This window comes from Ensifer sp. Root278, assembly GCF_001429285.1.
In the GTDB taxonomy this organism is placed as follows: Bacteria; Pseudomonadota; Alphaproteobacteria; order Rhizobiales; family Rhizobiaceae; genus Ensifer.
In genome coordinates, this window is the sequence record NZ_LMJJ01000012.1 from 278,453 (window position 1) to 393,229 (window position 114,777).

Below are 114,777 nucleotides of genomic sequence, written 5' to 3' on the forward strand. Positions count from 1 at the left end.
TGGTGAGGAGGAAGCTCGCATGAGCGAAAAGAAGAAAGAACTGCGCAGCCGTCACTGGTACGGCGGCACCGACAAGGATGGATTTATCCATCGCTCCTGGATGAAGAACCAGGGATTTCCGGACCACGTTTTCGACGGCCGTCCGATTATCGGTATCTGCAACACCTGGTCCGAGCTGACGCCCTGCAACAGCCACCTTCGCATCCTTGCCGAAGGGGTGAAGCGCGGCGTCTGGGAAGCCGGCGGCTTCCCGGTCGAGTTCCCGGTGTCTTCGCTCGGCGAGACGCAGATGCGTCCGACCGCGATGCTCTTCCGCAACCTGCTCGCCATGGACGTCGAAGAGGCGATCCGCGCCTATGGCATCGACGGCGTGGTTCTGCTCGGCGGCTGCGACAAGACGACGCCAGGCCAGCTCATGGGTGCGGCCTCCGTCGACCTGCCGACCATCGTCGTCTCCTCCGGACCGATGCTGAACGGCAAATGGAAGGGCAAGGACATCGGCTCCGGCACGGATGTCTGGAAGTTCTCCGAGGCCGTGCGCGCCGGCGAAATGAGCATGCAGGAATTCATGGCGGCCGAAAGCGGCATGTCGCGCTCGCCGGGCGTGTGCATGACGATGGGCACCGCCACCACCATGGCCTCGATCGTCGAGGCGATGGGGCTGTCGCTGCCGACCAACGCGGCGCTTCCCGCCGTCGACGCCCGCCGCATGGCGCTGTCGCACATGACGGGCAAACGCATCGTCGAGATGGTGCATGAAGACCTGCGCCTGTCGAAGGTGCTGACCAAGAAGAATTTCGAGAACGGCATCATCGCCAATGCCGCCGTCGGCGGCTCGACAAATGCTGTCGTTCACATGCTGGCGATCGCCGGCCGTGCCGGCGTCGATCTCTGTCTCGAGGACTTCGACCGCGTCGGCAGCCAGGTTCCGTGCATCGTCAACTGCATGCCGTCGGGCAAGTATCTGATCGAAGACCTCGCCTATGCCGGCGGCCTGCCGGCGGTGATGAACCGCATCCAGCATCTGCTGCATGCCGATGCACCGACCGTCTTCGGCGTGCCGATCAGCAAGTACTGGGAAGATGTCGAGGTCTATAACGACGACGTCATCCGGCCGCTCGACAATCCGCTGCGCGCTGCAGCCGGCATCCGCGTTCTCAAGGGCAACCTTGCGCCGAACGGCGCCGTCATCAAGCCATCGGCGGCGAGCGAGCATCTGCTCGTTCATGAAGGCCCGGCCTATGTCTTCGAAACGATCGAGGAACTGAAGGCGAAGATCGACGATCCGGATCTGCCGGTGACCGAGGATACCATTCTCGTGCTCAAGGGCTGCGGACCGAAAGGCTATCCGGGCATGGCCGAGGTCGGCAACATGCCGATCCCGCGGCGGCTGGTGGAAAAAGGCGTGCGCGACATGGTGCGCGTTTCGGACGCCCGCATGTCGGGCACCGCCTTCGGCACCGTGGTCTTGCATGTCAGCCCGGAATCGAATGCCGGCGGGCCGCTTGCCATCGTCAAAACCGGCGATCGCATCCGCCTCGACGCGATGAAGGGCGAACTCAACCTGATGATCAGCGAGGAAGAGTTTGCGACGCGCATGGCCGCCTGGCAGGCGCCGCCGCAGAAATGGACGCGCGGCTACTACAAGCTCTACCAGGATACGGTGCTGCAGGCCGACAAGGGCGCAGACCTGGATTTCCTCGTCGGTGGCAGCGGCAGCGAGGTCCTGCGCGAAAGCCACTGACGACGACGCGTCGCAACGGTAATTCGCGAAGTGTTCAGATACCCCGCCACTCCGGCGGGGTATTTTTATCCGGCGAGCGGATGCGAATTGAAGGGGCGTGTTGCTGCCGATGCCGTGACGGGCGAACGCAGACGCGACCAGGTCTGAACGCCGTAAAGCGCCAGGCCAAGGGCAATGAAGAACTCCTTGTATTCGGTCGGGTCCCAGAGCCGAACGAGCAGTGAAGCCTGCAGGATAAACAGCTCCTGGATGGCAACGATCAGGACGGCGCCGATCGTCAGCACGATGAACTCGCGCCAGTGACCCGCCTTCAGTGCGATATCCGCAATCACCAGCAGCATGATCACGGTCATCATCACCATCATCTGCGTCGGCAGCATGCTCCAGTTGTCGCTGTTGAAGGCGGCCATAGGCGCGCTTGCCACCAGCACGAGCACGCCCGGCGCGAAGGCGTCGAGCCGGCCAAGGCTCGCGCCCTTGCGAAGATGGAGCCAAATGAAGGGCGCAAGCGTCAGCAGCACGAAACTGCCGGTGTAGTAGAGCAACTCGGAAAAGCCGGTTGAAATGTTGTGCAGGTTCAATTCCTGCTGCTTGTTGGCGGCCATCAGCCCTTCCGGCGTGGAGATGCCGAAGATGCGCTGCATCCAGGATATCTCCTCCATGCCAATCACGAAGAAGCCGGCGCTTAGAAGGGCCGCGGCGCTTGCGGCGATCCACGCAAGCCGCGTTCCCCCGGCGAGGGCTGCACGAAGCTGCCCCGTGGCCGCTGCGGCAAGGAACCCGCTGGCGATGAAGATCAGCAGGGCGGACGACCACTCAACCAGGCCGTCTTCGCGCGCCAGGACACTGAAGACGTTCGCATCGATCGCGAAGATCAGTGCCATGAGCGTCACAAGCGTCCATGTCGCCACGCAGATCCACAGCTCGCGACGCGAGGCCAGCCGGAGCACCGGCTCTCCGAGCCTGGAGACATCGCGGGTGAACCCCTGAACCGCGGCGAGCGACAGGCTGAGCGCGACCCAGGCATGCCAGAGGTTATAGGGCTGAACCTGAGGCGCACGCTCGGAAAAATAGCGAGCGCCGAAAAGGTTGCGCTCGATGGAAACGAGCGCGGCCATCGCCAGGACAGACAGGAGGGAGACCGAAAGAAAGCGCCGCGGCAGAAACATGGTGATGTCGTCCAGGATGACAGGACGAAGCAGCTCTGCGTTCTATATCCTGTGTTCCGGGAAGTATCTGCAAGAACAATCAAGAATCCGTCAACGAATAGAAGACCATTATAAACCTCTAAAATACATGAGTGCAGAATATAAAGACAACTCCCGTGAAAAATTGGCCGGTAATCTCCCGCTAAGTTCCAAAGGACATCGGGGATGAACGCAAGTGCGGCCTTACCCATTGAGATTTTGACTGTTTTTCCGGAACCGTTTGGGAGCTTAGGCGTTGACGTCATATCACCGGTGCGGTGGATCTGGCGACAGCAGCCAGGCCCGTACCTTGATCTGAAACGTCAAGGAAAGGCAGTTTGACATGACTAAGAAACTCGTAACAACCGTCGCGGCTGGCGCGCTCTTCGCGGGTCTTGCTGTCGCCCCGGTAGCTTACACCCAGGATACGACGCAGCCTCAGCCCGACCAGACGCAGACCATGCAGCCGGCACCGACCACGGAAGCTCCGGCTAACGAAGCTCAGACGACGACGCCTCCGGCTGCAGGTGAAGCACCTGCCGACGTCGCGAAGTCGGATGCCACCTATCTGACCGAGCAGGCGAGCGACCAGATTGCAGCCAGCACCTATATGGGCCAGACCGTCTACAATGCCGGTGACGAGAGCATCGGTGAGATCAACGACCTGATCATCAAGAAGAATGGTGCCGTCGAGGCGGCCGTGATCGGCGTCGGTGGCTTCCTGGGTCTGGGCGAAAAGAATGTTGCGGTCCCGTTTGATCGCATCGCGATCGCCGAACAGCCCAATACGGACGCATTGAAGCTGACAACGACGGAAACCGCCGACACGCTGAAGGCGGCACCGGAGTTCAAGACAAAGGCGCAGCAGGTGGCCGAGCAGAACGCCAACCAGCCGGTTGACACCTCGACGACCTCTTCGACGGGCACGGCACCGGCTCAGCCGCAGCAGTAATCAGTATCAGGCTGTCTTCAGTGCACCTACAGAGAGCGGCGGTACCCATCGCCGCTCTATCCTTGTTCAAACGGGCTTTGCTCGGACGAGCACTCCATAACGAAGGGCGTCATAGATGCCCGCATGGATGTTGCGACTGGACACGGCGTCGCCGATCCGGAACATGTCGAAGCCGGCCGCGGGGTTTCGCTGCGGGATCGGGTTCTCGCCGCGAAGCAGGGCCTTGTAATCGACAGCGCCCAGATTGCGCGACAGCGGCTTCAGTTCACGATAGAGCTCATCCATCGGCAACGTACCGTGTTCGACCACGACCTGGGCCACGCGCCGTTCGACGACGGCCTTCCCCGAAAAGTCCGACCCCAGCGTCGCAATCAGCCCATTGGCATCGCGGCGGACGGATTTCAGCCGCGTGTTGATCGTGACCCGGACATTGTGCTCGGCGAAGGCGGCCGCATAGGGCACATGGTTCATGCCACCGATCTCCGGCGCGAACATGCGCTCGGGCGAAACGATCTCGAGCTCGACGCCGGCACGCGCGATCAGTTCGGCAGCCGTCATGCCGCTATGGGCACCGTTGTCGTCATAGAGCAGCACCGGGCCTTCCGGCTTCACAGCTCCGGCTATGATATCCCAGCTCGACACGACGAGGTTGTCGCCCGCATCGAGCGCAGGATTTTGCGCAATACCGCCGGTCGCCACCACGACGAGATCAGGGGCACGTTCCTCTATGTCGTCCACCCCGGCAAAGACGTTGTAGTGGATTGGAACGCCCAACCGCTCCAGCTCGGCCAGCCGCCAGTCGATGATGCCGATCAGTTCGCGGCGCCGCGGATTGCGCTGCGCCAGCAATATCTGGCCGCCGGCTGCTCCCGTCGCCTCCAGCACCTCGACCTGGTGGCCGCGCTCGGCAAGCACCCGGGCAGCTTCGAGCCCAGCCGGACCGGCGCCGACGACGACCGCCTTGCGTTTCGGCCCTTCGCTCTTCCGGATGACGTGCGGCACGATCGCCTCGCGCCCGGTGGCCGCATTGTGGATACAAAGCGCCCCGCCGCCTTCATAGATACGGTCGAGACAGTAGGTCGCGCCAACGCAGGGACGGATTTCCGCCTCCCTGCCCTCTTCGATCTTCCGGACGATATGCGGGTCGGCGATATGGGCGCGGGTCATGCCGACCATGTCGAGCTTGCCTTCGGCAATCGCGTGGCGGGCGGTCGCGACATCGGCGATGCGCGCGGCATGAAAGACCGGAAACTTCGTCGCCGCCCTCACCTCGCCGGCGAAATCGAGATGCGGCGATGCGGCCATGCCCTGGATCGGAATGACCTTGGTCAACGGCGCGTCATGATCGATATGGCCTCGAATGATGTTGAGGAAGTCGACCCTGCCGGAACCCGCCAGCCGCCGGGCGATTTCGATGCCCTCCTCCTTTGAGAGCCCCTTGTCCCAATCCTCGTCTGCGACCATGCGGATGCCGACGATGAAATCCGCGCCGACGGAGGCGCGGATTGCGTCGAGCACCATGTTGGTGAACCGCAGCCGGTTGTCGAGCGAGCCGCCGAAATCGTCGTCACGATGGTTCGTCGCCGGTGACCAGAAGCCATCCATCAGGTGGCCGTAGGCCTCGAGCTCGATGCCGTCGAGGCCGGCGGCCTGCATGCGCGCGGCGGCCGCCGCATAGTCGCCGACGATACGCTCGATATCCCAGTCCTCGATCTCCTTGGGAAAGGAGCGGTGCGCGGCTTCACGCACCGGCGATGCGGAGAGAACTGGCAGCCAGTCACCCTTGTTCCAGCCGGTGCGGCGCCCGAGATGGGTAAGCTGGATCATCACCGCGCAATCATGCTCATGACAGTCGTCGGCGATCTTCTTCAGCCACGGCACGATCTCGTCCGAATAGGCGTAGAGATTGCCGAAGGCCGGCGGCGAATCCTCAGACACGATCGCCGAGCCCGCGGTCATCGTCAGCGCCATGCCGCCCTTGGCCTTTTCCAGGTGATAAAGCCGGTAGCGATCCTTCGGCATGCCGTCTTCGGAATAGGCCGGCTCGTGCGCCGTCGACATGATCCGGTTCTTGAGCGTCAGATGCTTGAGGCGATAGGGCTGGAGCAGCGGGTCTTTCGACGATGTCATTTCCTGTTCCTTGAAAGGCGATCGAGCATGCCGGTTTCGTCAGTACCAGGCATCCGCCATGCTCTCCTTGCGGCGCGTGACATAATCGATCAGCGCCTCGTCGAGTGCCACATCCAGCGGCGGCGCTTCGTATTCGGCAAGCGTCTTCTTCCAGGCGCGGTTGGCGCGTGTTGCCATATCGGTCTCGCCCTCCTCGACCCATTTTTCGAAAGGCTCATTGTCGGAGACAGCGGAGTCCCAGAAGGCCGTCTGGTAGTTGCGCATGGTGTGGTCGCAGCCGAGGAAGTGGCTGCCGGGACCGACCTGCAGGAAAGCGTCCATCGCCAACGTGTTATCGTCGACGACGACGCCGGCGAGATAGGAATGCAGGGCGCCGCAGAAATCCGTGTCCATGACGAACTTCTCGTAGGACATGGCGAGCAGCCCATCGACGAAACCGGCCGAGTGCAGGATGAAATTGGCGCCGCAGTGCACCGCCGACAGCATCGACATCGCGCCTTCCTGCATCGCCTGGGCATCGGGCAGCTTCGAATTGGAGAAGTTGCCGGCGCAGCGCAGCGGCAGGCCGAGCCGGCGCGCAAGCTGACCGACGACCATGCTGCCGATCGCCGGCTCCGGCGTGCCGAAGGTCGGCGAACCCGAACGCAGCGACATCGACGACAGGAAATTACCGAAAATCACCGGTGCGCCCTTGCGTTCGAGCTGGGTCAGCGCGCAGCCGGCGAGCGTTTCGGCATAGGACTGGGCGATGGCGCCGGCATTGGTGACAGGTCCCATGGCGCCGCCCAGAATAAAGGGCACGATGACCGCCGCCTGGTTTGCGCGCGCATAGGCGCGCAACGACTTCGTCATCGTCCCGTCCCAGACCAGCGGCGAGTTGACGTTGACATTGCCGAGGATGACGCAGTTGCGGTCGACGAAATCGCGGCCGAAAAGAATGCGCGTCATCTCGATGGAATCTTCCGCCCGCTCTTCGGCGGTGATCGAGCCCATGAAGGCGCGATCGGAATACTTGATGTGGCTGTAGACCATGTCGAGATGGCGCTTGTTGACCGGCACATCGACCGGCTCGCAGATCGTGCCGCCGGAATGGTGCAGCCAGGGGCTCGACTGCGCCAGCTTGACCAGGTTGCGAAAGTCCTCGATCGTGCCGTAGCGCCGGCCCTTGTCGAGATCCATGACGAAGGGCGACCCATAGGCCGGGGAGAAGACGACGTTGTTGCCGCCGATCTCGACATTGCGGGCCGGATTGCGGGCGTGTTGGGTGAACTGCCGTGGTGCCGACGCGACGATTTGCTTGAGCATACCGGGCTCGAAGGTTACGCGCACGCCATCAATCCTGGCGCCGGCCCGCTTCCAATGGTCGAGCGCCTCAGGGTCGTCGCGGAACTCGATGCCAACCTCGGCAAGGATACGATCGGCGACCGCCTCGATACGCAGCAGGCTCTCCTCGCCGAGGATATCGTAGGTCGGGATGTTGCGGACGATGTAGGGAACGCCGAGGCTCCGGCCCGCGCCTTCGCGCCGTTGCGGTCTTGAGCCTCGCGTCCGTCTCGGTGCCGCCTCGCCTGCTGCCAGTACTGTGTCCATTCTCACATCCTCCCATCACCTGAAATGATGCTATTGGTGAAAAATTCCATTGTAACGCTGGAAAAATTCGAGCCATGCGATAAGCATTATTTATGGAAAACCTGCGCCGCCTGCTTCCCTCCGCCGCCAGCCTCATCGTTTTCGAGGCCGCCGGCCGTCACCAGAACTTCACCCGAGCCGCCAGCGAGCTCGGCATGACGCAGGCTGCCGTCTCCTATGCCATCCGCGGCCTCGAAGACCAGTTGGGCGTGCCGCTGTTTCACCGTGTGCATCGGGCGGTGGAACTAACCGAGGCGGGGGAGAAATTTCACGCCGACGTGTCGGTCGGTCTGTCGCGCATTCAGAAGTCGGCCGAGGACATCCGCGCCAAGGGCCGCGAAACCAACGTGACGCTTGCGGCGTCGACCGCCTTTGCCTCGATGTGGATGCTGCCGCGCCTCAACCGCATGCGGGAGGATCTGCCGGAGATCGACCTCCGCATCCAGACGAGCGTGCGCGATCTCGATCTTGAGGAGGAACCGATCCCGCTCGGCATCCGCGGCGGCGACCCCGGCCACTGGCCGCGCTATCATGCCGCCCAGCTCGCCGAGGAGGTCGTCAACGCCGTCGCAACGCCGGCCTATATCGAGGAGCACGGGCTGCCGGGGACCGCAGCCGACCTGCAGCGGCACAACCTCATTCATCTCGAGGAACCGGTGCGACGGGCCTGCGACTGGACCGAATGGTTTGCGAGCGCCGGCCTCACCTATCCCAAGCAGGCACGCCGCCTGACGATCAACGATTATGTTCTGGTCATGCAGGCGGTGCTCGCGGGCGAAGGCGTGGCGCTCGGCTGGGAACACCTGATCAACCCGCAGATCCGCTCCGGCGCCCTGATGCCGGTCGCCGGACACGTGCTCAAGACCGGTCTCGCCTTTTATGTCGTCTGGCCGCGGTCACGCGAACTCAACGCCCAGGCAAAACGGGTCCGCGACTGGTTGTTGGAAGAGGGGCGGCGGGATCGCGTGGCGCTCTCGGGAACCGGTGAATAGACCGATCAGGCCTGGACCGAAACACCGCTATAACGATCGGAAAGGTACCGCATCGTCGCCACGGCATCGGCCGGTTTTCCATAGAAGTAGCCCTGCCCGAGGCCGCAACCGAGCGCCTTCAGCTTCAAGGCTTCGGAAAAGTCCTCGATGCCTTCAGCGACGACTTCCAGTTCGAGGCCCTCGCACATCGAGACGATCGCCTTGATGATGTGTTCCGAAGCACGGTCGGCGGAAATGCGCGAGACGAAGGCGCGATCGATCTTGACCTTGTCGAAAGAAAAATCGCGAAGGCGACCCAGGCTCGACTGCCCGGTGCCGAAGTCGTCGAGCGAGACGCGCACGCCGGCGGCACGCAGTTCCGCAACGATCTTCTGGGCGATGTCGGCATCGGCCATGACAGCCGTCTCGGTGATCTCCAGTTCCAATCGCCTGGGATCGAGGCCGATCTGATGGATGATCGACAGCAACCGGTGGCTGGTCGCCGGATCCATGAGCTGCGCCGAGGAGAGATTGAAGGAGAGGAAAAGCTCCTTCGGCCAGGAGAGCGCCGCATGCGCCGCCTTGCGCAACAGCACTTCAGCGAGAGATTCGATAAACCCGCGCTCCTCGGCCAGCGGCACGAAAACAGCCGGGGAAACATAGCCGAGATCGGCGTCGCACCAGCGCGCCAGGGCTTCGAAACCGACGACTGCATCATTGCGCAGATCGACGATCGGCTGGAAATGCACGTCGACCTCATTGGCGATGATGGCATTGCGCAGCGCCTGCTCGAGCTGCGTTGCGCGCTTCATTTCCTGAGCGATTTCCTGCGAATAGACGGTGATCTGGCCACGGCCGCGCCGCTTCGAACGATAGAGTGCTGTATCTGCGCTCTTCAGCAGATCCTCGAACACTTCTCCGGCAAAGGGGTAGACCGCAAATCCGAAGGACGCGGACAGACGCACATGGCGGTCGCCGAGATCGAAGGGCGCCGACAGCACCTCCTTCAACATCTGCCCGACCTTCTCCGCCCCCTTGCGCTCGAAGACGAGCGGCAGGACGAAGGCGAACTCGTCACTTTCCGAACGGGTGATCGTCGCCCCCTCGGGCGCGCAGGCTTTCAGCCGGTAGGCCACCTGGCAGAGGATCTCGTCACCAGCCGCCGGCCCGAACAGGTCATTGATCGGCTTGAAACCATCGATATTGGCAAGGCCGATGGTGAAGGGCGCGGGATCGCTTGCACGCTCCCTGGCGAGATCCAGCACGGTCTGGCGCAGGCAGCGGGAATTACCGAGCCCCGTCAATAGATCGACGTTGCCCGTCACGGCGGGCATCTCGAGGCCGATGCGATGATAGGGGGTCTCAACCGCCGTCATTGCCGCGTCTCCGCAGCTCGGTCAGCAGTATGCGGGCGACGACGCTCCGCTGCCGGCGAAACCGAACGCCACGGCGCGAACCGGCAATGTCGTTCCGACACGGTCCGGACATGGGCAACGGGATGGGCGCAATGCATTCGGGCGGGCTCTACACTTTAACGGCAATTCGGTGCAGACGATCGCAATCGGCGGTTAACAATCCGATATCGCTCTGCTCCTAGATCTGCCATTAGCCTCCCCAATTCTAGCGAGTTGACACGTCTTTCATTCAACCTGCCGTTCGCATCGCCTTTGCCGGCATGAATTTTCTAAGCACCGCCTCGATCATGTCGGGGCTCACGGGCTTCATGATATGGTCGTCCATGCCCGATGCCTTGCACTGCTGCAGGTCGATATCCAGCGCCTGCGCGGTGACCGCGATGATCGGCGTTTTCTGCCCTCTGGTATTTTCTGCCGACCGGATGGCGACCGTGGCATCGAAGCCGTTCATGATCGGCATCGAGACGTCCATCAGCACCAGAGCCGGTTGCAGTTCATGCCAGAGCTCGACGGCCTCGCGGCCGTTGGCGGCGATCCGATGCGAGACGCCGAGCCCCTCCAGGATTTGCGTGAACACGAACTGGTTGATCTGATTGTCTTCGGCAACGAGCACGTCGACCTGTGGCGTCGGCGGAGGTGCAGCAATCCCCTCGCCTTCAAACGACAACGACCAATCGGGCTGCAGCGTCGGAGACGCCGTAGTCCGCTCGGAGCAGACGCGGAACACTTCGGCCAGCACCGCAGCGCCGTCCTGCTGCGCGGAAAGCGGCAGGACCGGGCAATGACGCCAGGCCGAAACGATCTGCTGTCTCTCGGAAAACGCCAGGTCGAGAAGCAGGACATCGAGCTTGATGCCGGCGTCCTCGACCGCATGTCCGAAGGCACGAAGCTCACCCGCATCGCGAACAGCGCAGGCGTCGAGCCCAGAGCCACGCAGACGCCCGACGAGCCGGTCTTCCATCGCCCGGTCGGTCGTGGCAACCAGGACACGAAGACCGCGGGCCGGCAAGGTCTCGATCATCGATCCCGCTTCCACGAGTTGCTGGACATTCAGCGCCCGGAACGGGTCGTAGAAATTCTGCGCCGCCGCGAAGATGCTGTAATCGCGGATCTGCAGGCCAACTTCGGCCGGAGGTTCATCGCTACTCTGATGCAAGAGGGCGATATCGGTGACGTCGTTCATGCAGGTCACGACGAAATGACGGCCGGGCATGCCGACGCGGTACTTGCGCGTGAGCACCCAGAGATCGCTGCCATCGGCGCGCACGATGTGCTCGGCCTGCGAGTATGGCTTGCCGGTCTCGAGCACCATGCGGTCGGACTGCTCGAAACGTTCGGCAAGCTCGCTTTCGACCAGATCCCAGGCGGAACGGCCGAGAATGGCATCCTGCTGCAGATCATGGATCAGGCAGAAGGCCTTGTTGACGGCGATATAGTTGAGGTTGCGATCCTTGACGCAGATCGGATTGGGCTGGGCATCGAGGATCTGTTCGGTCAGCTCGACGCGCTCCAGGTCCGTCTGAAGCTGCTCGTCGCGCTTCTTCTGATCGGAAACGTCACTGATCGACAGGATGCCGATGCCGCTCGATAGCCGACGCTTGCGCATCGAAACCCAGCGGGTACGGCCGGCGCGCTCGACGCTTTCGTAACGTTCGCGCCAGTGCAGCGCCATATGCTCGGCAATCCAGTCCTCGCGATTGGTGCGGCGGCGGCTGCTTTCCGGAACGGTGCCCGGGCGAACGCCGGTGTCATAAACGGCGCCGAGAAAATCTCGCAGACGCGTGCCCGGCATCAGGATTTCCGACGGCACAGGGAAGAACTGCAGCATCGTGCGGCTGGCAAAGAGAATGGTGTCGTCTCGACTGCAGACAAGCACAGCGATGCCGAGTGCGTCGCAGCTCGACTCCAGAATGATCCGGTTGATGTCCGCGCCGTTCGACGCCCCATCGCTCATTGCGCTGTCCTCACTCGCCTACCGCATGCTTCAATCGTCCCCGATCTGAGGAAACATGCGGCCATTCACAGTGCTACAGCGACCTCAGCGCGCCCAGTAGGACGCGCGGCGCTGCGGCGGCGGTTCATTTCGGGACATGCTGGGAAGGCCTTGGCAGGCGTCTCTTCGAGCGGCGGGAGTACGGCGTCCAGCTACGCCGCAATGCTCAAAAGACAAAACCCGTGATCATTCAGGTTGTGGTGGAAAATCGCAGCAGAGTGTTAAGGGGCGATTAAACCGCCCGCTCATTTTTCCGCAACGAAGACCGCGTTCATTTAAGGCCGCGGACGAGGCGCCATTTCCCCTTTCGTTTCCCAAGCGAATCCGGGAAAATGGGACATGGCCATCAAGCAACTTTCAGAAACCCTCATCAACCAGATCGCCGCCGGCGAAGTCATCGAACGCCCCGCCAGCGCCGCCAAGGAACTGATTGAGAACGCCCTCGACGCCGGCGCCACGCGCATCGAAATCGCGACCGCAGGCGGCGGCAAGACGCTCCTGCGCGTGACCGACAATGGCTCAGGCATGACGCCGAACGATCTCGAACTGGCGGTGCGCCGGCACTGTACGTCGAAGCTCGACGACAGCCTGTTCGACATTCGCACGCTCGGCTTTCGGGGCGAGGCGCTGCCTTCGATCGGCTCGGTCGCTCGCCTCTCGATCACCACACGCACGGTCGGCGCCACTGAAGGCGCGGTCATCGCCGTCACCGGCGGCAAGACCGATCCGGTTCGCCCGTCGCCCGCCAATACCGGCACGGTTGTCGAGGTCCGCGACCTCTTCTTCGCGACGCCGGCGCGGCTGAAATTCATGAAGTCCGAGAAGGCGGAAGCGGCGGCGATCTCCGAGATCGTACGCCGCATGGCGATCGCCTTCCCGGCGGTCCGCTTCGTGCTCTCAGGCAGCGACCGCTCGACGCTGGAATTCCCGGCGACCGGCGACGATCGTCTGGCGCGCATGGCCCAGGTGCTCGGCAAGGATTTCCGCGACAACGCGATCGAAATCGATGCGACACGCGAAGATGTCGGGCTCACCGGCTTTGCCGGCGTGCCGACCTACAATCGCGGCAACTCGCTGCAGCAATATGTCTTCGTCAATGGCCGCCCGGTGCAGGACAAGCTGTTGCTGTCGGCGATCCGGGCCGCCTATTCCGAAACGATCCCGAGCGGCCGCTATCCGGTCGCGGTGCTGTCGATCGCGCTCGACCCGGCGCTCGTCGACGTCAACGTGCATCCGGCGAAATCCGATGTGCGCTTCCGCGACCCGGGCCTCATCCGCGGGCTGATCATCGGTGCCATCCGCGAGGCGCTGACGCGCGAAGGCGACCGGGCGGCAACCACCGGCGCCAGTGGTCTGATGCGGGCCTTCCGAGCGGAGTCCTATCGGCCGCAGGCGCCGTGGACGCCGGAAACTTCGCCATCACGACCCATGCAATTCGAGACGGTGAACGGCCGCTTCTCCGAACAGCCGCAGGCGAGCTTCGCTGCCTTTGCGGCACCATCGGCACGGACTGGCGCCCCGTCCGAGCGTGAGGCAGCGGTCGCGCAACAGGAAACGCCGGCACCGCCATCCTTCCCGCTCGGCGCGGTCAGGGCGCAGCTCCATGAGAACTACATCGTCGCCCAGACGAATGACGGCCTCGTCATCGTCGACCAGCATGCCGCCCATGAGCGGCTGGTGTTCGAGGTGATGCGCACGGCGCTGCATTCACGGCCCGTCGCGGCGCAGGCTTTGCTGATCCCGGAAATCGTCGATCTGGCCGAAGACGATTGCGACCGACTGATGGCGCATGCGGCGGAGTTCGCCCGCCTTGGCCTTGCCATCGAACGCTTCGGCCCGGGGGCGATCGCCGTGCGCGAGACGCCTGCCATGCTCGGCGAAATGGATGCCGTCGGCCTGGTGCGCCAGCTTGCCGACGAACTTGCCGAATGGGACACCGCCAACGGCCTCACAAGCCGGCTCGAATATCTTGCCGCGACGATGGCCTGCCATGGATCGGTGCGCTCCGGCCGACGCATGCGCACCGAGGAAATGAACGCTTTGCTGCGGCAGATGGAGGCGACGCCCGGCTCCGGCCAATGCAACCACGGGCGGCCGACCTATATCGAGCTCAAGCTTTCCGATATTGAACGGCTGTTCGGCCGAAGCTGATCGCGCGCGGCGGCGAAATGCGGCTGGCATTTTGCCGGATGGCGAGCTAGACCAGAGAACAGACCACAGAGACGCAATAGGCAACGAACATGATGAACCGGTTTGAAGGAAGCGCGTCGCGCGAGGCGAAAATCCGTTATCTCGACGGCGACTTTCAGATCATTCTCGCCGGCTCGCATGTGATCTGCGCGATGACCGGCAAGACCATTCCCGTCGACGAGCTGCGCTACTGGAGCGTCGCCCGGCAGGAAGCCTATGTCGATGCGGAAGCCTCGCTCGAGGCGGAAAAGCGCGCCGGCGCGCTGCCGAACCAGCGCCGCTAAGGCTCAGCCCGGCTTCTCCCACACCGATAAGTGATTACTTGCTCGCGCCTTCGCGCAGCTTTCGCGCGCGCGCGGCAGCAAGTGCCGTCTCGATAATCTTCTTGGGCGCCATAGGGTCGTCGAAGCGCACGTCGATTTCGATCACGCGGCTGGCCGCGGCCAGCTCGGCGGCGCGGCCATGGCCGGGCTCGAGCCGAACCATGTCCTTGGCGGTCGTGACAAGCGTGCAGCCCAAGGCCGCCGCTCGATCGAGCAGGTCGGCGATCTCGTCGTCGGAGAAATGGTGATGATCCGGAAAGCTGCGGGTTTCCTCGACGACAGCACCGGTCTCGCGCACCGTGCGGTAGAATTTCTCCGGATCGGCGATACCGGCCCAGGCAAGGACCTTGACGCCTTTCAGCGACCCGTCGTCGAGCCTCACCACATCGGCCTCGTAGATCTGCTTTCCGGCGCGGGCTGCGCGGCGGATCAGGGCATCGGCCTCCGTGCCGCCGCCGATCTTCAGCAATGCCGTGGCGTGCCGAAGTTGATTGGGCAGCGGCGCCCGCACGGGGCCTGCCGGCACCAGATAGCCGTTGCCGATGCCGCGGCGCGAGTCGATGACCAAAAGCGCAAAGTCGAAGGCCAGACGCGCGCTCTGGAAGCCGTCGTCCATGATGATGATATCGACACCTTCCTTCGCCAGCCGGCGGGCGCCATCGACACGGCGGCGGCAGACGACGGTCAACGCCTCACGCGCCAGAAGCAGGGGCTCGTCGCCGACATCGCGCGCACGGTGATGCTCCGGATCGACGACGGTCGTCACGTCGAGCGAGCCGCCATAGCCGCGGCTTAGGAACCCGGGTTTCAACCCTTTCTGACGGATGACGCGGGCAAGCGCGATCGCGGTCGGCGTCTTGCCGGCGCCGCCGACGGTGAAGTTGCCGATGCAGATGACCGGAACCGGAACCGAGGCTCGATGGGCTCGGTCCATGCGCAGGCCGGCAATCCGGCCATATACCCATGAAAACGGCCACAACGCGCGCGCACGCCAATCCGCCTTTGTCCACCAGAATGGTGGCGCTTCCGATACCATCTTCGTTCCGTGCCCCAGCCGGTGTCGTCCATCCGCTCCGGGAGGACATATGTCGTTCTTGCCGCCGGAAGCCGGCGGATCGCCCAAAAAACGTCAGAATGTGAAAAAACGCAAGCTATGGATACGATTGCAGCGACCTGGGCCGGCGGCCGCGCGGCAGAATGGCCTGCCGACAGACAAGTGCTTCACGCTTTTCCCGGATTTGCGACTAGAGCGTCCCGCTTTCAAGCGGAATCACGTGAAAGCGGAAAGATGCTCTAGAAACAAAGTGCTAGAGCGTCCTTAGTGCGTTCATCTGAACACACGGCGCTCTAGAGGACAGCCTCAAGTTCGGTGATGTCGGCAAGGCAATGGTCCGAAGCCGCCGCGAGCGACTGGCGCGAACCGGTCCCGGTCAGCACCGCGACCGTCATGCCGACGCCGGCACTGCGGCCCATGTGCATGTCGTGATTGTTGTCGCCGACGACGACGACCTGATGCGGCTCCAAGCCTGTTGCGGCACAAAAGCCGAGCACCATGCCAGGCTCCGGCTTGACGCCGTAGCCGCTGTCATAACCCGCTACATAATGCAGGTAACCATCGAAACCGAAGCGTTTGGCGGTCTCGCGGATCGATTTTTCGTTGTCGCTGGAGGCGACCCCAAGCCGATAGCCCTTGGCATGCAGACCGGCGAAGAATGTGCCAAGATCGGTGACCGGGACGGCATATTCCGCCGAGCGCGCGAACAGGCTGTCGAACAGGGTGGTGAGATCCGCCACGGTAAAGGGCGCGCCCGCCCCCACGAAACCGGTCGCGATCTCAACCGTGTTGCCCGCCGCAAGCAGGCTGTCAGGCAGTACATGGCCGGTGTCGGCGTCCATGCCGCCCGCTTTCAGCAATACGCGGGCCAATGCCTCATCACCCTTGGCCGCAAGCCGTGCCAGCTCATAGTTCACCGGCACCCAGCTCTTTGCGTAGTCGAGCAGGGTTCCGTCCTTGTCGAACAGGATGCCGGCTATGGCCTTGGGTGCGGTCATGATGAGGGATCGTCTCCTGTTTGTGTCAGCTTTCGGTCGGGGGATTGAGACGCGCCTTGACGATGAGCGGATTGATATAGGGCTCGAGCCCCTTCATCGTCGCCGACAGAGCGCCGCGCATCTCTTGCACGGTTTCGAGGCCGGCATCGATCATCGAGCGACGCATGTCGTCGTTGGCGAGCAGATAGTTGACGCCCTTCGCCAGCATCTCGACGTCGCGCACGATCTTGGCGCTGCCGTTCTTTGCAAGCGTCTGATAAGTCTCGCGAAAATTTTGCACATTGCCGCCGGACAGGATAGCGCAGCCGAGCATCGCCGGCTCCAGCGGGTTCTGGCCGCCTTCGGCAAAGAGCGAGCGGCCGACAAAGGCGACTTCGGTCAGGCGCAGATAGAGGCCCATTTCACCGATGGTGTCGCCGAGGAAGACATCGACATCCGGCGTCAGCGGATCACGCCGCGTGCGCCGCGCGACCTTCAGGCCCTTGGCCGTCAGCGCCGCCTCGATCGCATCGCCGCGCTCGGGATGGCGCGGCACGATGATCGTCAGGAGGCCAGTCCGTTCCTTCAGCGCGCGGTGCACGACGCCGGCCGCGTTTTCCTCGCCGTCGAAGGTCGAGATCGCCGCCCAGGTCTTCCGCGTGCCGATCTGCTGCTGATACTCCTTCAGCGCCAGCGGATCATGCGGCGGCGCATCTGTGTCGACCTTCAGGTTGCCGGAGACCATGACCGGCAGTGCGCCGAGGGTGCGGAAGCGCTCCGCATCGACATCGGACTGGGCGATGACCAGCGCCAGGTTTTCGAACAGCGCGTCGGCGAGCGCCGGCCGCCGCTTCCACCGGGCGAAGGTGCGATCGGACAGACGGCCGTTCACCAGAACCTGCGGAATATGGCGCCGGCCGAGCTCCAGGATGGTCATCGGCCAGATTTCGGACTCGGCGATGATTGCGAGATCCGGCTCCCAATAGTTCAGAAACCGGCTGACCGCCGGCTTGAAATCGAGCGGAACATATTGGTGGATGACACCCGCACCGAGGCGCTGGGCGACGACGCGTGCCGAGGTCGTCGTTCCCGTCGTCAGCACGACATTGATGCCGCGCCTGCGGATTTCCTTGATCAGCGGGATGACCGCATTGGTCTCGCCGACGCTGGCGGCATGAAACCAGACGAGCGGGCCTTGCGGCCGCGGTGCGCTCGCATGGCCGTAGCGCTCGCGACGCCGAGCCGGATCCTCCTTGCCCTTCGCCGCGCGAATGGCGAGGTAGGACCAAACCAGGGGATAGATGGCCGAGCCGATCCAGCGATAGCTGGAGAGCGCCAGGCGCGCGCGAAAGCTGCTCATGACGAGACACCTTCCCCAGCCGTCTCAGCGGCGAGAAACTTAGGGGCGACTGGCATGCGGGTTTGCGCCGCGCATCCCGACCTCATCGGCATCAGCCGTTTTCCGGGTCGAGCAGACGATGCATGTGAACGATGAAATAGCGCATGTGAGCGTTGTCGACGGTCATCTGCGCCTTGGATTTCCAGGCAACGAGAGCGCTATCGTAGTCCGGGTAGATGCCGACGATATCGAGCTTGTCCAGATCGCGGAAGTGGACGTCCGTCAGCGTGGTGAGTTCACCGCCAAAGACGAGGTGCAGACGTTGTTTCTTCTCGGATTCGTGAGCCATCGGAATTCCATTTTTCTTTTTGGGTATGGGCGTTGATTTGAGGCATTCGGCCCCAAAGGTCAATGGGGCTCCATCGACCGCGATGCGGCGATCAGGCCTGGCAAGAGCGGCTTTGCCGCTGCGCAGAGAACGCCGTGAACGACGCTGGAGCGATTGTAGGACAAGGGCTGCTCGTCGAGATCGACGAGCGCGCCACCGGCCCGGGCGAGAATGAGATCGGCCGCAGCCAGATCCCAATCATGGGAATTCTTCTTCACCAGCGTACCGTCGATCCGCCCGTCGGCAACCATGGCCAGCCGATAGGCAAGCGACGGAACATGCGGCACGCGTGTGACGGTGTTGCGATAGACGGCCGGAAGCTTGCCGACCGTATCTTCGGCGGCCGCCAGATGCAGCGTTTCCCCGGCCTTCGCCTCTCGCACCGAGATCGCCGTGCCGTTCTTCAGCGCGCTACCGCCGGCAACCGCCTCGAAGAGTTCGTCAAGCGCCGGGGCATAGAGGACGCCGGCGACGGGCTTCCCCCGGTGGACGACCGCAACGCTGACGCACCAGAGCTCCTTGCCGGCGATGAAGGCACGCGTGCCGTCGATCGGATCGACGACGAAGACCGTTTCGCGGGTCAGGCGGCTGGAATCATCGTCTGTCTCTTCCGACAGCCAGCCATAGCCGGGTCTCGCTGCGAGCAGCCGCGTCTTCAGCACATCGTTTGCCGCCAGATCCGCTTCGCTGACCGGCGAGCGGCCCTCGTTCTTCCAGCGGACATCGGGCGATTTGCGAAAATAACCGAGCGCCGTTTCGCCGGCGACGACCGCCGCGGCGCGGATCAACTCGAGATCCGGCTTCCAGTCCGCGCCCGATGGTGCTGTGTCGAACATTCAAAACCCCGTCAGCCCGCCTCTCCTATAGCACGAGAGCCGGATCGGCGCGGGTCCCCGCGCCGGTTTGTCTTCGGCCTGTTTAGAGACCAGCGAGCGTCATGCCCTCGATGGCAAGCGTCGGTGCGGCAACGCCGAACTTGCGATCGATGTCGTCTGCCGGCGTCAATGCCATGAACATGTCCTTGAGATTGGAGGCGATCGTCACCTCGGAGACGGCAAAGGTGAGTTCGCCGTTTTCGATCCAGAAGCCGGAGGCGCCGCGGCTGTATTCGCCGGTCACCATGTTGACGCCCTGGCCGATCAGTTCGGTCACGTAGAAGCCGTTGCCGACACCGCGGATCAGATCCTCACGCGAGATCGAACCCGGCTCGAGCGCCAGATTGGTCGAGGCCGGGTTGACCGTCGGGCCGCCGCGCACGCCGCGACCGTTGGTCTCCAGGCCGAGTTCGGCAGCGGCGGAGGTCGACAGGAACCAATGCTTCAGCACGCCATCCTCGACCATCGCCAGCTTCGAACCGCTGACGCCCTCGCCGTCGAAGGGACGCGAAGAGGAGCCGCGCACGATCAGCGGGTTGTCGGTCACCGAAAGACCCGCCTTCATCACCTGCTTGCCCATCCGGTCACGCAGGAAGCTCGTCTTGCGGGCGACGGCCGCACCGTTGATCGCGCCCGCCAGATGGCCGACGAAGCCGCGCGCCATGCGCGGATCGAAAACGACGGTGACGTTCTTGGCCGTCGGCACCTGGCGCGGATTGAGGCGTGCCACCGCGCGCTCGCCGGCAAGTCGGCCGATCTCCTCGGCCGGCCGGAGGTCGCCGACATAGAGGCGGCTGTCGAAATCATAGTCGCGCTCCATCTTCGTGCCTTCGCCGGCAATCGCGCTGACGGAGCAACCGAAGCGGGTCGCCATGTAGGAGCCGGAGAAGCCGTGCGACGTGACGAGAACCAGACCGCCCATGCCGGCCGAAGCGCCGGCGCCGCTGGAATTGGTGACGCCTGAGACCGCAAGTGCTGCCTCTTCGGCAGCCAATGCCGCTTCCGTCAACGAATCCGTGGAAACGGCGGTGGGGTCGAAGAGGTCGAGGTCGGGGTAGGAGCTTGCGAGCCGGTCCGCATCGGCGAGCGAGGCAAAGGGATCTTCCGGCGAAGCCTTGGCCATGGCGACGGCGCGTTCGGCGAGCAGCTTCAGATCGAAGCCCGGATTGGCCGAGACGCTGGCGACGCGTCGCCCGACGAATACCCGGAGCGAGAAATCGTCGCTTTCGGAGGCTTCCGTCGCTTCGACCTTGCCGAGGCGCACGGAGACGGAACGGGAGCGCCCGCGCACCACCACCGCATCCGCCGCATCGGCGCCGGCCTTTCGGGCGAGGTCCACGAGTTCGGAGGCGCGTTTTTCGAGGTCGGCAGAATCGATCGTGTCTGACATGATGTAGCCTTTCATTCCTGCCCCATTTATTGTGCAGTGACGCAGGCATCAAGGGCATCGGCCTGATTCCCGCCCATACACCGCAAATGACCGCTCTCGAAAGCTCCCTCATCGGGGCCGGGTGCCCAATAGTGAAAGCCGCAGGCATGGCAACGACACCGATCATCTATTCTCAGGCGCTGATGCTGCTCGGCGGCGCAGTGGTCGCCGCACCAATCTTCAAGCGGCTCGGCCTCGGCACTATCCTCGGCTATCTCTGCGCCGGCGTGCTCATCGGTCCGGTCGCCCAAAGCATCACCGATGGCGAGCAGATCCTGCATGTCTCGGAGCTCGGCGTCGTGTTCCTGCTGTTCATCATCGGCCTCGAATTGAAACCGTCACGTCTCTGGCAGATGCGGCGCGATATCTTCGGCCTCGGCACGGCTCAGGTCGTGCTGACCGGCATCGTGCTCTCTTCCATGATCTATGCCCTCGGGCTCCTCGGCCAGGGCGGCAGCATCATCGCCGGCTTCGGCCTGGCGCTGTCGTCGACCGCCTTTGCCATGCAGATCCTCGACGAGGGCAACGACCGCAACACCCGCTACGGGCAGCGATCCTTCTCCATTCTCCTGCTGCAGGATCTCGCGATCGTGCCGCTGCTGGCGCTGATCCCGCTTATGGCGGCGCAAGCGCCTGAGGATACGACACCGCCGCTCGAGGATTTTGCGATCGCCACCACAGCGATCGTCGTGCTCTTCGCTGCCGGCCGCTACCTCGTTAACCCCCTGTTCCAGATCATCGGCCGCACGGGCGCCCGCGACGTCATGATCGCCGCCGCCCTGCTCGTCGTCATGGGCGCGGCGACCATGATGCAGCTTGCCGGACTCTCCATGGCGATGGGTGCCTTCCTCGCGGGTGTGCTCTTGGCGGAATCCTCCTATCGCCATGAACTCGAAGCGGATATCGAACCGTTCCGCGGTATCCTGCAGGCTCTGTTCTTCATGGCCGTCGGTCTGTCGCTGGAGCTTGGCGTCATCGTCGAGCGCTACCAGCTGATCATCATCGCCGTGCCGCTCTTGATGGCGTTGAAGAGCCTGGTGCTCTACTGGCTCTGCCGGCTCACCGGATCACACCACAACGACGCGGTGCGCATCAGCCTGCTCCTGCCGCAGGGCGGCGAATTCGGCTTCGTGCTGTTCACCGCGGCGGCAACCGCTGGCGTCTTCTCGGATGGCGACGCCTCGTTGCTGGTTGCGATCGTGACGCTGTCGATGGCGCTGACGCCGCTTGCCTCCATGCTGGCCGCAAAGCTGATGCACGAACAGGACGAGATGGACGAGGAGATCGAAGAAGATTTCGACGGCGCCAATGCCGACGTGCTGATGATCGGCTTTTCCCGCTTCGGCCAGATCGCGGCGCAGATCCTGCTCGCCGGCGGCCGCGACGTGACGATCATCGACCATTCGGCCGCACGCGTGCGCCAGGCCGCGACCTTCGGTTTCCGTATCTATTTCGGCGACGGCAATCGTCTCGACGTGCTGCGCGCGGCCGGCATCGAGCGGGCCAAGATCGTCGCCGTCTGTACCCAAAAGAAGGAAACGACCGACCACATCATCGACCTCGTGCAGTCCGAATATCCAAATGCACGCATCTACGCCCGCTCCTACGACCGCCTGCATACGCTGGAACTGCGCGCCAAAGGCGTCGACTACGAATTGCGCGAGACTTTCGAGTCCGGCCTGCTCTTCGGCCGCAAGACACTGGAGGCTTTGGGGGTCGGCGACGACGAGGCAATCGCCATCATGGACGACATCCGCAAGCGCGACGAGGCCCGGCTCGTGCTGCAGGAGGCCGAAGGCATCACCGCCGGTCGCGACATGCTGCATTCGCGTCCCGTCAGGCCGGAGCCGCTGGTCAAGCCGAAGCGCGAGGTCGATCACTCCCAGGAGACGGGCGAACGGATCCTGCCGGGGCTTCCTGCCGACGAGCGCGAGAGCGCGTAGTCTCGCTCAGGCGAACCGCCCCTCAGTCGTCGGCGTTCACTTGAGCGTCGGCGCCCGCATCCGCTCGTCGAGCGCCCGTTTCAGCTGGTCCTTGATGGCGACGGTTCCGTTCAGCACGTCCTGGGCCCGCAGAAAATCCATCACCCGGTAGCGGCCGACATCGGGGCGCAGCAGGATATCCGGTGCCCCTTCCTTGAGCTTCATCGCGATGATCGACTGCATCATCAACTGGCTCGCACCGAACAGGCTGTCGATGCGGCTCGGGATCGTCTTGCCGTCGCCGTCAGGACCACCGACGACGTCGACGGCGATGACGATGTCCGCCAGGCCGCGCAGATGATCGAAGGGGATAGGGTTGTAGATGCCGCCGTCGATCATCACGCGCCCGCCGATCTTCACCGGGATGAAGATCGCCGGCAGGGCAGCGGAGGCAGCCAGCGCCTGCCACAGGTCACCCTTTTCGCAGATATGTTCTGTCTGGCCGTAATAGTCGGTAGCGACCACCTTGAGCGGAATGCCTAGATCCGAGAACTTCGGCGGAATGGCCTCGGGCAGAAAAGCCCTGAGAACGCGCTCGACATTGAATTGCCCGAAACGAAAACCGTTCGCCATGGCTTCGGAAAGGCTCGACGGCCGCAATTGCCAGAGCCGATTGAGGACCTCGCGGCGATGGCCGATGGTCGAGAGCGTGTGGCCCCTGATCTCTTCGCCGCGCATGCCGGCCGCCATGCCGGCACCCATGATTGCGCCTATCGAAGAGCCGGCGATCGCCACCGGGCGAATGCCGAGCTCGTCCAGGGCCTCGATGACGTGAATATGCGCAAGCCCGCGCGCGCCGCCGCCGCCAAGCGCCAGGGCCACCGTCGGTTGGCTCGTCACCTGCGTCGGCGCCTTCGTCATCGAAAGATCCTGCTTCATCGGCATGTCCTCCGCTTCTGCATGATTCCCTAAAGCGGAATCATTTTAAGGACAAATTATGCAGAAGGTCGCCGTAAGGCGCGGGATAAGGAAACGTGTATGGTCGGCGTCAGCCTATCTTCGCAAAGAAATCGAAAATATGACGGTCAGGCACCGCGGAAGCGGTAGAAATGCATGCGTGTATCGCCGAAGGCTCTGACATCGAGCCGCTCGAACACGGCCGTCGGCGCGGGCTGAACGTCCGCCCGCTCTTCGAGGATCACCAGTGCATCGGGGACGAGCCAATTGCCGGCGGCGGCAGATTCCAGCGCCTTCTCGCCGAGACCCTTCGCGTAGGGCGGATCGGCGAAAACCAGATGAAACGGCTCCATCGTGCCGACGCCGCCGAGGCTGGTGGCGTCACGGCGGAAGACCTTGGCTCGGCCCTGGAGGCCGAGCGTTTCGATGTTCGTCTGCAGAAGTCCCCTGCCCTCGACGCCCTGCTCGACGAAGAGTGCCTGCCGGCACCCGCGTGAGAGAGCCTCGAAGCCAACGGCGCCGGTGCCCGCAAAAAGGTCGAGCACACGGGTGCCGTCGAGCGCCTCCGGATAGGAATGGCTCAGGATGTTGAACAGGCTTTCGCGCGTCCGGTCCGTGGTCGGACGGATATCGTTGGACTTGGGGGTCGCAAGGCTGCGCCCCCGAAACTCTCCACCGACGATACGCACCGCCGCTTAGTTTCCTCTGCCGCGCGGCTTGCCGCCGCCGGCCGGGCGTCCGCCACCACCGGAGCGTCCAGCGCCGCCGGGGCGCCCACCGCCGGGTTTGCCGCCGCCGGGCTTGCCACCGCGCGGACCGCCAGTGCGTTCGCCAAAGGACTTTCCACCGGACGGCTTGCCCCCGAAGGACTTGCCGCGGGGTTTATCGCCGAACGGACGGTCCCCGCCTTCACGGCGCGGCGGACGATCGCCCTCGGCGCGTGGGGCTCTTGGCTTGTCGGAATAGCTGCGCGGGCCGCCGTCGGCGCGGGCAGGCCGATCACCGAACGGTCGGTCTCCACCTTCGCGGCGTGGCGGACGATCGCCCTCGGCACGCGGGGTCCTCGGCTTGTCGGAATAGCTGCGTGGACCACCCTCGGAGCGGGCAGGTCGATCACCACGCGGGCGGTCGCCACCTTCGCGGCGGGCAGGCCGGTCGCCATCGGCGCGCGGGAACCGCGGCTTGTCGGAGAAGCTGCGCGGCCCGCCTTCAGAACGAGCAGGACGGTCGCCGCCTTCACGGCGCGCAGGACGGTCACCGTGATCGCGCGACCTGCGGTCTCCCGCGTCGCCCGCCTTGCGCCGACCGAAGCCGCCATCCCGGCCCTCGTCCTTGCCGCGACGGGCAGGCTCGCTGGCGCTGATCCATTCACCCTCTTCGTCGCGACGCTTGACCGGCGCGGCCGCAGCGGGACGATCGAAGTCCCTGTGCGAGCCGCCCTTGCGGTCCGGGTCGAACTTGCCGGATGTCTTCGTCGCAAAGCCATCCTTGCTGCGACCGTAGCGCTTGGTCTTCGGCACGCCTTCCGGACGCTCGCGACGGGCGGGCTTCTCCGTGGCGTCGCCTTCAGCGGATTTCGGCTTCTTTTCGGCCAGCGGACGGGCGCCCGGCGCCATCCAGACATTGGCGGTGCGGGCGCGCTGCGCCGGCGCGCGCTTCGGCCGGTCCTCAAACTTGGCGTCACGGTCGTCGCGGGAGCCGCCCTTGCCACGAGGACCGTCCTTGCGGCCGCCGTCACGGCGATCGTCGCGACGCGTGTCGAGCCGGGCCAGAGCACGCTCGCGCTTGTCCTCCGGCTTTTCCCAGCGGTTGGCACGTTCAGGCCGGCGCGTATCGGCGGTATCATCCTCCGGCGCGTCGCCGGCTACGGTCGCTGCCTGATCGTTGTAAAGCGGTGCGTCGAAGTTTGCCTTGGCATCCTCGATCAGGCGCGGCCCGAGCTGATCGCGGAGCGTCCGGCCACGGATTTCCTGGACATGTCCCTCCGGCAGTTCGCCGAGCTGGAAGGGTCCATAGGAAATGCGGATGAGGCGGTTGACGTCGAGACCGAGCGCGCCGAGCACGTTCTTGATCTCGCGGTTCTTGCCTTCGCGCAGCCCCATGGTGATCCAGACGTTCGAGCCCTGCACCCGGTCCAGCGTCGCCTCGATCGCGCCATAGAGCACGCCGTCGACGGCGATACCGTCCTTCAGCCGGTCGAGCGCTTCCTGATCGATCTCGCCGTGGGCGCGAACGCGGTAGCGGCGCAGCCAGCCGGTCGACGGTAGTTCGAGCACACGGGCAAGACCACCATCGTTGGTCAAAAGCAGCAGGCCCTCGGTGTTGATGTCGAGGCGGCCGATCGACAGAACGCGCGGCAGTTCGTCGGGCAGGTTTTCGAATACGGTTGGGCGGCCTTCCGGATCGGCATTGGTGGTCACTAGGCCGGCCGGCTTGTGGTAGAGCCAGAGGCGCGTGCGCTCGATGCCGCGGATCGGCTGACCATCGACCTCGATCGCATCGGCAAGCGTCGCGTTGACGACCGGCGTATCGAGAATGACGCCGTTGAGCTTGATGCGGCCTTCCATGATCATGCGCTCGACGTCGCGGCGCGAGGCGACGCCGGCGCGCGCCAGGATCTTGGAGATGCGCTGCGGTTCGTCGACACCCGGAGCAGCCGCGTTCGGGCGCTCCCTGGCCGGACGCGAAGCGCCGGTCTTTGGTCCGAAGGACTTGGGGCCGTCAGCCTTCGGTCCGGAGGTCTTGGCGCCAAATGTCTTCGGGCCTGCAACCTTTTTCGGTGCTCCAGCCTTCTTGTCGGCGAAATGCGGTTTCTTGTCCCGGCCGGCGGACTTGCCGCCAGGCCGTGTGGGCTTGTCTTTGGATGTCATTTGTGTTGCCTGCCTTTTGCGGCTGTCCTATCAGGTCGCGGCCCGTGGGTTAAGAGAAATTATTGTTTGAGCGATGGCTGAGACGACACACTTCATGGATGTGGCCCTTGAGGAGGCCAGGAAGGCGGCAGAACGCGGCGAAGTGCCGATCGGCGCCGTGGTCGTTTTCGATGGCCAGATCGTCTCCCGCGCCGGCAATCGCACCCGTGAACTCAACGACGTGACTGCACATGCGGAGATTGTCGCCATCCGCGAGGCTGCTGCCGTCCTCAAGGACGAAAGGCTGACGGGCGCCGATCTCTACGTCACCCTCGAACCCTGCACCATGTGCGCCGCGGCGATTTCGTTCGCCCGCATCCGCCGCCTCTACTACGGCGCGGACGATCCGAAGGGCGGCGCGGTCGACAGCGGCGTGCGCTTCTTCGGTTCTCCCACCTGCCATCACGTGCCGGACGTTTATTCGGGCCTCGCCGAGCGCGAGGCTGCCGACCTTCTCAGGAATTTCTTCGCCGGCAAGCGGTGAAACCAATCCCGACTCTGAACGCGAGCCCGTTTCAGATTTTCTGAGGTCGCCTCAGTCGGCCGCGAAGCTTTCGAGGGCCGCGCCGGAGAGACGGTAGCGCGTCCATTCGGACATCGGCTCGGCACCGACCGCCTCGTAGACCCGTATCGCCGGCTCGTTCCAGTCGAGCACGCTCCATTCGAAGCGGCCGCAGCCTTCCTTGACGGCAATTTTCGCCAGATGCTTCAGCAGCATCTTGCCAGCGCCGGAGCCACGGCAATCCGGCGTAACGTAAAGGTCCTCAAGGTAGAGACCCTTGCGTGCCTGCCAGGTCGAATAGTTGTAGAACCACATGGCGAAGCCTGCGGGCTTGCCGTCCTTCTCGCAGATCACGGCGCGGGTAATGGAACCCGGACCAAAGAGCGAGGCCTGCAACATCTCGACCGTCGCCTCGACTGCGTCGGGCTCCTTCTCGTAGATGGCAAGTTCGGTGATGAAGCGCAGAATGGTCTGCGCGTCTTCCGGGCGAGCGTCGCGAATGCTGATCGTCATGGCTTATGCGCTGCTTAGAAAGGCCAATACCACTTGGAGCCGGAATTCTTGATCTGCGCCTCCTTCTTGCGGCGGCGCTCCTTGTCCTTCTCCGGCTCGCCGAGTTCGGTCTCGGTACCCTCCGGCAGGCGGCGGTAATCAAGCGGCGGATCGCTGAGGAAGCGTCGCTTGTCGGAATAGGCGCCCATCTCGATCTTACGGCCTGCGCGATAAGCTTCCTGCTGCTCCTTGGCCGAGAGCCGGCGGCCGTTGGCGCTAGCCTTGGCAAGCGGGGAAACGTAGTTCGGGTTGTTCTTGTTCGCGTCGGCCTCTTCGCGCAGACGGTTGCGAACCTCTTCCGGAGACTCGACCCATTCCGGGTTAGCCTCACGGCTGGCAAGCGACTTCTGCGGCTCGACGAGAGCAGTCTGCTGCGCCGACGGCGGCAGAACGAGGCCGGGGCGCGGCTGATACTTGACCGGATCACGCTTCGGCGGGCCGAAGCTGGCGACGCTGCCGAGGTCGTCCATGAGCTGTTCGCCGGCGGTCTTGTCCGTGCCATAGGTCGGGCCGCCGATGCAGCCCGAAAGCACCAGGCCGCTCGTCAAAATGGCGGCCACGCTGGCAAACACTCGCAACTCTCGCGTCATTTCCATGAGATTCCTTCCAGCCGGCCACCGGTCAGCGCGGCCACTCAAGCGCCCATGGCGGAGAAATCCGCCAAATTTCGGGCAGGTTTTACCGGATGAACGCAACGAGTGCAATTCATCCGGTAACAATGCGTTAAGCCTTGAAACCAAGTTCGCGCAAGGCAGCGGCGTCACGGGCCGACACGTCGGGGTAGATCGGGTCGGAACCGACATCGGTCGTGATCCGCCAGGAGCGGGCGCATTTCTGGCCTTCGGCAAGCTTCGGCACGACGCTCACCTTGGCCACGTCGGCAAGGCGGAACGCATCCGCAGGGCCTTCCGCGGCTTCGATCACGATGCCCGACGTGATGCAGATCTCGGCGAAGTCCTGGCCTTCCAGCGCCTTCAAGAGTTCCGGATCGGCGACGTAGACGACCGGAGCCGCTTCCAGCGACGAGCCGATGCGCTTGTCCTTGCGCTCGATCTCGAGCGCACCGGTGACAACGGTGCGGACCGTACGGATCTTGTCCCACTTGGCTTCGAGCACATCGTTCTTCCATTCCGCCGGGATCGCCGGGAACTGTTCGAGATGCACCGAAACCGCATCGGGCTTCCGCGACAGCCAGGCTTCTTCCGAGGTGAACGGCAGCATCGGCGCCAGCCACAGGACGAGGCAATCGAAGAGCTTGCGGATGACGGCGAGTGCCGAACGGCGGCGCAGGCTCGACGGCGCATCGCAGTAGAGCGCGTCCTTGCGCACGTCGAAATAGAAAGCCGAGAGCTCGACGTTCGAGAAATCGATCAACGCACGGGCGATCTTCTTGAAGTCGAAGGCATCGTAGCCTTCGCGCACAAGCTGATCGAGTTCCGCCAGCCGATGCAGCATCAGCTTTTCGAGTTCCGGCATGTCGGCATAGGCGATCTCTTCACCCTTGTCGTGGGCAAGCGTGCCGAGCATCCAGCGGACCGTGTTGCGCAGCTTGCGATAGGCGTCGATGTTGGTCTGGATGATCGTCTTGCCGAGACGCTGATCCTCCCAATAGTCCGTCGTCATCACCCACAGGCGCAGGATATCGGCGCCGGCATCCTTCATCACCTCCTGCGGCGTGACGGTGTTGCCCTTGGACTTCGACATCTTCTCGCCCTTCTCATCCATGGTGAAGCCATGGGTGACAACGGCGTTGTAGGGCGCGCGGCCGCGCGTCGCGCAGGCCTCGAGCAGCGAGGAATGGAACCAGCCGCGATGCTGGTCCGAACCTTCGAGATAGACGTCGGCCGGCCACTTCAGGTCCGGACGGTCTTCGAGCGTGAAGGTGTGGGTCGAACCGGAATCGAACCACACGTCGAGGATGTCCATCACCTGGTGCCACTTTTCGTGGTCGTGGTCGTTGCCGAGGAAGCGATCCTTGGCACCTTCGGCAAACCAGGCATCGGCGCCCTCCTGCTCGAACGCGTCGAGGATGCGGGCGTTGACGGCCTCGTCGATCAGGATCTCGCCCTGGTCGTCGGCAAAGATCGCGATCGGCACGCCCCAGGCGCGCTGACGCGAGAGCACCCAGTCCGGGCGTCCCTCGATCATCGCGCGCAGGCGGTTCTGGCCGGCGCCGGGAACGAAGCGGGTGTCGTCGATGGCCGAAAGCGCACGCGAACGCAGCGTTGTGCCGTCGCCGAACGCCTTGTCCATATAGACGAACCATTGCGGCGTGTTGCGGAAGATGACCGGCTTCTTGGAACGCCAGGAATGCGGATAGGAGTGTTTCAGGCGGCCGCGGGCAAAGAGCGCATGACGGGCGATCAGCGCCTTGATGACGCGATCGTTGGCGTCGCCCTTCTTGCCCTTGTCGTCGATGACGCGGCCGGCGCCACCTTCGGCATCGGGACCGAAGCCATGGGCGTCGGCAGTGAAGTAGCCGGCATCGTCGACCGTGAACGGGATCGCCGAGGAGATACCGCGGGCTTCGAGCGCGCGGGCACTGTCCATCCAGGCATCAAAGTCCTCGCGGCCGTGACCGGGGGCGGTGTGCACGAAGCCGGTGCCGGCATCGTCGGTGACATGATCGCCATCGAGCAGCGGCACCTTGAAAGCGTAACCGCCACCGAGACCATGCAGCGGATGGGCGCAGGTGACGGCAGAAAGCTCGTTGGCCTCAAGGTCGCGAACGAAATTGAAGGTGAGCTTGGCCTTGGCTGCGGATTCGTCGGCCAGGCGCTTGGCGAAGATCAACTTCTCGCCCGGCTGCGGGCCGAAGTCGTTCTCGGCGGTCGCCACTTCATAGAGGCCATAGGCATAACGCGACGAGAAGGCGATGGCGCGGTTGCCCGGGATGGTCCAGGGCGTTGTCGTCCAGATCACGACGAAGGCGCCGGAAAGCGCGTCCGGACCTTCGGTGACCGGGAACTTCACCCAGATCATGTCGCTCTCGACATCGGCATATTCGACTTCGGCTTCGGCAAGCGCGGTGCGCTCGACGACCGACCACATGACCGGCTTGGAGCCGCGATAGAGCTGGCCGAGCTTGGCGATCTTCATCAGTTCGCCAGCGATGCGCGCTTCCGCATGGAAGTTCATCGTCGTGTAGGGATTGTCGAAATCGCCCTCGATGCCGAGGCGCTTGAACTCCTCGGCCTGGACCTGGATCCAGCCGGAGGCGAAGTCACGGCACTCCTTACGGAATTCGTTGACCGGGACCTCGTCCTTGTTCTGGCCCTTCTCGCGGTATTTCTCCTCGATCTTCCACTCGATCGGCAGACCGTGGCAGTCCCAGCCGGGCACATAGTTGGCGTCGAAGCCGCGCATCTGGAACGAGCGATTGATGACGTCCTTGAGGATCTTGTTCAGCGCATGGCCGATGTGGATGTTGCCGTTCGCATAGGGCGGGCCGTCATGCAGCACAAACTTGTCGCGGCCGGCGGCCGATGCGCGCAGCTTCTTGTAGAGGCCCATCTGCTGCCAGCGGGCCACCGTTTCCGGCTCCTTCTGCGGCAGGCCGGCGCGCATCGGGAATTCCGTCTGCGGCAGATAGAGGGTCGAGGAGTAGTCGATCTTTTCAGCGGTATCGGTCATGGTCTTTGCAATCGCTTCTTCGCGCGAGGGGCCGCGCATACGAAATGGGCTCGGTATCGAGAGATGACTGGGGCGTCGGAAACGCCGAAATCCCGGACCTTCCGGCTGACTAAAGCGCGCGGAAGGCCGGGCCAATAATTCGCTGATCGATGATCAATCGACGGTGCCGGGTCATGGTGGCCGGTTGTTTAAGGCGTTTTCCGCCTTTTGAAAAGGTCCGCCGCTGCGCGGACGCCGAATTCTTTTGTCAGGCGAAGTTGAGCTTGCGGTCGATGTCGCCGAGCGGCTGCACACCGGAGAGCAACGCCCGCGCCTCTGCCTCGTCCTGACGGATCTGCGCCACCAGCGGATCGAGCCCGTCGAACTTCAGTTCGTCGCGCAGGTAGCTGAAGAAGGTGACCGCACAGATCTCGCCGTAGAGATCGCCCGAAAAGTCGAAGACGAAGGTTTCGAGCAGCGGCTCGCCGTCGCTGTCGACAGTCGGACGGCGCCCGAAGCTCGCGACGCCGTCGTAGAGCGAGCCGTCGGCCCGACGGAAACGCACGGCGTATATGCCAGGCCTCAGTTCCACCTCGGGCGCAAGCCGCATATTGGCGGTGGGAAAGCCGAGTTCGCGGCCGAGCTTCTTGCCGCCGATCACTTCCGCCTCGACCAGATAGCGATAGCCGAGCATGCCGGCAGCTTGCGAGACATCACCTTCGCCAAGCAGCGAGCGCACGTAACTGGACGAGATGACCGATGCGTTTTCGTCGCGGAAGGCATCGACGAGCGTCACGCCAAATCCGTTATCGCCGCCGGCCGCCATCAGGAAGGCGGGGCCGCCCTCGCGCCCCTTGCCGAAGTGAAAATCGAAACCGGTGACGACATGCGAGGCGTGCAGCCATTCGAGCAGGATACGGTGGATAAAATCCGATGCGGAAAGCTGCGAGAAGGTGCGGTCGAACGGATACTCGATGACGGCGCCGAAACCCATGCCTTCGAGAATGCGCGCCTTCAGCGGTGCCGGCGTCAGTCGGAAGACCGGGGTTTCCGGACGGAACACGGTTCTCGGATGCGGCTCGAAGGTCAGCACGAGCGCCGGCACACCGCGCGCATTGGCCTCCTCCAGCGCCCGATTGAGCACCGACTGGTGACCACGGTGCACGCCGTCGAAGTTACCGATCGCGACGACGCCGCCGCGCAGATGCTGCGGAAGCGGATCACGGGTCTCGTTGCGATGAAAAACCGTCATCTCCGTCTTCCCGTCAGGCGAGCCGCGGCATCCAATATTTCGGCGACGCGCCTTCCTTCTTCAGGAAGGCGGCGAGCTTCGCCTCGTCGGTGCGGCTTTCGTTCATGTATTCCTGGGCGTGGATACCGGCACTGATATAGAGCAGATCGAAGCCGGCATCCTGGGCACCCTTGACGTCCGTCGGCATGCCGTCGCCAACGGCGATGACACGCGACAGGTCAAGCGCGCCGCGAACGGCCTTCGCCTCGGTCAGCGCCGCACGGTAGATGGCGATATAGGGCTTGCCGGCAATGCGCGCCTCGCCACCGAGCTCTTCATAGAGCTTGGCGATTGCGCCGGCACAGGGGATCAGCCTGTGGCCGCGCTCGACCACCAGATCCGGATTGGCACAGATGAACGGGATCTTGCGCTTGGCAAGCCCCGTCAGTGTCGCGCGGTAATGCTCCGGCGTTTCGGTTTCGTCGTCATAGAAGCCGGCACAAACGACCGTCTCAGCATCTTCCGACGAAACGATCTGCGTTCCCAGGCCTTCGAGCAGCGGCAGGTCGCGCTCGGCACCGATGAAGAAGATCTTTTTGGCGGCGGCGGCGATCAGCGCGCGGGTCACATCGCCCGAGGTCACGATCCGGTCGTAGGCTTCGTCCGGCACGCCGAGACCGCGGATCTGGATCTTCACACCCGGATGCGGACGCGGCGAGTTGGTGATCAGCACCACAGTCAGGCCGGCGGCACGCGCCTCGGCCAACGCCTCGCAAGCGGAGGCAAAGGCCTGCACGCCGTTATGAAGAACGCCCCAGACATCGCACAGCACCACGTCGTAGCGCGCAGCGATTTCCCGAAAACTGTTGATCCTTGCGGCCATTCTGGCTTCCTGCAAACACGGTTTCCGGCTTGCATGGCAAGGAAGGCAGGAGATTACAAGTCTCGGCGCCCGAAAAAGGCGCCCCCTCCCAAGGATTCCGGCGGTGTCGGGCGTCAAAGAAAAGTGCATTGCCGATGCCGCCCGCTTCGCCAAAGCACTTTGTAGCGGTTATCAACCGTCAAAATCCCGCCAATGCCATTCGTCGACGCGATCGCCTACATTTCGCCAAGAATGGGGCTAGGCTGCCTACGCCCTCGCCTGCTGCGCTCGCCCAAGGCTACTGCCGCCGGCAAAAAATCTAGGCGCCGATCCTTGACTCACCCCATACCCAGGCTTATCTCGGCATCGCTAGCACTCGATAAATGAGAGTGCTAACACCCATCCATCGGGTCGATCAGCGATCCGTAATGTCATTTGATCGAGGGATTAGACTAATGGCAAGCACCAACTTCCGCCCGCTGCACGACCGCGTCGTCGTTCGCCGCGTCGAGTCTGAAGAGAAGACCAAGGGCGGTATCATCATTCCGGACACCGCCAAGGAAAAGCCGCAGGAAGGCGAAATCGTCGCCGTCGGTTCGGGCGCCCGTGACGAAAGCGGCAAGGTTGTTGCTCTCGACGTCAAGGCTGGCGACCGCGTTCTGTTCGGCAAGTGGTCGGGCACCGAAGTCAAGATCAACGGCGAAGACCTTCTGATCATGAAGGAAGCCGACATCATGGGCATCATCGGCTGATCAGCCGTCGTCCACCCCTTTTTATGACAACCAATGGGCAATGAGCCCGGGAGTTTTCTCTAATGGCTGCAAAAGAAATCAAGTTCGGCCGCACCGCGCGCGAAAAGATGCTGCGTGGCGTCGACATCCTCGCTGACGCGGTAAAGGTCACGCTCGGCCCGAAGGGTCGTAACGTCATCATCGACAAGTCCTTCGGCGCTCCGCGCATCACCAAGGACGGCGTATCGGTCGCCAAGGAAATCGAACTCGAAGACAAGTTCGAAAACATGGGCGCCCAGATGGTCCGCGAAGTTGCTTCGAAGACCAACGACATCGCCGGCGACGGCACCACGACTGCAACCGTTCTTGCCCAGGCGATCGTTCGCGAAGGCGCCAAGGCCGTTGCTGCCGGCATGAACCCGATGGACCTGAAGCGCGGTATCGACCTCGCCGTCACCGAAGTCGTCAAGGATCTCCAGGCCAAGGCCAAGAAGATCAACACTTCGGAAGAAGTCGCACAGGTCGGCACGATCTCGGCAAACGGCGAGCGTCAGATCGGCCTCGACATTGCTGAAGCGATGCAGAAGGTCGGCAACGAAGGCGTCATCACGGTTGAAGAAGCCAAGACCGCCGAAACCGAACTCGAAGTCGTCGAAGGCATGCAGTTCGACCGCGGCTACCTCAGCCCCTACTTCGTCACCAACCCGGAAAAGATGGTCGCTGACCTCGACGACGTCTTCGTTCTCCTCCACGAGAAGAAGCTCTCGAACCTCCAGGCCATGCTCCCGGTTCTCGAAGCTGTCGTTCAGACCGGCAAGCCGCTCCTGATCATCGCTGAAGACGTAGAAGGCGAAGCTCTTGCAACGCTCGTCGTCAACAAGCTGCGTGGCGGCCTGAAGATTGCTGCTGTCAAGGCTCCGGGCTTCGGCGATCGCCGCAAGGCCATGCTCGAAGACATCGCCATCCTGACGGGCGGCACCGTGATCTCCGAAGACCTCGGCATCAAGCTCGAAAACGTCACGCTCGACATGCTCGGCCGTGCGAAGAAGGTTTCGATCTCCAAGGAAAACACGACGATCGTCGACGGCGCCGGCCAGAAGGCCGACATCGAAGGCCGCGTTGCCCAGATCAAGGCCCAGATCGAAGAAACCACCTCCGACTACGACCGCGAAAAGCTGCAGGAACGTCTTGCCAAGCTCGCTGGCGGCGTTGCCGTGATCCGCGTTGGCGGCTCGACGGAAGTCGAAGTGAAGGAAAAGAAGGACCGCATCGACGACGCTCTCAACGCGACGCGCGCTGCTGTTCAGGAAGGCATCGTACCGGGCGGCGGCGTTGCCCTGCTGCGTTCTTCCGTCAAGATCACCGTCAAGGGTGCCAACGACGACCAGGAAGCCGGCATCAACATCGTTCGTCGCGCTCTGCAGGCTCCGGCCCGCCAGATCGCAGAGAACGCTGGTGACGAAGCTTCGATCGTTGTCGGCAAGATCCTCGACAAGGACCAGGACAACTTCGGCTACAACGCCCAGACCGGCGAATATGGCGACATGATCGCCATGGGCATCATCGACCCGGTCAAGGTCGTTCGCACCGCCCTTCAGGACGCAGCTTCGGTTGCCGGCCTCCTCGTCACGACGGAAGCCATGATCGCCGAACTGCCGAAGAAGGATGCACCTGCTGGCATGCCGGGCGGCATGGGCGGCATGGGTGGAATGGACATGATGTGATAAGGCGATAGCCTTTTCACATTAGCGATCCATCCGGATCGGAAGGGCGGCCCTCGGGTCGCCCTTTCTCGTTTTTTATCAATGCCGTTCGCGGCTGGGCGAGCCCCCCGCCAATCTCTCCGCAGAAAAAAGCCGCCGGTTGTAGTCCGGTTTCAAAAAACCGTTGAAGTCGAAAAAAAACGAACTATAACAGCGCCCCAAGTGGGCGGAGATTGATGGGAGATCGGGTAGCGAACTCAAGCGGGCGAACAATCGCCGAAGCTTTTTCGCACTAACCGAACATCCGAGACCTCTTCGAGAATATCACGAAAAGCATATAAGTATTTAATCGCAAATTGAGCCGACCTCCCCGACGAAATTACTTCGTAGGCGAGCTTCATTACTATCTCGCGACCTTTCGAGTTGAACAAACGCCCGCAATAGGTGGCGTGTACTCTTGCATTGGTTGATGGTTGGGCGGAATTTGCACAATAGGACGTGTTTCCTGGGGCGTCGAAGACGATGTCCAGGAATGCTGCTGGGGTAGACCGTGTTCAAGATCACGAGAGCAAATTCCGTTCCCCTCGGCTCTCCGGGACAGCCGCACCTCGACCTGCCACATCATGAGTTCCTGCAACAGTTCTGTGCGGCGGAAGGCTGGTCGGGCGACTTGTCCACGGGGCTGTTCCGGCTTGGCGAGAAAGCTGCCGCCATCCATGGCCTGCGCGACGGCGAATGCGGCCTGCTCAACTTCGTGCGCTGCTACGACCCAGCCGACCGCAACCACGTGCTCGAGCTTTTCGAGCAGGCGGCGACAAGCTGCTCATCTTTCTGCTTTTCGACGACGATCGCACTCGAAGAGCACGGCCAGAAACAGCCGCTGTTCTGCATCGGCGAATCCTCAGGCCTCGAACAGCGCTATTCCGGCACGATAACGGGTGTCTTCTTCTTCCCGCGCTTCCTGGTGGAAGGCGCCGGCCGGACGTTGCTGCGGCAATAGCGCAAGCCTGACCCGGCCGACAGTTCGCGCAGACAAGGCGCTCGCCATGGACGCGACCCTCGCGATGATGACGTCCGCCGATCAGGCGGCGGCCGCCTCTTCGTCGCCGCTGAAGAGGAGCGTTATCGGGGCCGGCCGGCCGAGCAGATAGCCCTGTGCCTCGTCGCAGCCTTCCGCCTGCAGGATATCGAGCTGCGTCTGCGTCTCGACGCCCTCGGCAAGGACCGGCACCGACAGGCTCTGTCCGAGCGCCAGGATGGCGCGGACGATCGCCTTGGCCTGCGGGCTGCCCTCCACTTCCCACATGAAGCTCTTGTCGAGCTTGATCTTGTCGAAGGGGAAGGAGCGGAGCGTTTCAAGCGACGAGTACCCGGTGCCGAAATCGTCGATCGCGATCGTCACGCCGAGCTCCTTGATCTGACGCAGGGTCAGCAGCGCGCGCTCCTTGTCGTCGATGATCGTCGACTCCGTGATCTCAAGCTCCAACCGGTTCGGATTGAGCCCGGTCTCGGCAAGCACGTCCTGCACCAGGCTGACGATATCGCCATTGGCGAGCTGGACCGGCGACAGGTTGACCGCGATCTTGTGGTTGCTCTCCCAGCCAGCCGCCTCGCGGCAGGCTTCGCGCAGCACCCACTCGCCGATCGGCAGGATTGCACCGCACTCTTCGGCGAGTGGAATGAATTCGCTGGGCGGCACCATGCCGCGTTCGGGATGATGCCAGCGCAGGAGCACCTCGTAGCCGATGACGACGCCGGTCATCACCGACTTCTGCACCTGGTAGTGCAGAGCAAGCTGCTTCTTGTCGACGGAATCCCAGAGATCGTTGGCAAGTGCGCGCCGCTGGCGGGCAGCCTCGTCCATCGAAACCTCGTAGAAGCAGACGGTCTGGTTGAGCGCGGCCTTCGCCCGGTACATCGCAAGGTCGGCATTGTTGATCAGCGTATCGGCCGTTTCCGCATCCTGCGGGTAGATGGCGACGCCCATGCTGCCGCCGGACTTCAGCTCGAAATCGCCGAAGCGCATTTCCTCGTGCAAGCTCTTCTCGATCCGCCGCAGGAAGTCGTTGAGTTCGGCCAGTTCCTCGAAGCGTTTGACCGCGGCGAACTCGTCGCCGCCGAGGCGCGCCACGAACTCGCCTTCCTGCAACAGGCCCTTCACGCGCTGGGCAATCGTCACCAGCACGAAATCGCCGGCGGCATGACCGTGCAGGTCGTTGACTTCCTTGAATTTGTTGAGGTCGATGCCGATGACGGCAACCTTGCGGTTGAACCAGGCGGCCGCATCCAGTTCCTCTTCGAGGTAGCTGCTGAACTGCAACCGGTTCGGCAGGCCCGTCAGGCTGTCGTGACGCGCAAGGAAGGTGATCTGTTCCTCGGTATCCAGGCGCTCGGTAATGTCTTCATAGGTGCTGACCCAGCCACCATCGGGCAGCGTGCGGTGCTTGGTCAGGATCGAGCGGCCGTTGGCGAGCTTCTCGACGATATCGCCACCGCCCTTGCCGACCATTTCGATCCGGTGTTTCTGATAGAGTTCCTCGGCCTTGGCTCGCGCAATTTCGGGCTCGGCGTAAATGCGGGCGAAGACGATATCGACGATCTCGCGGAAGGTCAGGCCTTTGCCGGCAAGCGTCTCGGAGAAGCCGAAGATCTCGCGGCAGCGTCGGTTCGACAGGAGCAGCCGGTCATCGCTATCGAACAGGCAGATACCCTGCGACATGTTCTCGAGCGCGACATCGAGGTTGTTGCTGACCTCAGCGATGCGATCGGCATCGGCCTTCGCCTTGGTGGTGTCCTTGACGATCTTGATGAAGCCGGCGTGCTTGCCCTGCTCGTCCAGGAACGGATCGATCACCACATGCGCCCAGAAGCGAGAGCCGTCCTTGCGATAGCGCCAACCCTCGTTCTCAAACTTGCCCTGGGCCACGGCAACCTCAAGCGCGCGGCGCGGCAGGCCATCGCGCTGATCGTCGTCCGAATAGAAGCAGGCGAAATTCTTGCCGATGATTTCCTCGGCGGCATAACCCTTGTTGGCCTCGGCGCCGGCATTCCAGCTCGCCACGCGGCCATCGACGTCGAGCATGTAGATCGCGTAGTCCTTCACGCTGCGGACGAAGCGCGTGAACTCCCGTTCGGTCGCGGCGGCGGAGAGCTCGGCATGATGGGCAAAGCCGGCGGCAACCAGCACCAAGGACAGAAGGAAGAAGGCGGTTCCGGCAATGACGAAGGCAAGCAGATGCGGCTGGATCATGCCTTCATAGGTCGGGGTGATGAGACCGACTTCGATCGTCACGGCGCCCATGGCGGTGAAATGCAGTGCGACGATGCCGAGCGTCATCAGGAGCGTCGCGATGATCTTCGCCTTCAGCGGCTTGCCCATACGGGCAATCGTGCCGAGTGCGCCGATGTCGAACAGCGAGCCGAGCACGATCGACGCGACAACGAGCGTGGCGTCCCAGCGCAGGTTGCCGGGAACATCGAGGGCGGCCATGCCGAGGAAATGCATGCAGGCAACACCGGCGCCGAGCACTAGGCCGCCGGCAATCCAGGCCAGCCGATCCTGCACGCAGGTCGCGATCAGCAGCGCTGTCGTGGTCAGCACGATCGCAACGGCCAACGACAGGGCCGTCAGATCCATCTGGTAGCCAAGGACGACCCCGGGGTCGTAGGCAAGCATGGCGATGAAGTGGGTGGCCCAGATGCCGAAGCCGCTGGCAATGCCTGCAGCCACCGCCCAGATCGTCCGCGCCTTGCCGGAAGATCCACGAGCGCGCTGCAACAGCGCCACCGCGCCGTAGCTGGACAGGAAGCATATGAGCGCCGCCAACGCGACCAGCTTCGGATTATGCTCCACCACCAGGCATGTAAGAACCTTGAACATCGCAATCGCCTAAATCAACAACCGCCGGGAAACGAGACCTTTCGCCTCCAGTTAAGCGGCCTGTGTTGACGGCAGGTGATTTAAGGAAATGATAAATCGTCGCTCCAGCGCACAATTGCGTGGCCAAACAGTCGTTTCGTCGTTAACGAAATTTGAAATTGGACCGCCTGCAAGTTGCAGCAGGTGGAAAGCGCGGCCAGGCGTGGTCCCGCTCAGGGCTGCGATAGCAGCGCCTTGAGGTCCGATTGCGGATCGGCAATGACGGCCCGGTCGGGATTGATGCCGGTCTCGAGGAGCTTCTTGCCCGTCACATAGGCCTTGGCGTCATTGATCGCATCGACCGCCACGAAGCGTCCCTGCTTAAAGTACCAGACGGACACACTGCCCTCGCGCTGACCAGGCCTGACGATGGTTTCGTCATGACCGAGTCCAAAGCCGGCGATCTGCAGCTTGACGTCGTACTGGTCGGACCAGAACCAGGGCTTGGGTTCGTAGGGGTGTTCGCTACCGGCGAGGATTGCCGCAACGGCCTCGGCCTGCTCGACGGCGTTCTGCACCGATTCCAGCCGGATGCGCAGGTCCTCCCAGGGAAGCACGGCACAATCGCCCATAGCGAAAATCGCCGGGTCGGTAGTTCGCCCGAAGGCATCGACGACAATGCCGTTTGCCGTTTCGAGGCCGGCGTCATGCGCCAGGCGGTCATTGGCGGTGACACCGATCCCGACGATGACGACATCGACCGGCAAGACCGAACCGTCGGAGAGTTCGGCGGCGGTGACGCGGCCGTTTTCGCCGACGAGACGATTGAGGCCGGTCCCCTCGCGGATATCGACGCCGCGGGCGTGGTGAATATCGCGCACCAGGCCGGATGTCGCCGATGAGGCAACGCGCTGCAGGATGCGGTCGGCCATCTCGATGACCGTGACCTCGAGCCCGCAGGTCCGGGCGACCGCCGCCGCTTCAAGGCCGATATAACCGCCGCCGACGACCAGGGCGCGACGGCCGGGCTTCATTTCCTCGGCAAGGCGATCCGCGTCCTGGAAGTCGCGCACGACGAACACGCCGTCGAGATCACCGCCGACGGAAGCCGGCAACCGGCGCGGCGTGGCGCCGGTCGCAAAGGCGAGCACCTCGTATTCGAGCGAGGTCCCGTCGCTGAGCGTCACGCGCTTGCCGGTGCGATCAAGGCCGGTCACGGTCGTCTCGAGCCGTATGTCGACATTGTGCTCGCCGTACCAGGCCTCCGGCCGATAGAGCAGTCGATCGAGGCTCATCTCGCGCAGCAGGTATTTCTTGGAAAGCGGTGGGCGTTGATAGGGCAGGCTCGCTTCGGAGGCGACGATGGCGATCGGCCGCTCGTCCTTGAGGGCACGCAGCTTGGCAACCAGGGCAAAGGCGGCCTGACCGCCACCGACAACTACAAGCCTTCCCGACACGCTTCTCACCTGCTTCTTATTCGTCTGTACAGCAAGGCCTAGCCTTGCGCCCGAGCTTCGTCAACTCAGGCACAGGGCTGTCGTGATTGCTATTCCTTGCGCGGCACTTCCATGCCCTTTAGAGCCGCCGGGCGCGACAGGCCGCGCTCGACCCAGGCCATCACGTTCGGAAAGCTCTTGTAATCGAGGACCTCGGCTCCGCCATAGAACCTGCGCGCGCCTTCGACCCAGGGGTAGGTGGCGATGTCGGCGATCGTGTAATCGTCACCCATCAACCATTGCCGCCCCTCAAGGCGCGCTTCCAGCACACCGAGAAGGCGCTTCGCTTCGTCACGGTAACGCTCGACGGGATAGGAATTGTTGGCGACCTTATCGGCAGCGAACTTGAAGAAATGACCGAACTGACCGAGCATCGGGCCAATGCCACCCATCTGGAACATCACCCAGCAGATGGTCTCGTAGCGACCGGCCGCATCGGCCGGCAGCAGTTTTCCGGTCTTTTCCGCCAGATAGATCAGGATCGCGCCGGATTCGAACAGGCCGATCGGCTTGCCGTCCGGGCCATTGGGATCGATGATCGCCGGAATGCGGCCATTCGGATTGAGCGAGACGAACTCCGGCGATTTCTGCTCGTTGGCATCGAAGGCAACCCGGTGAGGCTCGTAGGCGAGACCCAGCTCTTCGAGCGCGATCGAGACCTTCACGCCATTCGGCGTCGGCAGCGAATAGAGTTGGATAATATCGGGGTTTTTCGCCGGCCAGCGCTTGGTGATCGGAAAGGCGGAAAGATCGGCCATGAAGGTCTCCTGGAAACGAAGCGGCAAGGGCGCCGTCTGCACGCCTTACATAGGAGCGGAGGGCGCGCTTTGTGAGGGCCCTACTTTAATTTTTGCAGTCCACGGGGCCAGCGAGATAGCCGTAGGCTCCGCCCTGCCCCGTTCGCAGCGTCAAAGCACGCCGCGAACCGCCGCAATAACCCGTGCCACGACCGGATCGCCGGCATGCGCCGATTTACGCGCCCGCACCAGGCAAGCCTCGGAACGCAGGATCACGCCGTCCGTCAGGATCTTCAGATGGTTCGCCTTCAGCGTCGAGCCGGTCGAGGTGATATCGACGATGATGTCGGCCGAGCCGGACGCCGGCGCGCCTTCGGTCGCACCGAGGCTTTCAACGATGCGATAGAGCTGGATGCCGTGGCTTCCCGAGAAGTGGTTCTGCGTCAGCCGCCAGTACTTTGTCGCGATCGCCAGGCGGCGGCCATGGCGGGCACGGAAGTCGGCGGCAACGTCGCCGAGATCGGCCATGGTGTCGACGTCGTACCAGATCTCCGGCACTGCGACGACGACATCGGCATGACCGAAGCCGAGACGGGCGCAGAACTCGACGCGGGCATCGGCATTGGCGAGCCCCTCGCGCACCAGGTCTTCGCCGGTGACGCCGAAATCGATCGAGCCATTGCCAAGTTCGCGGGAAATCTCGGAGGCCGACAGGAACGCGATCTCCACATCATCAGAACCTTCGACCCGGCCGCGATAGGAGCGATCGTTACCGACGGCGACGATCTTCATGCCGGCCCGCTCAAAGATCGCCGAGGCGTCATCCTTCATCCGGCCTTTGGACGGCAGCGCGATGGTGATGGTCATTGAACGCCTCCCTGGGAGGTAATCGCCTTTTCGATGCGGTCGAGCCAGAGCGAGAAACCGACGGCGGGAATGTGTTCGCGGGCGCCGAGCAGCGTCAGCAGCCGGTCAAAGCGACCTCCGCCGGCCAGAACTGCCTGAATGCCGGCGACTTCGACCTCGAAGACGAGGCCTGTGTAATAGTCGAGCGGACGACCGAAGGCAGCGCGGTAGCGGATCGCGCCTATGTCGGCACCGGCCTTGGAAAGTGCTGCGACACGGGCATCGAAGCGGATGAGCGCCTCATCGAGCTTGAGGCCGGACTTCTGCGCGAAGGCGAAGAGTGCCGCCGGAGCATCGGCGAGCGGAACGTCGAGCGCCAGGAACGCGCCAACCTGGTCCAGCGTCTTGCGATCGAGCTGCGTGTTCGCCAGCTCCATCTTTTCCTTCAGCCGCCGGGCGATGTCCTGCGGCGAGCGGCTGGCATTGGTGGAGTAGCCGGTCGATTCCATCGTTTCGGCGATATGGGCGATGAGGCGGGCTTCATCCTCAAGCAATCCGTCCATCGACAGGCGCACCACCTCAGGGCCGAAGACACCGACCGTCCGCGGATGAGCGAGTTCGGTGAGCAGCTTCTGCAGGTGCTTCTGGTCGCCAAAGGCATGGATCAGCCGCTTCTGCCAGCCGGCCGGCAGGCCGCAGGCGCCGACGACGGCTTCGAACACAGCCTGGTCACCGAGAGTCACGCTGAGGGCGCGACCGGGTAGACGGTTGGCGACAACACGCATGGCATCGCCGACGATGCGCGCATCGGCGCTGGCGATATCCGTATCACCGAGATCCTCGATGCCGGCCTGGTAGAACTCGTTGCCGCCTTCGCGGCGCTGGCGGAAGACCTCGCCGAGATAGGCGTAGCGCTTCGGCGTGCCGGTCACCGCCTCGATGTGGCGCAGGCAGACCGGAATGGTGAATTCCGGGCGCAGGCACAGGCTCTCGCCGGTCTCGCTCTCGGTCATGAAGATGCGACGGCGCAGATCCTCGCCGGCCATGGCGAGGAAGGGTTCGGCCGGCTGGATCACCGGCGTGTCGACGCGCAGCGCGCCGAGGCTTTCGAAATCGGCAAGCAGCGCGTCCGCGAAAATGGGTAGGTTGATCAGAGGCATTTTCTACTCATACCAACCCGCGTTAGCAGACTGCTAAATTCAAAGCAGATTTTCATCTTCATCAGCTTCTCGATCGGCTTGGTACTCTTTCTCCGAATTTACCAGAGTTGATTTTCGATCCTCGGCCTGCGCCGCCAGCATCTCCTGGACTTTCGTAACCAGATCACCCACTGGAACGGAAACCTGGGCCACGCGCGCCTCGCGCCAGGCCGCATTGTCCTCGATCTCACCCGACAGGCGCTTGCCCTCGATCAGATCCTTGATCTGCACGAGACCGGCGGCGCGTTCGTCGCCACCCTGGATGATCGCCAGCGGCGAGCCGCGGCGGTCGGCATATTTCAGCTGATCGCCAAAATTCTTCTTGTTGCCCTGGTACATCTCAGCGCGGATGCCGGCGTGGCGCAGCTGCTGCACGAAACGCTGGTAGTGTCCCATGCTTTCGATGTCGCGGTCCATGACACAGACGACGACCGGGGCGAGCACTTCCGACGCGCCGAGCTTGCCGAGGTTCTTCAGCGCCGTCATCAGACGGGAAACGCCGATCGAGAAACCGGTGGCCGGCACCGGCTGGCCCATGAAGCGCGACACGAGGCCATCATAGCGGCCGCCGCCGCCAACCGAACCGAAGACGACCTTCTCGCCCTTCTCGTTGGTGACGGCAAACTGCAGCTCGGCCTCGAAGACTGGGCCGGTGTAGTATTCAAGACCGCGCACGACCGAGGGGTCGATCTTGATACGATCGGCCTCGTAGCCGACGCTCAGAACCAGACTGCGGATCGTGTTCAGTTCCTCGACGCCTTCCCCACCCTTGGCCGTACCGGCAACCAGGGCAGCGAGATCGGCGGCGCTTTCGGCATAGTCCTTGATGCCGACGAAGAAGAGCACCTTGTCGATCTGCTCGGCACTCAGGCCGGCGCCCTTGGTGAAGTCGCCGCTCTCATCCTTGCGGCCTTCGCCGAGCAGGAGCCGCACGCCTTCGGTGCCGAACTTGTCAAGCTTGTCGATGGCGCGCAGCACCGTCAGGCGCGCGTTCGCCTTGTCGTCACCGCCGAGACCGATCGCCTCCATGACGCCGTCGAGCACCTTGCGGTTATTGACGCGGATCACGTAGTCGCCGCGCGCGATGCCGAGGGCTTCCATGGTGTCGGCCATCATCATGCACATTTCGGCATCCGCCTGGACGCCGGCGGCACCGACCGTATCGGCGTCGAACTGCATGAACTGGCGGAAGCGGCCCGGACCCGGCTTTTCGTTGCGGAAGACGTAACCGGCACGGTAGGTGCGGAACGGCAGCTGGATCTCGTTGAAATTCTCGGCAACGTGGCGGGCGAGCGGCGCCGTCAGGTCGTAGCGCAGCGACATCCACTGGTCGTCATCGTCCGTCAGCGAGAAGACGCCTTCGTTGGGCCGGTCGCTATCCGGCAGGAACTTGCCGAGCGCGTCGGTATATTCGAACAGCGGCGTTTCGACCGGATCGAAACCATAATGCTCGTAGACCGCCCGGATCTTGCCGATCATTTCGTCGGTCGCACGGATATCGGCGGCGGAGCGATCGACAAAGCCGCGCGGCAGGCGCGCCTTGAGCTTCTGCGGTTTCTTCTGTTTCTCGGTCATGGGAGCATTCCGGACTGTCAGCGTGTTGGCTGCTTTCCCTATCGGATCAAGTGGGGGGCGGCAAGGGTTTGCACCGCGCAAAGCGCGCGTCGCGCTGGTCGTAGCAAGCGATGCGGGGTACTCGGCGCGAGCCGAAGCTGGAGCCGGTCGTCTCGACCTATCGATCGGAACGGGTTGACTTCAACCATAAGGCGCAATAAATCGCCAACAATCACTAAAAGTTTATCGCTCGATCGATCGCCGACGTTTCGATCATGGAGATCATCGGCTATTTTCGGTCCGGCATTTACCCGCAGGTCACTCCGGATGCAATGCGAGCATCGGACCTAATACCCCAACGGCAAAATGGAACGGCGAACCATTTCATCGGGAATGGCGGATTTCTGCGGAGACGTCTCGCCGTCGGCGCGAAGAGAGGGATGGGCATCATGTTGAGATTCATGACACCGGGCTGCGGGGCGATCCGGCCCGGACATCTGGGCGCACATGACAATTGGATGCGGGGCCTCGACGAGGGGACCTACCTCATCGAAGCCTGGCGCTGCGATCTCGAGACCGGCATTTTCCAGCTCGGCCAAAATACCGCCGCCTTGCTCGGCATCTCCGCTCCTTCCTGCGGTGTCATCGATCTGGTGCGCGCTTATGACCGCAAGGATCGCCCAACCGTGCTCAACATACTCGAACAGGCGACCGCCTCGTCATCCTCGTTCTGCTTTACCGCCATGGTGCGCGCGCCGACATCGCAAGCGGCGCAGCTTATCTGCGTCGGGCGGTCCGTGCTCGATACCCCAACCGGCGAGGATCTGCTGCAAGGCGTCTTTGCCTTTCCGCGCGAGCGCGTGATACTCTGCGCTTGAGCGCAAAACTTGAAACCGCAGACCCTTTTCCCTTGGACTGAAGCAGCTCTATGAGGCGCCTCGATGGCGCTCCCTCACCGGGAAACGCCCATCGCCAAGCTGACGACGGGCGCTTCACTCAGGCCACGCGAGCCCTGGGTCTTGCGAGCTTGCCACGCAATTCCTCGACAACCACACGGCAATGGCAGCCTTCGATGTGATCGTTGACGAGGCCCATGGCCTGCATGAAGGCGTAGATCGTCGTCGGGCCGACGAAAGTCCAGCCGCGCTTCTTCAGGTCCTTGGAAATCCGCGTCGAGGTCGGGGTCGTCGGGTTGGCGACGATCGCCTCGTAGGTTACCAGTTTCGGGCGCTCGGCTGCCTGCGGCTCGTAGGACCAGAAATAGCCCGCGAGCGAACCGAATTCCTGCCTGAGTTCCTGGGCGCGACGGGCATTGTTGATGGTCGAGACGATCTTGCCGCGATGGCGCACGATGCCGGTATCGGCAAGGCAGCGCTCGATATCGGTCTCATCGAACATCGCGACCTTGTCGAAATCGAAGCCGGCAAAGGCGGCACGGAATGCCTCGCGCTTGCGCAGGATCGTCAGCCATGACAGGCCGGACTGGAACCCTTCGAGGCAGATCTTCTCGAACAGGCGGCGATCGTCGGTGACCGGACGGCCCCATTCGTCGTCATGATAGCGACGGTAGTCGTCGAGATTGCCCTGCCAGGCGCAGCGCTGAAGTCCGTCCTCGCCGATCACTATGCCCTTGACCGTCATCGCTTTCCTCGCTCCATCCTGTTCATTTCCTTGCCTTTACCATTTGCAAACCAGATTCCTAAAGCGGCGGATAACCCTACCCAAAGCTTTATCGGCGCCTTCGCCTTTTAATGAAGCGCCGTTTACCATTCGGTGGCCCCCCGGTGACACGATCGCGCCATTGCCAAGGCGCATACCCCCCGCTCGAGCGTCCGGTTCTTCGGCTGTCTGCGCCCCTTGATGAATTTCGGCGAAAGGTAGCGAGTCCGTCCGATGTTGAAAAAATCCCTTCTTTTAGCAGTCTCCCTGCTGACCCTCGTCGCCGCTCCCGCCGTGGCGCAGGATCGGTATCAGAACCGGCCTCCGGTGGTCGTCAGCCCCGACCTCACCGCCCCCTGGGTAATGCAGCTCGGCGTGCAGCAGGCCCGCACGCGGCAGGTCATCTACCGGCAGCAGATTCCGGCAGCCACCCGAAAACAGTATTATCAGGGACAGGTCGCACAGCCGCAGGTCAAGCGCCGCACCATCAACCCGCTGATCCAGCCGGCCAACGCCATGCGCGCCCAGCGGCCGGTCAAGTCGAAATTCGACCCGCAATACCTGCCGCAGACGGTCGCCTATGAGAGCAAGGAAAAGCCGGGCACGATCGTCATCGATACGAACAACCGCTTTCTCTATCTGGTGACTGGCAACGGCGAGGCACGGCGCTATGGCGTCGGCGTCGGCAAGCCGGGGTTCGAATGGGCAGGCGCCCACAAGGTCACCCGCAAGGCGGAGTGGCCGAGCTGGACGCCGCCGCAGGAGATGATCAGCCGCGAGGCCTCCAAGGGCCACTACCTGCCGGCGCGCATGGACGGCGGCCCGGAAAACCCGCTTGGCGCGCGCGCCATGTATCTCGGCTCGACGCTCTATCGAATCCACGGCACCAATGCGCCCTGGACGATTGGCTATGCCGTTTCCTCCGGCTGCATCCGCATGCGCAATGAAGACGTCGTCGACCTTTACGAGCACGTGAAGGTGGGCACGAAGGTTATCGTCATATAATTGGAGCATAGCATAGAATATTCCCTCCCCTTCGCACGTTTTGCTATTGCCTATGCGTGATTTTCAGGCAACAGCAGCATGAACAGATATAAGTTCGGCGGTCCGCCGGCTGTATGGCAGGCTTGAACTTCGGCGCATTTTGCTTAGCCTGCCTGCAACGAGGGTTAGAGGGAATCGTATATGAAGCGTCATGCCAGCAAAGTGGTCGCGATCGCCATCGCGACCAGCACTATTCTTGTCGCCGCCAGCGCCTCGGCTTTCACGCCGACGCCGGCGACAGGCTCCAAGGTCAAATCATCAGACGTTGTACTCGTGGCCACGCCGAAGAAGCCGGCAAAACAATACTGGCGCACCAAGGTTCGCTTCCGCACCGACGAAGCCCCCGGCACGATCATCGTCGATACCAACAACAAGTACCTTTACTACATCGACGGCCCGAACCGCGCGACGCGCTACGGCATCGGTGTCGGCCGCGACGGCTTCGGCTGGTCGGGTGTCGTGAAGGTTGGCCGCAAGGCCGAATGGCCGACCTGGACACCGCCGGCGGAGATGCGCCAGCGCGAGGCTGCCAAGGGCCGCATCCTGCCGGTCACCCAGGAAGGCGGCATCGACAACCCGCTCGGCGCCCGCGCCATGTATCTCTACAAGGGCGGCCGCGACACGATCTTCCGGATCCATGGCACCAACCAGCCCTGGACCATCGGCCAGAACATGTCATCCGGATGCATCCGCATGATGAACGACGACGTGGAACACCTCTACGATCGCGCCGACATCGGCACCAAGGTCATCGTCATCGGCCCCGGCAGCAAAGCCGGCGACACCTATTTCGACGATCGCGGCGTCGACATCTTCCGCCAGATCTTCGGCGGCTGACGGTCATCGACCATGCACAGTTTGAAAGGCCGGTTCCTCACGGAGCCGGCCTTTTGCCTGTCCATCAGAGCCCCTTGGGCTTTGCTCCACCATAGGCCCAGTCGAGCAGTTCGACCGTATGCAGGATGGGGATCGCAGTGCCGCTGGCGATCTGGGTAATGCAGCCGATATTGCCGGTCGCGATCGCATCCGGCTTCGTCGCCTCGATGTTCTTGACCTTGCGCGCCTTCAGTTTCGCCGAGATTTCCGGCTGCAGGATGTTGTAGGTGCCGGCCGAACCGCAGCAGAGGTGGCCTTCGGCCGGATCGCGGACGACGAAGCCAGCACGCTTCAAAAGCTGCTTCGGCGCCACGGTGATCTTCTGGCCATGCTGCATGGAGCAGGCGGAATGATAGGCAAGCGTCATGCCCCTCGCATCCTGTTCCGGCAGGTCCAGGGTAGACAGGTACTCGGTGATGTCTTTTGCCAGCGCCGAGACACGTGCCGCCTTTTCTGCATACTCAGGATCGAGCCGCAGCATGTGGCCGTAGTCCTTGATCGTCGTTCCACAGCCCGAAGCGGTGATGACGATGGCATCGAGCCCGCCCTCGTCTGCGACCTTCAGCCAGGCGTCGACGTTGCGGCGCGCCGCCTCAAGCGCCTGGTTCTCGCGGCCCATGTGGTGCACCAGGGCGCCGCAACAGCCTTCGCCGGCCGAAACAACCACCTCGACACCAAAGCGCGTCAAAAGACGGATCGTCGCCTCGTTGATCTCCGGCTTCAGCACCGGCTGCGCGCATCCGGACAGGAGCGCGACACGACCGACACGTTTTCCCTGCGCCGTGTGGACGCCGGGCATGGCGGAAGTAGAGGGCTGCGGCACAGCGCTTGGCGCGAGATCGAGCATGACGCCGAAGGTCTTCAGCAACGGCATGCGCTTCATCATCCCTGCGAAGGGCCGGGCAAGGCCGGCCGCCTTCAGCGACAGGCGGAAGCGCGCGGGATAGGGCAGCACCGCCGCCAGCACGGAACGCGCCAGTCTGTCCTTAAACGGGCGCCGATAGGTGTTTTCGATGTGGACGCGCGCATGGTCGACCAGATGCATGTAGTCGACGCCGGAGGGACAGGTGGTTGTGCAGGCGAGACAAGAGAGACAGCGGTCGATGTGGGTGACCGTTTCCTTGTCGGCCGCCCTGCCGTTTTCCAGCATGTCCTTGATGAGATAGATGCGCCCGCGCGGACTATCGAGTTCGTCGCCGAGCGTCACATAGGTCGGACAGGTGGCGGTGCAGAAGCCGCAGTGCACGCATTTGCGCAGGATGGCCTCGGATTCGGCCACATGCGGGTCGGCAAGCTGCGCGGGGGTAAAATTGGTCTGCAAACGCGAACTCCACTTTCCGGTTCCGCGGTAACGGGCACTTGCGACGTGCTTCGGTCACCGCGGCATTCTCATTTCAGCATCCTTCGACCGGACCCGGTTTCAGGGTTTGCGCCGTGGTCTACACCATCCAGCTTTCGGGATTGGTGATCGGCTCCTGGCGCGCGGCCCGTTGCAGGCCGACGACGCAGCGCACGACGATCCAGACGGCGGTGGCGATGAAACCGAGAACGCCGATCAACAGCACCGTCAGCAGCAACGATATTACGCCGAACAACAGGGCGATCCAAAAGGTCCGGATCGCCCATTCATAGTGCGTCTGGACCCACGGCGCACCCTTGCCGCGATTGAGATAGGCCATCACCACGCCGATGATCGGAGTGATCCCCACCGCAAAGCCCACGAGATAAAGGACATAGATCACCTGGACATTGATCTTGCCCGGCTCCAGCCAGCGATCAGTCTCGCGGGAAAACGGTGTCTGCGGACCATTATCGCTCATCAACTCCTCCCATGTTCCACCGCCGTCGCCTCAGGAGACCGCAGCCATGCGGCCCGGATTGAAGATCCGGTGCGGATCGAACTTCGCGCGGACGCGCTCGCTCAATTGTGCCACGGCCAAGGGTTGTGGTTCAAACGATGGAATGGCGGCACGATAGCCTTCTTCGGCCTTGACGAGGGTCGCGTGGCCGCCACCGAGAACCTTTATATAACGACGCACGAGTTCCGCTTCGGGGTCGGCCTCCATGCGCAGCCAGACGAGACCGCCCTGCCAGTCATAGAAGGCATCGACGCCGGTCTGCAGCCTGAGCGCCGCCACCAATTGATGGCCGAGCGATGGAGCGACGGAGACGCGCCAGAGCGGCTTCCTGGTGCCGTCGGCATAGGGTTTGACGTCGCGGATCTCGGCCCAGAGCCTCGATGTCCTGATAGCATCGAGCCGGGTCACCGCGCCGAAGCGACCGACCGCATTCGTCAGTTTTTCAGCCCGGAGCGCAACCGATGCCTCCAGTCCTTCGAGCCGCAGTACCGTCGCGGCGCCGTCCGGAAGCCCGCCATCCAGGAACCGCCCGCGCACGCTTTCCGGTAGATGGGCAGCACCCGAAACTTCCACCGTCTGCGCCATCGCCTCGGCCATGATCGCCGCGGCTTCGGCATCGTTGAGCCCGGAGACCACAATGGTCTCGGACGCTGGCGGCAGCGGCAGGACGCGGAAGGTGACTTCGGTGAGGATGCCGAGCGTGCCGTGCGAGCCGGCCAAAAGCTTGACAAGATCCAGGCCGGTGACGTTCTTCATCACCCGTCCGCCGGCCTTGATTGCCTCCCCCTCACCGTTGACGAAGCGAACGCCGAGCAGGCTGTCGCGGGCGGCACCGGCGACATAGCGCCGGGGGCCGGAGGCGTTGGCGGCGAAGACCCCGCCGATCGTCGGCTCGCCCGACGAGGCGAAAATCGGCCGATGGTCCATCGGTTCGAAGGCAAGCATCTGCCGGTTCTCGGCCAGTGCTTCTTCGATCGCGCGCAGCGGCGTCCCCGCAAGCGCGGTGATCGTCATCTCGGCCGGATTGTAGCTGACGATGCCGGACAAGCGGCGCGTCGACAGTACCCGGTCGGCACGCACGGGATTGCCAAGACCCGAGCGCGTGTTGCCGCCGATCAACGCGAGCGAAGCCCTATCGGCCGCCATCGCGCGAACGACGGTCGCAATCCCCTCTTCGCTTGCCGGTTCGAAATGCACGATCATGCGGCGGGACGCCCTTCGAGCGGGAAGACCTTGGACGGGTTCAGGATCCATTGCGGATCGAAGGCGGCCCGTGCCGCCATCTGCTGGTCGAGGTCGATCCGGTTGTACTGGTGTAGCATGAGGTCCCGCTTTTCGATGCCCACGCCGTGCTCGCCCGTCAGGCAACCGCCGGCGTCAACACAGAGCTTGAGGATATCGTTGCCGGCGGCTTCGGCGCGCGCCGCATCCTCCGGGTCGTTGATGTTGTAGAGGATCAGCGGATGCATGTTGCCGTCGCCGGCGTGGAAGACATTGGCGACGCGCAGGCCGTAGCTCGCAACGATCTCACCGGTGCGACGCAGCACATGCGAAAGCTGGCTGAGCGGCACCGTACCGTCCATGCAGATATAATCGGCGATGCGGCCGGTGGCGCCGAAGGCGGATTTCCGGCCTTTCCAGATCGCAGCCGCTTCCATGGCCGACTGGCACTCTTTGATCGTCGCCACCCCATGACGGCGCGCGACCGCAACGATACCGGCAAGCGTCGCATCCATTTCCGGCTCGGAGCCTTCGACTTCGACGATCAACAGCGCTTCGACATCGAGCGGATAGCCGGCATGGGCGAAGGCTTCGCAGATCTCGATCGCCGGCTTGTCCATGAACTCGATCGCGACGGGGATGATACCGGAGCCGATGACATCGGCGACGCAAGCGCCGGCCGCTTCGGAAGAGGCAAAGCCGAAGAGCACGGGACGGGCACCCTCCGGCTTGGCGATCAACCGCACCGTCGCTTCGGTGACGATGCCGAGCTGCCCCTCGGAACCGCAGACGAGGCCGAGCAGATCGTAGCCCACCGAATCCAGCGCCTTGCCGCCGAGCTCGATAACCGTGCCATCGAACAGCACCATCTTCACGCCGAGCAGATTGTTGGTGGTAACGCCATATTTCAGGCAATGGGCGCCGCCGGAATTCATGCCGATGTTACCGCCGATCGTGCAGGCAAGCTGCGAACTCGGGTCCGGCGCATAGAAGAAACCGTCGGCGGAAACCGCCTCGGAAATATTGAGATTGGTGACGCCTGCCTGAACCGTCGCGGCGCGATTGAAGAGGTCGATATCGAGTATGCGCGACATCTTCGAAAGGCCGATGACGACCGCATCCTCCTGCGGGATGGCACCGCCCGAAAGCGAGGTTCCGGCGCCGCGCGGCACGACCGGGATGCCATAGCGGCTGCAATATTTGAGAAGGGCTGCGACCTGCTCGGTCGTCTCCGGCAGCGCGACGGCAAGCGGCATGCGACGATAGGCGATAAAGGCATCTGTCTCGAAGGGCTTCAGCCCGCGCTCGTCGCTGATCAGGCAGCCCTCGGGCAACAGGTCGGCGAGGTCGGCGACGATCTCGCGGCGCCGGGCGATAACAGCCTGTTTCGGTTGCAGAAAACCGATCGTCTCCGCCATCAGTTTCTCCCGCCGCATGTAAATTGGTCTATTTTCTTTACCACTAGGCTAGAGTCCCTGCAAATGCTATTGAGCTTTTCCGTTTTGGAAATAATGGCAACGATTGATGACGAATTTAGGCGATCTTGAGATTTTTGCACGGGTCGTTTCCACCGGCAGTATGTCGGCAGCGGGGCGGGCGCTGGGGTTTTCCCCAGCTGTGATCTCCAAGCGCATCAAGAGGCTCGAAGATCGCCTCGGAACGCGGCTGTTGCAGCGCACGACACGCCAGATCTCTCTGACCGAAGCCGGCCAGGGGTTCTACGATCGCGTACTTGGCATTCTCTCGGGCATCGAGGAGGCCGAGGCCTATGCCTCCGGACGCTCATCGCATGCGCTCGGCGTGCTCAGAATTTCAGCGCCAACTTCCTTCGGCCGGATGCACATCGCGCCGCATCTGACGAAGTTCATGAAGGACCATCCGGACCTGAAACTGCACATCGTGCTGACGGACGAATTCACGGATATCGTCGCGGAAGGCTTCGACATGGCGGTCAGGATCGGCGAATTGGTAGACTCATCCCTGGTGGCAAGGAAGCTTGCGCCGGTGCGGCGGCTTCTCTGCGCCTCGCCGGAATACATCGCCCGCAATGGCGAACCGAAGGAGATCGGCGACCTCGCAGACCATCTCTGCCTGCCGGCGCACAACAACGACAACTGGAAGCTCGAAGGGCCGGAAGGCGCGCTGGTCTGGCACCCGGAGGGGCCGCTCGTGACCAATTCCTCCGAGATCGTGCGCGCCGCCGTCATCGCCGGCGCGGGCATTGCGCTGCGCTCCACCTGGGACATCGGCCCGGAATTGCGCAGCGGCCAGCTGGTACAGGTGCTGCCGCAATGGGAGGGTTCGAAGCAACTGACGCTCTCGGCCGTTTACCCGAGCCGGCAGTTCCTGCCGGCCAAGGTGCGCCTTTTCATCGACTACCTGGCCGGGCTTTACGGGCCGATCCCCTATTGGGAGCAGTAGTTTTGTTTCTGGCAACTCCGGACGCAAAACCGCTGCACACTTTGCTGGAATTGCCTGTTTCTCGCAATTCCGGACGTATGACCGCTGCACACTTTTGCTGGAATTGCTTGTTTCTCGCAATTCCCGACGCAAAACCGCTGCACACTTTTGTTGGAATTGCTTACTTGTGCTCACCTTCCTCGTGATGGCGGCGGATGCGGCGCACGATCAGCCAGACGCCGGCAACGGCGAAGGGAACGGCAAGGCCAGTCAAGAGGCCCGGATCGATCGGCAGCTCGTGGCTGACGGCCTTGGCGAGATAGCCGAACAGGCCAACGACGTAGTAGGAAATGGCGGCGACCGACAGGCCTTCGACGGTCTGCTGCAGGCGTAGCTGCAGCTTGGCGCGCCGGTCCATCGAGTTCAAAAGCGCGCTGTTCTGCCGTTCGAGCTCAACATCGACCCAGCTTCTGAGAAGAGCGGTGGCGCGGGCGAGCTTGCGCGACAGGTTGGCCTGGCGCTCCTCGACCGACTGGCAGGTGCGCATCGCCGGCGCGAGGCGTCGTTCGAGGAAGGTACCGATGGTCTCGTAGCCCGGAAGCGGCGTCTCGGAGAGCGTGCGAATGCGCTCCTGCACGATGCCGTAATAGGCGCGGCTGGCGCCGAAGCGATAGAGGCTGAGCGCGGCACCCGCCTCGAGGTCGGCGGCAAGCCGGGTGATCTCGGCCAGCATGTCGTCGGCCTCCTCGCGCACATTTTCCTTCATGCGCTGGGTGATTCCGGTCAAGCCATCCTCGGTCCGGCGGATCTCCGGCGACAGCGACTGGGCGAGCGGCAGGCCCATCATCGCCAGTGTCCGGTAGGTCTCGATATCGAGCAGGCGCTGAATGAGCGCGCCGGTGCCTGCCTCGGTCATGCCACGGTCGATGACCAGTATCTGGGTCAGGCCGTCGCCGTTCTGGCGGAAGTCGGTGACGATTACCGCCTGGCCGTTCTTGGTTTCGCTGTAGCAGAGGCTCGTCGGATCGAAGAGCCCGATCGCGTCACGGGTTTCGGGCGTGTCCGGCCGGATCTCCAGGCGGATGCCCGAGATCAGCGAGCCCGGCGGCGAAAAGCCGTCGCCGAAGGGATGGATCGGCACCTCGCCGCCGAACTGCTCCGGCGGCGGCGCATCCCAGAAGTAGGTGGAGAACTCGGTGTGACGCTCCCAACGCAACGTGCCCTGCCCCCAGGGCATTGCATGATGGTTCGCGTCCCGCCCCGGCGGTGCGATGCCGCGTGCGCGCGACAGCTCCGACAACACGGCATGATCGACGATCGAGCCGCCATCCGTCAGGAAGGCGAGCTGAAAGATCACCCGCGGCGTGGTGACCAGCGCATAGGGGCGCGAATGAACCTCGCCCAAGGCCAAGGCGCGCATCGGCGCCACCGGAAATGCAAAACTACCCTTTGCCATGAAGCGCTCTTGTCCCCCTCACGCGTTCATCACGACTCTCTTATCAATCGAACGAGCAAAAGAAAAAGGACGCATTGCCGCAGTTTGACTTTTGTCAGCCGCACAAAGTGGACAAGCAAATTGACCACTTGCCGCCGGCTGCCTAGATTGCGGCGCAGAGCGGTGCGAGCAACCTAGGCCGGATTTCCGTCCCCTCCCGCTCTAACCTATGAGAATCATGATCAATTTTGGGCCGAAAAGACCGAAATTCATCGTGATCCGGGAGACCAAGACGTGACCGACGACCAGATCGACCTCTTCGCCCGCATCAGCCACAGCCGCACGGCGGACGAAGTCGTGCATCAGATCGAGCTCCTTATCCTCGAAGGCGTGCTGCGCGACGGCGATCGTTTACCGGGCGAAAGGGAGCTTTCCAAACGCTTCGACGTATCGAGGCCGATCCTGCGCGAGGCGCTCAAGGAACTCGAAGGACGCGGCCTGGTCGAAAGCCACCATGGCGGCGGCACCTTCGTCGCCGATGTCGTAGGGAAGATTTTCTCCAGGCCGCTGATCGACCTGATTGCCCGTCATCACAAGGCGACCCAGGATTATCTCGAATACCGGCGCGAGCTGGAGGGCCTGACCGCAGAACTGGCCGCCACCCGCGCCACGGATTTCGACCGGGACATCCTGACCAGGATCATCGAGCGCATGCGTACAGCGCACGCCGCCGGCGACTTCGAGGCGGAGCTCGAGGCCGATATCGAGCTGCACCAGGCAATCGGTGAGAGCGCCCACAACATCATCCTGATGCATACGCTGCGCGCCTGTTATCGGCTGCTTCAGCAGGGCATCTTCTTTCACCGCAACTCGGTTTTCGATGCACCGGGCGCGCGCGATCGGCTGCTTGGCCAGCACGAGGCGATCTACGACGCGATCATGGCGAGGGATCCGGCGAAAGCAAAGGCCGCGTCGCAGAACCATATCGACTTCGTTGCCGCCGCAACCCGCGAGGCGGAGCGCACCGGCGAATGGAACCGTATCGCCCGCCTGCGCTTGCAGCAGCGCGACCGCGCGAACTGACGGAGCAGGCCTACGCCCACTTGCCCGCGATTGGCAAACCGACGCGGAAACACCATATTCTGTCGTATCTGAACCACAGTTCAGCGGAAAGCTGACTGCATATCCGGCTGCCCAATTGCCGTAACATTTACACGCAACAGGACGCTGCCATACTCGCTTTGACAGAAAACAAGAACACTGATTCGCTGAGAGGAGCGCTGACGACCTTGAACTTCTTGAACAGACTCACATCCGATGTCCAATTGATGCTGCGCCGCCCGGCGCGCATGCAATATGCCGCGCTCTGCTATCGGATCCGCAAGAAGACCAAGGCCCTCGAAATCCTCATGATCACCAGCCGTGACACCGGCCGCTGGGTCATTCCCAAGGGATGGCCGATGCAGGGCAAGCGCGCCCACGAGGTGGCCGAGCGGGAGGCCTATGAAGAGGCCGGCGTCAAAGGGCATGTGCAGAAGTCGACGATCGGATACTATCTTTACCAGAAGCGCATGGACCATGGCCTGAAGATCTCGGTCAAGGTGCAGGTTCATGCCCTCGAAGTCGACGACCTCTGCAAGCACTTCCCCGAGGAAGGCCGCAGGCAGCTCGAATGGGTCGACTACAAGGAGGCTGCTTCACGGGTGGCAGAGCCGTCGCTGAAGGACCTCATTCTCGCCTTCGGCGAACGCATGGCAGCACCGTCTGCGCCGATGCCGAAGGCTGCGATCGGCTAGCCTTCGAGATGATCCTCAGGGGCATCCAATGCCCTGAATACGGGTTCCCGGCGCGCGCAACGCCAATGTCCATCAAATCCACTTGAAAGCGTGTTGCAGTGGCCTTAGTGGCCATTGTGACAATGGAGTTCCAGGCAGTGGCACAGCCGCGCTTACGCCTCGCAAAACAGACGCTCGACAAAGACCTCGACAAGCTCAGTCTTGCCGAAGAGGCGTCGCAGCATGTCCGCCGCAGCCTGGCGGCGCCGGCGCTCGCCGGCCTATTTCTGCTGCTCAGCATGGCCTTTGCCGCGAGTTTCGTGACCCATTCCGCGAGCGCGCCGATCATCATCGCCGCGGCAGCGATCGCCGGCTACATGGCCATGAACATCGGCGCCAACGACGTGACCAACAACGTTGGTGCGGCCGTCGGCGCCAAAGCGATGTCGATGGCGACGGCGCTCATCATCGCTGCCATCTTCGAGATCGCCGGCGCGATGCTTGCCGGGCGCGAGGTCGCGCTGACGATCGAAGCAGGCATCGTCTACGGCGAAGATGTGCTCGGCCCGCAAGCGATCATCTGGATCATGATGTCGGCACTCGCTTCGGCTGCGGCCTGGATCAATATCGCCACCTATTCAGGGGCGCCTGTATCCACCACACACTCGATCATCGGCGGCATCGTCGGCGCCGGCATTGCCGCGGCCGGTTTTTCCAGCGTCCAATGGTGGTCGCTTGCCGGCATCACTTTGAGCTGGTCGGTCTCGCCGCTTCTCGGCGGCGCAATTGCCGCCGCATTCCTCGCCTTCCTCAAGGAATTCATCATCTACCGCGAGGACAAGATCGCTGCCGCAAGGCGATGGATGCCGGTCATTCTCAGTGTCACCGCGGGCTGCTTCACCGCATACCTCGCGGAGATTGCCCTAGTTCAGGTTGCGGCAATCTCTTTGCCAACAGGACTCAGCCTGGGCGTCATCATCGGTACTGCCGTCTATTTCCTGACCAAGCCGTGGATCTACAAACAGTCAGAGGGGCTGGACAACCGCAACCAGTCACTTCGCAAACTATTTCGCGCGCCGCTCATTCTGGCTGCAGCACTTCTCTCCTTCGCGCATGGCGCCAACGACGTCTCCAACGCAATCGGCCCGTTATCCGCGATCGTTTCGGCCCTGGACGGCGTCATCACCACGGAGAAATCGCCGGCTCCCTTGTGGGAACTGGCGATCGGCGCGCTCGGCATTTCGATCGGTCTTCTGCTCTATGGCCCGAAGCTTATCCGCGTCGTCGGTCAGGAAATCACCAAGCTCAATCCGATGCGCGCCTTCTGCGTCGCGCTCGCCACCGCGGTCACGGTGCTTTTGGCATCGGCGCTCGGACTGCCGATCAGTTCGACCCACACGGCCGTTGGTGCCGTCTTCGGCGTCGGCTTCTTCCGTGAATGGTACATCCGCAATTCCAAGCGTCGCCTACAATATGTCCGACAGCGCACAGGGCAGGCCGACTTCATGGAAACGGAAGAAACCAACTTCGCCGAAGTCCGGCGCCGGCGCCTTGTACGCCGTTCGCATTTCCTGACGATCGTCGGCGCCTGGGTCATCACCGTTCCCGCCTCGGCCGCGCTATCGGCCGTCCTCTACCTCATCCTCTCCAGCATTTTCATGTGAAGGCCCCGATATGCGCGCCAATTTTCGCATGCAGCGACTGTTCGTCGAACATACCCTCAATGCGGGCTCCGCCCACGAGGCGACCAAGGAGCAGTTCAACTACCTGGTCAACGTTCTTCGCTATGAGGAAGGCTCCTCGATCCTCGTCTTCAACGGACGTGACGGCGAGTGGCGTGCGGAACTCTCCTTCGCCAGCAAGAAGAAGCTGGTGCTGACCGCTGTCGAGCAGACGCGCCCGCAGCCCGAACCTTGCGATCTTGTCTATCTTTTCGCGCCGCTGAAGGTCGGCAGGCTCGACTATCTCGTGCAGAAGGCCGTCGAAATGGGCGCAGGCGTGCTGCAGCCGGTCATGACGCAGCATGTGCAGGGCAAGCTCGGCAGCATCGAGCGCGTGCGCGCCAACGTCATCGAGGCGGCCGAACAATGCGGCGTGCTCGGCATTCCCGATGTCGAGGAGCCGCGACGACTGGAGGACGTGCTGGCCACCTGGCCCACCGACCGACGCATCATCTTCTGCGACGAAGGCAGCGACAGCCAGAACCCGTTGCCAATTCTCGCCGCCGTCAAGGAGAAGAAACTCGCTTTGCTGATCGGTCCGGAAGGCGGTTTCTCCGAGACAGAGCGAACGTTGCTGCGCAGCCTCGATTTCGTCAGCAGCATTCCGCTTGGACCGCGGATCCTCAGGGCCGACACCGCCGCTGTCGCAGCCATGGCGGTCATCCAGGCGACTGTCGGCGACTGGCGATAGCCGGTCGCTCCGCAGCAAACCGGGAGCCGCTCGTTCTCCTAGAAGATGGCTCCTAGAAGAAGGGGACCTCTCAACACAGGGTATGGCTGGGTCGACGATACCCAGTTCCACGGAGCTTGCTCCAGCGCAAGCAATCGTCCTACTTTTTTTGATGAGATCTTGAAAGAAATTGACTTGCACCGCACCTGAATACGGTTCAAGCAGCCTTCATCAACTCCCGCTATCCAGTGGGAGCCGCCCAAACAAAAGAAGACGCTCATGGCCCGAGATACCACCGACCAGACGCCGGTAACCTCTGTCGCTGACCTGACCGCCTATCTGGCAGAAGGTTCGAAACCGGAGGAGCGGTTCCGGATCGGCACGGAGCACGAAAAGTTCGCCTTCTTTAAGGCGGACAACAGCCCCGTCCCCTATTTCGGCGAGGCCAGCATCCAGGCGCTTCTGAATGGAATGGCCGCAAAGAGCGGCTGGGAACCGATCGTCGACCAAGGCAACATCATCGGCCTTGCCGAGCAGTCGGGCAATGGCGCGATCTCGCTGGAGCCGGGCGGCCAGTTCGAGCTTTCCGGAGCGCCGCTCGAAAACCTGCACCAGACCTGCAAGGAATCGAACCAGCATTTGGCGGTTCTGCGCGAAGTCGCCGAACCGCTCGGCATCCGTTTCCTCGGCATCGGCGGCAGCCCGAAGTGGACCTTCGCCGAGACACCGCGCATGCCGAAATCGCGCTATGGCATCATGAGCCGCTACATGCCCAAGGTCGGCACCAGGGGCCTCGACATGATGTACCGCACCTGCACGATCCAGGTGAATCTCGACTTTTCCTCCGAAGAGGACATGCGCCGCAAGATGCAGGTGTCCTTGAAGCTGCAGCCGCTTTCGACGGCGCTGTTTGCGAGCTCGCCCTTTACCGACGGTAAGCCGAACGGGCTGCTCTCCTGGCGCGGCGATATCTGGCGCGACACCGACAACCAGCGCGCCGGCCTGCTGCCCTCCGCCTTCCGTCCGGATTTCGGCTTTGCCGACTATGTCGAATGGGCGCTCGACGTGCCGATGTATTTCGTCGTGCGCGACGGCCACTACCATGACTGTACCCACGTCACCTTCCGCCAGTTCATGGGCGGCGCGCTGAAGGGCGAGATCGCCGACTGGCAGCCGAACATGGGCGACTGGACCAACCATCTTTCGACGCTGTTCCCCGACGTTCGGCTGAAGCGCTTCCTCGAAATGCGCGGCGCCGACGGCGGCCCGTGGCGGCGGATCTGTGCGCTGCCGGCCTTCTGGGTCGGCCTGCTCTATGATCGCGAAGCGCTCGATGCCGCCGAGACCCTGACCCGCGACTGGACCCTCGAAGAGGTGAGCGCGATGCGCGACGCCGTGCCCGTACAGGCGCTCGCGACAAAATTCCGCACAGGCAACCTCTACGACATTGCCCGTGAGGTCATCGCCATTTCGCGCGGCGGCCTGAAGCGCCGCAACCGGCTGAACGGCGACGGCGTCGACGAAAGCCAGTTCCTCGCGCCGCTCGACGAGGTGCTCGCCAAGAAGGTGACGCTCGCCGAAGATCTGCTGGCACTCTACAATGGTCGCTGGAACGGCTCGGTCGATCCGGTTTTCGCCGAATACCAATATTGAGGCGCCCGCCAGGCGCCCTTAAAAAGCGGTTTCCAGCCCCCGATTTCCCGTTATAGTGCAAGGATATGCGTCGCTTACAGCGCCGCGCGTCGAGATGCCGAAGGGGAACTGGGATGGCACCGCTTTTTGACATGTTCGCACAGGCCCAGAATGGTAAGGCCATCGAACTGATGGCTCAACAATTCGGCCTCGCCCAGGAGCAAATGACGAAGGCGACGGCAGCGTTGCTGCCCGCCTTCTCGGCCGCCTTCAAGCGCAACACCGCCAATCCATATGATTTCGGCGCGTTGCTCACGGCGCTCGGCAGCGGCAACTACGCCAAATACTTCGAAGACATGAGCCAGGCCTTCACGCCACAGGGCATGGTCGACGGCAACGGTGTTCTCGGACAGCTGTTCGGATCGAAGGAAATGTCGCGCGCGATCGCCGCGCAGGCCGCGCAGGTCACCGGCATCAGCCAGGAGATCTACAAGCAGATGCTGCCGGTCATGGCAGATACGCTGATGGGCGGGCTGTTCAAGCAGACGACCGGGCAATTCGCCGCCGCAAGCGACGCCTTCGCCAACAACCCAATGGCAGCGGCGATGCGCCAATGGATGGAAGCGGCCGGCTTTGCCAAGAAGCCGGAGCCGCAGCCGAACCCCTTCGACAACCCCTTCACGCAGGCGATGCAGGGCTTCTTCGGCATGGCCAAGAAAGAGGAGAAGGCCAAGACCTCAGACGTCTTTGCCGACAACCCCTTCGTCAAGGCATTTCAGGACATGATGCAGGCGGGCGCCGCCGGCGCGCAGAAGCCCGCACCGGACAATCCGGCCCTTGCCCAGCTCTCCCAGGTGATGAACAGCATGTTCGACACCGGGCTGGAAATGCAGAAGGAATATCAGAAGAACGTCGAGTCGCTGTTCGACATCTACAAGACCGGGCCTGGCACAAAGAGCTGAAACGCCCCTTCCCTATCCATACCCCGTTGGTCGGCGCAACCTTCTGCGCCTGCCAGAGTGTGCGCTTGCCTGAGCAAATCTCAAAAGAAAAAGGCCCGGTACATGTCTTGGTCATGTACCGGGCCAAGCGGCAGGGTCTATTGGCTCTACCCTGCGGGGAACGTTTGGGCGCGCGACCTCTAACGATCAGCAGCGCCGAACTCTGAAATTCGCAGCATGATCCGCGGCGGCGGCTGGCTTTCGCGGATCATGCTCGACTGGCACACCCTAAGCGGCGGGATGCGCCGTGAAGCGGGCCGAGGATGCGGTTTCCCGCTTTCATCCCGCTCCAACTCGTCAACGGTCAGTCGTGGCGGGTCCCCTTGTAGAAGAGGCTCGCCCGGTTTCGCGAAGCGCGCGTCAGGTAACTCGCCGGATTGTCGAAGAAGGGCGAGGTGATCGCCTCGCGCACATCTTCTCGCTTTAGCCCCATATCGAGGAGCTGGCGGTCATCCATGTCATTCAGACGGCCGATCGCATATCGGTTTCGGAGCTGGTGCCACGCGGACGTGAGCATGCCTGTCACGCCGACGGCGCGGGACTGCTTTCCTGCAACGAAGTCGAGATCGAGGACGTGCTGTGTCGTGCGCATGACAATTCTCCTTTTCAGGCACGAAGAGGCCCATCCCCTGCGGGGAGGTCAAACGCAGGGGCGGGCCAAAGGGTTTGGGAATCGCCGGCGAAATTGCCGGCCGGGGATCGATGAATTTGCCCCTAATTGATCGCAAATCCTTATTGATCAGTCCAACGAATGTTTTTAATGATATTCATCAAACAATTTTATGGATGCATCACGGCCATGTCCGCACCGCTCGATATCGACCAGCTCCAGACCTTTGTCGCGATCGCCGACACGGGCAGTTTCACCAAGGCGGCCGACCGGGTCTTCAAGACTCAATCCGCCGTGTCGATGCAGATGCGCCGCCTGGAAGAGCGCATCGGCAAGGCGCTGTTCATGAAGGATGGCCGCGGCAACCGGCTGACGGTCGAAGGCGACCGTCTGCTCAATTTCGCCCGCCGGATGATCCGCCTCAACAATGAAGCGATCGCCTCCTTTGACGACAACCGCCTTGAAGGAACGCTCCGCATCGGCACGCCCGACGACTACGCCGACCGCTACATGCCCGAGATCATCATGCGGTTTGCCAAGACGCATCCGAATGTCGAGCTCTATATCATCTGCGAACCTTCGGTGGATCTCGCCGAGAAGATGGCGAAGGGCGACCTCGACATCGCGCTCGTCACGCACAATCCGCGTGCACGCGCCTCGGATGTCGTGCGGACCGAACCGCTCTGCTGGGTGAGCTCGATCAACCATCCGCTCCCGGAAAACGCGCCGATCCCGCTCGCCGTCGGCCGGCGCGACTGCCTCTGGCGGCAGGCTGCCTGCGCGGCACTCGACGCGACCGGCCGCGAATACCAGATCCTGTTCACAAGCTGGTCGTCGACGGTCGTCGCCGCGGCCGTGCTTGCCGGCATGGCCGTCTCGGTCCTGCCGGAGTCGGCTCTTCGCCCCGGCATGAAGGTGCTGACGCTCGCCGACGGCTTCCCGGCGCTGGCACCGGTGCAGATCGGCATCATGAAGCGGCCGGGTCTTTCGCCCTCGCTCTCCAACGCGATCAGCAACCACATCACCGCCTGCCTCGACAATATCACTCCGATCAGCGCTAACGACGACCTCGAAGCCGATATCAAGGGCTTCCCGCGCTATCCGCGCCTGCGGCAGAGCCACATGCTGCCGGGCTGGTAATAGCCGGTAGAAACCAAAAAAGGCCACGCACCGACAGGTACGTGGCCTTTTTCATTTCCGGAGAACAGCGCCTGTCAAGCGCTCGTCCTGCCTATTCGGCAGCGGTGCTGACCGCCTCCGCTTCGTAGCCGTGTGCCGCATGAAGCGCCGCACGCACGCCGGCTTCATAGTCCGGGTGGACGCGCTTGAAGTGCGCCAGCTGGCGCTCGACGATCGGGCCCGGCACGCCGCCCATCGCGGCGGCGATGTTTGCAAACAGGCGCGCCTTCTGACCGGCATCGAACAGGTTGAAGAGCGCCCTCGGCTGGCTGTGGTCGTCGTTGCCTTCGCGGTGGTCGAAGCGGGCCATGTCGCCGCTGATGCGCAGCGGAGGCTCCATTGCGGACGGCTGCTCGACCGGGCCGTTGAACGAGTTCGGCTCGTAATAGGCGTCCGGATTGCCGGTCTGGATGCCGCCGAACGTGTTCATCTGGCCATCACGGTGATAGTGATGCACCGGGCATTTCGGGCGGTTGACCGGGATGTGCTCGTAGTGTGTGCCGAGCCGATAGCGGTGGGCATCGGCATAGGAGAAGAGCCGCGCCTGCAGCATCTTGTCCGGCGAGAAGCCGATGCCGGGCACGATGTTCGACGGCGAGAAGGCGGCGTTCTCGACCTCGGCGAAATAGTTCTCCGGGTTGCGGTTGAGCTCCAGAACGCCGACCTCGATCGGCGGATAGTCCGCATGCGGCCAGACCTTGGTGACGTCGAAGGGATTGTAGGGGGTCTTCTCCGCGTCGAGTTCCGGCATGATCTGCACCTGCAGCGTCCAGCGCGGATAGTTGCCGTTCTCGATCGCGCCATAGAGCGCTTCCTGATAGCTTTCGCGCGTCCGGCCGATCACGTCTGCGGCCTCGGCATTGGTGTAGTGCTTGTGGCCGTGCTGGGTCTTGAAGTGGAACTTCACCCAATAGCGCTCGCCGGCGTCGTTCCAGAAGGAGAAGGTGTGCGAACCGTAGCCGTTCATGTGCAACGGCGATACCGGACATCCGCGGTCCGACATCAGGATCGTCACCTGGTGCAGGCTTTCCGGCGAAAGCGACCAAAAATCCCACATGGCGGTCGCCGAACGCAGGTTGGTCTTCGGGTGGCGCTTCTGTGTGTGGATGAAATCCGGGAACTTGTAAGCATCGCGGACGAAGAAGATCGGGGTGTTGTTGCCGACGAGGTCCCAGTTGCCTTCAGGCGTATAGAACTTCAGCGCGAAACCGCGCACGTCGCGTTCGGCATCGGCGGCGCCGAGTTCACCCGCAACGGTGGAGAAGCGCGCCAGCATCGGGGTCTCAGTGCCCGGCTGCAGAACCTTGGCCTTGGTGTATTTGGAGATATCGCCTGTGATCTTCAGCGTCCCATAGGCGCCCCAGCCCTTGGCGTGCACCGCGCGCTCGGGAATGCGCTCGCGGTTTTGATGCGACAGCTTTTCGATAAGCTGGTAGTCCTGCATCATGACGCCGCCACGCGGACCGGCCGTCAGGGAATTCTGGTTGTCGGGCACCGGCGCTCCGGCGCTCGTCGTCAATATGGGTCGATCTGACATCGCGTCCTCCTGTCAAAGGGTTCGCGCCCGGGAGATCGGACAGGATCTGCCCGAAAGCAGCCTGAGGGGCTGCCAGCCACCACTCCGGCGGCGCTCAAAGCCCGGACGCCTTGGCCAGACGGGTTTTCCCACAGGGCTTCGATAATCTCCAATTGCATAAAAATTAAATATTGATAGGATTTTCTTATCATGCTTACACTTCGACAGATGCGCTATTTCGAGGCGCTTGCCTCTGCTCGCCACTTCGGCAAGGCCGCCGAACTGGTCCATGTCAGCCAGCCGGCGCTCTCCGCCCAGATCATGGAAATGGAAAACCACCTGGGGGTGAAGCTGGTGGAGCGCAGCCGCAGCGGCGTTTTCCTCACTCGCAAGGGTGAAGAGGTGCTGGCCCGCACCCGCACCATCCTCGCCGACGTGGACATGCTGGAACAGAGCGCACGCGCCAGCTCCGGCACGCTCGAAGGGCGGATCCGCATCGGCGTCATCCCGACGCTTGCGCCCTATCTCGTGCCGCGGCTGGTGCCGCATCTGCGCCGCGTCTATCCGGCGATCGAGATCGAGTTGAAGGAATCGGTAACATCAAGGTTGGTCGCCGATCTCGGCGAGGGCCTGCTCGACGCCGTCGTCGCGGCCCTGCCGATCGAAACCGACGGGCTGTCGACGAAACCGCTCTTTTCCGACCGCTTCTACATGGCGATGGCGGACGACGAGCGAAACATCCTGATGTCGCCGCTGACCGAAGATCAGGTGGATGTCGAACAGTTGCTCCTGCTCGAAGAAGGCCATTGCCTGCGCGACCAGGCGCTCGCCGTCTGCAGCACCGCCGGCAAGCGCCGCCTTGTCTCGTTCGGCGCGACCTCGATGACGACGCTCCTGCAGATGGTTGCCAATGGCATGGGCATGACGCTGATCCCTGAAATCGCCATTGCGACCGAGGCCGCACGCAATTCGATCCGCATCGTGCCCTTCGCCGCACCCGAGCCGGCCCGCGAGATCGGCCTCGTCTGGCGGCGCAGCAGTCCGCGCGAGCGCGACATGGAAGCGCTCGCAACGGCAATCAGCGACTGCGCCGACGATATTATCCGGGCGGCGGCCGCCTGAGTTAAGACGCGCTCAGGCGAGCTTGGCCTTCAGGAATTCCACCGTCCGGCCCCAGGCGAGATCGGCGGCAGCCTTGTCATAGCGCGCGGCCGAGGTGTCGTTGTTGAAGGCATGGTTGACGCCGTCATAGACATAGATCGTCGCGTCCTTGCCGTCGTCTTTCAGCGCCTTTTGATAGGCGTCGATGCCGGCATTGATGCGTTCGTCGAGCCCGGCATAGTGCAGCAGCAGGGCGGCTTTGATCTTCGGCACATCCTCCGCCTTGGGCTGCGCGCCGTAATAGGCGACGCCGGCCCTGAGATCGGGCGAGCCGACAGCAAGCCGGTTGACGAGGCCACCTCCCCAGCAGAAGCCGATGGCACCAACCTTCCCCGTCGATTGCTGGTGCCCCTCCAGGAACGCCACGGTCGCAACTGCATTCGCCGTCGTTGCTGCCGCATCCAGCGCGCCGATCATCTCGCGTGCCTTGTCCTCGTCCGTCGGCGTTCCACCCGGCGGCGACAGGAAGTCCGGTGCAAGCGCCAGGAAGCCTTCGAGCGCCATCCGGCGCGCAACGTCGCGGATATGCGGATTGAGCCCGCGATTTTCGTGAATGACGATCACCGCCGGCAGTTTTCCGCTCACCTCCGCCGGGCGCACGAGGTAACCCTTCATGTCGCCGCCAGCCCCGGGGTAAGAGATATCCTCGCCGGTGATACGGGTATCGGTCGCCGCAACGATTTCCGCCTTGGCGCCGTTGGCAGCAAGCAGTGGCGCGATCGCCGCGGCCGCAGCCGCGGAACCGGCCAGTCCGGTGAGCTTTTCCATGAAACGGCGGCGATCGAGGGTCAGATGCGTATATTCGTCATAGGCGTCAATCATCGCCTGTGTGATTGTCGGTTCCTGCATATCAGCCTCCTTCGGTTCGTTCTCCCGCGGCGGCAGACAGAACCGCCCGCGACAGAATAGGTCGGCGGGCGGTTGCGAACATACAAACTTGCGTTACTGCTGCGTGTTTTGTTTTGGCCGATCAGCCGTTGAGATCGAGCACGATCCGACCGTCGATCTTGCCTTCCTCCATGCGCTTGAAGATCGCGTTGATGTTCTCGATCCTGTCCCAGGTGAAGTGCGAGGCGACCTTGCCCTCGCCGGCGAACTCCAGCGATTCTTCTAGATCCTGGCGCGTGCCGACGATCGAGCCGCGGATGGTGATGCGCTTCAGCACCGTATCGAAGATCGGCAGGCACATCTGGCCGGGCGGCAGGCCGACGAGCGCCATGGTCCCCTTGGAGCGCAGCATGTTGAAGGCCTGCTCCATCGCCTTGGGTGCCACCGCCGTCACCAGTGCGCCATGCACGCCGCCGGTCGCCTTCTGCACCTGCTCGACCGCGTCCTTGTCACGCGCGTCGACGACGAGGTCGGCACCGAGTTTTCGCGCAAGCGCCAACTTGTCCGGGAAGATATCGACGGCGGCGACATGCATGCCCATTGCCTTGGCATATTGCACCGCCATGTGGCCGAGCCCGCCGATGCCGGAAATCAGCGCCCATTCGCCAGGACGCACCTCGGTTTCCTTTAGGCCCTTATAGACGGTGACGCCGGCGCAGAGGATCGGTGCGGCCGGTCCGAATTCCAGCTTTGCCGGCAGACGCCCGACAAAATCCGGATCGGCAAGGCCGTACTGGGCAAAGGTGCCGTTGACGGAGTAGCCGGTGTTCTGCTGGCTGCCGCAGAGCGTTTCCCAGCCGGTGCGGCAGGGCGTGCATCCGCCGCACGCCGTGTGCAGCCACGGCACGCCGACGCGGTCGCCCTCCTTCAGGTGTGTGACGCCGCTGCCAAGCTTGGCGACATAGCCGACGCCTTCGTGTCCGGGGATAAACGGCGGCTTCGGCTTTACCGGCCAATCGCCGTTTGCGGCGTGCAGGTCCGTATGGCAGACGCCGGTCGCCTCGTATTTGATCAGCACCTGGCCGGGGCCGGGCTCCGGTATCGGCACATCCTCGATTACCAGCGGCTTGCCGAATTCGCGTACCACGGCGGCTTTCATCGTTGCGGTCATCTCGTCCTCCTCCGATGCGTTGTCGTCCAACGTCGGAAAGACTACCCGCAAAGGCGGCATCGGGTACTTGATACGCATCAAGGCGCGTGGATCGTTCGCGCAGACTGTCTCAGATTTGCGCCAATTCGCTTGGGGCGCGAACCGGGATCAGCTCATCGCCATCCAGACGGCAAGCCACACCCACATGGCAAAAAGCGTCGCGACGCCCCCCATGAACAGCGGGCGACGATAGCGGATGCGGTTGTTCGTGACATGTACGAAGGCGTGCACGTAGCGCAGGACGACGAAAAGCCAGGCAAGCGCGAGGGAGACGATGTTGTCGGCCTCGGTGATGTAGAGCAGCACGCAGCAGACGTAGAAGAGAACGGGCAGCTCGAACTGGTTGGCGATGCTGTTCTTCACCACCAGGCTTTCGCCCGGCTCGTCACGGTTCTCCCGAAACTGGGCCGCATGCACCTTACCGGCGCGCACCAGCCTCATCCGGCGGAAGGATAGGAGAGCGTAGAGGCAGAAGACGAGAAAAACATGGACCACGATCGGCCAGAAGATCTCGAAACCCGTCATGCGCTGCTCCCTGAAAAAAGCTTATTCTGAAAAACACTTAATCTGAAAAGGCGAAGGGCGCCGCGAGATAACGCGGCGCCCTTCGAATGCAATCGCGATCAGTGCGCGCCCGGATAGTTCGGGCTTTCGCGGGTGATCGTCACGTCATGGGCGTGGCTTTCGCGAAGGCCGGCGCCGGAGATACGTACGAACTGCGCGCGCTCCTGGTATTCCTTGATGGTCGGGCCACCGACATAGCCCATGGACGCCTTGAGGCCGCCGGCGAGCTGGTGGAGCACGCCTGCAACCGGCCCCTTGTAGGGAACCTGGCCTTCGATGCCTTCCGGAACCAGCTTCAGCGTGTCGCGTACTTCCGCCTGGAAGTAGCGGTCCGCCGAGCCGCGGGCCATGGCGCCGACGGAACCCATGCCGCGATAGGCCTTGAAGGAGCGGCCCTGGTAGAGGAACACTTCGCCCGGGCTCTCGTCGGTACCGGCAAGAAGCGAGCCGATCATGACGGCCGAAGCGCCGGCAGCGATCGCCTTGGCAAGGTCGCCGGAGAACTTGATGCCGCCGTCGGCGATGACGGGAATGCCGGCCGCCTGGGCAGCTTCGACGGCGCTCATGATCGCGGCCAGCTGCGGAACGCCGACACCGGCGACGATGCGGGTGGTGCAGATCGAGCCCGGGCCGATGCCGACCTTGACCGCATCCGCACCGGCATCGATCAGCGCCTTGGTGCCGGCGGCAGTGGCGACGTTGCCCGCCATGATGCGAACGGAGTTGGAGAGCTTCTTGACGCGGGCGACGGCGTCGAGCACGCGCTGCGAGTGGCCGTGGGCGGTGTCGACGACGATCAGGTCGACGCCGGCATCGATCAGACGCTCCGCACGCTCAAAACCATCGTCACCGACGGAGATGGCGGCGGCGGCACGAAGGCGCCCTTGTGCATCCTTCGAGGCGTTCGGGTTGAGCTGCGCCTTCTCGATGTCCTTGACGGTTATGAGACCGACGCAGCGACCGTCGGCGTCGACGACCAAAAGCTTCTCGATGCGGTGCGCGTGCAGGAGGCGCTTGGCTTCCTGCTGGTCGACGCTTTCCTTGACCGTGACCAGGTTCTCATGGGTCATCAGCTCATGGATCTTCTGGTTCGGATCGGAAGCGAAGCGGACGTCACGGTTGGTGAGGATGCCGACGAGACGACCCTGTTTCTGGCCACCGGCGCCACCGTTCTCGACGACCGGGATGCCGGAAATGCCGTGCTGCTTCATGAGGCCGAGCGCATCGGCAAGCTTGGCGTCGGGGCCGATCGTGACCGGATTGACGACCATGCCGCTTTCGAACTTCTTGACCTGCCGAACCTCTTCGGCCTGCTCCGCAGGCGTCAGGTTGCGGTGGATGACGCCGATGCCGCCGGCCTGTGCCATGGCGATTGCAAGGCGCCCTTCAGTCACCGTGTCCATCGCCGAAGACAGGATCGGCAGGTTGAGGTCGATGTCCTGTGCAATGGTGGTGGCGATATTGGTCTGACCCGGCATGACTTCGGAATGTCCGGGCAGGAGCAGGACGTCGTCGAAGGTCAGAGCCTCCAGACCAGTTGCCGTTTCGATGATGCGCGCCATGGCCAATTCCCTTCAAATAACGAAAACCCCCGGGGACGGGCTGCGATTTGTCCACCGGGCGACTTCAAAGCGTGTCTTGGAAGTTGGCGAGGGCTCGTAACACGGATATGTCAGGATGAAAATAGCCAAAGCCGGGAAATGTCCCGCCTTCGGCCGATATTTGTTGCAGAGCAGCAATTTCGCGAGATGCGGCCCGTCATCCGGCTCGATACCGATCAGATATCGAGCCTGCGGCGCGTCTCGGCCGCCTTCGCCTTGTCCATGTCGAAGCGCACTTCCCAATCGGGGCGCTGCAGCGACAGCACATAGTGATTGGCGGTATCGGCCGTCAGCATCATGCCCTTGCCGTCGGAATCGAGGCAGAACACCATGTGACCCGGCGAATGACCGAAGGCGGCGACGGCCGAGATGCCGGGTACGACCTCGGCGCCGTCGCCGATGAAAGTCGTCTTCTCCGCCAGCGGCACCACCTTCTCCAGCACCGCCTTGTACCCGTTTTCCGCCGGCGTGCCGGCGCGTGCCGTATCCTTCCAGAAGGCATACTCCGTTTCGCCCATCACGTAGCGCGCATTGGCGAAAGCCGGCTTGCCGGCCTCCATGAGACCGCCGATGTGATCGCCATGCATATGGGTGACCACCACAACCGAGACCTGCTCCGGCGCATAGCCGGCGGCGCGGATACCTTCGACGAGACGCCCCAGGCCGGCTTCGCGACCGCCCTCACCCCTGCCGGTATCGAAGAGCACGACATCCGTTCCGGTATCGACGAGAACCGGCGAGAAACTGTTGACCAGCGCTTCGGTCGGCAGAAAGTTCTGTTGCAGCAGTTCCGCAACCGCCTGCTGTGGCTGTTTGGTGCCATAGATCTCATGCGGTTTCTCGGTGACGCGCGTGCCGTCATTGACGACGACGAGCTTGAAAACGCCAAGCTTGAGAGATCGGATCGGGGGATGGCTAGCGTTCATGTCGGTCTTTTCCGCCTTTTCCTCAGCCACCGCAACGCCCGTCATCAACGATGGCGCAGCCAGCACCCCAGCGTTCCCGCCCCCATCAAGGTCCGGCGCTTCATCGACATCTCACTCATGGTCCATCCCACTTCGTTGCCCTGTTGGATCCCGTTGCCCCATGGACAACTGGGCCAGAACTAGCGTCTTGACAGCGAAGGCCAGCCGGGATCACAGGCTTTTGATCCGCAATCACCGGTTTCGCCCCGACAAAAGCCATCACCGGCATTAGCTTCTCACTATCGCTGGCCGTCTTCGAAGCACATTCCATGAACCGTATCGTCCCGATGATCCTTGCCGTCGCTCTCTTCATGGAGCAGATGGATTCGACCGTGATTTCCACGTCGCTGCCGGCCATCGCCCGCGACATCGGCGTCGGGCCGATCACGCTCAAGCTGGCGCTGACCGCCTATATGGTGTCGCTTGCGATCTTCATTCCGCTTAGCGGCTGGATGGCGGACCGCTTCGGCGCCAAGAAGATTTTCCGCGCGGCGATCCTCGTCTTCATCGCCGGTTCCATTTTCTGCGCCATCTCCAACAGCCTTGTCGCCTTCGTTTTCTCGCGCTTCCTGCAGGGCATGGGCGGGGCGATGATGACGCCGGTCGCCCGCCTCGTGCTGGTGCGCGGCACGCCGCGCAGCGAACTCGTCTCGGCCATGGCGCTTTTGACGATCCCGGCTCTGGTCGGGCCGCTCGCCGGACCGCCGCTCGGCGGCTTCATCACCACCTATTTCTCCTGGCACTGGATCTTCCTGATCAACGTGCCTGTCGGCATCGCCGGCTACATCCTCTCGGGCATCTATCTGCCCAAAATGGAGCCGCGCGATCCTCCACCGGTCGACGCTCTCGGTTTCCTGCTCGGCGGCATCGCCGCCTCCGGCATCGTCTTCGGCCTGTCGGTGATCAGCCTGCCGGCCCTACCGCCGATCGTCGGTATCGCTTCGGTGGTCGTCGGCGCGGTCGCGACCCTGCTCTACATCCGTCACGCCCGGCGCCATCCGGCACCGGTTCTCGACCTCAACCTCTTCAAGGACAGCGCCTTTCGCGCCGCCTCGATCGGCGGCACGATCTTTCGCATCTCGGTCGGCGCGGTGCCTTTCCTGATGCCCTTGATGCTGCAGGTGGGCTTCGGGCTCAACCCGTTCCAGTCCGGCCTCATCACCTTCATCGGCGCAGTCGGAGCCATTACCACCAAGTTCTACGCGCGGCGCGTGCTTGCCTTCGCCGGCTTCCGTACGACCCTGATCCTCGCCGCAATCCTCGCCGCGATTACCACCTTCGCCAATGGCTTCTTCACGCCGGCGACGCCCTATCTGGTGATGATCACCATCCTGCTGATTGCAGGCTTCGCCCGTTCCTTCTTCTTTACCAGCGTCAACGCGCTTTCCTTCGCCGATATCGACGATGCGGACGCCAGCAAGGCGACCTCGATGAGCGCGGTGCTGCAGCAGATCAGCCTGGCGCTCGGCGTCGCCGTTGCCGGCGCGATCCTGGAAATCGAGACCAAACTCAGCGGCGGCCCGCTGCAGCTCGACGATTTCCACACCGCCTTCATGATCATCGCCGGCGCCAACCTGATCGCGGCGATCCCGTTCCTGACCATGGCGAAGAACGCCGGCGCCTCGGTTTCCGGGCACCGGCTACCAGTGCGCGAAGTCGAGTCGGCCGCGGGGAAGTAAGGATATTTCAGGGAAACGCGCGGCGATTTTCCGTCCGAAAGGACGGCGCCATAGCGAGTTTATTCAGGGCGCTCGCACACGGCGGCGATCTTGTTGCCGTCGAGATCGCGAACCCACGTGCCGTAGAAGTTCGCGTGGAACGGGCGCAGCCCCGGCGCACCCTCGTCCGTGCCGCCATTGGCAAGGGCTGCCGCGTGGAAGGCATCGACGGCTGAGCGCGTCTCGGCGTCAAACGCGATGCTCACGCCGTTGCCGTAGGTGGCGGGCGCGCGGTTGAAGGGCGTCACCACCCAGAAGCGGATGCGGTCGCCCGCAGCACCATAGCCGATTTCGGTTTCGTCCTGCCGCTGACGGTGATAGCCGAGCGCTGGCAGCACCGCGTCATAGAACGCGCCGGCGCGTTCGAGATCGTTGGTGCCAACGGTCACGTAGAGCAGCATGCTATTCCGCCGCCTCGTCTTCGGCTTCCGTCTCGCTGGCGGCCTTCTGGCGCCCCTTGAAGCCCTTGGCGAGCAGGAACATTTCGACCGATTCGGACCGCGACGATGCCGGCTTCACATGGATGACCTGACGGAAATTCTGCTTGAGCATATTGAGCAGTTCGCGCTCCGTGCCGCCCTGGAAGGTCTTCGCCAGGAAATGCCCGCCCTCGGCAAGCACGTCGACGGCGAAATAGGCGGCGACCTCGCAGAGATGCATGGTGCGCAGGTGGTCGGTCTGGCGGTGTCCGGTCGTCGGTGCCGCCATGTCCGAAATCACCAGATCCGGCGTACCGCCGATCGCTTCCTTGAGCTTTTCCGGCGCTTCAGGGTCGAGGAAGTCCATCTGCAGAATACGCACGCCCGGGATCGGGTCCACTTCGAGGAAGTCGATCGCCGCAACGCGGGGATCGGCATCGGTCGAATTGGTGACCTTGGCGGCGATCTGCGTCCAGCTTCCGGGGGCGGCACCGAGGTCGATGATGCGGCGAGCGCCGTTCAGGATCTTGTGCTTCTCGTCGATCTCCAAAAGCTTGAACGCCGCACGGGCGCGATAGCCCTCGAGCTGGGCGCGCTGCACATAGGGATCGTTGATGTGGCGCTCCAGCCAGCGGCGGGAGGATGCCTTGAGCTTGCCCTTCTTGACCTTCTGGCCAAGCTTGCGGCCGCTGCGGTTGCCGCCAACAGGGGGTTTCGTCATGCCTTGTTTCCTTCCTGGCTGCCGGCGTTGGCGCCGCGCTGGTGACGGCGCGGCCGCGAGCGGCGCCAGGCTCCGTCGTCCGCCATCATATCGGTGAGCAGCCCTTCGCGCAGGCCGCGATCGGCGACACGCATGCGCGTCGACGGCCAGCGGCGGCGGATCGCTTCGAGGATCGCACAGCCGGCCAGCACCAGGTCGGCACGATCCGGACCGATGCAGGGATTGGCGGCACGCGCATTGAAATCCCAGGAGAGCAGGCGCGCCTGCATGGCGGAGACTTCGTCATCGGTGAGCCACAGGCCATCGACGCGGCGGCGATCGTAGCGCGGCAGGTCGAGATGCACGCCGGCAAGTGTCGTGACCGTGCCGGATGTGCCGATCAGGTGGAAGCCGCTGCCGGAGGCGCCGTTTGCCAGCGCCTCGACCGGTGGGCTGTCGAAGCGGGAGAGCATGCCCTCCACCTCCTGCACCATCGCCTCGAAGCTTGCCGGCGTCACGTGCTGGCCGCCATGGCGCTCGGAGAGCGTGACGACGCCGACCGGCAGCGAGGTCCAGTGGGTGATGTGATTGGCAAGCCGGTTCGACCTGGAATCGCCGATGCGGATGACGGCGATCTCGGACGAGCCGCCGCCGATATCGAAGAGCACGACCGAACGGGTCTCGCGATCGACGAGCGACGAGCAGCCGGAGACGGCAAGCCGCGCTTCGGTTTCGCGGTTGATGATCTCGAGATCAAGGCCGGTCTCCCGCGCCACCCGCTCAAGGAAGCTTTCGCCGTTTTCGGCGGCGCGCGCGGCCTCCGTCGCGATCAGGCGGCTGCGGCGAATCGTGCGGGCACCGAGCTTCGAGGCGCAGATCTTCAACGCTTCGACCGCGCGCTCCATCGCCTCGTCTGACAACCGGCCGCTGGCACCGAGCCCCTCGCCCAGGCGAACGATGCGCGAAAAGGCGTCGACCACCCGGAACTGGCCGGGGCGCGTCGGCTGAGCGATCAAAAGCCGGCAATTGTTGGTGCCGAGGTCAAGCGCGGCATAAAGCGGCGCCGGCGGTTCGCTGTCGGCAACATAGGGCGCGCGCGGTTGATCGGCGCGCTGGCCCGGCCGCTGCTGTGACGCCGTCTGCCCGTTGGAGGCGGAGGGCCCCGATCGCCCATTGCCGCCATCGGTAGCCCTTTGCTGGGCCGGCTGGCGCTCGCCGCTCGTGAGCGGACGCCCCTGGAGCCCACGGCGATGCCGCGCCTTCTTGCTGCGCTTGTGGCCCTTGCGCTCGCCGAGCGACGACTCAACGAGTTGCGCGCTGCCGCCCTGCGGCGCGGACGCGACTGCGGCCTGTTGTTTTGCGGATTTCGAACGACGACGCCGTTTGCGCTTGCGCGCCGGTTCCGCCTCGTTCTCTCCTGCGGGACGCCCTGCCATGCCGGCAGTGCCGGGCTGGCTGGCAATTGCAGACGGCGAAGCAGACGACTTGCGTCGTTTCCGCTTGCCCTTGCCGTTGCGCGGACCGAGCTTCGATCCATCACTGCGGCCTGCTGCCGACGCCCCGGATTCGGACGGCTTTTCGCCGTGATCGGGGTCTTTCACTTGTCTCAACCATGGCGCCGCGCAAGCCCAAGGGCCGCTCAAGGCGCTCTCTCGATTTTTCGTTGGCGCGACTGTACCAGCGCAAGCCCCATTCGCCAAACTGTTTTTGACTGCGCCGCCAAGGGCTAAGGCCGGATACGGTCCACACTGCGGACGACGATGGCGATCTACACCCCTCGCAATCGTACTCACCGCCGCCGCCCGGCCGCAAATGCGCGGCACCACGACGTACCGTCGGCACCGGCAAATCGGTGCAAAAATCCGGCCGCCACATCGAGATCGCATTTTTTTGGCAAAAGGTATTTGCATTGGCCGCGCTTTTGTTTATAAGCCCGCCACACCGACGCGACGGGCAGCGCCCGCCAGCGACCTTGGGGAATAGGTTAACGGTAGACCAGCGGACTCTGACTCCGTTAGTCCTGGTTCGAATCCAGGTTCCCCAGCCAAACTCTTCCTGCAATTGAACCAAATTTACGGCGAAACGAGTGCCCGCGGCCCAGCGGCATCGCGCCTTGCCGCACGCGATCTTCCGAACTGCTGGCTGCCAAGCCTAGAAAGCCAGGGCGCAGCCGTCCTTGCGCGGATCCGAGCCCGCCTGCAACACGCCGTTGACCGAATCGATCAGGATCGCCTGGCCGCCGCCGTGCGGCATCTCGGCCATCTTGATCTCGTGGCCGAATGCGGCGAGCCCTTTCAGCACGTCCTCGCGGATGCCGCGTTCTGCCTCGAAGCGGCCCATCTGGTGGAAGCCGCGGGCGCAGTCGATCGCTTCCTGCACGTTCATGCCGAAATCGACGATGTTGGTCAGCACGTGGCTCTGCCCAACCGGTTGGAAGCCGCCGCCCATCACCCCGAAGGAGAGCCACGGCTTGCCATCCTTCATCGCCATCGCCGGGATGATCGTGTGCAGCGGGCGTTTGCGCGGTCCCACGCAATTGGGGTGCGCAGGATCAACGCGAAAGCCGACACCGCGGTTTTGCAGCAGAACGCCGGTCTTCGGGCTGCTGATGCCCGTGCCGTAAGGCCAGAACAGCGAATTGATGAAGGAACAGGCGTTGCCCTTTTCGTCGACGACGCTGATGTAGACCGTGTCGCGATAGGTGGTGGCACCGGCTGGACCAACCACCGGCATGGCCTTCTTCAGGTCGATGCGGTCGCGCAGCTCGTCGGCAAAGGCGGCCGAAAGCAGCTTTTGTACCGGCACATCGGCAAAGTCGGGGTCGGCGACATACCTGTCACGCGCCTGGAAGGCCAGCCTCGTCGCCTCGGCTTCGATATGGAAACGCTCGACGCCGACCGGATCGTATTTCTTCAGATCGAAGCCGCTCAGGATATTGAGTATCAGCAAGGTGGTAATGCCGACTCCGCTTGGCGGGATTTCCAGAAGTTCTATGCCGCGATAGGTCGTAGAAATCGGATCGACCCAGAAGGCCTCCTGCGTGGCGAAATCGTCGAGCGCGTGCATGCCGCCGAGGCTGCGCAGGTAGCCCACCATGTCCTCGGCGACCCAGCCTGAATAGAAACCATCGCGGCCCTTGGCGGCGATCTCCCGCAGGACTTTCGCGTGCTCGGGCTGGCGGAAGACCTCACCGGTCCGCAGGGCGCGACCGTCCTTCAACCACATGCGGGCGCTGTTGGGGTCCGCCTTCAGCTTGTCTTCGTTGCGGTTCCAATCGACGGCGACCCTTTCGGTGACCGCAAATCCCTCCTCCGCGTGGCGGATGGCGGGCTGCAGCAGTTCACCGAGCGGCATGGAACCGAAACGCCGGTTCAGCTTGCTCCAAGCATCGACCGCGCCGGGGATGGTGACGGCGTGCACCGAGGTGAGCGGGATCTCGTTCAGTCCCTGTTTCAGCAGGTGTTCTGCGGTAAGGCCCTCGGGCGCACGGCCCGAACCGTTGAGGCCATAGACCCGACCGCCATCGGCGAGATTGGTGCCGGCGGGGGCGAAGAGAACGAAATTGTCGCCGCCGATGCCGGTCGAGCCCGGCTCGACCACGCATTGCACGGCGCAGGCGGCAATCGCGGCGTCAGCGGCATTGCCGCCCCGACGCAGAATCTCGATGGCGGCGAGCGTGGCAAGGGCGTGCGACGTGGCGGCGGCGCCATGCCGGCCCATGACGACGGAGCGGCCAGGCAGGTGCAGGTCACGCATGGAACGGGAACTCCAAGAACATAGGGACAACTCAGGCTCGCGAGCCTATGCGCCTGCCGGGCGGATGGAAAGGCCGACGTTGAAGCGCCGGAGACTGGTGCGGCGCATGAGGCGATTGGCGGGAGAACACTTCCGGGCTGCCCAAAGCTCCGCAGCAGGCGCATAATAGCTCACTTGCAAGCGATCACAGGCGGAGGACGGCCCATGTTCGATGCTGGCAGAAAGACGGACGCCGAATATGCGATCGAGTATATCCAGGAAAATCCGGAAGCCGGTCTTTGTTGCGAGGATCGGCGCTGGTGGATTACGCCAAACGCGAACGAAACCGATCGGCAGATCCTGTTTCTCGACGCCGCAGAGGCAGAACGGCTGAAGGACGATGCGCGGCTTCAAGTCGTGCCCGACATCGCCCACCCCGGCCGCGCTCTCTGGGTCATGCGGAAGATGACATAGCCGCCCGAGACCGGAATAGGTCGGGCAACGGAAGCGGCCGGTCGCGCTAAAGCAGGCCGCGTCCCGCGAGGTTGCGCATCAGCGCCGCAGCACCGAAATTCCAGGGCGCGCATTCCGTCGAAAGCCTGACGGTGTTGGTCAGCCGGCCGAGTTCGGCATTGGCAATCGTCACCACGTCGCCAAGCTTGTGGGTAAAACCCTGGCCGGGTTCGTCGCGGTCTTCGACAGGGGCAAAGAGCGTGCCCATGAACAGCATGACGCCATCGGGATATTGGTGGTGCGGACCGATGGTCTGGGCGACGAGATCGAGCGGATCGCGGCTGATCTCCGCCATCGAGCTTCGGCCGGTGAGCCGGTAGCCGTCCTCCCCTTCGACAAGCAGGGTGAGCTCGGCCTTGCGGACATCGTCGATCGTGTAGGTTTCGTCGAACAGGCGAATGAAGGGGCCGATGGCGCAGGAGGCATTGTTGTCCTTAGCCTTGCCGAGAAGCAGCGCGGAGCGGCCCTCAATGTCGCGCAGGTTGACGTCGTTGCCGAGTGTTGCGCCCTTGACCTGGCCTCTGGAGCAGACCGCGAGCACGATCTCCGGCTCCGGATTGTTCCAGCGCTCGCCACGCGCCAGCCGGGACCTTCGAGCACATGTTCGGTCGTGGCTGCGTCGCCGGACACCAGGCGCCCGCCGAGCGATTGGAAATAGGCGAGATAGGCCTTGTTGAGGCTGTGCGGGTCGCGGATCGACCAGGGATCGCTCCAGCGCAGGCCACCGACGAGATCGGCCCTGATGGACGGTTCTATCGTCTTCAGTTCGCTTGAAGACAGTTTCTGATGATTGACGCCGAAGCCGGCCGAAAGCTTTTCCGCCTCCTTGTAGGCGGCATCCCGTTGCTTCTCGGTGCGGAACACCTTCATCCAGCCGTCTTTACGGATGAGTTCGCCCGCGCCTGACGCCGCGATCAGGTCCTGATGTTCGCTGATCGAATGCTCGATCAGCGGCGCATAGAGATGGGCGATGCGTTGGTGCTGGGTAAAGCCCGAATGCCACCAGTACCGCGCCAGGAACGGCACCAGCCCCGGCAAGGCCCGGAAATGATAGGACGCGTCGATCGTGTTGTTCAGCGCGTAACGGAAGAGCGCGCCGAAATCATGCGGGAAGCCATAGGGAAACACACCCTCGCGCTGGATCAGCCCCGCATTGCCGTAGGAGGTTTCCTCGCCGGCGCCGCGACGGTCGAGAAGCACCACCGACTTGCCGCGCCGCGCCAGATGGATGGCGGTGGAGATACCGACGATGCCGGCGCCGAGAACCACTACGTCAGTCTTCATTTGCAGCTGCCCCGTTTTCCGATCAAGACAAGCCGCGGCTTTGCTCGAGCCACGGCGCCAACGTCATTTCTTCTTCAGCGAGCGGCTGGAGAGGATGATCTGCTCGACGAGCAGTTCCAGCGATTTCATGATCTTCGGTATCCTCAAGGCAAAAGCGGCGGTATCGGCATCAATAGCCAAGCGGGCCTGCAAGGGCAAGCAAGGCGAGCCGACGGAGCGGACCTGCGGATGCAAGAAGGGCGACGTTGCCGCCGCCCATGTCCAACTACCTTGCGTTTGCGACCGCTCCCGTCAGCCTCGACGCACCAGGCCCGCGACCAGCGAAATCACCAGGAAGACGAGGAAGAGGAAGAAAAGGACCTGCGCGATACCCGCCGAGGTACCCGCAACGCCACCGAAACCAAGTACACCCGCTATGATTGCCACAACGAGGAAGACAAGCGCATAGTATAACATAGCAATTCTCCTTGCCAGGATTACTGCAAAGCAAACGCCACAACTATCACTTTGTTCCAAATATCTTATGAAATGCGCTCTGAGAAAATCTTCATTCCCACGGACATTAACCATTCATTTACCATGATAGACAAAAGAGTCCCAAATCGAGACGGTTTGTACCGGAAATGCCCGGAACATTCGAGATACTCTGACGTTCCTCCTCCATGGAATATGCAGGGTCGAAATGAAGATGCCGATAGCACATATCTGGAAAACGGCGGTTGCAGCGGGTCGGGAGAGAAAAGATCTCCAGGCTGGCAATCTTCACATCGGTAAGACGATGCGCGATCTTTACGTCAATAGCAGCGAAGATCAGAGTGCGAAACTCGAACATCTTCTCGAAGAACTTCGCCGGCGCGAACGGATGGCACAGAAGAAATAACCAAGCTTCCGCAAGACAATTGAAAAGCCGCCGCGGCCAGGGCCGGGCGGTTTTTCTTATGTCATCGCCTGTCTTCTTCTGTTTGCAACTTTACGCGCCTCTGGTTGCCGAGCTTGTGTCGACCCTTTTCCTAGCGCCGTGACATCCACTCGTCGATCTGACGCTCCGCCTCGTCGCGTGCGACCCCGTAGCGGGCCTGAATACGCCCCGCAAGCTCCTGCCGACGACCATCGATGACGTCGAGATCGTCGTTGGTGAGCTTGCCCCATTGCGCCTGCACCTTGCCTTTCAGTTCATGCCATTTGCCTTCGACGATATCCCAATTCATTGCTTTGCCTTTCGGTTTGATGGGCCGCCACACGCGCGGCCCGTGAACTCAGTTGCGGGTCTTCGCATGGCTGTCGTGGCGCGCGGCAACCGTGTAACTGCCATCATCGACCTGCACCTTGACCTGCAAGCGGCCCGCAGGAGTGACGTGCCATTCGATGGTCGCGTCCTCGACAAGCAGAGCCGGGTCAACCTCGGCGCAGGCACCATAGGCGTGCTTGAAGGCCCCGGCGGTCGCCTTGATCGCCGGCGAAAGCAGTTCGCGGCATTCGTCTACGGTTTCGAACGCCTCGGTCGGCGCCGGCACCTCGCGGCAGGCGTCCGTGGCCTGCATGCAGCCGACCAGGACCATGATGGCAGCTATGTGTTCCATGGGCATGCTCCCCAACGTCAAACTTGAGAACGGCAAACGGGGACGACTGCCCTCCTGTTCCACCGGACGAGATCTAATTTTTGTTGGAACCTTTGCCCACGTAGCGCGTTCGCCGCGCCCATGCCTCGCGCTTCAGATGCGCATGGACGCCGTTCCGGCAGCCGTCGCTGCCGGCGAGAGATGCTATGCCGGACCGGCGGCTATGGAACAAAACGCAGCAGTCGTCGTTTTCGCAACGATAACAAGTGCTGCGACTGCGGCCGAGCGATGGAGGAGATGCTGGGAGGCAAGGACACACCACACGTAGCTCGCCCATTGCGAGCAAGTCAAAGCTGGCCAATGACGCGGCACCGGGTGCGACAGATGCCTCATTGTCGTCATTCTGTTCGTCATCAGTCCCGACAAATCAATTTCAAGTAACCGATTCTATGTTCAACAGAGCAACCGGATAGGAACGCGTCATGAAGAAGATACTGATCGTAGCAAGCCTCATTCTCCCGCTGGCCGCCTGCACGCAAACAGAAAAGGGTGCGGCAATCGGCGCAACCGGTGGCGCCATTGTCGGCGGCGCAGCAACGGGCAATGTCAGAGGTGCTGCCGTGGGCGCAGCGATCGGCGGCGTTGCCGGTGCACTCATCGGGAATGCCAACGAACCGGGCCGCTGCATCTATCGCGACCGCTACGGCCGCCGCTATGAGGCCGCCTGCTGATCGGCACGAACAATGGAGAAACGGGCCTTGGCCCGTTTCTTCCGTTAAGGCGGGTTAGGCTCAAGGCCCGCGCTCAGCCGCCGCCGCTTCCGCTTTCTCCAGCTTTTCAAGCAGATCGACGAAGAGCTCAGGAACCGGCTCCTGTTCCAGCGCTTGATAGAGCGCCTTCAATCTGGCGCCGATCAGCCCGTGGGCATCCGAATTTTCCGCGGCCACACCCGGTCCTCCGCCCCGCCCTTCCCCACTTTCGGTCCCGTCGTCCATGTTCCGCATCTACCGCCGCTTGCGGCCTTTCCGTTGTTTTCCAACCATCCGCACAGAAGACCGCCTGGCGAGTGTGCCGGATTTGCTCTAGGCCGAAAAACGTGTTCAAAACCATTCACGTATTCCGCCAGATGTCCCCTATCCTCAGAAAACAAACGAATCGTATTGCACCTAAGGAAGTCGTTGATGTCCCTTTCGACCCGGATCGCGCCACACCTGCCCTTCCTGCGCCGCTACGCCCGCGCCGTCACCGGTTCGCAGGCCGCGGGTGACGGATATGTGGCCGCCGTTCTCGAAGCCCTCATCGAAGACATCGGCCTCTTCCCGGATACGTCGAACGATCGAATCAGCCTCTACAAGCTATTCTGCTCGCAGTTCGAGAAGATTTCGATTGATCGGACGGAAAACGCCTCGCCCTTTGCCTGGGAACAACAGGCGGCCGCGAACCTGTCGCTGATCGCGCCTGCGCCGCGCCAAGCCTTCCTGCTCGTCTCGGTCGAAGGCTTCTCGATCGCCGATGCGGCGGAGATCATGGGTCTGAGCCAAGGCGAATTTTCGAAGCTCTTGACGGTTGCCTCGGAAGACATCTCACGCCAGGTCGCAACCGATGTGCTGATCATCGAGGACGAGCCGCTGATCGCGCTCGACATCGAAGACATGGTGACAAGCCTCGGCCACAGGGTCACGGGCATCGCCCGCACCCATACGGAGGCGCTGGATCTCTATCGCAAGACATCCCCGAGGATGGTGCTCGCCGACATCCAGCTCGCCGATGGCAGCTCGGGCATCGATGCCGTCAACGAAATCCTCACGCAGGCGACGGTGCCGGTGATCTTCATCACCGCCTTCCCCGAGCGACTGCTCACTGGCAAGCGGCCGGAACCGGCCTTCCTCGTGACCAAGCCGTTCAATCCGGACATGGTGAAGGCTCTGATCAGCCAGGCGTTGTTCTTCGACGAGCACGCCCGCTCGGCTCGGCGCTGATCTTTCCCCTTCAGCCAGGCAGTTGCCGTTCCGGCGGCTGCTCACGGATTTCTTCGACGATTGCAAGGACGATGAGAGAAAGCGGCAGCGCCAGCATGGCGCCGACCGCGCCCCACATCCAGGTCCAGAAGACGATCGCAATGAACACCAGAAACGGATTCACCTCGAGTTCACTGCCGAGGATGGCCGGAATGGCGAGATTTTCCATGGCCAGGTGAACGACGAAGAAAGCCACGGCCGGCGCCAGCGCCAGCCACAGCACCTCGTGCGTCATCAGCCCGCCGACGACAAGGCTCAGCGTCATCACCGTCACGCCGAGATAGGGAATGAAGCTTGAGACAAAAGCAAACAGGCCCCAGAGCGGCGGCATGGCGAGGCCACCGACGAGTGCGATGACCATCGTCACAGTTCCGAGTGCCAGATAGATCAGGCTGGCGATGGAGAAGTACCGCGCCAGTGCATCTTCAATGGCATTCATGATGCGGATGGCGCTGAGGCGCTGCTCGCGGCCGGCAAAGGCGAGAATGATGGCTTTGCGCAGTTCCAGCCGGCCAAGCAGAAACAAACCGAGCGCTGCGAGAAAGATCAAAGTCTGTACGAGGGCCGGTGTCAGTCCCCCGACGGTGGCAGCGAGCATCGGGCCGGCGTTCTTCATAACGGTATCGGCAATCGCATCGTTCCCTACGCTCCGCGCGACCGCCAGCCGCAACCACTCAAACCGGTCGACAAAGGGCATGATGCGCGCCACGACGCCCTCGGCAAGCTTCGGCGCTTCGGAGGCGAGTGCCGTCAGCGGGCCGAGCAATGCGTTGACGAGGAAGGACAGACCGATCACGAAAATCATCGCCAGCAGCAGGCCGCCGAAGATCGGCGGCAAACCATAGCGCGCCAGTGCGTCAGCCGTGCGCCCGAGAACGATACCGACAACGATCGCGAGCGTGATGGGCAGCAGGATCGTCTCCATGGTGTAGATGGCAGCGGACCCGGCAATGACGAAGAGGCCGACGATGCTCCAGGCAACCATCAGATCGATACCGTCACGCCGCGGCGCGGTCGACGGCGCCGCCGTCGCAACGGCCGCCTCCTCTTCGACAATGCGTCTTGCGCGCTTGTACTCGTGTGAAGCACCGGCTCGCCGCAAGGTTTCCAAGATCACGCCTCGCTGTCCCTCAGGCATGCCTCGCTGTCCTTCAGGCACGGACGCGCGACTGCCGTCCGGTCTTGCGGGCAGGACATCGAACTGCCCAGCCGCAGGCTTCGCCTCAGATTGCGGCACGCCGCCTGGATCGCGCTCGATCAATGACGTTCCGGTGGAAAGATATGCAGGGTCAGCGAGAGCAGACCGAGGCCGAGAATGATGACGAGCAAGGTGTTAGCGACACCCGCAGCGGTGTCCGGAATGAGACCGAAAGCGATCAGGACGCCCGCGAAAAGAAGGACACAGACCCGTGGTAGCCAATAGAGCATAGACAGTCCTCCCAAAGGTTGGCCCGGTTTTTTGGCCAGATTCTTGGTTCGGACGATAACGTGCGGGCTCGCCAATTGGTTCCCTGCGCGACCCAAGCGGCGCCACGAAAAACGCCGCCGGACAGGAGGTCCGACGGCGCTGAAAGCGTGATGCGGAAAAGCCCGTACCGCAGGGCTTAGGCGGCAGCGACGACGATGACCTCGACGAGGTATTCCGGGGTCGCAAGCTTGGCTTCGCCGGTAGCGCGCGCGGGGGTATGGCCCTGCGGAGCCCAGGCATCCCAGACGGAGTTCATCTTCGGGAAATCGGCCATGTCGGCAAGCCAGATGGTGGCCGAGAGGATGCGGGTCTTGTCGGTGCCGGCGAGCGCCAGAAGACGGTCGACTTCGGCAAGCGCCTGCTTCGTCTGCGTCACGACATCGTCACCGGCGTTACCGACCTGGCCGGCGAGGTAAACGGTGTTGTTGTAGACCACGGCCTGGCTCATACGGGGGCCGGTTTCGAAACGCTTGATTTCCATGATCGTGTTCCTGAGGTTGGGCCGAACGGTCGTCCGGCCGAAAAGCGGCTGCCCGCCGCCCAGAGGCGAGAAGTGAAGGCGGCGCGACACCTCTACACCATCGTGTCTTGATGTCAAAGAAGCCGGGCAGTGGCTGCCCGGCTTCTCTTGTTTCCTCGGCGAAAATCAGCGGTGATGGATCAGGCCGCCTGCTTCTTCTTCGCCAATCGTGCCTTGATGCTCTCCACGTCCGCACGCGGCGTCGCGGCAAACAGCGTCCTGGTATAGCTGTGTTTCGGATCGGCGAAGACCTCGTCACGGCTGCCATATTCGACGGCTTCGCCGAAATACATCACCATGACGTCGTCGGCGATGTAACGCACGACCGAGAGGTCATGGCTGATGAAGACGTAGGTCAGCTTGAGCTCGTCCTGCAGATCGGCGAGCAGGTTCAAGACCTGTGCCTGAACCGAAAGGTCGAGCGCCGATACCGGCTCGTCGAGCACCAGCAGCTTCGGGTTCAGCATCAGCGCGCGCGCAATGGCGATACGCTGGCGCTGGCCACCGGAGAACATGTGCGGGTAGCGGTTGAAGTGCAGGTCGGTGAGACCGACCTTCTTCAACATCGTCATCGCCCGATCGCGACGCTCGTCGGCGGGCGTATCGGTATTGATGACCAGCGGCTCCATCAGGATGTCGCCGATCTTCTGACGCGGGTTGAGCGAGCCGTAAGGGTTCTGGAAGACGATCTGCACCTTGCGGCGCATCTCCGGCGTCATGTCGCCCTTGGCGATGTCGATCTTCTTGCCTTCGATCAACAGCTCGCCCGAGGTCGCCGGGTCGATCAGAGTGAGGATGCGGCCAAGCGTGGACTTGCCGCAGCCGCTCTCGCCGACGATCGCCAGCGTCTTGCCCTGTTCGACGCTGAAGCTCACGCCCTTCAAGGCATGAACGGTCTTTGCCTTCTTTATAAGGCCGCCGGGGATATGGTAGTCGCGCACCAGGTTGCGCGCTTCAAGGATCACGCTCATTGGGCCGCTCCTTCATCGACGAAGAGTTCGGAGATCGTCGGCAGACGATCGCCGGTCGCGTTGTCCGGCAAAGCCGCCAGAAGTGCGCGGGTATAGTTGCTCTTCGGATTTTCGAAGAGCGTCAGCACGTCGGCCTCTTCCATCTTGCGGCCCTTGTACTGCACGACCACCCGGTCGGCGGTCTCCGCGACCACGCCCATGTTGTGCGTGATCATGATCAGGCCCATCTTGTGCTCGGCCTGCAGCTTCATCAGCAGGTCGAGGATCTGCTTCTGGATCGTCACGTCGAGCGCGGTGGTCGGCTCGTCGGCGATCAGAAGCTTCGGGTTGCAGGCGATCGCGATCGCGATCATCACACGCTGGCACTGGCCGCCCGACATCTGATGCGGGAAGTGACCGAGCCGCTCGGCCGGATCGGGAATGCCGACCGCCTCGAACAGTTCGATGGCGCGCTTGCGGCGGCCGGCCTTGTCGAGACCCATGTGGATGCGCAGCACTTCCTCGATCTGGAAGCCGACGGTGAAGCACGGGTTGAGGCTGGCGATCGGCTCCTGGAAGATCATGGCAATATCCTTGCCGATGATCTTGCGTCGCTCGTTCGCCGACATGCCCAAGAGGTCGCGGCCGTTGAAGGTGAGCTTGTCGGCCGTGACCTTCGCCGTCCAGGGCAGAAGTCCCATGGCGGCCAGCATCGACACGGACTTGCCCGAGCCGCTCTCGCCGACGATCGCCAGAACCTCGCGTTCGTGGACCTTCATGGAGACGCCGTTGACGGCGCGGAAGGGACCGGCGGCCGTCTGGAATTCGACGACCAGGTTTTCGATTTCGAGAAGCGCCATGATCAGGACCTCTTCAGCTTGGGATCGAGAGCATCGCGCAGGCCGTCACCCATCAGGTTGATTGCCAGCACCGTGATCAGGATCGCGATACCCGGAAGCGTGACCACCCACCAGTGGCTGCTGATGAACTCGCGGGCTTCGGCGAGCATCGTGCCCCATTCCGGTGTCGGCGGTTGGGCGCCCATGCCGAGAAAGCCGAGGGCCGCAGCGTCGAGAATGGCGCTCGAGAAGGAGAGCGTCGCCTGGACGATCAGCGGCGCCATGCAGTTGGGCAGGATCGTCTTGAACATCAGGCGACCATGACCGGCACCGGCCACCTTGGCGGCGACGACATAGTCGCGGGTCTTTTCGCTCATGACGGCCGCGCGCGTCAGGCGCACGAAGTGCGGCTGGAAGACGAGCGCGATCGCGATCATGGCGTTGACGAGGCCCGGTCCGAGAACAGCCACAAGCACCAGGGCGAGCAGCAGCGACGGGAAGGCGAGGATGATGTCCATCACGCGCATGATGACGGTATCGACCCAGCCGCGGAAGTAGCCGGCGATGACGCCGAGAGCGATGCCCCCAACCAGCGACAGCGTCGTCACGATGACGCCGACGAACAGCGAGAAGCGCGTGCCGTAGATCAGACGGGACAGCATGTCGCGGCCGACGGCGTCGGTACCGAGCAGGTAGCCGGCGCGGCCGCCCTCCTGCCAGACCGGCGGAACCAGAACCGCATCACGGTACTGCGCCACCGGATCATGGGGCGCGATCCACGGCGCAAAGACCGCCAGCAGAACGAGGAGCAGGAAGAACACGAGGCCGATGACGGCGCCGCGGTTCTCGGAGAAATAATACCAGAACTCGGCCAGTCGCGCCCGGCGGGACGGATCGGTCGAAACGGCGCTTGTTGCAGCAGCTTGAGACATGACGCCCTCCTTAGTGCCGGATACGCGGATTGATCAGACCGTAGAGCAGGTCGACGATGAGATTGACCACCATGATCACCGCAGCGATGACCAGCAGGCCCCCCTGGATGACGGCGTAGTCACGACGCGACACCGAATCCACCATCCACTTGCCGATACCCGGCCACGAGAAGATCGTCTCCGTCAGGATCGCGCCGGCGAGCATGACGCCCACCTGCAGACCGATGGTGGTAACCACCGGAATCAACGCGTTGCGCAGCGCATGGACGCCAACGACGCGGAAGGTCGAAAGACCCTTGGCGCGCGCCGTGCGGACGTAATCTTCAGAGAGGACTTCAAGCATCGCCGAGCGCGTCTGGCGCGCGATGACCGCAAGCGGAATGGTGCCAAGCACGATCGTCGGCAGGATCAGGTGGCTGACCGCCGACTTGAAGGCGCCGGCCTGGCCGGACAGCAGCGAGTCGATCAGCATGAAACCGGTAACCGGCGGGAAGAAGTACATCAGCGAGATACGGCCCGAGACCGGCGTCCACTGCAGCATGCCGGAGACCAGCATGATGAGCAGCAGGCCCCACCAGAAGATCGGCATGGAGAAGCCGACGAGTGCGGTGCCCATCATCGCCTGGTCGATGGCCGAGCCGCGCTTGATCGCCGCAATCACGCCGGCCGGAATGCCGAGGATGATCGCAAACAGGATCGCGCAGAGCGAAAGCTCGACGGTCGCCGGGAACAGCTCGAAGAACTGGTCGATGACCGGCTTCTTGGTCACGATCGAAGTACCGAAATCCCCGTGGAGCACGCCCCAGAGATAGTCGAGGTACTGGACCACGATCGGTCGGTCGAAACCGAGCGCATGTGAAATTTCAGCATGCCGCTCCGGCGACATGACGCGCTCGCCCGAAAGCAGCGCCACCGGATCGCCCGGAAGCAGGCGAATGAAGGAGAAGGCGATGATGGAGACCCCGACGAAGGTCGGTATCAGGACAGCCAATCGCCCCAAGAGAAATCGGAACATGTTAAACCCCGCGCCATGTTGCCGCGGCATTGTATCCCGCCGCTGGCACCACTGCATGCTTTCCCACTTAACGGCGAAGCATACAGCAAGTCGAAATGCCACAGCGACCTTTTGCGCTCCAGGAGGAACTCGGGTCGCTATAGTGGATGCAAAGAGGGGCGCTTGCCCTTGGCAAACGCCCCCTTAAGGATCAGTTAACTAAATTACTCGGTGATGTCCACGCCGTCGAAGGCAAAATCGCCGAGCGGGCTCTGAACGAAGCCCTCGACATTCTTGCGCATCGGCACGACGGAGAGCGAGTGGTCGATCGTCGCCCACGGCGCCTCGCGCTTGAAGACGGCCTGGGCCTCTTCGTAGAGCTTGGTGCGCTCGGCGATATCCGAGGTTTCCTTCGCCTTCTTCACGAGGGTGTCGAATTCCTGGTTGCACCACTGCGCACGGTTGTTGCCGCCGACAGCATTGCAGCCGAGAAGCGTGTCGAGGAAGTTGTCCGGGTCGCCGTTGTCGCCGGTCCAGCCGAGGATGACGGCACCGTCACGATCCTTCGCCTTGGACTTGTCGAGGTATTCGGCCCATTCGTAAGAGACGATCTCGACCTTGACGCCGACCTTGGCGAAGTCCGACTGCATCAGTTCAGCTGCGCGGCGAGCGTTCAGCATGTACGGACGCGAAACCGGCATTGCCCAGAGCTTCATCGACAGGTCCTTGACGCCTGCGTCCTCGAGCATCTTCTTGGCTGCTTCCGGCTCGTAGGTGTCGTCTTCAAGCTTGTCGTTGTAGGACCACATCGTCGGCGGGATCGGGTTGACGGCCGGCTGGGCAGCGCCCTGGAAGACGGCGTCGACGATTGCCTGCTTGTTGATCGCCTTGTTCAGCGCCTTGCGCACTTCCGGCTTGTCGAACGGAGCCTGGGTCGTGTTGTAGGCGAGGTAGGCGACGTTGAGGCCGGCCTGTTCCATGACCTTCAGGTTCGGGTCAGCCTTCATCTTTTCGACGTCGGCAGCGTTCGGATACGGCATCAGGTGGCATTCGCCGGCCTGGAGCTTCTGGAAGCGAACCGAAGCGTCGGTGGTGATTGCGAAGACAAGGTCGTCGATCTTCTGCTTGCCGCCCCAGTAGTCCGGGTTCGCCTTGTAGCGGATGACAGCATCCTGCTGGTACGCGACGAAGGCGAACGGACCGGTGCCGAGCGGCATCTGGTTCATCTGCTCCATCTTGCCGTCAGCCTGCAGCTTGTCGGCATATTCCTTCGACAGGATCGAAGCGAACGGCATCGCGATATTGGCGAGGAACGGAGCTTCCTTGCGCGTCAGGGTGAACTTGACGGTCAGGTCGTCAACCTTTTCGACCGACTTGATGACTTCCGGGAAGCCCATGCCGGCTGCGTATTCCCACGAAGCGCCGGTGATGTACTTGTTCCACGGATTGTCGGCCTTCAGCTGGCGCTCGTAGGAGAACACCACGTCGTCGGCGGTCAGCTCGCGGGTCGGCGTGAAGAACTCGGTCGTCTGGAACTTGACGCCCGGACGCAGCTTGAACGTGTATACGAGACCGTCGTCGGAAATCGTCCAGCTCTCGGCAAGGCCCGGCTCGACTTCGGTCGTGCCCTTCTTGAACTCGAGCAGGCGGTTGTAGACCGTGTGTGCCGCCGCGTCGAACGTCGTGCCGGCGGTATACAGGCCCGGGTCAAAACCCTCAGGCGAACCTTCCGAGCAATAGACGAACGTCTTCGACCAGGCAGAGCCGGCCATCAGCGTGGCAAGCGCCGTCGCTGCAAACAGAGTAGTGAGCTTTTTCATGAGCTTTGCTTCCCAGATTTGTTTTTGTTCTCGTGTTTTCCTGACGCGGAATGCCGTTGCCCCCCGGTCAAGGCCGGATGGAACGACATTTGGCGTCGCATTGCAATAAGTCGCCGCATAAATTTGTCTATGCGAAAAATTCGCCCGCAGGTAGAGCCGGGATCTCTGTCCACTGTTTTAGAATCGACTGACGAATCAATGCAGCGCGACACCTTCGAACCAAGGCTTCCCGGCTGTTTCCGCAGGGTTTACAACGTGCCTTGTTCGTCCCTCCACCGGGGCTAGTCTCGCCCCGGATGCCCGCCTTTATTCTAGCGCGAACGGCGGGCCTGCGGAATACACGATCATCCGCCTCACGAGAGTGAGATTCGGTACCGACAGGTTTCCGTCAATCCCAAGATACTATGGTAGAAATCACCAACAGGATTGTGCAATAGAATGTATACAAAACTCGGGGGAGACAATCGACGTGCCCAGACGTCCTTGGGAGGGACCGGCAGCCGCCTTTTACAGTTTGCCGTCTTTCGGCAGGTTTGCCGAGGGACGGGCATGATGCTTGCTGCCAGCAATGCCGGCGCCGATCTTTGCCGGTTGATCGCTCCGGCGCGCCGGATAGACTGCCGCGCGACGACAAGGGGATAGCCATTCCGTGGCGGCTTTGCTGGAAAATCACAGGCGATACGATCTTCGCGACGAACTTGAGAAAGCGCTGAACCGCGTAGACTTCTTCCGCATCTTCCACACGATGGCGCTCAGGTTCGGCTTCAGCCATTTCGGCATTCTTCAGCTCGGCAACGAGAACGACGCGTGCATGCTGTCCACCCGCCTGGTGCTGCATGATCTTCCCTCCGGGCTTGCCGAGGAATACGACAAGCGCCACCGCTTCGGTGACTCCCTCTTCTACAAGACGCTGCACCGGTCGGCGATTTCCTCCGTCTGGCGGACGGACGACCCGGGCTGCGACACCAGCCAGAATTTGCTCGTGCAGCTCGGTTTCGAGCTGCTGCTCAGCGTGCCCGTGCATGCGGCTGCCACCGGCGCGCGCTACGCCGTTCTCTTTCTCGGTGATGGCGATGACATCGGCCGCACCGAGCATGTCGAAGTCGCCTATGACGCGGTCTCAGCCTTCGACTACTTCTATCGCATCGCGCTGGCCAACAAGACCGGCATGGGCCTAACGCCGCGGGAGACCGAAATTCTCAAGTGGATCTCGCACGGGAAGACGGCAAGCGAGATCGCTCTCATCGTTTCCGTGTCGGAGCACACCGTGAATTCCCACACCGCAACGATCCTGAAGAAGCTTGATGTCGTCAACCGCACCCAGATGGTGGCGAAGGCGATCCGAGAACAGATCATCCAGTGACAGCCGATGCGTGGTATCCCACTACACCACGCCCAACGAACAGGACGCCTGCAAATCAGCAAGGGTATCGGTCATGACGCGAAAAGCTCACATCCTGCTCGTTGACGACGATCCGACTGAAAACCTGATCCTGCGCGCCTTGATCCGCAAGGTGAGCAATATCGAGATCGAGCTGCATTACTGCCAGACGATGGAGGGCGCGCTGGAGTTCCTGCGCTCGGGCAAGCCGGTGTCGATGATCCTCCTGGACAACCGACTTCAGCCGCAGCGCGATTTCCGCGAGACCGTGCCGGCGCTTCGGCACCAGGGTTACATCGGGCCGATCGGGGTGATTTCGGCGTCGCTCGCCGATCCCTACTTTCAGAATCTGGAGGAGTATGGTGCCGACTTCCGCATCGACAAGGCGGAAATCGACCCGACCGCGATCGATTTCATATTGCGGGAATATCTGCCGCAGGGGTGAACCCAGCGAAGCTCCGCTACAGCGCCGCGCGTTCTATCAGACGCGCAAAGGTCGCTGTAGCACTTTGATTTGCTGCATATCTTTGTCCTTAAAACGAGGTCGATTTAAGGTGACATGCAGTAGGCCCTGGATCGTCAGGCAGCCGTGGTCTGCGGACGCTTCGTTTCTTCGAGACCGAGCAGGAAGTTGATCTGGGGACGCGCCTTGACGAGGTCGTCGATCGTGTAGCCCTGAAGCACCTCAAAGAAGGCGTTGAGCGCCTTGCGGAGCGCCGAATTGAGGCCACAGCTATCGACGAGCGGACAGTCGATCTCGCCGGCCTCGAAGCATTCCGCCATGGCGAAGCTGTCTTCCGTTACCTTGACGACATCGAACAGGGTGATGGCGGATGCGGGCTTCGGCAGGCGCACGCCGCCATTGCGGCCGCGGACGGTCTCGACAAGGCCGGCCTTGGTCAGCGGCTGCAGGATCTTGAAGAGAAACAACTCGGAAACGCCATAGGCCCTGGCGATTTCGGGAATGCGGCTGAGCTTTTCTCCGTTGGCGGCGCAGTACATCAACATGCGAACCGCGTAGTTCGTTTGTTTCGTCAGACGCATCATTCACTCCGGCATTCGAGAGGTTCACGAGTTCATCATATAGGACGGATCGTAGTTTGGAACAATTCCAAAAAGCTCGAAAATTCACTTCTTGTTGAGTGTTAACCGTTTCCCGATTGACTGTTCTGGGCGCTGAGGTCAAGAAAGATGAGCATTTTTGTTAACTTAGCTCAAACAAGAAAATGGAGGAAGCGATGTCCGTTTCAAGAGCAGCGATGGGCGTTTTGTCCCTGACGGCAACCCTGCTTACAACGAGCGCCGCCTGGGCCGACGGTGAGGTCAATATCTATTCCTACCGGCAGCCCGATCTGATCAAGCCGCTGCTCGACGCCTTCACCAAGGAAACCGGCATCACCACCAACGTGCTCTTCCTCGACAAGGGCCTCGTCGAGCGCATCCAGGCCGAAGGCGCCAACTCGCCGGCCGACGTGATCCTGACGGTCGACATCAGCCGCCTGACCGAAGCCAAGGACGCAGGCGTCACCCAGCCGGTCGTCAACGAGACGATCAGCAAGGACATCCCGGCACATTTCCGCGATCCTGACGGCAACTGGTTCGGCCTCACCACGCGCGGCCGCGTCGTCTACGCTTCCAAGGACCGCGTCGCCCAGGACGACATCACCTATGAAGAACTTGCCGATCCGAAGTGGAAGGGCAAGATCTGCACCCGCGACGGCCAGCACTCCTACAACATCGGCCTGTTCGCCTCGATGATCGCCCACCATGGCGAAGCCGAAACCGAGAAGTGGCTGACGGGCCTCAAGAACAATCTCGCCAAAAAGCCCGACGGCGGCGACCGCGACCAGGCCAAAGCGATTCTCGCCGGCGAATGCGACCTCGCACTCGGCAACACCTACTATGTCGGTCTGATGCTGACCAACGAGAAGGAGCCGGAACAGAAGGATTGGGCTGCCGCCATCAAGGTGCTCTTCCCGAACGCCAAGGACCGCGGCACGCACGTCAACATCTCGGGCATGGCACTCGCCAAGAACGCCCCGAACAAGGACAACGCGCTGAAGCTGATGGAATTCCTGTCGGAAGGCGAAGCCCAGAAGATCTACGCCGAGCAGGTCTACGAATATCCGGTTCTTCCGGGCGCCGAGCCGTCAGACGTCGTGAAGTCCTTCGGCACGATCAAGCCGGACGAATTGCCTCTCGCCGACATCGCCGCCAACCGCAAGAAGGCATCGGAACTGGTCGACAAGGTCGGCTACAACGACGGCCCGCAGGACTGATCGCGAACCGAACTCGCGTTACGGACAGCGGGCCTCGGCCCGCTGTTTTCGTTTCAGGTCGCTGGACGGCAAGAACCGCAGGCTCATTGGGCCCCGGCACGCAACTGGGCAGCATAGTCGAGGATTGCCTTGCGACGCTCGGGCGTGCCGGGATGGGTCGACAGGATGCTGGTGTCGCCGTGGTCATCGAGCTTGTCTTCGAGCAGATCAAAGAAGCGGGCGATCGCCGTCGAATCCCTGCCGGCCTTCTGCATCAACTCGACCGAGTGCCTGTCCGCAGCACTTTCCGCGCCGCGTGAGTAGGACAACGTCAAAAGACCGGCGCCCTGTACCAGAATGTCTTCAGCACCGGACCCGATGTCGCCGCCGATCATCATGATCAGCCCGGCGACGCCGGCGGCACGGTAGATCTGCCGCAGGCTATGCTCGAGCTCGACGTGACCGATCTCGTGCGCCAGCACACCGATGATCATTTCGGTATCGTCGCCGGCAAGCTCGATCAGCTCATCGGTGACAATCAGCGTGCCGTCGGGTAGCGCGAAGGCATTCGGGCCGATGGTGCCACCCTTGCGGAAGTTGAGCCTATATCCGCCCTCGCCGCGATCGGACTGGCGCGCGATCGCGTTGAACCCGTCACGGATCTTGTTCTGCCGCTCAGCTGAAAGCGCCGACGTGTCGAGCAGCGTTCGATCCATTGTTTCCAAGGTGCTTGCCGACATGATCTTCGGCACGATCGGCGGCGTCACCAGCACGGCGACTTCGACGAGCGCCGGCACGGCATAACGATAGATGGCCACGCCGCAGAGCACGGTCGCCAAAACGACCGCGATCAGGCGCGGGTGGAAACGCTCCCACTCGTGGACGAGACTGGTTTTTCCCTTCCGTTTGAGGAAGCGATCCATGGCGTCGTTGTCGGTCGTCTCGAACAGCGAACCGTCGGGAAACTCGACACGACGCGGAATGGCGCCGACACGCGCGGAAATGTCGACGGCGGCAAGCACGCCGCCTGCAAGTTCGACACCGTCCTCACCCAAGGCTTTGACGCCGCCGCCATCTTCGATCAGCCGCGAGGGCACCGACCGGCTGGAACCGGCGGGATGCCACTCGCCAACAGCAATCTCTGTGACGCTAGAAGCCAAAGTCGAAGCCTTCGAAATCCATGAACTCCGAACCAACGGCCGAACCTTCCTGGGCGATCTTGTCGAACATCTCGCCGACATTACCTTCGAAATGTACACCCGTATGTTCATTGACATAGCGCGTCATGCGCACCGCAGCCCAGGGACGCATCAGGCCCAGTGTGAGGAGGGTGACGATCACGTTGGTGATCGTGATCCAGGCGTAACGGCCCCGCGACAGATCGCTCGTCAGCTGATGCTTGCCGTCGAAGGTCGTTGCCGACCAGGCGACGTTGCGAACGCCAGCACGATAGAACAGCGTCGCGACCCCGAAGATCGAGAAGAACGCGAGGTAGCCGATGACGAACAACGCAATCATCGAAACCTGCAATTCCGGGGTGGCCACATAGGAACCGTCGAACAGCGTCATGATCACGGCCAGGTTGAGGAAACCGATAAAGGCGATGATCAGCAGGCCGGCAACGATGATGGCCGCCGACAGGAACCAGGACTTGTAGATCGCACCGACCGAAGGATCGGTCGTAAATGCCCTTTGTCCGTAACGCAGGTTGCTGCCGATGTAGCGGTAGGACCAGCGGCTGGCGAGCGGCACCAGGATTCCGAGCGTCAGAACCGAGATGACCGGACCGACAATAAAGGCGAGGAACGCACCGCCGACGCCGCCGACGAAATCGAACCGCACATTGCGATAGCTGGTGACGCGGGCGCTGAAACGCAGGCCCCTGACGACCAGCCACGGCACGAAGACCACCAGCAGCAGCGCAAGGATGATGCCGGCGATCGGCACGAAGGTCAGCATGACGTTGTAGAAAATCAGGTAGGCGAACACGATCACCCGGCCGATCAGGATCTGCTTGCCCTTCGCATGATATTCGAAGGCGCGCCCGAGCAGCACAGTATTGCCATAGAAATAGCGGTTGCGGCGGACTTTTGCCCAGGCGGAATAGATGCCGAGCGTGATGATCGTCAGCAGCACGTTGACGATCCAGATGCCAAAATACTCTTTTCCGCTACCGCTGAACGACAGGCGGTGGAAATTGTCCGGTACCCTCTGCGTCGACGTCCCTTGCATCGACGCCGTTTCGGCCACGACCATGATAAAACCTCTCTCAATGAAAATCAGCTTGCGGCGGCCCGCTAACAGACAGGCGCCGCGTTGCGACAGGATGACGTCATTTGTGAACCCAGCGAACCGTGGCTATCCCCCCGGATGAGCCTTCCATGCAAAAGAACGATCGAAATGCCTGCAATATTCGACCGAGGCGCGAATCAATTTTCAGCGCCTCGGGGATATCAAATTAGTTGCAGCGCAGCATGGCATGCAACAGGAAAGGAGCTCCCGAGGGAGGTCCCCGGCGCGCAACAAAAAAGGGCCTCCCGAAGGAGGCCCTGGAGGCGGGAGGATCTTTGTCCCGTCGTTACTTCATCGTCGGCATGACGAACTCGGCACCATCCTTGATGCCCGAGGGCCAGCGCTCGGTGATGGTCTTCGTGCGGGTCCAGAACTTGATCGAGTCCGGGCCATGCTGGTTCAGGTCGCCGAAGGACGAGGACTTCCAGCCGCCAAAGGAGTGGTAGGCGAGCGGAACCGGGATCGGGACGTTGACGCCAACCATGCCGATGTTGATGCGCGAGGCGAAGTCGCGGGCCGCATCGCCGTCACGGGTGTAGATCGCGACGCCGTTGCCATATTCGTGCTTCATCGGCAGGTCGAGGGCTTCCTCGTAGTTCTTGGCGCGAACGACCGAGAGAACCGGTCCGAAGATTTCCGTCTTGTAGATGTCCATGTCCGGGGTGACATGGTCGAACAGGCAGCCGCCGATGAAGTGGCCGTTTTCATAGCCCTGCAGCTTGAAGTCGCGGCCGTCGACCACGAGCTCAGCACCCTGCTCGACACCGCTGTCGATCAGGCTTCTGATGCGCTGCTCGGCTTCCTTGGTGACGACCGGACCCATGTCGGCCTTTTCGTCGGTGTAGGGACCGATGCGCAGGCTTTCGACCATCGGGGTCAGCTTCTGGATCAGGCGGTTGGCGGTTTCTTCACCGACCGGGACGGCAACCGAGATCGCCATGCAGCGCTCGCCGGCCGAGCCGTAGCCGGCGCCCATCAGCGCATTGGCGGCCTGGTCGAGATCGGCGTCGGGCATGATGATCATATGGTTCTTGGCGCCGCCGAAGCACTGGGCGCGCTTGCCGTTCATCGCTGCCGTGCCATAGACGTAGCGGGCAATCGGGGTCGAGCCGACGAAGGTAACGGCGGCAATATCCGGATGGGTGAGGATCGCGTCGACGGCGCCCTTGTCGCCGTTGACGACGTTGAGGATACCTGCCGGCAGGCCGGCTTCAATCATCAGTTCTGCGAGGCGCATCGGAACGGACGGGTCACGCTCGGACGGCTTCAGGATGAAGGCGTTGCCGCAGGCGATCGCCGGGGCGAACATCCACATCGGGATCATCGCCGGGAAGTTGAACGGCGTGATGCCGGCGCCGATGCCGACGGCCTGGCGGATCGAATACATGTCGATGCCGGGGCCTGCACCTTCGGTAAATTCGCTCTTCTGCAGATGCGGAATGCCGATGACGAATTCGCAGACTTCGAGGCCGCGGACGAGGTCACCCTTGGCGTCTTCGACGGTCTTGCCGTGTTCGCGCGAGAGGATCTCGGCGAGTTCGTTCATATGCGTGTTCAGGAGCTCGACGAACTTCATGAAGACGCGGGCACGGCGCTGCGGGTTGGTGGCCGCCCATTTCGGCTGCGCCGCCTTGGCGCTTTCGACCGCTGCCGCAAGCTCCGCGTCGCTTGCGAGCGCCACCGTGCCCTGCACTTCGCCGGTTGCCGGGTTGAAGATGTTGGCAACGCGACCGCTCTTGCCGGCGACGCGCTTGCCATCGATGAAATGACCGAGTTCGTACATGGTTGGTTCCTCCAGACCTTGATTGTGGCGGCATGATCGCACTACGATTTCAACAAAGCAATTTCCGATATTCAGCAACCGTTGTGCAAAAACTAAAGTCCATGGTGTTGAGACGAGGTATCTGCCTATGAATTGGGACGATGTGAGAATGTTTCTAGCCGTGGCGCGCACCGGGCAGATCCTGGCGGCATCGAAGCGGCTGGGCGTCAACCATGCCACGCTCAGCCGCCGGGTGACGGCGCTTGAGGAAACCTTGAAGACCCGGCTGCTGGTGCGCCGGCCGAATGGCTGCGAGCTGACCGCCGAAGGGGAAATCTTCCTGACGGCAGCCGAGCGGATGGAGACGGAGATGCTGGCGGCGCAATCGCAGATCGGCCGGATCGACACGGCAATCGCCGGCACGGTGCGCATCGGCGCGCCCGACGGCTTCGGCGTCTCGTTCCTGGCGCCGCGCCTCGGGCGCCTGACGGCCCGCTATCCGGAGCTGAAGCTGCAACTGGTGCCGGTGCCGCGTTCCTTTTCGCTGTCGCAGCGCGAGGCCGATATCGCAATCACCATCGAGCGACCGGAACAGGGCCGCCTCGTCTCCTCGAAGCTTACGGATTACACGCTCGGTCTTTACGCCTCATCGGACTACCTGGAAAAACACGGGACGCCGCAGACGATCGACGATCTGAGGGAACATCGCCGCATCGGCTATGTCGAGGACCTGATCTTCACGCCATCTCTGAATTTCTCCGCCGAGATCATGCGAAGCTGGGACGCCTCGTTCGAGATCTCCAGCGCCACCGGCCAGACGGAAGCCGTGCGCTCCAGCGCCGGCATCGGCATCCTGCACAACTATATCGCCCGCCACACGCCGGAGCTCAAACGCATCCTGCCGGAAACGACGATCCGCCGCGCCTATTGGACCACCTATCACGAAAGCGCCCGGGACCTCGTGCGCGTGCGCACGGTGGTGGCCTTCCTGCAGGAACTGGTGACAGCGGAACATCAGATCTTCGTCTGAGACCGGACCGGGCCAGGATGCACGAGAGACGGCGCGTCCGCGGGGCGCACGAGCACGATCAACGGGAGCGGCGCACCGAGGCGCTTCAAACGAGAAAGAGAAGAAATAAGGAGAATGGTACGGTTGCCAGAAGCCGTTTTTTTGTCCCACATTTTTCGAAGTGCCTGAGTTTGCTTGCTTTTCAGAATTCCTGCGGGCCCACCATGCGTCACATCGCATCGTAAACTCTGAAGTCTGAAACTGCGGGCTCTGGGACGCAAATCCCCAAAGCCCGCAAATTAAGGTTTACGGCTGCAGATTGACGGTAAGCTTTGCGATTTCACCGTTAAAGGCGAACGGGACCTGATAATCAGTTTCATCTACACCTGTGCGAGTATCGACGCCCACATCGAAAGTCTCATCCCAAGGCATGAGCGCCGGGATCGTGTGTGGTATTTTCGCGTTCGCGACCTCCTTGCCGTCCACCTTCAGGACGCCAGTGCCGCCCTTGCCCATGCCGGGTCCGTCAGATTTGAAATCGAACACCAGCGTGTGCTTGCCGGATGAAAGGGTGTCCTGCCCCTCCCAACGGAAGCGCTCCATATTGACGAAGTTGTACAGAAATACGGGTTTGCCCTTGAGGAGATAGAACCCGTATCCACCGAAGCGCCCCCCTGTGGTGACGAGCATACCCTCGCCGCCGTTTTCAGGAACGGTTACCTCTGCGGTGATCGTGTAGGATTTGTTGATGACGCTGGGTGCATTGCTTGTCGGAAGACCTGACACTACGCCGGCGTAGCTAAACTCCTTCCGTCCGGCGGTGGTGCTCGGCCGTGGCGTCTCAAGGCGTTCCAGGATCGAGTTGTCCAATGGGAAGACGTCGTACTTCGCCGCTTCCATCAGAAACAGTTCCTGCATCTGGTGCAATTTTTCCGGCATTTTTGCAGCAAGGTCGTTGTTCTGGGAATAGTCCTCAGTGAGGTTGTACAGTTCCCATTTATAGCCATCGACGACGTCCGGCATCGCCGTCGTGCCCATCAACCACGGCGCTGCTGGTGGTGTCGTGCAGGCATACCAGCCATCGCTGTAGATGCCGCGATTGCCGAACATTTCAAAGTATTGCGTTTTGCGGGCAGATGAGGCTTGGGCATTGTCCCATGTATAGGCCATGCTCACGCCTTCGATCGGTTTCTGCGCAACGCCATCGACCATAACCGGGGCGGTTATGCCTGTTGCTTCGAGGATCGTAGGAACGATATCGATCATGTGGTGGAACTGAGTGCGAACTCCACCGGCTTCCTTGATCCGTGCGGGCCAGGACATCGCCATGCCCTGACGCGTGCCGCCGAAGTGCGAAGCAACCTGCTTCGTCCATTTGAACGGCGTGTCAAACGCCCATGACCAGGCAACCGACATATGCGGATAGGTTTGGTTGGAGCCCCATTTATCATAGAACGCCATCTGCTCTGCGACCGGCATCTGCATGCCTTCGATCGTGATCAGTTCGTTCGGGGTTCCGAGCACGCTTCCTTCGGCGCTGGTGCCGTTGTCACCTTCAATGTAGATGACGAGGGTGTTGTCGAGCTTACCCAGATCATCGACGGCCTGGATAACCCGCCCGATCTCATGGTCCGAGTAGGCCACGTAGGCAGCAAACACCTCAGCCTGGTGCGCGAACAGCTTCTTGCTCTCTTCGTCGAGAGAATCCCATTTCGGGAGGCTCTCTGGCCATTCGGTTAGCTGCGTGTTGGCGGGAATGACGCCGAGCTTTTTCTGATTGGCGAAAATCTGCTCGCGCAACTCGTTCCACCCCATGTCAAACTTGCCCTTGAACTTGTCGATCCATTCCTTGGTTGGATGGTGGGGGGCATGAGTGGCACCGGGCACGTAGTAAACGAGGAACGGCTTGTCGGGTGCTGCCGCATTTAGCTGCTTTATATGATCAATGGCGTTGTCGGCCGTGTCCGTTATGAGGTTGTAGTCGGGCTTACCGGTCCAGGGGAAAATCTGGGTGGTGTTCTGGAACAGGTACGGCTCCCATTGATTGGTGTCGCCACCCATGAACCCATAGAAGTAGTCGAAGCCCATACCCGTCGGCCATTGATCGAACGGACCAGCGGCGCTGTACTGAAAAGCGGGCGTGTTGTGGTTCTTTCCGAACCAGGACGTGGCGTAGCCGTTCTGCTTCAGGATCTCGCCGATCGTAGCGTTCTCTATGCCGATGATCGAGTCATAGCCGGGATAGCCGGTTGCCTGCTCGGAGATGACGCCGAAACCCGCTGAATGGTGATTGCGGCCGGTGATAAGCGCGGCGCGCGACGGCGAGCAGAGCGCGGTGGAATGGAACTGCGTAAAGCGCAACCCCGCGTTTGCGACACGGTCGAGTGCCGGCGTGGGGATCACGCCTCCGAAAGTGCCCGCAACGCCGTATCCAGCGTCATCGGTCATGATCAGAAGGATGTTCGGGGCGCCCTTTCGGGGGACGATCTGCGGTGGCCAATAGGGTTTTGAGGCTTTCGCGTCGAGGCCGATTTCTCCACCGAACGCCGCCGGCGGGTTCGGTAGATATCGACCGTCGATCGTCGTTGTTGCGCTGGGCGAACCCAATTCACCCGTGGTTTCCTGCGCATTGGCATTGAAATTCGAAGCTGCCGTCAAACTCAAGGTGGCAAGAAAGAGCGTACCTAGTCTTAGCATGTCGCTTCTCCTCCGGTGAAAAAAAGAGAATTACAGAATGCTAAAATTAGGCAAGGTTGTAACAGTTACGAAGCCGGTTCGCATGCCCTGCGGACTGGGTGTCAGCGTGGGACAATCTGAGGGAAACGCATAACGTTGCGTGGGGACGACACTGCGATAGGTTCTTTAGATTTCAAACGCTTATCAGCTGCATCGGCATCATCTGCGGCGCAAACTACTATGCAAAATCTCACCCCCTCCGCCCGCCGATGAGAACACTCCAAGGCGATGCTGACGCGATCATTCGCACGCTGCTCGCCGACCGCACGCACCTGCGCTGACAGCTAGCGCTCGCCGAGACCTCGGCGCGCACCAGCTTAGCTCGAGGATGGCGTCCTCGCGGCGACAGGCAAACCGTACGTAGCACATGAGCGACGAGACGACCAGAAGTGCCAGTCGGGGCTCCATACGGAACCAAGGCCCATGTGCCATCCACACGACTAAAAGATGCTTCCAAACAGCGCGGAATAGACAATCACGGCTATCGCGAGCGTAAACCCAAGCGCGACGAACAGTCGGGTGAAATCGTACGTATAGAATCGAGCGAGAGTAAAGTTCCTCACGGCGACCTCCTAATTTTCATTTTGGTTGCGATGCCAGTGCACGGCGTCCACAGCAACTCAGGACAATGAGCGACTGCAATTCGTACCGACCTTGCCTACGAGACCTGCCGGAACTTGGATATCGGTCATGATTGCGGCTACGAATTCATCGCGTTTCGCACGATTGTCGAAGCCTTTGATTGCAGCGAGGTCCGTGCTTCTGGCAGTAGCCATTCGTCCTGCTGCGCTTGAACAGATGCCCGCAAATGCATCCACCTGAGCGGTTTCCGCCGCCCGCGTGCTGGCAGTCGTGGTCGTAAGCCATCCAGCATTGAAACCGACAATCGGCGCCGCGAAAAGCCCAATGCCTAAACCAATGGCGTAGGGTCTTGTCCATTCAAAAATTCGATCGAGTGTCATGACTTTGCTCCCTCTAATCAGGTGATTATCGGGATCGTTACAGGCCCGCGCTCGGACCATGAGCCAATGGCAATCCAGATTTTCCAGTTTGCGCTTTAAAAACGTCAATGTAAACAATCAAGAATCGATGTTAATGTGAAATATTCGATATTTAATTATTGATACTAATATTTATAGAAATACATAATTCTTGATCTTTCTCTGGATTTATATATATCAACTGACGTCGAATTCTCCAGAATTTTTTCATGAGTCCGTCTAATACTCCCAAAATATCTTGGTAAAGCCTCAATCATCGGATACAGATTAAACGTCGTTCTTAGGCCAGCTTGGCTTTTTGCTTCGTCAGAGGCTCCAGACCGCCAAACTCACCAATCATCGATCCTTGACGGCAGTTGTTCGCGCTGCATTGGCGCCAGACCAGCCCGATTTGGCTGAACCTTGCGAACGGCGTTCGCCATAAGAAAGGGGGCAGTATGTTTACCCGTACGAAATACCGAACCGTCCATTTCGATGAACCGTTCTGGATGCCAGGCCTCTGCGAGATGGTGGCCCCGGGCGACTACGAAGTTGATGAGGACGAGGAGTCGATTGAAGGCATCTCCTGGCTGGCTTATCGCCGCGTGGCGACCTTCATCAAGCTGCCGGCGACGCTCGAGAACAAATACCAAATGCGACTTGTTGCCATCGAGCCTGAGGAGCTTGAAGGCCTCATCGCAGTGGATCGCGACAGGCACGCAATCTCCCTCTCGGCCAAATCGTAGAGACAGCAATTCGATGGGTAACGGCGTTTGCCGCTTGGCTTGTCAGTTAGCCCCAAAAGTCGAACGAAGATGTCGGCCTATGCGGCCGAAACCTATCGCCCTCAAACCTATCGCCCTCATCACTGAAGTAAGGATGCATCGGTGCTGTTCAGACGATTTTCTTCAGGAAGCCATCCAGAGAGACAGACGGCTTTGAACATTGGAACACACACCGAAACCGAGGTTAGGGACGCGATATGAAAAATAGCGACGAAGAACACGCACTCGCCATTAGTGTCTGGGAATCGGAAGGCGGGGCGCCCAACAGATCCATGAGGCTCTATCAATACGGACGCCGCGTCGAATGCGACAGGTCGTACACGATCTACCATGTGTTCACGGGCGTGCCGGCAAAGATCGGTTCATGGACGATGACGGGGCTCAGCCAAAAGAATGCGGCGCGGGCTCTGCGTACTCTCAACACGCCCTAAAGCTTGTCGCGCAAAAAGTGCGCAGCGGTTTGGCGATAGCGACACGCGTGAAATCAAACTGTCGAAGCGCGTTGCACGAGGCCGTTTAAACGCGGCGCGCCCCGGGGCACCCGCAGATGTTCAACAATTGAAAGAGAGGCTCTATGCACGGGTACTCCGATGATATCGTCCCGGCATTGAGTGAGACCGAAATTGGCGTGCTCCGGCGCGTATTTGACGCGGCTTGTGCTGAGTGCGGAATATCGCGGCAGGGCCAACAAATTCAGCGGCTGGCGCAATTTCTCATGACCGAGTTCCGCCTCTACCCACTGGACGAAGAGGCGCTGCTGACAGCCGCACGGGCATTCTATTGCAAACAGAAACGTAAGCCCGGCAGCTCGGAATAATGTCGCCTATTTCGCGGGAAGGCGCTTGTTTCCAATTAATCAAATAACACCTTGGGCCCACCCTCGGAGGAGAAGTACAAACTGCCGAACATGGCCAGAGCACGGCTATAGTCGATCACAAACAAAATAAGAAAGGAAGAAAACCATGAGATCGTACATTGGAAGCTTCGGATATCAATTCAGATTCGTTGACTTCATGATCCGGTCATCGCTTGCGATTTCCCTTGGGGTCATAATCTACATCACATTCTATGGAATTTTCTGGTGAAAGCTCGTCACAAAAGGTCCACCGCTCATCGCGCCGCTTGGCTGACGCCCATCCGCCGCGCCTACTGACCTCCTATCACGAAAGCGCCCGCGAGCTCGTGCGCGTGCGCACAGTCGTGGCTTTCCTGCAGGAACTGGTGACGGCGGAACATCAGATCTTCGTCTGACACGCCTGAATCGGAGAAATCCGCCACAATCGCGCGTCGGCAACCCGGCGGCCTCGTCGAGCGAATTTTCGCTATCAATGTGCGACTTGTGAAGCGGCCGCCATCAGTTCCTTGGGATTGAGCGCCTGGCACATATTTTGACCTTGGTCCTCAACTTCTGTAAAGCTCCAGCGCACCACACCTTCTCGATCGAGCAGAAAATGGCCGACAAGCTGCATATGACCGGGTGTCCTCACCTGCTGATCGGCGTCTGTGATTTCGTACCCATCCTTTTCGCTCAGAAGGTCACCGGCGGCCGCCGGGTCCATCGGTTCAGGCAATTCCCCCGGCCGATCGACCCGCATCGTCTTGACCAGGTCCATTCCGACCTTGTGTGGCCAGTCGGTTTCTTCCTCCGTGAACTCGAGGAGGGGTAAGCCGAAGGCGCGGTGTGACGCCCGCTCCGGGTCGGATGCAGCAAGAAGGCCGGGTATCGGATGATAGCGGAAATAGAGCCGCGCGCGTTCGACCGGGGTGTTCACCACCGCCAGAGAGTCCACGCCTTTTTCGCGCAGGGCCGGGTTTAACTGTGCCATTGCCGCAACATGGCGACGGCAGAAGGGACATAGCAGGCCCCGATACAACCCGACCAACAATGGGCGACGGCCGCGAAAATCATCAAGGGCGATCTTGCCCTCGCGTGAGATCGCATCCAGCACAAAGTTCGGAGCCTGGTCGCCCAGTCGTAACGGATGGTCCTGATATTGTGGAGACATGGTCAACCTCCTCGTCCGAAGGACCAATAAAGAAGAGGCCGCACAGCATCGCACGGCCTGACCTCTCGTCTTAGCGTATAGCCAGGATCAACCTGAGAATGGTCCCACATTGGCTCGCGAGCAAGCAGTAAACGGTGAATCGTGCCACGGGACGCTACCCCGGCAAGGCCGCATGGACTTCCTGACACGCGCCCCTCCCCTCGTTAATGAGCGATGGTCCAGAAGCGATGGATCAGAGCGTCTCAGAACGCATGCTGTCCGGTGTCGCATCTAAAGGGAAATGCCGGCTTCCCGTAGTCCATCCACCAGGCGGCCGAGCACGGCAGGGTCCCGATAGGGCAAGGCCCGTTTGAGGTGGTCGATGGAGAAATTCGGGTTGACCTCGAACACCTCGTGCCAATAGCGCCGAGCCTCCTCGTGACGCCCGGTGCGACCGTAGAGGCAGGCGAGATAGAAGCGCGTCATGTCGGATCGCGGCGCCAGCGCCAGCCGGCGCATGAAGGCGATCTCGGCCTCGTCGAAACGGCCGAGGTTCAGCAAGGTCCGCCCAAGGAAATGCAGCGACAGGTCGAACTGCGGATCGAGCCGATGCGCCCGCGTATAGAACGGCAGCGCGTCTTCGAACTGGCTCTGAAAATCCCGGATCGTGCCGAGGGCGGTATGGCCACCGGCGGAATTGGGATCGAGCTTGATCATCCGTTGGGCGGCGCTTTCGGCCTCATCGAAACGCCGCATCCAGCAGAGCGCGATTGAAAGCGCGTGATAGCCATGCGGCTCGTTGTCGTCGGTATCAACAGCCTTCTGCGCCAGTTCCAAGGCACGCTCCAGATTGTCCACCGTCCCGCCGTTCCATCGGTTGATGAAATCGGTCAAGGCGATGATCGAGAGGGACGCGTAGGCGGCTGCCAAACCCGGATCGATGGCGATAGCGCGCTCGAGCATGCTGCGCGCCTCCGCTGACGACACGGCATCGAACCGCAGAATGGCCTGACGGGACCGGACGAGCAGATCATAGGATTCCGGATCGACCTTACCGCGGCTTTCGCGTCGCTCTTCCTCGCCGGCCGTCAGCTTCACCTTGAGCGCCGTGACGATGGTGCGGGTCACTTCGTCCTGAACCTCGAAAATGTCTTCGATGCCGCGGTCGTAGCGCTCGGCCCAGAGATGACCGCCCGTCGTGCCGTCGATCATCTGGGCGTTGATGCGGATGCGGTTGGCGGCGCGGCGCACGCTGCCTTCAAGAACATAGCGCACACCAAGTTCCTGGCTCACCTTGCGGATATCCGGCGACTTGCCCTTGTAGGCAAAGGAGGAATTGCGGGCGATGACGAAGAGGCCGGAAACCTTCGAGAGATCGGTGATGATGTCCTCGGTGATGCCGTCGGCGAAATAACCCTGCTCCGGATCGCCGGACATGTTGTCGAACGGCAGCACGGCGATCGAGGGCCGAGCCGGTAGCTGCGGCGGAGTTTCGGCGACGACCTCGACAGAAGCGCCCGCGTACTCGTCCGGCGACCAGCTCCAGATGTGCACCGGGCGTTCGATGTTCTTGACCTCGTGGTGACCGCTGTCGGTGAAGTGGAGGTCGATGCGGCCGTGCATATATTCATGAACACCATCCGAGATGGCGACGCCGCCGGGTCTGGCGAGCGCCTCGATCCGGGCCGCGACATTCACGCCATCACCATAGAGATCGCTGTCGGCGACCATGATATCGCCCATATTGACGCCGACGCGAAGCACGATCGCCTGATCCGCCGGGACATCCCTGTTTGCGGCCATCATTTCCCGCTGAAGTGCTGCGGCGCATTCGACGGCATTGACGGCGCTGGAGAATTCGACGAGCACGCCGTCCCCTGTCGTCTTGAAGACCCGGCCCTGGTGGGTGGCGACGAGCGGCTCCAGCACCTCTTTCCACCGCGCCATGAGCCGCGTGTAGGTGCTCGTCTCGTCACGCTCCATCAGCCGGCTGTAGCCGACGACGTCAGCAGCCAGGATGGCGGCGAGTCTGCGCTTGATGGATTCGTTGGCCATGGATTGCGGCGCCTTCCGAGAATCCTTTCTCAAAATTTTACCGGCGGATGGCCCCAATGTCTATTCAGTCTGCGGTCGGTCTGCGGCTTGCCTGTTCACGCCTGAGACCCGCCATAGGCAGTTGGCCCAACTGGACCGTCTCTCATCCACCTCGGGCGGCAGCCATGCAGCCGATTAGCCCGATTTGGGTAGCGCAGCGGCAGGAACAGAGAGTTGTCTTCCTGCGTTTCTGCTCCATCGGAAAAACCCTGTGCGATGGCTCAGGGCGACCGCGATGAACAGGCGGCCCGCCCCAGAAGCGGTTCGCATACGGATTTGAGGAAGGAGGATGGAACGATGCTTGTCGCTGTTACGGGCCGGCCAATCCTGCCGGGTGAATTCATCAAGATCGAAGACGTCTTCAGGGATGCGATTAGAGAGAGAAATCTTCCGCGCCGCTCATCGGAGGCCAAGGAGCTGGCAGTCCGGCTGTTCGAGCTTTACCAGAATGGCGTCGATGACGTGGTGGCGCTGAGAGCGATGGCCAAGCTGTTCTGAGCGCGCGATGTTTGCGGCGATGGCTGCTACGCAAGCGCTTCAATATCAATGAGATAAGAAGGAAATGGTACGGTTGGTGGGAATCGAACCTACGACCTCAGGTGCCACAAACCTGCGCTCTAACCAACTGAGCTACAACCGCACTGCTCGCGACATGTGTGTCGCTTGGCGGCTCACATACGGAGACTTCCGTCGCTTTGCAAGCCTTAACTTGAGATTATCCTGCAAAAAGACCGGATGGCAACCCATCCGGTCTTTTTGGATTTTGGCGCGCCCGGCAGATCCGGTGGCGACAAGGGTCTGTCGCTCCCCGCCAGGCAGCACAGTCGGTCGGCTTAGACCTTCTTGAAGGAGGACATTGCCTTTTCGGCAGCTTCCTTGCCCGGCTTTGCGACGTTCTCGGCAACCTTCTTGGTCGCTTCCTGCATCGACTTGGCCTGCTCGACGGCAAGCTCGGCCTGCTTGCGGACAAAGCTCGTCTGCAGTTCGACAAACTCGGAGAGCGACTTCACGCCGAGCAGCGCTTCCATGTGCGAGAGCGAGTTTTCCGCATTGGTGCGCAGCGCGTCGATCGCCTTGAGGCCGATTTCGACGGTGCCGGTCTGAGCGCTTTCAAGCGTGGCTTCGACGGTCTTCGTCGCCTCTTCGGCGGCGGTCTTCATCTTGGCATAGGCTTCCTTCGACTGGGCGGCACCCTTTTCCGCGAAATCGCGGAAGCTGTCGGTGATCTTCGCCGGGTCGAACGAGGAAAGGGAAAATACGTCGTCGGTCTTCTTGGTAGCCATGAAAGCGCTCCTTGGTGTCAGGCCCTCTTCTGAGGCGCCGTTGCTTGATGCGCACTATATAGTCGATCTCCTTGTGCATTGCAATAAAATTGTGCAGCGCACAAAAACCCGGGCATTAACCTTTCGCGGTGAAAGCCGGGACGAAGCTTCGGGCCTCGCTGGACCCCCGCGGATCCGCCGGGTATTAATAGAGTGTTAACCCGTAAGCGATCCGTCAATAGGCCCGTTCATGCCCGCGAGACAGTATCCTTTCATCGACATCGCCGTGCATGCGCGGGTGCGAGAGCATTTCGCCCGTGGCGATGCGGCGATCCTGTTTTCGCGGGACTTCGCACGCATCCTCTGGGCAAACGATCAGGGCGCCGCGTTCTTCGGTGCCGGATCGATCTATGACTTCATCGATGCAGGACCGGAACAGAACGATCTTTCGCTGCGCCAGTTGCGCGCCGCAGCCGCGCAACTCGTGCGCGTCGGCGATCGCCGCCAGCTTTCGATCCGCAAGTACTCAGGCTTTCGCGGCACGCCGCTCAATGTCGCCGTCGAAATGATCCGCGTTCGGCCGGACGAGGATGCCGTGCTCTTCACCGCGCCGCATGCAGGCGCACCGCTTTCGATCGAAGATCGGGCCGCACGCATGATCGCCGGCCTGGACGGCCCCGACACCCACATGGCCGTGCTCGACAGCGAGGGCGCCGTTGTCGCGCATTCCTCGGGTTTTCCCGACCTCGGCATGTCGGACGAGACGCGCAAGCAACTCGTCGTCGCGGTCTCGCGCGACCACGACTGGCTGATCAAACGGCCGGTCGCCACCCGCAAGGGCCATCTGCCGGCAGCCGTCGGCAAGATCGCCGACGATCCGTCGCTGCACCTGCTCGTTGCCGTCGAGACCATTCTCGGCACTCTCGACCCCGAGGAACACTCTCCTGCAGCCGAGCAAGCGCCGGTGTTGCCGCCCGTCCAGGATCAGGGTCCGGACGAAAGCGAGATTGCGACCGACGCAACCGACGAAATGGGCGACGAACCGGCCGCAAGCCTGGCGCCGCTCGAGCCGTTGGAAACGGCTGACGAACCCGACGCATCGGACGTCGAACAGCAGATCGACAACGGTGTCGAGGTCACGGATGAAGTGGGCGTCCTGGCGGACGCTGTCATCGAGCCGGAGCCGTCCAGTACCGCCGACGAGACGACAATTGCACCGTCCGCGGACGAACCCGACGCAGAGGACCTGAGCGTCGAGACCACTGAAATCGCTGCCGAAGCGGCTGTCGTCGAGGCAACCGAAGACGAAACGGCCGAAATCACCGAAGTGGACAAGGCTGCCGGGGAGCCGGCGGAGTTCGTCTTCACGCCCGGCGGTCGTGCGGTGCGTTTCGTCTGGAAAATCGATGCCGAGGGCCGCTTCAGCGAAATCTCCGAGGAATTCGCAACCGCGGTCGGCCCGCGCGCGGCCGACGTGATTGGCGCAAGCTTCACCGAAGTCGCGGTACGCTACGACCTCGACCGCGACCACAAGATCGGCACGCTGCTGCAGCGACGCGACACCTGGTCCGGCAAGACGATTTTCTGGCCCATTCAAGGCACGAGCCTCAAGGTTCCGGTCGATCTTGCGGCTTTACCCACCTATTCCCGCTCGCGCGAATTCGACGGCTTCCGCGGTTTCGGCATCGTGCGCCTGGCCGATGCCGTCGAGGACGAGAACGCCAACGGCCTGGCGCTCGGCCTCACCGAGGCGGAGACGGACGAGCCCCTGCCAGAACGGGCCGAGAGCGAAAGTCCAGCCGGCGAGGCTGAGGCCGAAGGCCGGGTTGCGGCCGAACCGCAGGCCGAAGACCTGCCGCTTTTCTCGGTCGTGCCGGAAGCAACGGAACTTCCACCTGAAGAGGAAAGCCTTGTCGAAGAGCCTATGCCCCCCTCGAATCCCTTCCAGGGGGAGCGCCCGGTGCTGCGCGTCGTCGAGACACCAGCCCCGCGAACCTCCGACAAGGTCGTCGAGCTTGAGCAGCACCGCGCGGCGAACGGGCTGACACGCGGCGAACAGGCGGCCTTTCGCGAGATCGCCCGGCAACTGGGCGAGAATTTCGGCAAGCCGCCGGAAGAGGAAGAAGCCGCGTCGGAAAGCGGCGAAACAGTCAGCGCGACAACAGGCGAGCCCCTCCCCCCGAGCGAGAACGACGACACCGCGTCGCTGCAGCCCCCGTTGGACGAGCCGGAAATTGAGGACGCAGCGCCTGTCGAGGCAAGCGGAAGCGAAACCGAGCTTGACGCGGAGACACGCGACGCCGCCAGCGAGACCGACGTCCAGCAGCAAACGGCCGACATCGGTCTTAGCGGCGAGATCCTCGACAGCCTGCCGATCGGCATGCTCGTCCATCGCGGCGAGCAATTGCTGCATGCCAATCCGGAGTTCCTGCGGCTCACGGCCTATAGCGATCTCGACGCGTTCGCACAGGAAGGCGGCATAGACGCGCTGTTTGCCAACGGCGAAGAGGCGATCGACGGCGAACCGGACGGCACGATGACGCTGATCCGCAAGGACGGCCAATTGCGGCCGGTCATCGCGCGCCTGCACTCGATCCGCTGGGGCGGCAACAGCGCGCTGATGCTGGCACTGACGCCGGCAAGCGCGCCAAGCGTCCAGCCGGCCAAGAGTGACGAGGCGGTGGCAGGCGGCGAACAGGTCGATCGCCTGAAGACGGAAATCGACGAGCTCAAATCCATTCTGGAAACGGCCACCGATGGCGTGGTCGTTCTCGGCCATGACGGCGATATCCGCTCGGTGAACCGCTCGGCGAGCGCGCTCTTCAACTATGACGAGGCCGAGATCCGCGGCAAACCCTTCGCGGCGCTCTTTGCCCATGAAAGCCAGAAGGCCGTGATCGACTACCTGCACGGCCTTTCCGGCCACGGCGTCGCAAGCGTGCTGAACGACGGCCGCGAGGTGATCGGGCGGGAGGCCAATGGCGGCTTCATCCCTCTGTTCATGACCATCGGAAGGCTTTCGGCATCGAACGGCTTCTGCGCCGTGATCCGCGACATCACCCAGTGGAAGCGGACGGAGGAAGAGCTCCGGAACGCCAAGCGCGCGGCAGAAACGGCAAATGCCCACAAGACCGAGTTCCTAGCCCGCGTCAGCCACGAGATCCGCACGCCGCTCAACGCGATCATCGGCTTCTCCGACATGATGGCGAGCGAACATTTCGGCCCGGTCGGCCACCCGCGCTATATCGAATATGCCGGCGATATCGGCCGCTCCGGCCGCCATGTGCTCGATATCGTCAACGATCTCCTGGATATCTCGAAGATCGAAGCCGGAGAGATGGACCTCGACTTCGGCGCCGTCGAGATCAACGAGGCGGTTTCCGAGGCCGTGTCTCTCGTCCAGCCCCAGGCCAACAGCCAGCGCGTCATCATCCGCACCTCGCTTTCGGCAGCCGTGCCGAACGTCGTCGCCGATGGCCGCTCGATCAAGCAGATCGCGCTCAACATCCTGGCCAATGCCATCCGCTTCACGCCCTCAGGCGGTCAGATCGTCGTGTCGACCTCCTACGAGGCGAACGGCAGCGTTATCCTGCGGATCCGCGACACCGGCGTCGGCATGACGCGCAACGAGCTGGACCAGGCGATGAAGCCATTCCGGCAGGTGACGACGGGCGCACGCAAGCGCGGCGACGGCACCGGGCTCGGCCTGCCGCTGACGAAGGCCATGGCCGAAGCGAACCGGGCGCACTTCTCGATCACCTCCGCGCCGAACGAAGGCACGCTGGTGGAAATCTCCTTCCCGTCACAACGCGTCTTGGCGAACTGAGACCGGATGTTATAAGGAAATGTTGACTCACGGTGGCCAGTTTGCTGGCCGCCGGTTAGCTATTCCTGCCGTCACGCTTCGGAATCGATCGATTGCAGTCCATCACTCAGAGAACAAAGCGGCGTCTTGCACGTGCAGGAACCGGTCTTTCCCATCCTCTCCTGGCGACCTGGGCCGGCCTGACGTCGGTGATCGTGCTGATGCCGATCATCGCGATCGCGTGGCTCGCTGTTTCGGACGGGGGCGGCAACTGGCCGCATCTCATGGAAAACGTCATTCCGCGCGCAACCGGGCGAACGCTGCTCCTCGTTTCGCTGACCGGTGCCACCACGGCAATCATCGGCATCCTGACCGCCTGGCTGGTGGCAAGCTGCGAGTTTCCGCTTCGCCGATTTCTTTCCGCCGCCCTGGTGCTGCCGCTCGCCATCCCCGCCTATCTTGCGGCCTATGCCTTCGGTGAGCTCTTCACCTTCACCGGGCCGGTGCAGAGCCTGATCCGCTTGATCTTCGGCTTCAAGACGAGCCGCGACTATTGGTTTCCGGATATCCGCTCGCTCGGCGGCGCGGTGCTGGTGCTGAGCTCGGTGCTCTATCCCTACATCTACCTCGCCTGCCGCTCGATGTTCCTGATGCAGGGACGGGCGGCTGCGGACGTCGCGCGCACGCTCGGCGCCGGTCCGCTGAAAGTGTTCTTCCGCATCCAGATCCCGATGGCGCGCCCGGCGATCATGATCGGCCTGACG

At 62.3% G+C, this 114,777-nt stretch carries 99 protein-coding genes, 2 tRNA genes and 4 pseudogenes (1 of these 105 running past the window's edge); 39 read left to right on the forward strand and 66 right to left on the reverse strand.

Annotation, left to right across the window (positions count from 1 at the left end; genetic code table 11):
• Window positions 1-19 precede the first annotated feature (19 nt).
• Window positions 20-1,744: an IlvD/Edd family dehydratase gene (locus tag ASE60_RS12865; RefSeq protein ID WP_057250837.1), complete on the forward strand. Its 1,725-nt coding sequence runs from the start codon at window positions 20-22 to the stop codon at window positions 1,742-1,744.
• A gap of 65 nt (window positions 1,745-1,809) precedes the next feature.
• Here ASE60_RS12865 and ASE60_RS12870 read toward each other — a convergent pair whose 3' ends face one another.
• Window positions 1,810-2,913 carry a hypothetical protein gene (locus tag ASE60_RS12870; protein ID WP_057250839.1) on the reverse strand — a complete coding sequence of 368 codons (1,104 nt, stop codon included), beginning with the start codon at window positions 2,911-2,913 and terminating at the stop codon, window positions 1,810-1,812.
• A gap of 361 nt (window positions 2,914-3,274) precedes the next feature.
• Between ASE60_RS12870 and ASE60_RS12875 the strand changes: the two genes are divergently transcribed.
• Window positions 3,275-3,883: a PRC-barrel domain-containing protein gene (locus tag ASE60_RS12875; protein ID WP_057250841.1), complete on the forward strand. Its 609-nt coding sequence runs from the start codon at window positions 3,275-3,277 to the stop codon at window positions 3,881-3,883.
• Window positions 3,884-3,949: 66 nt separating this feature from the next.
• On the opposite strand, the gene ASE60_RS12880 is transcribed toward ASE60_RS12875, so the two are convergent.
• Both ASE60_RS12880 and ASE60_RS12885 read right to left on the reverse strand, forming a co-directional pair.
• Window positions 3,950-6,013 carry an NADH:flavin oxidoreductase gene (locus ASE60_RS12880; RefSeq protein WP_057250843.1) on the reverse strand — a complete coding sequence of 688 codons (2,064 nt, stop codon included), beginning with the start codon at window positions 6,011-6,013 and terminating at the stop codon, window positions 3,950-3,952.
• A gap of 39 nt (window positions 6,014-6,052) precedes the next feature.
• Window positions 6,053-7,603, reverse strand: a complete 1,551-nt coding sequence (locus tag ASE60_RS12885; RefSeq protein ID WP_057250845.1) for a trimethylamine methyltransferase family protein — start codon at window positions 7,601-7,603, stop codon at window positions 6,053-6,055.
• Between the two features lie 92 nt (window positions 7,604-7,695).
• Between ASE60_RS12885 and ASE60_RS12890 the strand changes: the two genes are divergently transcribed.
• Window positions 7,696-8,634 (forward strand): LysR substrate-binding domain-containing protein, encoded by a 939-nt coding sequence (locus ASE60_RS12890; RefSeq protein WP_057250847.1) that lies wholly within the window; start codon window positions 7,696-7,698, stop codon window positions 8,632-8,634.
• A gap of 5 nt (window positions 8,635-8,639) precedes the next feature.
• On the opposite strand, the gene ASE60_RS12895 is transcribed toward ASE60_RS12890, so the two are convergent.
• Together ASE60_RS12895 and ASE60_RS12900 are read right to left on the reverse strand one after the other, a co-directional pair.
• A complete protein-coding gene (locus tag ASE60_RS12895) occupies window positions 8,640-9,947 on the reverse strand; it encodes an EAL domain-containing protein (RefSeq protein ID WP_057251098.1) in 1,308 nt (435 codons plus the stop codon).
• A gap of 310 nt (window positions 9,948-10,257) precedes the next feature.
• A complete protein-coding gene (locus tag ASE60_RS12900; RefSeq protein WP_057250849.1) occupies window positions 10,258-11,982 on the reverse strand; it encodes a response regulator in 1,725 nt (574 codons plus the stop codon).
• Window positions 11,983-12,360: 378 nt separating this feature from the next.
• Here ASE60_RS12900 and mutL point away from each other — a divergent pair, with 378 nt between their 5' ends.
• Together mutL and ASE60_RS12910 are read left to right on the forward strand one after the other, a co-directional pair.
• Window positions 12,361-14,172, forward strand: a complete 1,812-nt coding sequence (gene mutL, locus ASE60_RS12905) for a DNA mismatch repair endonuclease MutL (RefSeq protein ID WP_057250850.1) — start codon at window positions 12,361-12,363, stop codon at window positions 14,170-14,172.
• Between the two features lie 89 nt (window positions 14,173-14,261).
• Window positions 14,262-14,495 (forward strand): DUF2093 domain-containing protein, encoded by a 234-nt coding sequence (locus tag ASE60_RS12910; RefSeq protein WP_057250852.1) that lies wholly within the window; start codon window positions 14,262-14,264, stop codon window positions 14,493-14,495.
• A gap of 34 nt (window positions 14,496-14,529) precedes the next feature.
• Here ASE60_RS12910 and lpxK read toward each other — a convergent pair whose 3' ends face one another.
• The 6 genes from lpxK to ASE60_RS12940 all read right to left on the reverse strand — a co-directional run bounded on the left by lpxK (window position 14,530) and on the right by ASE60_RS12940 (window position 20,557).
• Window positions 14,530-15,570, reverse strand: a complete 1,041-nt coding sequence (gene lpxK, locus ASE60_RS12915; RefSeq protein ID WP_057250854.1) for a tetraacyldisaccharide 4'-kinase — start codon at window positions 15,568-15,570, stop codon at window positions 14,530-14,532.
• A 311-nt stretch (window positions 15,571-15,881) separates the two neighbouring features.
• Window positions 15,882-16,586 (reverse strand): HAD family hydrolase, encoded by a 705-nt coding sequence (locus ASE60_RS12920; protein ID WP_057250856.1) that lies wholly within the window; start codon window positions 16,584-16,586, stop codon window positions 15,882-15,884.
• A 25-nt stretch (window positions 16,587-16,611) separates the two neighbouring features.
• Complete coding sequence (waaA, locus tag ASE60_RS12925; RefSeq protein WP_057250858.1) at window positions 16,612-17,925, reverse strand: lipid IV(A) 3-deoxy-D-manno-octulosonic acid transferase; 1,314 nt, start codon at window positions 17,923-17,925, stop codon at window positions 16,612-16,614.
• 91 nt (window positions 17,926-18,016) lie between these two features.
• Window positions 18,017-18,253 (reverse strand): DUF4170 domain-containing protein, encoded by a 237-nt coding sequence (locus tag ASE60_RS12930; RefSeq protein WP_057250859.1) that lies wholly within the window; start codon window positions 18,251-18,253, stop codon window positions 18,017-18,019.
• Window positions 18,254-18,312: 59 nt separating this feature from the next.
• A complete protein-coding gene (locus tag ASE60_RS12935; protein ID WP_057250860.1) occupies window positions 18,313-19,128 on the reverse strand; it encodes a 3'(2'),5'-bisphosphate nucleotidase CysQ in 816 nt (271 codons plus the stop codon).
• Window positions 19,129-19,210: 82 nt separating this feature from the next.
• Window positions 19,211-20,557: a TldD/PmbA family protein gene (locus tag ASE60_RS12940; protein ID WP_057251099.1), complete on the reverse strand. Its 1,347-nt coding sequence runs from the start codon at window positions 20,555-20,557 to the stop codon at window positions 19,211-19,213.
• A 146-nt stretch (window positions 20,558-20,703) separates the two neighbouring features.
• On the opposite strand from ASE60_RS12940, the gene ASE60_RS12945 reads away from it, so the two are divergent.
• Window positions 20,704-22,539 (forward strand): monovalent cation:proton antiporter-2 (CPA2) family protein, encoded by a 1,836-nt coding sequence (locus tag ASE60_RS12945; protein WP_057250861.1) that lies wholly within the window; start codon window positions 20,704-20,706, stop codon window positions 22,537-22,539.
• Between the two features lie 36 nt (window positions 22,540-22,575).
• Here the strand turns inward: ASE60_RS12945 and ASE60_RS12950 are convergent, their stop codons facing one another.
• The 3 genes from ASE60_RS12950 to ASE60_RS12960 form a co-directional block, all read right to left on the reverse strand.
• Window positions 22,576-23,457, reverse strand: a complete 882-nt coding sequence (locus tag ASE60_RS12950; RefSeq protein WP_057250862.1) for a patatin-like phospholipase family protein — start codon at window positions 23,455-23,457, stop codon at window positions 22,576-22,578.
• 146 nt (window positions 23,458-23,603) lie between these two features.
• Window positions 23,604-24,164, reverse strand: a complete 561-nt coding sequence (rsmD, locus tag ASE60_RS12955; protein ID WP_057250863.1) for a 16S rRNA (guanine(966)-N(2))-methyltransferase RsmD — start codon at window positions 24,162-24,164, stop codon at window positions 23,604-23,606.
• A gap of 6 nt (window positions 24,165-24,170) precedes the next feature.
• Entirely contained in the window at window positions 24,171-26,345 is a 2,175-nt protein-coding gene (locus ASE60_RS12960) for a pseudouridine synthase (protein ID WP_057250865.1), read from the reverse strand.
• Window positions 26,346-26,418: 73 nt separating this feature from the next.
• Between ASE60_RS12960 and ASE60_RS12965 the strand changes: the two genes are divergently transcribed.
• Window positions 26,419-26,868 (forward strand): nucleoside deaminase, encoded by a 450-nt coding sequence (locus ASE60_RS12965; RefSeq protein WP_057250867.1) that lies wholly within the window; start codon window positions 26,419-26,421, stop codon window positions 26,866-26,868.
• Window positions 26,869-26,919: 51 nt separating this feature from the next.
• Here the strand turns inward: ASE60_RS12965 and ASE60_RS12970 are convergent, their stop codons facing one another.
• The 5 genes from ASE60_RS12970 to ASE60_RS12990 form a co-directional block, all read right to left on the reverse strand.
• Window positions 26,920-27,399 (reverse strand): N-acetyltransferase, encoded by a 480-nt coding sequence (locus ASE60_RS12970; protein ID WP_057250869.1) that lies wholly within the window; start codon window positions 27,397-27,399, stop codon window positions 26,920-26,922.
• A gap of 14 nt (window positions 27,400-27,413) precedes the next feature.
• Window positions 27,414-28,034 carry a hypothetical protein gene (locus tag ASE60_RS12975; RefSeq protein WP_057250871.1) on the reverse strand — a complete coding sequence of 207 codons (621 nt, stop codon included), beginning with the start codon at window positions 28,032-28,034 and terminating at the stop codon, window positions 27,414-27,416.
• A gap of 127 nt (window positions 28,035-28,161) precedes the next feature.
• Window positions 28,162-31,071 (reverse strand): isoleucine--tRNA ligase, encoded by a 2,910-nt coding sequence (gene ileS, locus ASE60_RS12980; protein ID WP_057251100.1) that lies wholly within the window; start codon window positions 31,069-31,071, stop codon window positions 28,162-28,164.
• Window positions 31,072-31,318: 247 nt separating this feature from the next.
• Window positions 31,319-32,302 (reverse strand): bifunctional riboflavin kinase/FAD synthetase, encoded by a 984-nt coding sequence (locus ASE60_RS12985; RefSeq protein ID WP_057250872.1) that lies wholly within the window; start codon window positions 32,300-32,302, stop codon window positions 31,319-31,321.
• A gap of 13 nt (window positions 32,303-32,315) precedes the next feature.
• Entirely contained in the window at window positions 32,316-33,164 is an 849-nt protein-coding gene (locus ASE60_RS12990; protein ID WP_057250874.1) for a TIGR01459 family HAD-type hydrolase, read from the reverse strand.
• 434 nt (window positions 33,165-33,598) lie between these two features.
• Here ASE60_RS12990 and groES point away from each other — a divergent pair, with 434 nt between their 5' ends.
• The 3 genes from groES (at window position 33,599) to ASE60_RS13005 (ending at window position 36,577) form a co-directional block, all read left to right on the forward strand.
• Complete coding sequence (gene groES / locus ASE60_RS12995; protein WP_004675403.1) at window positions 33,599-33,895, forward strand: co-chaperone GroES; 297 nt, start codon at window positions 33,599-33,601, stop codon at window positions 33,893-33,895.
• A 62-nt stretch (window positions 33,896-33,957) separates the two neighbouring features.
• Window positions 33,958-35,598 (forward strand): chaperonin GroEL, encoded by a 1,641-nt coding sequence (gene groL, locus ASE60_RS13000; RefSeq protein ID WP_057250876.1) that lies wholly within the window; start codon window positions 33,958-33,960, stop codon window positions 35,596-35,598.
• Window positions 35,599-36,127: 529 nt separating this feature from the next.
• Window positions 36,128-36,577 carry a hypothetical protein gene (locus ASE60_RS13005; protein WP_057250878.1) on the forward strand — a complete coding sequence of 150 codons (450 nt, stop codon included), beginning with the start codon at window positions 36,128-36,130 and terminating at the stop codon, window positions 36,575-36,577.
• A gap of 81 nt (window positions 36,578-36,658) precedes the next feature.
• Here the strand turns inward: ASE60_RS13005 and ASE60_RS13010 are convergent, their stop codons facing one another.
• The 6 genes from ASE60_RS13010 to hisS form a co-directional block, all read right to left on the reverse strand.
• On the reverse strand, window positions 36,659-39,457 hold the full coding sequence (locus ASE60_RS13010; RefSeq protein WP_057250879.1) for an EAL domain-containing protein: 2,799 nt from the start codon (window positions 39,455-39,457) through the stop codon (window positions 36,659-36,661).
• A gap of 212 nt (window positions 39,458-39,669) precedes the next feature.
• On the reverse strand, window positions 39,670-40,893 hold the full coding sequence (locus ASE60_RS13015; protein ID WP_057250881.1) for an FAD-dependent oxidoreductase: 1,224 nt from the start codon (window positions 40,891-40,893) through the stop codon (window positions 39,670-39,672).
• Between the two features lie 89 nt (window positions 40,894-40,982).
• Entirely contained in the window at window positions 40,983-41,690 is a 708-nt protein-coding gene (locus ASE60_RS13020) for a glutathione binding-like protein (RefSeq protein WP_057250883.1), read from the reverse strand.
• Window positions 41,691-41,840: 150 nt separating this feature from the next.
• A complete protein-coding gene (hisG, locus tag ASE60_RS13025) occupies window positions 41,841-42,536 on the reverse strand; it encodes an ATP phosphoribosyltransferase (RefSeq protein ID WP_057250885.1) in 696 nt (231 codons plus the stop codon).
• The gene (locus ASE60_RS13030; RefSeq protein ID WP_057250887.1) at window positions 42,533-43,675 is read right to left on the reverse strand and encodes an ATP phosphoribosyltransferase regulatory subunit; all 1,143 of its coding nucleotides are present in this window, start codon (window positions 43,673-43,675) and stop codon (window positions 42,533-42,535) included. The genes hisG and ASE60_RS13030 overlap by 4 nt, the downstream gene beginning before the upstream one ends.
• 39 nt (window positions 43,676-43,714) lie before the next feature.
• Window positions 43,715-45,289 (reverse strand): histidine--tRNA ligase, encoded by a 1,575-nt coding sequence (gene hisS, locus ASE60_RS13035; protein WP_057250889.1) that lies wholly within the window; start codon window positions 45,287-45,289, stop codon window positions 43,715-43,717.
• Window positions 45,290-45,543: 254 nt separating this feature from the next.
• Here hisS and ASE60_RS13040 point away from each other — a divergent pair, with 254 nt between their 5' ends.
• Complete coding sequence (locus ASE60_RS13040; protein WP_244495599.1) at window positions 45,544-46,146, forward strand: hypothetical protein; 603 nt, start codon at window positions 45,544-45,546, stop codon at window positions 46,144-46,146.
• A gap of 118 nt (window positions 46,147-46,264) precedes the next feature.
• Here ASE60_RS13040 and ASE60_RS13045 read toward each other — a convergent pair whose 3' ends face one another.
• Window positions 46,265-46,909 (reverse strand): DNA-3-methyladenine glycosylase I, encoded by a 645-nt coding sequence (locus ASE60_RS13045; protein ID WP_057250891.1) that lies wholly within the window; start codon window positions 46,907-46,909, stop codon window positions 46,265-46,267.
• 252 nt (window positions 46,910-47,161) lie between these two features.
• On the opposite strand from ASE60_RS13045, the gene ASE60_RS13050 reads away from it, so the two are divergent.
• Entirely contained in the window at window positions 47,162-47,932 is a 771-nt protein-coding gene (locus ASE60_RS13050; RefSeq protein WP_057250893.1) for a L,D-transpeptidase, read from the forward strand.
• A gap of 180 nt (window positions 47,933-48,112) precedes the next feature.
• Window positions 48,113-48,808: a L,D-transpeptidase gene (locus ASE60_RS13055; protein ID WP_057250895.1), complete on the forward strand. Its 696-nt coding sequence runs from the start codon at window positions 48,113-48,115 to the stop codon at window positions 48,806-48,808.
• Window positions 48,809-48,872: 64 nt separating this feature from the next.
• On the opposite strand, the gene glcF is transcribed toward ASE60_RS13055, so the two are convergent.
• The 4 genes from glcF to ASE60_RS13075 form a co-directional block, all read right to left on the reverse strand.
• Complete coding sequence (glcF, locus tag ASE60_RS13060) at window positions 48,873-50,168, reverse strand: glycolate oxidase subunit GlcF (RefSeq protein ID WP_057250896.1); 1,296 nt, start codon at window positions 50,166-50,168, stop codon at window positions 48,873-48,875.
• A gap of 118 nt (window positions 50,169-50,286) precedes the next feature.
• Window positions 50,287-50,667: a hypothetical protein gene (locus tag ASE60_RS13065; RefSeq protein WP_057250898.1), complete on the reverse strand. Its 381-nt coding sequence runs from the start codon at window positions 50,665-50,667 to the stop codon at window positions 50,287-50,289.
• A gap of 30 nt (window positions 50,668-50,697) precedes the next feature.
• Window positions 50,698-51,909, reverse strand: a complete 1,212-nt coding sequence (gene glcE, locus ASE60_RS13070; protein ID WP_057250900.1) for a glycolate oxidase subunit GlcE — start codon at window positions 51,907-51,909, stop codon at window positions 50,698-50,700.
• Window positions 51,906-53,345: an FAD-linked oxidase C-terminal domain-containing protein gene (locus ASE60_RS13075; protein WP_057250902.1), complete on the reverse strand. Its 1,440-nt coding sequence runs from the start codon at window positions 53,343-53,345 to the stop codon at window positions 51,906-51,908. Before ASE60_RS13075 ends, glcE begins: the two co-directional genes overlap by 4 nt.
• Before the next feature lie 106 nt (window positions 53,346-53,451).
• Between ASE60_RS13075 and ASE60_RS13080 the strand changes: the two genes are divergently transcribed.
• On the forward strand, window positions 53,452-54,348 hold the full coding sequence (locus ASE60_RS13080; RefSeq protein ID WP_057250904.1) for a LysR family transcriptional regulator: 897 nt from the start codon (window positions 53,452-53,454) through the stop codon (window positions 54,346-54,348).
• A gap of 160 nt (window positions 54,349-54,508) precedes the next feature.
• On the opposite strand, the gene ASE60_RS13085 is transcribed toward ASE60_RS13080, so the two are convergent.
• On the reverse strand, window positions 54,509-55,783 hold the full coding sequence (locus ASE60_RS13085) for a DUF3422 family protein (protein ID WP_057250905.1): 1,275 nt from the start codon (window positions 55,781-55,783) through the stop codon (window positions 54,509-54,511).
• 273 nt (window positions 55,784-56,056) lie between these two features.
• Between ASE60_RS13085 and ASE60_RS13090 the strand changes: the two genes are divergently transcribed.
• From ASE60_RS13090 to ASE60_RS13115, 6 genes are all read left to right on the forward strand, one after another.
• A complete protein-coding gene (locus ASE60_RS13090; protein ID WP_082615829.1) occupies window positions 56,057-56,845 on the forward strand; it encodes a FadR/GntR family transcriptional regulator in 789 nt (262 codons plus the stop codon).
• Window positions 56,846-57,051: 206 nt separating this feature from the next.
• The gene (locus ASE60_RS13095; protein ID WP_057251102.1) at window positions 57,052-57,558 is read left to right on the forward strand and encodes an NUDIX hydrolase; all 507 of its coding nucleotides are present in this window, start codon (window positions 57,052-57,054) and stop codon (window positions 57,556-57,558) included.
• 137 nt (window positions 57,559-57,695) lie between these two features.
• Entirely contained in the window at window positions 57,696-59,201 is a 1,506-nt protein-coding gene (locus ASE60_RS13100; RefSeq protein ID WP_057251103.1) for an inorganic phosphate transporter, read from the forward strand.
• Between the two features lie 10 nt (window positions 59,202-59,211).
• A complete protein-coding gene (locus ASE60_RS13105) occupies window positions 59,212-59,949 on the forward strand; it encodes a 16S rRNA (uracil(1498)-N(3))-methyltransferase (RefSeq protein ID WP_057250909.1) in 738 nt (245 codons plus the stop codon).
• 258 nt (window positions 59,950-60,207) lie between these two features.
• Window positions 60,208-61,581, forward strand: a complete 1,374-nt coding sequence (locus tag ASE60_RS13110) for a glutamate--cysteine ligase (RefSeq protein WP_057250911.1) — start codon at window positions 60,208-60,210, stop codon at window positions 61,579-61,581.
• Window positions 61,582-61,694: 113 nt separating this feature from the next.
• The gene (locus ASE60_RS13115; protein WP_057250913.1) at window positions 61,695-62,522 is read left to right on the forward strand and encodes a DUF937 domain-containing protein; all 828 of its coding nucleotides are present in this window, start codon (window positions 61,695-61,697) and stop codon (window positions 62,520-62,522) included.
• A 343-nt stretch (window positions 62,523-62,865) separates the two neighbouring features.
• Here the strand turns inward: ASE60_RS13115 and ASE60_RS13120 are convergent, their stop codons facing one another.
• Window positions 62,866-63,153: a DUF1127 domain-containing protein gene (locus tag ASE60_RS13120; RefSeq protein WP_057250915.1), complete on the reverse strand. Its 288-nt coding sequence runs from the start codon at window positions 63,151-63,153 to the stop codon at window positions 62,866-62,868.
• Window positions 63,154-63,360: 207 nt separating this feature from the next.
• On the opposite strand from ASE60_RS13120, the gene ASE60_RS13125 reads away from it, so the two are divergent.
• Window positions 63,361-64,311: a LysR substrate-binding domain-containing protein gene (locus ASE60_RS13125; protein WP_034800917.1), complete on the forward strand. Its 951-nt coding sequence runs from the start codon at window positions 63,361-63,363 to the stop codon at window positions 64,309-64,311.
• A 91-nt stretch (window positions 64,312-64,402) separates the two neighbouring features.
• Here the strand turns inward: ASE60_RS13125 and katA are convergent, their stop codons facing one another.
• The gene (gene katA, locus ASE60_RS13130; RefSeq protein ID WP_057250917.1) at window positions 64,403-65,887 is read right to left on the reverse strand and encodes a catalase KatA; all 1,485 of its coding nucleotides are present in this window, start codon (window positions 65,885-65,887) and stop codon (window positions 64,403-64,405) included.
• A gap of 189 nt (window positions 65,888-66,076) precedes the next feature.
• Between katA and ASE60_RS13135 the strand changes: the two genes are divergently transcribed.
• The gene (locus tag ASE60_RS13135; protein WP_057250919.1) at window positions 66,077-66,988 is read left to right on the forward strand and encodes a hydrogen peroxide-inducible genes activator; all 912 of its coding nucleotides are present in this window, start codon (window positions 66,077-66,079) and stop codon (window positions 66,986-66,988) included.
• A 12-nt stretch (window positions 66,989-67,000) separates the two neighbouring features.
• Here the strand turns inward: ASE60_RS13135 and ASE60_RS13140 are convergent, their stop codons facing one another.
• The 5 genes and pseudogenes from ASE60_RS13140 to ASE60_RS13160 all read right to left on the reverse strand — a co-directional run.
• Window positions 67,001-67,876: a dienelactone hydrolase family protein gene (locus ASE60_RS13140; RefSeq protein ID WP_057250921.1), complete on the reverse strand. Its 876-nt coding sequence runs from the start codon at window positions 67,874-67,876 to the stop codon at window positions 67,001-67,003.
• A gap of 121 nt (window positions 67,877-67,997) precedes the next feature.
• Entirely contained in the window at window positions 67,998-69,026 is a 1,029-nt protein-coding gene (gene adhP / locus ASE60_RS13145; protein WP_057251104.1) for an alcohol dehydrogenase AdhP, read from the reverse strand.
• Window positions 69,027-69,173: 147 nt separating this feature from the next.
• Entirely contained in the window at window positions 69,174-69,590 is a 417-nt protein-coding gene (locus ASE60_RS13150) for an MAPEG family protein (protein ID WP_057250923.1), read from the reverse strand.
• 98 nt (window positions 69,591-69,688) lie between these two features.
• The gene (guaB, locus tag ASE60_RS13155; RefSeq protein ID WP_057250925.1) at window positions 69,689-71,191 is read right to left on the reverse strand and encodes an IMP dehydrogenase; all 1,503 of its coding nucleotides are present in this window, start codon (window positions 71,189-71,191) and stop codon (window positions 69,689-69,691) included.
• Window positions 71,192-71,415: 224 nt separating this feature from the next.
• A pseudogene (locus ASE60_RS13160) lies at window positions 71,416-72,275 on the reverse strand (MBL fold metallo-hydrolase); the annotation flags it as partial.
• Between the two features lie 189 nt (window positions 72,276-72,464).
• On the opposite strand from ASE60_RS13160, the gene ASE60_RS13165 reads away from it, so the two are divergent.
• Window positions 72,465-73,874, forward strand: a complete 1,410-nt coding sequence (locus tag ASE60_RS13165; RefSeq protein WP_057250927.1) for a DHA2 family efflux MFS transporter permease subunit — start codon at window positions 72,465-72,467, stop codon at window positions 73,872-73,874.
• Between the two features lie 59 nt (window positions 73,875-73,933).
• Here ASE60_RS13165 and ASE60_RS13170 read toward each other — a convergent pair whose 3' ends face one another.
• Genes ASE60_RS13170 through ASE60_RS13180 form a run of 3 tightly spaced genes read right to left on the reverse strand, consistent with a single transcriptional unit; the run spans window position 73,934 to window position 76,633 of the window.
• Window positions 73,934-74,314 carry a VOC family protein gene (locus ASE60_RS13170; RefSeq protein ID WP_057250929.1) on the reverse strand — a complete coding sequence of 127 codons (381 nt, stop codon included), beginning with the start codon at window positions 74,312-74,314 and terminating at the stop codon, window positions 73,934-73,936.
• Window position 74,315: 1 nt separating this feature from the next.
• On the reverse strand, window positions 74,316-75,053 hold the full coding sequence (locus tag ASE60_RS13175; protein WP_057250931.1) for an RlmE family RNA methyltransferase: 738 nt from the start codon (window positions 75,051-75,053) through the stop codon (window positions 74,316-74,318).
• Window positions 75,050-76,633, reverse strand: a complete 1,584-nt coding sequence (locus ASE60_RS13180) for a Ppx/GppA phosphatase family protein (protein WP_057250933.1) — start codon at window positions 76,631-76,633, stop codon at window positions 75,050-75,052. The genes ASE60_RS13175 and ASE60_RS13180 overlap by 4 nt, the downstream gene beginning before the upstream one ends.
• A gap of 372 nt (window positions 76,634-77,005) precedes the next feature.
• Here ASE60_RS13180 and ASE60_RS13185 point away from each other — a divergent pair.
• Window positions 77,006-77,079, forward strand: a tRNA-Gln gene (locus ASE60_RS13185).
• A 104-nt stretch (window positions 77,080-77,183) separates the two neighbouring features.
• Here the strand turns inward: ASE60_RS13185 and ggt are convergent.
• Window positions 77,184-78,788 (reverse strand): gamma-glutamyltransferase, encoded by a 1,605-nt coding sequence (gene ggt, locus ASE60_RS13190; RefSeq protein ID WP_057250935.1) that lies wholly within the window; start codon window positions 78,786-78,788, stop codon window positions 77,184-77,186.
• Between the two features lie 204 nt (window positions 78,789-78,992).
• Here ggt and ASE60_RS13195 point away from each other — a divergent pair, with 204 nt between their 5' ends.
• Entirely contained in the window at window positions 78,993-79,241 is a 249-nt protein-coding gene (locus tag ASE60_RS13195) for a hypothetical protein (RefSeq protein WP_057250937.1), read from the forward strand.
• A gap of 46 nt (window positions 79,242-79,287) precedes the next feature.
• Here the strand turns inward: ASE60_RS13195 and ASE60_RS13200 are convergent.
• From ASE60_RS13200 to ASE60_RS33705, 3 genes and pseudogenes are all read right to left on the reverse strand, one after another.
• Window positions 79,288-79,845, reverse strand: a pseudogene (locus ASE60_RS13200) (fumarylacetoacetate hydrolase family protein); the annotation flags it as partial.
• A gap of 2 nt (window positions 79,846-79,847) precedes the next feature.
• Window positions 79,848-80,564, reverse strand: a pseudogene (locus ASE60_RS33700) (FAD-dependent oxidoreductase); the annotation flags it as partial.
• Window positions 80,565-80,855: 291 nt separating this feature from the next.
• Window positions 80,856-81,020, reverse strand: a complete 165-nt coding sequence (locus tag ASE60_RS33705; RefSeq protein ID WP_065372751.1) for a DUF1328 domain-containing protein — start codon at window positions 81,018-81,020, stop codon at window positions 80,856-80,858.
• Window positions 81,021-81,246: 226 nt separating this feature from the next.
• Between ASE60_RS33705 and ASE60_RS13205 the strand changes: the two genes are divergently transcribed.
• Entirely contained in the window at window positions 81,247-81,444 is a 198-nt protein-coding gene (locus ASE60_RS13205) for a hypothetical protein (protein ID WP_057250939.1), read from the forward strand.
• A gap of 130 nt (window positions 81,445-81,574) precedes the next feature.
• Here the strand turns inward: ASE60_RS13205 and ASE60_RS13210 are convergent, their stop codons facing one another.
• On the reverse strand, window positions 81,575-81,772 hold the full coding sequence (locus ASE60_RS13210) for a CsbD family protein (RefSeq protein WP_057250941.1): 198 nt from the start codon (window positions 81,770-81,772) through the stop codon (window positions 81,575-81,577).
• Window positions 81,773-81,820: 48 nt separating this feature from the next.
• Entirely contained in the window at window positions 81,821-82,144 is a 324-nt protein-coding gene (locus ASE60_RS13215; protein ID WP_057250943.1) for a hypothetical protein, read from the reverse strand.
• A gap of 461 nt (window positions 82,145-82,605) precedes the next feature.
• Here ASE60_RS13215 and ASE60_RS13220 point away from each other — a divergent pair, with 461 nt between their 5' ends.
• Window positions 82,606-82,854 (forward strand): glycine zipper domain-containing protein, encoded by a 249-nt coding sequence (locus ASE60_RS13220; protein ID WP_034800856.1) that lies wholly within the window; start codon window positions 82,606-82,608, stop codon window positions 82,852-82,854.
• Window positions 82,855-82,914: 60 nt separating this feature from the next.
• Here the strand turns inward: ASE60_RS13220 and ASE60_RS13225 are convergent, their stop codons facing one another.
• Window positions 82,915-83,070, reverse strand: a complete 156-nt coding sequence (locus ASE60_RS13225; protein WP_244495600.1) for a NepR family anti-sigma factor — start codon at window positions 83,068-83,070, stop codon at window positions 82,915-82,917.
• Window positions 83,071-83,304: 234 nt separating this feature from the next.
• Between ASE60_RS13225 and ASE60_RS13230 the strand changes: the two genes are divergently transcribed.
• Window positions 83,305-84,102, forward strand: coding sequence for a response regulator (locus ASE60_RS13230; RefSeq protein ID WP_057250945.1), 798 nt, complete (start codon window positions 83,305-83,307; stop codon window positions 84,100-84,102).
• Window positions 84,103-84,112: 10 nt separating this feature from the next.
• Here ASE60_RS13230 and ASE60_RS13235 read toward each other — a convergent pair whose 3' ends face one another.
• From ASE60_RS13235 to ASE60_RS13265, 8 genes are all read right to left on the reverse strand, one after another.
• Window positions 84,113-85,279: an AI-2E family transporter gene (locus tag ASE60_RS13235; protein WP_057250948.1), complete on the reverse strand. Its 1,167-nt coding sequence runs from the start codon at window positions 85,277-85,279 to the stop codon at window positions 84,113-84,115.
• 119 nt (window positions 85,280-85,398) lie between these two features.
• Complete coding sequence (locus tag ASE60_RS35175) at window positions 85,399-85,569, reverse strand: hypothetical protein (RefSeq protein WP_093231984.1); 171 nt, start codon at window positions 85,567-85,569, stop codon at window positions 85,399-85,401.
• Between the two features lie 176 nt (window positions 85,570-85,745).
• Window positions 85,746-86,090: a RidA family protein gene (locus tag ASE60_RS13240; RefSeq protein WP_057250950.1), complete on the reverse strand. Its 345-nt coding sequence runs from the start codon at window positions 86,088-86,090 to the stop codon at window positions 85,746-85,748.
• Window positions 86,091-86,269: 179 nt separating this feature from the next.
• On the reverse strand, window positions 86,270-87,100 hold the full coding sequence (locus ASE60_RS13245) for a dipeptide ABC transporter ATP-binding protein (protein WP_057250951.1): 831 nt from the start codon (window positions 87,098-87,100) through the stop codon (window positions 86,270-86,272).
• Window positions 87,097-87,939, reverse strand: a complete 843-nt coding sequence (locus ASE60_RS13250) for an ABC transporter ATP-binding protein (protein WP_082615831.1) — start codon at window positions 87,937-87,939, stop codon at window positions 87,097-87,099. The genes ASE60_RS13245 and ASE60_RS13250 overlap by 4 nt, the downstream gene beginning before the upstream one ends.
• A gap of 2 nt (window positions 87,940-87,941) precedes the next feature.
• Window positions 87,942-88,850 (reverse strand): ABC transporter permease subunit, encoded by a 909-nt coding sequence (locus ASE60_RS13255; RefSeq protein WP_057250954.1) that lies wholly within the window; start codon window positions 88,848-88,850, stop codon window positions 87,942-87,944.
• 10 nt (window positions 88,851-88,860) lie between these two features.
• Window positions 88,861-89,865 (reverse strand): ABC transporter permease subunit, encoded by a 1,005-nt coding sequence (locus tag ASE60_RS13260; protein ID WP_057250955.1) that lies wholly within the window; start codon window positions 89,863-89,865, stop codon window positions 88,861-88,863.
• Between the two features lie 203 nt (window positions 89,866-90,068).
• Window positions 90,069-91,664 carry an ABC transporter substrate-binding protein gene (locus tag ASE60_RS13265; RefSeq protein WP_057250957.1) on the reverse strand — a complete coding sequence of 532 codons (1,596 nt, stop codon included), beginning with the start codon at window positions 91,662-91,664 and terminating at the stop codon, window positions 90,069-90,071.
• A 649-nt stretch (window positions 91,665-92,313) separates the two neighbouring features.
• On the opposite strand from ASE60_RS13265, the gene ASE60_RS13270 reads away from it, so the two are divergent.
• Window positions 92,314-93,027: a helix-turn-helix transcriptional regulator gene (locus ASE60_RS13270; protein ID WP_057250959.1), complete on the forward strand. Its 714-nt coding sequence runs from the start codon at window positions 92,314-92,316 to the stop codon at window positions 93,025-93,027.
• Between the two features lie 73 nt (window positions 93,028-93,100).
• Window positions 93,101-93,490, forward strand: a complete 390-nt coding sequence (locus tag ASE60_RS13275) for a response regulator (RefSeq protein ID WP_057250960.1) — start codon at window positions 93,101-93,103, stop codon at window positions 93,488-93,490.
• Window positions 93,491-93,624: 134 nt separating this feature from the next.
• Here the strand turns inward: ASE60_RS13275 and rirA are convergent, their stop codons facing one another.
• Window positions 93,625-94,089: an iron-responsive transcriptional regulator RirA gene (gene rirA / locus ASE60_RS13280; protein WP_057251106.1), complete on the reverse strand. Its 465-nt coding sequence runs from the start codon at window positions 94,087-94,089 to the stop codon at window positions 93,625-93,627.
• Window positions 94,090-94,283: 194 nt separating this feature from the next.
• Between rirA and ASE60_RS13285 the strand changes: the two genes are divergently transcribed.
• Window positions 94,284-95,324 (forward strand): Fe(3+) ABC transporter substrate-binding protein, encoded by a 1,041-nt coding sequence (locus tag ASE60_RS13285; protein WP_082615834.1) that lies wholly within the window; start codon window positions 94,284-94,286, stop codon window positions 95,322-95,324.
• Between the two features lie 83 nt (window positions 95,325-95,407).
• Here ASE60_RS13285 and ASE60_RS13290 read toward each other — a convergent pair whose 3' ends face one another.
• From ASE60_RS13290 to ASE60_RS13300, 3 genes are all read right to left on the reverse strand, one after another.
• Window positions 95,408-96,463 carry a M48 family metallopeptidase gene (locus ASE60_RS13290; RefSeq protein ID WP_057250964.1) on the reverse strand — a complete coding sequence of 352 codons (1,056 nt, stop codon included), beginning with the start codon at window positions 96,461-96,463 and terminating at the stop codon, window positions 95,408-95,410.
• Window positions 96,453-97,535: a YjgN family protein gene (locus tag ASE60_RS13295; RefSeq protein WP_057251107.1), complete on the reverse strand. Its 1,083-nt coding sequence runs from the start codon at window positions 97,533-97,535 to the stop codon at window positions 96,453-96,455. Before ASE60_RS13295 ends, ASE60_RS13290 begins: the two co-directional genes overlap by 11 nt.
• Window positions 97,536-97,881: 346 nt before the next feature.
• Entirely contained in the window at window positions 97,882-99,378 is a 1,497-nt protein-coding gene (locus ASE60_RS13300; protein WP_057250967.1) for a CoA-acylating methylmalonate-semialdehyde dehydrogenase, read from the reverse strand.
• A gap of 127 nt (window positions 99,379-99,505) precedes the next feature.
• Between ASE60_RS13300 and ASE60_RS13305 the strand changes: the two genes are divergently transcribed.
• Window positions 99,506-100,387 carry a LysR family transcriptional regulator gene (locus ASE60_RS13305; RefSeq protein WP_057250969.1) on the forward strand — a complete coding sequence of 294 codons (882 nt, stop codon included), beginning with the start codon at window positions 99,506-99,508 and terminating at the stop codon, window positions 100,385-100,387.
• 285 nt (window positions 100,388-100,672) lie between these two features.
• Here the strand turns inward: ASE60_RS13305 and ASE60_RS13310 are convergent, their stop codons facing one another.
• Together ASE60_RS13310 and ASE60_RS13315 are read right to left on the reverse strand one after the other, a co-directional pair.
• Window positions 100,673-103,063 (reverse strand): arylsulfatase, encoded by a 2,391-nt coding sequence (locus tag ASE60_RS13310; protein WP_057250971.1) that lies wholly within the window; start codon window positions 103,061-103,063, stop codon window positions 100,673-100,675.
• A 659-nt stretch (window positions 103,064-103,722) separates the two neighbouring features.
• The gene (locus ASE60_RS13315; RefSeq protein ID WP_057251108.1) at window positions 103,723-104,064 is read right to left on the reverse strand and encodes a hypothetical protein; all 342 of its coding nucleotides are present in this window, start codon (window positions 104,062-104,064) and stop codon (window positions 103,723-103,725) included.
• Window positions 104,065-104,540: 476 nt separating this feature from the next.
• Between ASE60_RS13315 and ASE60_RS13320 the strand changes: the two genes are divergently transcribed.
• The 4 genes and pseudogenes from ASE60_RS13320 to ASE60_RS34565 form a co-directional block, all read left to right on the forward strand.
• Window positions 104,541-104,828: a hypothetical protein gene (locus ASE60_RS13320; protein ID WP_057251109.1), complete on the forward strand. Its 288-nt coding sequence runs from the start codon at window positions 104,541-104,543 to the stop codon at window positions 104,826-104,828.
• A gap of 236 nt (window positions 104,829-105,064) precedes the next feature.
• Window positions 105,065-105,298 (forward strand): hypothetical protein, encoded by a 234-nt coding sequence (locus ASE60_RS13325; protein ID WP_057250973.1) that lies wholly within the window; start codon window positions 105,065-105,067, stop codon window positions 105,296-105,298.
• Window positions 105,299-105,441: 143 nt separating this feature from the next.
• Window positions 105,442-105,684 (forward strand): hypothetical protein, encoded by a 243-nt coding sequence (locus ASE60_RS13330; RefSeq protein ID WP_057250975.1) that lies wholly within the window; start codon window positions 105,442-105,444, stop codon window positions 105,682-105,684.
• Window positions 105,685-106,019: 335 nt separating this feature from the next.
• Window positions 106,020-106,118, forward strand: a pseudogene (locus ASE60_RS34565) (LysR family transcriptional regulator); the annotation flags it as partial.
• 74 nt (window positions 106,119-106,192) lie between these two features.
• On the opposite strand, the gene ASE60_RS13335 reads toward ASE60_RS34565, so the two are convergent.
• Together ASE60_RS13335 and ASE60_RS13340 are read right to left on the reverse strand one after the other, a co-directional pair.
• Window positions 106,193-106,873 (reverse strand): peroxiredoxin-like family protein, encoded by a 681-nt coding sequence (locus ASE60_RS13335; protein ID WP_057250977.1) that lies wholly within the window; start codon window positions 106,871-106,873, stop codon window positions 106,193-106,195.
• A gap of 270 nt (window positions 106,874-107,143) precedes the next feature.
• Window positions 107,144-108,907 (reverse strand): adenylate/guanylate cyclase domain-containing protein, encoded by a 1,764-nt coding sequence (locus ASE60_RS13340; protein ID WP_057250979.1) that lies wholly within the window; start codon window positions 108,905-108,907, stop codon window positions 107,144-107,146.
• A 336-nt stretch (window positions 108,908-109,243) separates the two neighbouring features.
• Between ASE60_RS13340 and ASE60_RS13345 the strand changes: the two genes are divergently transcribed.
• Complete coding sequence (locus ASE60_RS13345) at window positions 109,244-109,444, forward strand: hypothetical protein (protein ID WP_143032880.1); 201 nt, start codon at window positions 109,244-109,246, stop codon at window positions 109,442-109,444.
• A gap of 65 nt (window positions 109,445-109,509) precedes the next feature.
• Here ASE60_RS13345 and ASE60_RS13350 read toward each other — a convergent pair.
• A tRNA-His gene (locus ASE60_RS13350) sits at window positions 109,510-109,586 on the reverse strand.
• 193 nt (window positions 109,587-109,779) lie between these two features.
• Window positions 109,780-110,229 carry a phasin gene (locus ASE60_RS13355; protein ID WP_057250983.1) on the reverse strand — a complete coding sequence of 150 codons (450 nt, stop codon included), beginning with the start codon at window positions 110,227-110,229 and terminating at the stop codon, window positions 109,780-109,782.
• A gap of 229 nt (window positions 110,230-110,458) precedes the next feature.
• Here ASE60_RS13355 and ASE60_RS13360 point away from each other — a divergent pair, with 229 nt between their 5' ends.
• Together ASE60_RS13360 and ASE60_RS13365 are read left to right on the forward strand one after the other, a co-directional pair.
• Window positions 110,459-114,034: a PAS domain S-box protein gene (locus ASE60_RS13360; protein WP_057250986.1), complete on the forward strand. Its 3,576-nt coding sequence runs from the start codon at window positions 110,459-110,461 to the stop codon at window positions 114,032-114,034.
• A gap of 200 nt (window positions 114,035-114,234) precedes the next feature.
• Window positions 114,235-114,777, forward strand: the start of a protein-coding gene (locus ASE60_RS13365) for an iron ABC transporter permease (RefSeq protein ID WP_244495604.1). The gene runs 1,032 nt beyond the window's last position; 543 of the gene's 1,575 nt are visible here — the first part of the coding sequence; it begins with the start codon at window positions 114,235-114,237; its stop codon lies beyond the right edge, outside the window.

Coding starts and splice junctions, on each gene's coding strand:
- ASE60_RS12865 (WP_057250837.1), top strand. CDS start 20: ATGAGCGAAAAGAAGAAAGAACTGCGCAGCCGTCACTGGTACGGCGGC.
- ASE60_RS12870 (WP_057250839.1), bottom strand. CDS start 2,913: ATGTTTCTGCCGCGGCGCTTTCTTTCGGTCTCCCTCCTGTCTGTCCTG.
- ASE60_RS12875 (WP_057250841.1), top strand. CDS start 3,275: ATGACTAAGAAACTCGTAACAACCGTCGCGGCTGGCGCGCTCTTCGCG.
- ASE60_RS12880 (WP_057250843.1), bottom strand. CDS start 6,013: ATGACATCGTCGAAAGACCCGCTGCTCCAGCCCTATCGCCTCAAGCAT.
- ASE60_RS12885 (WP_057250845.1), bottom strand. CDS start 7,603: ATGGACACAGTACTGGCAGCAGGCGAGGCGGCACCGAGACGGACGCGA.
- ASE60_RS12890 (WP_057250847.1), top strand. CDS start 7,696: ATGGAAAACCTGCGCCGCCTGCTTCCCTCCGCCGCCAGCCTCATCGTT.
- ASE60_RS12895 (WP_057251098.1), bottom strand. CDS start 9,947: ATGCCCGCCGTGACGGGCAACGTCGATCTATTGACGGGGCTCGGTAAT.
- ASE60_RS12900 (WP_057250849.1), bottom strand. CDS start 11,982: ATGAGCGATGGGGCGTCGAACGGCGCGGACATCAACCGGATCATTCTG.
- mutL (WP_057250850.1), top strand. CDS start 12,361: ATGGCCATCAAGCAACTTTCAGAAACCCTCATCAACCAGATCGCCGCC.
- ASE60_RS12910 (WP_057250852.1), top strand. CDS start 14,262: ATGATGAACCGGTTTGAAGGAAGCGCGTCGCGCGAGGCGAAAATCCGT.
- lpxK (WP_057250854.1), bottom strand. CDS start 15,570: ATGGTATCGGAAGCGCCACCATTCTGGTGGACAAAGGCGGATTGGCGT.
- ASE60_RS12920 (WP_057250856.1), bottom strand. CDS start 16,586: ATGACCGCACCCAAGGCCATAGCCGGCATCCTGTTCGACAAGGACGGA.
- waaA (WP_057250858.1), bottom strand. CDS start 17,925: ATGAGCAGCTTTCGCGCGCGCCTGGCGCTCTCCAGCTATCGCTGGATC.
- ASE60_RS12930 (WP_057250859.1), bottom strand. CDS start 18,253: ATGGCTCACGAATCCGAGAAGAAACAACGTCTGCACCTCGTCTTTGGC.
- ASE60_RS12935 (WP_057250860.1), bottom strand. CDS start 19,128: ATGTTCGACACAGCACCATCGGGCGCGGACTGGAAGCCGGATCTCGAG.
- ASE60_RS12940 (WP_057251099.1), bottom strand. CDS start 20,557: ATGTCAGACACGATCGATTCTGCCGACCTCGAAAAACGCGCCTCCGAA.
- ASE60_RS12945 (WP_057250861.1), top strand. CDS start 20,704: ATGGCAACGACACCGATCATCTATTCTCAGGCGCTGATGCTGCTCGGC.
- ASE60_RS12950 (WP_057250862.1), bottom strand. CDS start 23,457: ATGAAGCAGGATCTTTCGATGACGAAGGCGCCGACGCAGGTGACGAGC.
- ASE60_RS12960 (WP_057250865.1), bottom strand. CDS start 26,345: ATGACATCCAAAGACAAGCCCACACGGCCTGGCGGCAAGTCCGCCGGC.
- ASE60_RS12965 (WP_057250867.1), top strand. CDS start 26,419: ATGGCTGAGACGACACACTTCATGGATGTGGCCCTTGAGGAGGCCAGG.
- ASE60_RS12970 (WP_057250869.1), bottom strand. CDS start 27,399: ATGACGATCAGCATTCGCGACGCTCGCCCGGAAGACGCGCAGACCATT.
- ASE60_RS12975 (WP_057250871.1), bottom strand. CDS start 28,034: ATGGAAATGACGCGAGAGTTGCGAGTGTTTGCCAGCGTGGCCGCCATT.
- ileS (WP_057251100.1), bottom strand. CDS start 31,071: ATGACCGATACCGCTGAAAAGATCGACTACTCCTCGACCCTCTATCTG.
- ASE60_RS12985 (WP_057250872.1), bottom strand. CDS start 32,302: ATGACGGTTTTTCATCGCAACGAGACCCGTGATCCGCTTCCGCAGCAT.
- ASE60_RS12990 (WP_057250874.1), bottom strand. CDS start 33,164: ATGGCCGCAAGGATCAACAGTTTTCGGGAAATCGCTGCGCGCTACGAC.
- groES (WP_004675403.1), top strand. CDS start 33,599: ATGGCAAGCACCAACTTCCGCCCGCTGCACGACCGCGTCGTCGTTCGC.
- groL (WP_057250876.1), top strand. CDS start 33,958: ATGGCTGCAAAAGAAATCAAGTTCGGCCGCACCGCGCGCGAAAAGATG.
- ASE60_RS13010 (WP_057250879.1), bottom strand. CDS start 39,457: ATGTTCAAGGTTCTTACATGCCTGGTGGTGGAGCATAATCCGAAGCTG.
- ASE60_RS13020 (WP_057250883.1), bottom strand. CDS start 41,690: ATGGCCGATCTTTCCGCCTTTCCGATCACCAAGCGCTGGCCGGCGAAA.
- hisG (WP_057250885.1), bottom strand. CDS start 42,536: ATGACCATCACCATCGCGCTGCCGTCCAAAGGCCGGATGAAGGATGAC.
- ASE60_RS13030 (WP_057250887.1), bottom strand. CDS start 43,675: ATGCCTCTGATCAACCTACCCATTTTCGCGGACGCGCTGCTTGCCGAT.
- hisS (WP_057250889.1), bottom strand. CDS start 45,289: ATGACCGAGAAACAGAAGAAACCGCAGAAGCTCAAGGCGCGCCTGCCG.
- ASE60_RS13040 (WP_244495599.1), top strand. CDS start 45,544: ATGGAGATCATCGGCTATTTTCGGTCCGGCATTTACCCGCAGGTCACT.
- ASE60_RS13045 (WP_057250891.1), bottom strand. CDS start 46,909: ATGACGGTCAAGGGCATAGTGATCGGCGAGGACGGACTTCAGCGCTGC.
- ASE60_RS13050 (WP_057250893.1), top strand. CDS start 47,162: ATGTTGAAAAAATCCCTTCTTTTAGCAGTCTCCCTGCTGACCCTCGTC.
- ASE60_RS13055 (WP_057250895.1), top strand. CDS start 48,113: ATGAAGCGTCATGCCAGCAAAGTGGTCGCGATCGCCATCGCGACCAGC.
- ASE60_RS13065 (WP_057250898.1), bottom strand. CDS start 50,667: ATGAGCGATAATGGTCCGCAGACACCGTTTTCCCGCGAGACTGATCGC.
- glcE (WP_057250900.1), bottom strand. CDS start 51,909: ATGATCGTGCATTTCGAACCGGCAAGCGAAGAGGGGATTGCGACCGTC.
- ASE60_RS13075 (WP_057250902.1), bottom strand. CDS start 53,345: ATGGCGGAGACGATCGGTTTTCTGCAACCGAAACAGGCTGTTATCGCC.
- ASE60_RS13080 (WP_057250904.1), top strand. CDS start 53,452: ATGACGAATTTAGGCGATCTTGAGATTTTTGCACGGGTCGTTTCCACC.
- ASE60_RS13085 (WP_057250905.1), bottom strand. CDS start 55,783: ATGGCAAAGGGTAGTTTTGCATTTCCGGTGGCGCCGATGCGCGCCTTG.
- ASE60_RS13105 (WP_057250909.1), top strand. CDS start 59,212: ATGCGCGCCAATTTTCGCATGCAGCGACTGTTCGTCGAACATACCCTC.
- ASE60_RS13110 (WP_057250911.1), top strand. CDS start 60,208: ATGGCCCGAGATACCACCGACCAGACGCCGGTAACCTCTGTCGCTGAC.
- ASE60_RS13115 (WP_057250913.1), top strand. CDS start 61,695: ATGGCACCGCTTTTTGACATGTTCGCACAGGCCCAGAATGGTAAGGCC.
- ASE60_RS13120 (WP_057250915.1), bottom strand. CDS start 63,153: ATGCGCACGACACAGCACGTCCTCGATCTCGACTTCGTTGCAGGAAAG.
- ASE60_RS13125 (WP_034800917.1), top strand. CDS start 63,361: ATGTCCGCACCGCTCGATATCGACCAGCTCCAGACCTTTGTCGCGATC.
- katA (WP_057250917.1), bottom strand. CDS start 65,887: ATGTCAGATCGACCCATATTGACGACGAGCGCCGGAGCGCCGGTGCCC.
- ASE60_RS13135 (WP_057250919.1), top strand. CDS start 66,077: ATGCTTACACTTCGACAGATGCGCTATTTCGAGGCGCTTGCCTCTGCT.
- ASE60_RS13140 (WP_057250921.1), bottom strand. CDS start 67,876: ATGCAGGAACCGACAATCACACAGGCGATGATTGACGCCTATGACGAA.
- adhP (WP_057251104.1), bottom strand. CDS start 69,026: ATGACCGCAACGATGAAAGCCGCCGTGGTACGCGAATTCGGCAAGCCG.
- ASE60_RS13150 (WP_057250923.1), bottom strand. CDS start 69,590: ATGACGGGTTTCGAGATCTTCTGGCCGATCGTGGTCCATGTTTTTCTC.
- guaB (WP_057250925.1), bottom strand. CDS start 71,191: ATGGCGCGCATCATCGAAACGGCAACTGGTCTGGAGGCTCTGACCTTC.
- ASE60_RS13165 (WP_057250927.1), top strand. CDS start 72,465: ATGAACCGTATCGTCCCGATGATCCTTGCCGTCGCTCTCTTCATGGAG.
- ASE60_RS13170 (WP_057250929.1), bottom strand. CDS start 74,314: ATGCTGCTCTACGTGACCGTTGGCACCAACGATCTCGAACGCGCCGGC.
- ASE60_RS13175 (WP_057250931.1), bottom strand. CDS start 75,053: ATGACGAAACCCCCTGTTGGCGGCAACCGCAGCGGCCGCAAGCTTGGC.
- ggt (WP_057250935.1), bottom strand. CDS start 78,788: ATGCGTGACCTGCACCTGCCTGGCCGCTCCGTCGTCATGGGCCGGCAT.
- ASE60_RS13195 (WP_057250937.1), top strand. CDS start 78,993: ATGTTCGATGCTGGCAGAAAGACGGACGCCGAATATGCGATCGAGTAT.
- ASE60_RS33705 (WP_065372751.1), bottom strand. CDS start 81,020: ATGTTATACTATGCGCTTGTCTTCCTCGTTGTGGCAATCATAGCGGGT.
- ASE60_RS13205 (WP_057250939.1), top strand. CDS start 81,247: ATGAAGATGCCGATAGCACATATCTGGAAAACGGCGGTTGCAGCGGGT.
- ASE60_RS13210 (WP_057250941.1), bottom strand. CDS start 81,772: ATGAATTGGGATATCGTCGAAGGCAAATGGCATGAACTGAAAGGCAAG.
- ASE60_RS13215 (WP_057250943.1), bottom strand. CDS start 82,144: ATGGAACACATAGCTGCCATCATGGTCCTGGTCGGCTGCATGCAGGCC.
- ASE60_RS13220 (WP_034800856.1), top strand. CDS start 82,606: ATGAAGAAGATACTGATCGTAGCAAGCCTCATTCTCCCGCTGGCCGCC.
- ASE60_RS13230 (WP_057250945.1), top strand. CDS start 83,305: ATGTCCCTTTCGACCCGGATCGCGCCACACCTGCCCTTCCTGCGCCGC.
- ASE60_RS13235 (WP_057250948.1), bottom strand. CDS start 85,279: ATGCCTGAGGGACAGCGAGGCGTGATCTTGGAAACCTTGCGGCGAGCC.
- ASE60_RS35175 (WP_093231984.1), bottom strand. CDS start 85,569: ATGCTCTATTGGCTACCACGGGTCTGTGTCCTTCTTTTCGCGGGCGTC.
- ASE60_RS13240 (WP_057250950.1), bottom strand. CDS start 86,090: ATGGAAATCAAGCGTTTCGAAACCGGCCCCCGTATGAGCCAGGCCGTG.
- ASE60_RS13245 (WP_057250951.1), bottom strand. CDS start 87,100: ATGAGCGTGATCCTTGAAGCGCGCAACCTGGTGCGCGACTACCATATC.
- ASE60_RS13250 (WP_082615831.1), bottom strand. CDS start 87,939: ATGGCGCTTCTCGAAATCGAAAACCTGGTCGTCGAATTCCAGACGGCC.
- ASE60_RS13255 (WP_057250954.1), bottom strand. CDS start 88,850: ATGTCTCAAGCTGCTGCAACAAGCGCCGTTTCGACCGATCCGTCCCGC.
- ASE60_RS13260 (WP_057250955.1), bottom strand. CDS start 89,865: ATGTTCCGATTTCTCTTGGGGCGATTGGCTGTCCTGATACCGACCTTC.
- ASE60_RS13265 (WP_057250957.1), bottom strand. CDS start 91,664: ATGAAAAAGCTCACTACTCTGTTTGCAGCGACGGCGCTTGCCACGCTG.
- ASE60_RS13275 (WP_057250960.1), top strand. CDS start 93,101: ATGACGCGAAAAGCTCACATCCTGCTCGTTGACGACGATCCGACTGAA.
- rirA (WP_057251106.1), bottom strand. CDS start 94,089: ATGCGTCTGACGAAACAAACGAACTACGCGGTTCGCATGTTGATGTAC.
- ASE60_RS13285 (WP_082615834.1), top strand. CDS start 94,284: ATGTCCGTTTCAAGAGCAGCGATGGGCGTTTTGTCCCTGACGGCAACC.
- ASE60_RS13295 (WP_057251107.1), bottom strand. CDS start 97,535: ATGCAAGGGACGTCGACGCAGAGGGTACCGGACAATTTCCACCGCCTG.
- ASE60_RS13300 (WP_057250967.1), bottom strand. CDS start 99,378: ATGTACGAACTCGGTCATTTCATCGATGGCAAGCGCGTCGCCGGCAAG.
- ASE60_RS13305 (WP_057250969.1), top strand. CDS start 99,506: ATGAATTGGGACGATGTGAGAATGTTTCTAGCCGTGGCGCGCACCGGG.
- ASE60_RS13310 (WP_057250971.1), bottom strand. CDS start 103,063: ATGCTAAGACTAGGTACGCTCTTTCTTGCCACCTTGAGTTTGACGGCA.
- ASE60_RS13315 (WP_057251108.1), bottom strand. CDS start 104,064: ATGACACTCGATCGAATTTTTGAATGGACAAGACCCTACGCCATTGGT.
- ASE60_RS13320 (WP_057251109.1), top strand. CDS start 104,541: ATGTTTACCCGTACGAAATACCGAACCGTCCATTTCGATGAACCGTTC.
- ASE60_RS13325 (WP_057250973.1), top strand. CDS start 105,065: ATGAAAAATAGCGACGAAGAACACGCACTCGCCATTAGTGTCTGGGAA.
- ASE60_RS13330 (WP_057250975.1), top strand. CDS start 105,442: ATGCACGGGTACTCCGATGATATCGTCCCGGCATTGAGTGAGACCGAA.
- ASE60_RS13335 (WP_057250977.1), bottom strand. CDS start 106,873: ATGTCTCCACAATATCAGGACCATCCGTTACGACTGGGCGACCAGGCT.
- ASE60_RS13340 (WP_057250979.1), bottom strand. CDS start 108,907: ATGGCCAACGAATCCATCAAGCGCAGACTCGCCGCCATCCTGGCTGCT.
- ASE60_RS13345 (WP_143032880.1), top strand. CDS start 109,244: ATGCTTGTCGCTGTTACGGGCCGGCCAATCCTGCCGGGTGAATTCATC.
- ASE60_RS13355 (WP_057250983.1), bottom strand. CDS start 110,229: ATGGCTACCAAGAAGACCGACGACGTATTTTCCCTTTCCTCGTTCGAC.
- ASE60_RS13360 (WP_057250986.1), top strand. CDS start 110,459: ATGCCCGCGAGACAGTATCCTTTCATCGACATCGCCGTGCATGCGCGG.